This window comes from Rhizobium sp. PP-F2F-G48 (genome assembly GCF_004342335.1).
Lineage (GTDB): Bacteria > Pseudomonadota > Alphaproteobacteria > Rhizobiales > Rhizobiaceae > Ferranicluibacter.
On the sequence record NZ_SLVH01000001.1, the window covers coordinates 908233 to 1001381 of the forward strand.

General features: G+C 63.6%; 83 protein-coding genes, 1 tRNA gene, 1 pseudogene and 2 riboswitches (1 of these 87 running past the window's edge). Of the genes and pseudogenes, 36 read left to right on the top strand and 49 right to left on the bottom strand.

From position 1 onward, the window contains the following. From C8J36_RS04125 to C8J36_RS04185, 13 genes are all read right to left on the bottom strand, one after another. On the bottom strand, positions 1-225 hold the 5' portion of the coding sequence (locus tag C8J36_RS04125; protein WP_132532809.1) for a hypothetical protein. The gene continues 165 nt to the left of window position 1, outside the view; 225 of the gene's 390 nt are visible here — the first part of the coding sequence; the start codon lies at positions 223-225; its stop codon lies off the left edge, out of view. Positions 226-289: 64 nt separating this feature from the next. Further along, positions 290-961, bottom strand: a complete 672-nt coding sequence (gene purQ, locus C8J36_RS04130) for a phosphoribosylformylglycinamidine synthase subunit PurQ (protein ID WP_062593014.1) — start codon at positions 959-961, stop codon at positions 290-292. Next, entirely contained in the window at positions 958-1215 is a 258-nt protein-coding gene (locus C8J36_RS04135) for a hypothetical protein (protein WP_062593016.1), read from the bottom strand. The genes purQ and C8J36_RS04135 overlap by 4 nt, the downstream gene beginning before the upstream one ends. 18 nt (positions 1216-1233) lie before the next feature. Continuing rightward, positions 1234-1476: a phosphoribosylformylglycinamidine synthase subunit PurS gene (gene purS / locus C8J36_RS04140; RefSeq protein ID WP_132532811.1), complete on the bottom strand. Its 243-nt coding sequence runs from the start codon at positions 1474-1476 to the stop codon at positions 1234-1236. A gap of 43 nt (positions 1477-1519) precedes the next feature. After that, entirely contained in the window at positions 1520-2284 is a 765-nt protein-coding gene (gene purC / locus C8J36_RS04145) for a phosphoribosylaminoimidazolesuccinocarboxamide synthase (protein WP_062593020.1), read from the bottom strand. Positions 2285-2501: 217 nt separating this feature from the next. After that, positions 2502-4340 carry a GGDEF domain-containing phosphodiesterase gene (locus C8J36_RS04150; protein WP_132532813.1) on the bottom strand — a complete coding sequence of 613 codons (1839 nt, stop codon included), beginning with the start codon at positions 4338-4340 and terminating at the stop codon, positions 2502-2504. Between the two features lie 103 nt (positions 4341-4443). Continuing rightward, on the bottom strand, positions 4444-5016 hold the full coding sequence (locus tag C8J36_RS04155; protein ID WP_132532815.1) for an alpha/beta hydrolase: 573 nt from the start codon (positions 5014-5016) through the stop codon (positions 4444-4446). An 85-nt stretch (positions 5017-5101) separates the two neighbouring features. After that, positions 5102-5404 carry a PilZ domain-containing protein gene (locus tag C8J36_RS04160; protein WP_062593026.1) on the bottom strand — a complete coding sequence of 101 codons (303 nt, stop codon included), beginning with the start codon at positions 5402-5404 and terminating at the stop codon, positions 5102-5104. Positions 5405-5543: 139 nt separating this feature from the next. Further along, positions 5544-6845, bottom strand: coding sequence for an adenylosuccinate lyase (gene purB, locus C8J36_RS04165; protein ID WP_132532817.1), 1302 nt, complete (start codon positions 6843-6845; stop codon positions 5544-5546). 61 nt (positions 6846-6906) lie between these two features. Next, positions 6907-7473, bottom strand: coding sequence for a hypothetical protein (locus C8J36_RS04170; RefSeq protein ID WP_245506443.1), 567 nt, complete (start codon positions 7471-7473; stop codon positions 6907-6909). Then, on the bottom strand, positions 7470-8147 hold the full coding sequence (gene rpe / locus C8J36_RS04175) for a ribulose-phosphate 3-epimerase (RefSeq protein WP_132532819.1): 678 nt from the start codon (positions 8145-8147) through the stop codon (positions 7470-7472). Before rpe ends, C8J36_RS04170 begins: the two co-directional genes overlap by 4 nt. Before the next feature lie 148 nt (positions 8148-8295). Beyond that, positions 8296-9315 (bottom strand): P1 family peptidase, encoded by a 1020-nt coding sequence (locus C8J36_RS04180; protein WP_132532821.1) that lies wholly within the window; start codon positions 9313-9315, stop codon positions 8296-8298. A 10-nt stretch (positions 9316-9325) separates the two neighbouring features. After that, positions 9326-10414 (bottom strand): ABC transporter substrate-binding protein, encoded by a 1089-nt coding sequence (locus C8J36_RS04185; protein ID WP_132532823.1) that lies wholly within the window; start codon positions 10412-10414, stop codon positions 9326-9328. A gap of 310 nt (positions 10415-10724) precedes the next feature. On the opposite strand from C8J36_RS04185, the gene C8J36_RS04190 reads away from it, so the two are divergent. The 3 genes from C8J36_RS04190 to C8J36_RS04200 are packed head-to-tail and all read left to right on the top strand — an operon-like array spanning position 10725 to position 13792. Continuing rightward, a complete protein-coding gene (locus C8J36_RS04190) occupies positions 10725-11771 on the top strand; it encodes an XdhC family protein (protein WP_132532825.1) in 1047 nt (348 codons plus the stop codon). Next, positions 11768-13465 (top strand): molybdopterin-binding/glycosyltransferase family 2 protein, encoded by a 1698-nt coding sequence (locus tag C8J36_RS04195; protein ID WP_132532827.1) that lies wholly within the window; start codon positions 11768-11770, stop codon positions 13463-13465. The genes C8J36_RS04190 and C8J36_RS04195 overlap by 4 nt, the downstream gene beginning before the upstream one ends. Before the next feature lie 3 nt (positions 13466-13468). Further along, positions 13469-13792 carry a TfoX/Sxy family protein gene (locus tag C8J36_RS04200; protein ID WP_132532829.1) on the top strand — a complete coding sequence of 108 codons (324 nt, stop codon included), beginning with the start codon at positions 13469-13471 and terminating at the stop codon, positions 13790-13792. Here the strand turns inward: C8J36_RS04200 and C8J36_RS04205 are convergent. The 5 genes from C8J36_RS04205 to C8J36_RS04225 form a co-directional block, all read right to left on the bottom strand. Further along, positions 13781-14230, bottom strand: a complete 450-nt coding sequence (locus C8J36_RS04205) for an NUDIX domain-containing protein (protein ID WP_132532831.1) — start codon at positions 14228-14230, stop codon at positions 13781-13783. The genes C8J36_RS04200 and C8J36_RS04205 overlap by 12 nt on opposite strands. A gap of 128 nt (positions 14231-14358) precedes the next feature. Then, the gene (locus C8J36_RS04210; protein ID WP_132532833.1) at positions 14359-15975 is read right to left on the bottom strand and encodes a DEAD/DEAH box helicase; all 1617 of its coding nucleotides are present in this window, start codon (positions 15973-15975) and stop codon (positions 14359-14361) included. A 200-nt stretch (positions 15976-16175) separates the two neighbouring features. Next, positions 16176-17510, bottom strand: coding sequence for a M23 family metallopeptidase (locus C8J36_RS04215; RefSeq protein WP_245506444.1), 1335 nt, complete (start codon positions 17508-17510; stop codon positions 16176-16178). Positions 17511-17600: 90 nt separating this feature from the next. Beyond that, a complete protein-coding gene (locus tag C8J36_RS04220) occupies positions 17601-18410 on the bottom strand; it encodes a ferritin-like domain-containing protein (protein WP_132533052.1) in 810 nt (269 codons plus the stop codon). Positions 18411-18481: 71 nt separating this feature from the next. Beyond that, entirely contained in the window at positions 18482-18955 is a 474-nt protein-coding gene (locus tag C8J36_RS04225) for a peroxiredoxin (protein ID WP_132532837.1), read from the bottom strand. Between the two features lie 357 nt (positions 18956-19312). On the opposite strand from C8J36_RS04225, the gene C8J36_RS04230 reads away from it, so the two are divergent. Further along, positions 19313-22777, top strand: a complete 3465-nt coding sequence (locus tag C8J36_RS04230) for a DUF3971 domain-containing protein (protein WP_132532839.1) — start codon at positions 19313-19315, stop codon at positions 22775-22777. A 29-nt stretch (positions 22778-22806) separates the two neighbouring features. On the opposite strand, the gene C8J36_RS04235 is transcribed toward C8J36_RS04230, so the two are convergent. Together C8J36_RS04235 and tyrS are read right to left on the bottom strand one after the other, a co-directional pair. Next, positions 22807-23808: a dienelactone hydrolase gene (locus C8J36_RS04235; protein ID WP_132532841.1), complete on the bottom strand. Its 1002-nt coding sequence runs from the start codon at positions 23806-23808 to the stop codon at positions 22807-22809. Positions 23809-23879: 71 nt separating this feature from the next. Further along, complete coding sequence (tyrS, locus tag C8J36_RS04240; protein WP_132532843.1) at positions 23880-25133, bottom strand: tyrosine--tRNA ligase; 1254 nt, start codon at positions 25131-25133, stop codon at positions 23880-23882. 124 nt (positions 25134-25257) lie between these two features. On the opposite strand from tyrS, the gene C8J36_RS04245 reads away from it, so the two are divergent. Next, positions 25258-26382 (top strand): anhydro-N-acetylmuramic acid kinase, encoded by a 1125-nt coding sequence (locus C8J36_RS04245; protein WP_132532845.1) that lies wholly within the window; start codon positions 25258-25260, stop codon positions 26380-26382. Here the strand turns inward: C8J36_RS04245 and C8J36_RS04250 are convergent. From C8J36_RS04250 to C8J36_RS04260, 3 genes are read right to left on the bottom strand one after another with little or no spacing between them, the layout of a single operon-like run. Continuing rightward, complete coding sequence (locus C8J36_RS04250; protein WP_165914940.1) at positions 26373-26666, bottom strand: type II toxin-antitoxin system RelE/ParE family toxin; 294 nt, start codon at positions 26664-26666, stop codon at positions 26373-26375. The genes C8J36_RS04245 and C8J36_RS04250 overlap by 10 nt on opposite strands. Further along, positions 26663-26902, bottom strand: a complete 240-nt coding sequence (locus tag C8J36_RS04255) for a hypothetical protein (RefSeq protein ID WP_062593058.1) — start codon at positions 26900-26902, stop codon at positions 26663-26665. Before C8J36_RS04255 ends, C8J36_RS04250 begins: the two co-directional genes overlap by 4 nt. Positions 26903-26956: 54 nt before the next feature. After that, positions 26957-27634, bottom strand: coding sequence for an alpha/beta hydrolase (locus tag C8J36_RS04260; RefSeq protein ID WP_132532849.1), 678 nt, complete (start codon positions 27632-27634; stop codon positions 26957-26959). A 267-nt stretch (positions 27635-27901) separates the two neighbouring features. Between C8J36_RS04260 and C8J36_RS04265 the strand changes: the two genes are divergently transcribed. The 8 genes from C8J36_RS04265 (at position 27902) to C8J36_RS04300 (ending at position 37019) form a co-directional block, all read left to right on the top strand. Continuing rightward, on the top strand, positions 27902-29068 hold the full coding sequence (locus tag C8J36_RS04265; RefSeq protein ID WP_132532851.1) for a cysteine desulfurase family protein: 1167 nt from the start codon (positions 27902-27904) through the stop codon (positions 29066-29068). A 137-nt stretch (positions 29069-29205) separates the two neighbouring features. Beyond that, a complete protein-coding gene (sufB, locus tag C8J36_RS04270) occupies positions 29206-30675 on the top strand; it encodes a Fe-S cluster assembly protein SufB (RefSeq protein ID WP_062593059.1) in 1470 nt (489 codons plus the stop codon). Between the two features lie 92 nt (positions 30676-30767). After that, complete coding sequence (gene sufC / locus C8J36_RS04275; protein WP_062593062.1) at positions 30768-31523, top strand: Fe-S cluster assembly ATPase SufC; 756 nt, start codon at positions 30768-30770, stop codon at positions 31521-31523. 14 nt (positions 31524-31537) lie between these two features. After that, the gene (gene sufD, locus C8J36_RS04280) at positions 31538-32812 is read left to right on the top strand and encodes a Fe-S cluster assembly protein SufD (RefSeq protein ID WP_132532853.1); all 1275 of its coding nucleotides are present in this window, start codon (positions 31538-31540) and stop codon (positions 32810-32812) included. Between the two features lie 45 nt (positions 32813-32857). Beyond that, positions 32858-34099 (top strand): cysteine desulfurase, encoded by a 1242-nt coding sequence (locus C8J36_RS04285; RefSeq protein WP_132532855.1) that lies wholly within the window; start codon positions 32858-32860, stop codon positions 34097-34099. 10 nt (positions 34100-34109) lie between these two features. Next, positions 34110-34502 (top strand): SUF system Fe-S cluster assembly protein, encoded by a 393-nt coding sequence (locus C8J36_RS04290; RefSeq protein WP_062593069.1) that lies wholly within the window; start codon positions 34110-34112, stop codon positions 34500-34502. A gap of 92 nt (positions 34503-34594) precedes the next feature. Further along, positions 34595-34987, top strand: coding sequence for a Fe-S cluster assembly scaffold SufA (sufA, locus tag C8J36_RS04295; RefSeq protein WP_132532857.1), 393 nt, complete (start codon positions 34595-34597; stop codon positions 34985-34987). A 199-nt stretch (positions 34988-35186) separates the two neighbouring features. Beyond that, on the top strand, positions 35187-37019 hold the full coding sequence (locus C8J36_RS04300) for a PAS domain S-box protein (RefSeq protein WP_132532859.1): 1833 nt from the start codon (positions 35187-35189) through the stop codon (positions 37017-37019). Positions 37020-37133: 114 nt separating this feature from the next. On the opposite strand, the gene gcvP is transcribed toward C8J36_RS04300, so the two are convergent. The 3 genes from gcvP to gcvT are packed head-to-tail and all read right to left on the bottom strand — an operon-like array spanning position 37134 to position 41530. Continuing rightward, a complete protein-coding gene (gene gcvP / locus C8J36_RS04305) occupies positions 37134-40004 on the bottom strand; it encodes an aminomethyl-transferring glycine dehydrogenase (protein ID WP_132533054.1) in 2871 nt (956 codons plus the stop codon). A gap of 11 nt (positions 40005-40015) precedes the next feature. Continuing rightward, on the bottom strand, positions 40016-40378 hold the full coding sequence (gcvH, locus tag C8J36_RS04310; RefSeq protein WP_062473564.1) for a glycine cleavage system protein GcvH: 363 nt from the start codon (positions 40376-40378) through the stop codon (positions 40016-40018). 15 nt (positions 40379-40393) lie between these two features. Next, positions 40394-41530 (bottom strand): glycine cleavage system aminomethyltransferase GcvT, encoded by a 1137-nt coding sequence (gene gcvT / locus C8J36_RS04315; protein ID WP_245506457.1) that lies wholly within the window; start codon positions 41528-41530, stop codon positions 40394-40396. Between the two features lie 83 nt (positions 41531-41613). Further along, positions 41614-41688: riboswitch (glycine riboswitch) on the bottom strand. 3 nt (positions 41689-41691) lie between these two features. Beyond that, a riboswitch (glycine riboswitch) is annotated at positions 41692-41776 on the bottom strand. 289 nt (positions 41777-42065) lie between these two features. On the opposite strand from gcvT, the pseudogene C8J36_RS04320 reads away from it, so the two are divergent. Beyond that, a pseudogene (locus tag C8J36_RS04320) lies at positions 42066-42458 on the top strand (copper chaperone PCu(A)C); the annotation flags it as partial. Between the two features lie 10 nt (positions 42459-42468). On the opposite strand, the gene C8J36_RS04325 reads toward C8J36_RS04320, so the two are convergent. Next, positions 42469-43587, bottom strand: a complete 1119-nt coding sequence (locus tag C8J36_RS04325; protein WP_132532866.1) for a mechanosensitive ion channel family protein — start codon at positions 43585-43587, stop codon at positions 42469-42471. A 175-nt stretch (positions 43588-43762) separates the two neighbouring features. Between C8J36_RS04325 and C8J36_RS04330 the strand changes: the two genes are divergently transcribed. After that, the gene (locus C8J36_RS04330) at positions 43763-44791 is read left to right on the top strand and encodes a murein L,D-transpeptidase family protein (protein WP_132532868.1); all 1029 of its coding nucleotides are present in this window, start codon (positions 43763-43765) and stop codon (positions 44789-44791) included. A 109-nt stretch (positions 44792-44900) separates the two neighbouring features. On the opposite strand, the gene C8J36_RS04335 is transcribed toward C8J36_RS04330, so the two are convergent. After that, on the bottom strand, positions 44901-45080 hold the full coding sequence (locus C8J36_RS04335; RefSeq protein ID WP_132532870.1) for a DUF1508 domain-containing protein: 180 nt from the start codon (positions 45078-45080) through the stop codon (positions 44901-44903). Positions 45081-45353: 273 nt separating this feature from the next. Here C8J36_RS04335 and C8J36_RS04340 point away from each other — a divergent pair, with 273 nt between their 5' ends. Further along, positions 45354-45713, top strand: a complete 360-nt coding sequence (locus C8J36_RS04340; protein ID WP_082476910.1) for a DUF4189 domain-containing protein — start codon at positions 45354-45356, stop codon at positions 45711-45713. Between the two features lie 45 nt (positions 45714-45758). Here the strand turns inward: C8J36_RS04340 and C8J36_RS25600 are convergent, their stop codons facing one another. From C8J36_RS25600 to C8J36_RS04345, 3 genes are all read right to left on the bottom strand, one after another. Further along, entirely contained in the window at positions 45759-45893 is a 135-nt protein-coding gene (locus C8J36_RS25600) for a hypothetical protein (protein WP_277995949.1), read from the bottom strand. 440 nt (positions 45894-46333) lie between these two features. Next, a complete protein-coding gene (locus C8J36_RS24765) occupies positions 46334-46474 on the bottom strand; it encodes a hypothetical protein (RefSeq protein ID WP_165914941.1) in 141 nt (46 codons plus the stop codon). Positions 46475-46806: 332 nt separating this feature from the next. Next, positions 46807-46882, bottom strand: a tRNA-Lys gene (locus tag C8J36_RS04345). Between the two features lie 360 nt (positions 46883-47242). Between C8J36_RS04345 and C8J36_RS04350 the strand changes: the two genes are divergently transcribed. Then, a complete protein-coding gene (locus tag C8J36_RS04350) occupies positions 47243-47989 on the top strand; it encodes a cytochrome c biogenesis CcdA family protein (RefSeq protein WP_132532872.1) in 747 nt (248 codons plus the stop codon). A gap of 30 nt (positions 47990-48019) precedes the next feature. Continuing rightward, a complete protein-coding gene (locus C8J36_RS04355) occupies positions 48020-49015 on the top strand; it encodes an AEC family transporter (RefSeq protein WP_132532874.1) in 996 nt (331 codons plus the stop codon). Here C8J36_RS04355 and C8J36_RS04360 read toward each other — a convergent pair. Continuing rightward, positions 48983-50185, bottom strand: a complete 1203-nt coding sequence (locus C8J36_RS04360; RefSeq protein ID WP_132532876.1) for a UbiH/UbiF family hydroxylase — start codon at positions 50183-50185, stop codon at positions 48983-48985. The genes C8J36_RS04355 and C8J36_RS04360 overlap by 33 nt on opposite strands. Before the next feature lie 402 nt (positions 50186-50587). Here C8J36_RS04360 and pcsA point away from each other — a divergent pair, with 402 nt between their 5' ends. From pcsA to C8J36_RS04400, 8 genes are all read left to right on the top strand, one after another. Then, positions 50588-51313: a phosphatidylcholine synthase gene (pcsA, locus tag C8J36_RS04365; RefSeq protein ID WP_062593091.1), complete on the top strand. Its 726-nt coding sequence runs from the start codon at positions 50588-50590 to the stop codon at positions 51311-51313. A gap of 10 nt (positions 51314-51323) precedes the next feature. After that, complete coding sequence (locus C8J36_RS04370) at positions 51324-52298, top strand: quinone oxidoreductase (RefSeq protein ID WP_062593093.1); 975 nt, start codon at positions 51324-51326, stop codon at positions 52296-52298. A 62-nt stretch (positions 52299-52360) separates the two neighbouring features. Beyond that, a complete protein-coding gene (locus tag C8J36_RS04375; RefSeq protein ID WP_132533056.1) occupies positions 52361-53947 on the top strand; it encodes an ABC transporter ATP-binding protein in 1587 nt (528 codons plus the stop codon). Further along, positions 53937-55034, top strand: coding sequence for an ABC transporter permease (locus C8J36_RS04380; RefSeq protein WP_132532878.1), 1098 nt, complete (start codon positions 53937-53939; stop codon positions 55032-55034). The genes C8J36_RS04375 and C8J36_RS04380 overlap by 11 nt, the downstream gene beginning before the upstream one ends. Before the next feature lies 1 nt (position 55035). After that, a complete protein-coding gene (locus C8J36_RS04385) occupies positions 55036-55956 on the top strand; it encodes an ABC transporter permease (protein WP_062593099.1) in 921 nt (306 codons plus the stop codon). Positions 55957-56001: 45 nt separating this feature from the next. Further along, positions 56002-57072 (top strand): BMP family ABC transporter substrate-binding protein, encoded by a 1071-nt coding sequence (locus C8J36_RS04390; RefSeq protein WP_132532880.1) that lies wholly within the window; start codon positions 56002-56004, stop codon positions 57070-57072. Between the two features lie 263 nt (positions 57073-57335). Further along, positions 57336-58094 (top strand): FadR/GntR family transcriptional regulator, encoded by a 759-nt coding sequence (locus C8J36_RS04395; protein ID WP_062593103.1) that lies wholly within the window; start codon positions 57336-57338, stop codon positions 58092-58094. A gap of 144 nt (positions 58095-58238) precedes the next feature. Then, complete coding sequence (locus C8J36_RS04400; protein ID WP_062593105.1) at positions 58239-59534, top strand: hemolysin family protein; 1296 nt, start codon at positions 58239-58241, stop codon at positions 59532-59534. Between the two features lie 177 nt (positions 59535-59711). Here the strand turns inward: C8J36_RS04400 and C8J36_RS24770 are convergent, their stop codons facing one another. The 7 genes from C8J36_RS24770 to C8J36_RS04430 all read right to left on the bottom strand — a co-directional run bounded on the left by C8J36_RS24770 (position 59712) and on the right by C8J36_RS04430 (position 67311). Then, the gene (locus tag C8J36_RS24770; protein ID WP_165914942.1) at positions 59712-59858 is read right to left on the bottom strand and encodes a hypothetical protein; all 147 of its coding nucleotides are present in this window, start codon (positions 59856-59858) and stop codon (positions 59712-59714) included. A 106-nt stretch (positions 59859-59964) separates the two neighbouring features. Next, positions 59965-61179, bottom strand: a complete 1215-nt coding sequence (gene glp / locus C8J36_RS04405) for a gephyrin-like molybdotransferase Glp (RefSeq protein WP_132532882.1) — start codon at positions 61177-61179, stop codon at positions 59965-59967. Beyond that, positions 61176-61679 (bottom strand): cyclic pyranopterin monophosphate synthase MoaC, encoded by a 504-nt coding sequence (moaC, locus tag C8J36_RS04410; RefSeq protein WP_132532884.1) that lies wholly within the window; start codon positions 61677-61679, stop codon positions 61176-61178. The genes glp and moaC overlap by 4 nt, the downstream gene beginning before the upstream one ends. After that, a complete protein-coding gene (trpC, locus tag C8J36_RS04415) occupies positions 61679-62491 on the bottom strand; it encodes an indole-3-glycerol phosphate synthase TrpC (RefSeq protein ID WP_132532886.1) in 813 nt (270 codons plus the stop codon). The genes moaC and trpC overlap by 1 nt, the downstream gene beginning before the upstream one ends. A gap of 1 nt (position 62492) precedes the next feature. Next, on the bottom strand, positions 62493-63512 hold the full coding sequence (gene trpD, locus C8J36_RS04420; RefSeq protein ID WP_062593111.1) for an anthranilate phosphoribosyltransferase: 1020 nt from the start codon (positions 63510-63512) through the stop codon (positions 62493-62495). A gap of 13 nt (positions 63513-63525) precedes the next feature. Continuing rightward, positions 63526-65415 carry a peptidylprolyl isomerase gene (locus C8J36_RS04425; RefSeq protein WP_132532888.1) on the bottom strand — a complete coding sequence of 630 codons (1890 nt, stop codon included), beginning with the start codon at positions 65413-65415 and terminating at the stop codon, positions 63526-63528. A 132-nt stretch (positions 65416-65547) separates the two neighbouring features. Next, on the bottom strand, positions 65548-67311 hold the full coding sequence (locus C8J36_RS04430; protein ID WP_245506445.1) for a hypothetical protein: 1764 nt from the start codon (positions 67309-67311) through the stop codon (positions 65548-65550). Positions 67312-67528: 217 nt separating this feature from the next. On the opposite strand from C8J36_RS04430, the gene glmU reads away from it, so the two are divergent. From glmU to C8J36_RS04445, 3 genes are all read left to right on the top strand, one after another. Continuing rightward, positions 67529-68911 carry a bifunctional UDP-N-acetylglucosamine diphosphorylase/glucosamine-1-phosphate N-acetyltransferase GlmU gene (gene glmU, locus C8J36_RS04435; RefSeq protein WP_132532890.1) on the top strand — a complete coding sequence of 461 codons (1383 nt, stop codon included), beginning with the start codon at positions 67529-67531 and terminating at the stop codon, positions 68909-68911. Between the two features lie 130 nt (positions 68912-69041). Then, positions 69042-70868 (top strand): glutamine--fructose-6-phosphate transaminase (isomerizing), encoded by a 1827-nt coding sequence (gene glmS / locus C8J36_RS04440; RefSeq protein WP_132532892.1) that lies wholly within the window; start codon positions 69042-69044, stop codon positions 70866-70868. A gap of 117 nt (positions 70869-70985) precedes the next feature. Further along, the gene (locus C8J36_RS04445) at positions 70986-71696 is read left to right on the top strand and encodes a DUF502 domain-containing protein (RefSeq protein ID WP_132532894.1); all 711 of its coding nucleotides are present in this window, start codon (positions 70986-70988) and stop codon (positions 71694-71696) included. 3 nt (positions 71697-71699) lie between these two features. On the opposite strand, the gene recG is transcribed toward C8J36_RS04445, so the two are convergent. Continuing rightward, entirely contained in the window at positions 71700-73805 is a 2106-nt protein-coding gene (gene recG / locus C8J36_RS04450; RefSeq protein ID WP_132532896.1) for an ATP-dependent DNA helicase RecG, read from the bottom strand. A 155-nt stretch (positions 73806-73960) separates the two neighbouring features. On the opposite strand from recG, the gene C8J36_RS04455 reads away from it, so the two are divergent. Continuing rightward, on the top strand, positions 73961-74281 hold the full coding sequence (locus tag C8J36_RS04455; RefSeq protein WP_132532898.1) for a succinate dehydrogenase assembly factor 2: 321 nt from the start codon (positions 73961-73963) through the stop codon (positions 74279-74281). Next, complete coding sequence (gene mfd / locus C8J36_RS04460) at positions 74278-77784, top strand: transcription-repair coupling factor (protein WP_132532900.1); 3507 nt, start codon at positions 74278-74280, stop codon at positions 77782-77784. The genes C8J36_RS04455 and mfd overlap by 4 nt, the downstream gene beginning before the upstream one ends. Positions 77785-77868: 84 nt before the next feature. Here the strand turns inward: mfd and C8J36_RS04465 are convergent, their stop codons facing one another. Both C8J36_RS04465 and C8J36_RS04470 read right to left on the bottom strand, forming a co-directional pair. Beyond that, complete coding sequence (locus C8J36_RS04465) at positions 77869-78534, bottom strand: DsbA family oxidoreductase (RefSeq protein ID WP_132532902.1); 666 nt, start codon at positions 78532-78534, stop codon at positions 77869-77871. A gap of 2 nt (positions 78535-78536) precedes the next feature. Continuing rightward, positions 78537-80411 (bottom strand): extracellular solute-binding protein, encoded by a 1875-nt coding sequence (locus tag C8J36_RS04470; RefSeq protein WP_132532904.1) that lies wholly within the window; start codon positions 80409-80411, stop codon positions 78537-78539. 487 nt (positions 80412-80898) lie between these two features. Here C8J36_RS04470 and C8J36_RS04475 point away from each other — a divergent pair, with 487 nt between their 5' ends. Then, entirely contained in the window at positions 80899-81528 is a 630-nt protein-coding gene (locus tag C8J36_RS04475) for an invasion associated locus B family protein (protein ID WP_062593132.1), read from the top strand. Positions 81529-81767: 239 nt separating this feature from the next. On the opposite strand, the gene hspQ is transcribed toward C8J36_RS04475, so the two are convergent. The 3 genes from hspQ to C8J36_RS04490 form a co-directional block, all read right to left on the bottom strand. After that, the gene (hspQ, locus tag C8J36_RS04480) at positions 81768-82097 is read right to left on the bottom strand and encodes a heat shock protein HspQ (RefSeq protein ID WP_062474500.1); all 330 of its coding nucleotides are present in this window, start codon (positions 82095-82097) and stop codon (positions 81768-81770) included. Positions 82098-82291: 194 nt separating this feature from the next. Next, positions 82292-83701: a type I glutamate--ammonia ligase gene (gene glnA, locus C8J36_RS04485; protein WP_062593134.1), complete on the bottom strand. Its 1410-nt coding sequence runs from the start codon at positions 83699-83701 to the stop codon at positions 82292-82294. Between the two features lie 58 nt (positions 83702-83759). Continuing rightward, complete coding sequence (locus tag C8J36_RS04490) at positions 83760-84098, bottom strand: P-II family nitrogen regulator (protein WP_062473479.1); 339 nt, start codon at positions 84096-84098, stop codon at positions 83760-83762. A gap of 367 nt (positions 84099-84465) precedes the next feature. Here C8J36_RS04490 and C8J36_RS04495 point away from each other — a divergent pair, with 367 nt between their 5' ends. Further along, a complete protein-coding gene (locus tag C8J36_RS04495) occupies positions 84466-85953 on the top strand; it encodes an NAD(P)H-hydrate dehydratase (RefSeq protein ID WP_245506446.1) in 1488 nt (495 codons plus the stop codon). 74 nt (positions 85954-86027) lie between these two features. On the opposite strand, the gene C8J36_RS04500 is transcribed toward C8J36_RS04495, so the two are convergent. After that, a complete protein-coding gene (locus tag C8J36_RS04500; RefSeq protein WP_132532908.1) occupies positions 86028-86828 on the bottom strand; it encodes a DUF72 domain-containing protein in 801 nt (266 codons plus the stop codon). A 55-nt stretch (positions 86829-86883) separates the two neighbouring features. Next, entirely contained in the window at positions 86884-89805 is a 2922-nt protein-coding gene (gene uvrA / locus C8J36_RS04505) for an excinuclease ABC subunit UvrA (protein ID WP_132532910.1), read from the bottom strand. Positions 89806-90101: 296 nt separating this feature from the next. Here uvrA and C8J36_RS04510 point away from each other — a divergent pair, with 296 nt between their 5' ends. The 3 genes from C8J36_RS04510 (at position 90102) to C8J36_RS04520 (ending at position 92228) form a co-directional block, all read left to right on the top strand. Further along, complete coding sequence (locus C8J36_RS04510; protein ID WP_062593140.1) at positions 90102-90635, top strand: single-stranded DNA-binding protein; 534 nt, start codon at positions 90102-90104, stop codon at positions 90633-90635. Between the two features lie 260 nt (positions 90636-90895). Beyond that, positions 90896-91612, top strand: coding sequence for a transcriptional repressor LexA (gene lexA, locus C8J36_RS04515; protein ID WP_132532912.1), 717 nt, complete (start codon positions 90896-90898; stop codon positions 91610-91612). Positions 91613-91922: 310 nt separating this feature from the next. Further along, positions 91923-92228 (top strand): hypothetical protein, encoded by a 306-nt coding sequence (locus C8J36_RS04520; protein WP_132532914.1) that lies wholly within the window; start codon positions 91923-91925, stop codon positions 92226-92228. A gap of 269 nt (positions 92229-92497) precedes the next feature. On the opposite strand, the gene C8J36_RS04525 is transcribed toward C8J36_RS04520, so the two are convergent. Continuing rightward, a complete protein-coding gene (locus tag C8J36_RS04525) occupies positions 92498-92818 on the bottom strand; it encodes a hypothetical protein (protein WP_132533060.1) in 321 nt (106 codons plus the stop codon). Between the two features lie 178 nt (positions 92819-92996). Next, on the bottom strand, positions 92997-93149 hold a 153-nt coding region (locus C8J36_RS04530; protein WP_132532916.1), incomplete at its 5' end, for a transposase.

Consider the following 93149-nt stretch of genomic DNA (forward strand, 5'->3'; position numbering starts at 1 on the left):
GATGCGCGGGCGGCCCGAGAAGGAATTGAGTTCCGGTGCGAGGCGATAGGGCTTGAAGGCGGCATCGCCCGACTTGAACCAGCAGGCATTGGCGCTGAGCGCGATGCGCTCCATCGTCGGCAGTGCTGCGACATTGCGCACCGGCGCGGGTGCAGGTGCCGACTGGCAGCCGGAGAGGAGCGCCGCGATGGCGGCAGCGATGGAGGACAGGCAGGCAGGATTCATCGCTGGGTCTCGGAAATGGGCCGGATCGTCCGGCAGCAGTGACGGAAGGGATCGCGGCCGGGAATCAGGCCGCGATGACGTCGAGAGCCGAGGCGAACAGGGCACGACCGTCCGAGCCGCCATGGGCCGCTTCGATCAGATTTTCCGGGTGCGGCATCATGCCGAGCACATTGCCGCGGGCGTTGGTGACGGCGGCGATATCGTTCATCGAACCGTTCGGATTGGTGCCGGCCGCATAGCGGAAAACGACCTGGCCGTTGCCCTCGATCGCGTTCAGCGTCTCGGCATCGGCGAAATAGTTGCCATCGTGATGGGCAACCGGGCAGCGGATGATCTGGCCTTCCGCATAGGCGCGGGTGAAGTCCGTCGAGGCGTTGACGACCTCAAGCTTGATCTCTTTGCAGACGAACTTCAGCGAGGCGTTGCGCATCAACGCACCTGGCAGCAGGCCGGCTTCGAGCAGGATCTGGAAGCCGTTGCAGACGCCGAGAACGCGCACACCCTGTTCCGCCTTGGCCTTGATCGCCTGCATGACCGGCATGCGGGCGGCAATGGCGCCGCAACGCAGGTAATCGCCATAGGAGAAACCGCCGGGAATGACGATGAGATCGACATCCGGAATTTCGGTTTCCGTCTGCCAGACGGTGACCGGCGGCTTGCCGGAAATCATGGTCAGGGCGGTGATCATGTCACGGTCGCGATTGAGACCGGGGAGCTGAACGACGGCGGACTTCATGGATGCGGATCGAACCTTGACTGTGCCTCGGCGAGCTCGCGCAGCTCGAGGCGGTTTTCAATGCGGTCGAGACGGGTCTCGTGGCGTCCGAGAACCCCGTAGATGTTGTGAATGTCCTGCTGAACCGAGACGAGTGTGCCACGCATGCTCTGCATCTCGCTCTTCAGCTCCGTTACGGCATGTCTGATGTGCGATATATCGCCATTCATCCGCTTCAGGAGTTCGTACATCAGTTCGTTCGTGACGTTCGTCATGCCACTCTCCCGCAACCTTCAGTCGAGGGAGATAGTATAGTTCTCGATCACGGTGTTTGCCAACAGCTTATCGCACATGGCTTTTACGTCGGTTTCGGCTTTCGCTCGGTCGTTGGTGTCGACCTTGAGGTCGAACACCTTGCCCTGGCGAACCTGGCCGACGCCGTCAAAACCGAGGGCGCCGAGGGCGCCTTCGATTGCCTTGCCCTGCGGGTCGAGTACGCCGTTCTTGAGCGTTACGGTTACGCGTGCGGTGATCACTTTTCGTCTTCCTCGAAACTGGATGCTCTCGGGCTCTGGCGGCTTACTTGACCAGAACCGGACCCGAACCGCGCGGCGGCTCGTTCTCGTTCATGATGCCGAGCCGGCGGGCGACTTCCTGATAGGCCTCGACCAGGCCGCCCATGTCACGGCGGAACCGATCCTTGTCCATCTTTTCCTTGGTTTCGACGTCCCAGAGGCGGCAGCTGTCCGGCGAGATCTCGTCAGCGAGAATGATGCGCATCATGTCGCCTTCGAACAGACGTCCGCACTCGATCTTGAAATCGACCAGCTGGATGCCGACGCCGAGAAACAGGCCGGTCAGGAAGTCGTTGACGCGAATGGCAAGCGCCATCACGTCGTCGAGTTCCTGCGGGCTCGCCCAGCCGAAAGCCGTGATGTGTTCTTCGGAGACCATGGGGTCGTCGAGCGCATCGGCCTTGTAGTAAAACTCGATGATCGAGCGGGGCAGCACAGTGCCTTCCTCGATGCCGAGGCGCTTGGACAGGGAGCCGGCCGCGACGTTGCGCACGACGATCTCGAGCGGAATGATCTCCACTTCCTTGATCAGCTGCTCGCGCATGTTCAGGCGGCGGATGAAGTGCGTCGGGATGCCGATACGGTTCAGATGCGTGAAGATGTATTCGGAAATACGGTTGTTCAGCACGCCCTTGCCGTCGATGATGTCATGCTTCTTCTTGTTGAAAGCCGTGGCATCGTCCTTGAAGAACTGGATCAGCGTGCCTGGCTCCGGGCCTTCATAAAGGATCTTGGCCTTGCCTTCATAGATTCGGCGGCGACGGTTCATAGACTCTGTCTCTTATTGTTGCGGGCGCTGGAAGATGCGCCCTTTCGTTGATGCAGTTCGGGCAGGATTTTCTCCCGGGTCCATAGCGGAAAAGAAACCGTTTCACAATCGGCGTCTCGTCTCCGGGCTGCGAAACGAGGGCATGCGAATGGCAATGCAGGCCTGCGTCGGGGACATGGCGCGGCGGAAACGCGGGGTGGACGGCGAGGGGCGTCGCTCACAGCGACGGCCGCCGCGCCCTCTTTCGTGCCCGCAGGAAAGCCTCGACCGCTTCAGCGTCCATGGGGCGGGCGAGGGCGAAGCCTTGCAGCACGTCGCAGCCCATGTCCTGCAGAAGCTGGACCTGCGCCGTGGTCTCCACACCTTCGGCTATGATCTCGATATCCAGGGCATGCCCCATCTCGATGATCGCGGCGATGAGCCGACGATGCCGGTCGCCACGCGTCATCGGGGCGATCAAGGCGCGATCGATCTTCAGGCGCTTCGGCTGCAGCGTCGTGAGACCGAGGACGGACGCGTGGCCGGTGCCGAAATCGTCGATCTCGATCGCGATGCCGGCTCTGCGAATGCGATCGATGGCTTTTGCCATGTCGTCGTCGAGCACGTCCAGACAAATCGATTCGAGCATTTCGAAGACGAAGGTGCCTTTCGGCAGATCCTTGGTCGGAAAGGCCGCGATCAGGTGCGGATCGATGAGACGGCGGACGGAGACGTTGATCGAGAGGCGGTCCACACCGCTGCCGTTGTTCCGCCAGCGCAGGAAGTCGGCGCAGGCTTTTTCCGCCAGAGACCGGTCGATGCGCCACATGACGTCGATGTCTTCGGCGATCTTCAAGAAGCGGTCCGGGGTGAGGATCCCCTGCGAGGGATGCCGCCAACGGGCGAGAGCCTCCGCGCCGCAGACATCGAGTGTTTTTGCATCGAACTGCAGCTGATAGAACGGGATGAAGGCATCCTCGTCGATCCCGCGCAGGATATCGTCCGCCGTCTGCCGGATCGCGCGGTTGCGGCCGTCGAGTTCCTCCGTGAAGAGGACCGTGCCGCCGCCCTTGCGCGCCTTGGCCGCGGAAAGGGCTGTTGCCGCGTTGATCAGTGCCTGGGGGCCGTCGACATCGTCGCTGGTCCAGGCGAGCCCGACGCTGACGCCGCAGCGAAAGAGGTGCCCCTCGCACGGAATCGGCTGTTCGAGGCTTTGCACGATCTTCGTCGCCAGATGCGCTGCGTTCTCCGATCTGTCGCCGGCGTCCAGCACCAGCGCGAACTCGTTGCCGCCGATGCGGGCGAGGCATTCCTTCTCTTCGCGCAGAGCCTCCAGCCGACCGGCAACGCAGAGGATCGCGGCATCGCCTGCCTGGTGCCCGAGCGTATCGTTGATCTCCTTGAAGCGGGAGAGGTCGATCTGCAAGACGGCGTGGCGGGGACAGGGGCGGGGACAGGGGCGGGGATGGATGTGAGGTTCGGGCTCGGAACAGAGTTTGTCGAGGTGAAGAAGCAGTGCGTGACGGTTCGAGAGCCCAGTCAGCTGGTCCTGCAGAGCCCGGCGTTCGATTTCGCGCCAGGCGCTTTCCAGCGCCGTATAGCGGGATTCCGCCAGTGCGCGTGCCTGCTCGAGATTCTGCTGGAGCGTGACGTCGTCGGTCGCGTCCCAGTTGGCGCCGAGCAGGCGACGATGGCCCTTGCTGTCGCTGAAGGTGACGGATCGAGACCGGATGTAACGGACCTCACCATCGGGCCGAATGATGCGAAAGGCGTTGTAGAAGGGCTCGCCCGACGCGATGCCCGCGTCGATCGTCACCCATGTCCGATCGCGATCCTCAGGATGAAGGGTCCGTTCAAGGACATCGCCCTCGTCTTCGTAAGCCTCATCGCCGTAGCCGAAGATCTGCATGAGGACGGCATCCCGCTTCACGCGGCCGGTTTCGAGATCGGCATCGAAAACGCCGATCTTGGACACATCGAGCGCGAGCCTGAGCCGGCGGGCAATATCGTCCGGCGGCAGCCTGTCTTGAGCCTCGCCGCTGCCCTCGCACTGCCCGTTGCTTGGTTCGCTCGTCACATCCAGGTCCGCCCCGCTCGGGAAGCGGCGCCCTCGACAGGCTCGCTCTCAAGCACTCCACCGGTCATCAGGCTTCACCCAGTTGGTGGGGTAAGTCAAGACTTCAGCTACTGGGCAGCGGCGGCTTGAGGCGGCTGAGGAACTGGGCGAAGACCATGGTTCCCTCCGGCCACGGGCCATGACCGGATTCGGCGTTGAGGTGTCCCGATTCGCCCGCATCCACGAGGATCGAGCCCCAGGCATTGGCGATATCGCGGGCATGCTCATAAGATCCAAAATGGTCGTTGCGGCTGGCGACGATCATCGACGGGAAGGGAAGCGGATCGCGCGGGTAGGGTCCGAACGTCATCAGGTGTTTCGGACGAATGTTCGGGTTTTCGACGTCCGGCGGCGCGACGAAGAAGGCACCGGCGATCTTGTGCTGGTTCTCCTTGGAAATCGCGTGGACCGCGGTCGCCACACCGAGAGAATGGGCGACGATGACCACCGGCTTGGTCGCGGCCGCGATCTCCTCGTTCATCCGCTCCACCCAGTCCTCGCGGACGGGCTTCACCCATTCCGCCTGCTCGACGCGGCGTGCGGAGGCGAGCTTGCCTTCCCAGCGGGTCTGCCAGTGATCGGGGCCGGAATTGGTGTATCCGGGGACGATGAGAATGTCTGCTTCCGAGGCTTTCATGATGTCGCGATGTGAGGCGGCACGCCGTTCTTGTCAAGACCCCTGAGGTTCCTGACATCCGGGAGGGTCCTGGCTGCAGCCGGGCTCAGCGGAAAAATTTGTAGAAGGACGCGATTTTCGCGGTCGTGTTCGACGAGGTGTTCAGACGAACGCCGATCTGATTGCCGCGCGCCCACTGGACCGAGCCGTTCAGCCGACCGAGTTCCTCGGTTTCGAACACGACGCTCTGCCCTTGCGTCGCCTGGATGTCGTAGGTCAGTTGCAGGCTCATGCCCGCATCCGAGAGATCCACCACCGTGGCGCTGCTGGCCTTGTCCCGGCAGGTGACGCGCCCCATCAGTTTGAAGCGGGAGCGCGTCTCGCGTTCCATACCCGATTGTGCCGGCATTGCTGGTTTGCTCCCTTGCCCTCTAAGTTCGCGTAGAGTTACAAAATAGGGAGAAACCGTCACGAAAGCCTTGTTGGAAACGGTCGCATTCTATCGAACACGACCGTTTCCGTCAGTTTTGGCACGCTGTCGCGTCAGGTCAGCCAAATACGCGGCGGAAGATCGTATCGACATGCTTCGTGTGATAGCCGAGGTCGAATTTCTCGCGAATGTCGGTCTCCGGCAGGTAGCCGCGGACCTCTTCGTCGGCGAGCAGTTCTTCTAGGAAGTCCTTGCCCTGTTCCCAGACCCGCATCGCATTGCGCTGGACGAGGCGGTAGGCATCCTCGCGCGAGGCGCCCGCCTGCGTCAGGGCCAGAAGGACGCGCTGCGAGTGGACGAGGCCGCGGAACTTGTTGAGATTGCCCATCATGTTGTCGGGATAGACCAGCAGCTTGTCGATGACGTTGGTCAGGCGCGCGAGGGCAAAATCGAGCGTGACCGTCGCATCCGGGCCGATCATGCGCTCGACCGAGGAGTGCGAGATGTCGCGCTCGTGCCAGAGCGCCACGTTTTCCATGGCCGGGATGGAGAAGGCGCGGACCATGCGGGCAAGACCGGTCAGGTTCTCGGTCAAAACGGGGTTGCGCTTGTGCGGCATGGCCGACGAGCCCTTCTGGCCCGGAGAGAAATACTCCTCGGCTTCCAGCACTTCGGTGCGCTGAAGATGGCGGATCTCGGTTGCGACACGCTCCACCGAGGACGCGATGACGCCGAGGATGGAAAAGTACATGGCGTGGCGATCGCGCGGGATGACCTGCGTGGAGACCGGCTCGGGCTTCAGGCCGAGGGCGGCGGCGACATGCTCCTCGACGCGTGGGTCGATATTGGCGAAGGTGCCGACGGCACCCGAGATGGCGCAGGTCGCGATTTCCTCGCGGGCGGCGACGAGGCGGGCGCGGCAACGCTCGAACTCGGCATAGGCGAGCGCCAGCTTGACGCCGAAGGTGGTGGGCTCGGCATGAATGCCATGCGATCGGCCGATGGTGACGGTGTCCTTGTGCTCGAAGGCGCGGCGCTTCAGCGCCTCCAGCAGGCGGTCCATATCGGCCAGAAGCAGGTCCGTCGCCTTGACGAGCTGGACGCTGAAGCAGGTGTCGAGCACGTCCGACGAGGTCATGCCCTGGTGAACGAAACGCGCGTCGGGGCCGACGATTTCGGCGAGATGCGTGAGGAAGGCGATGACGTCATGCTTGGTGACGGCCTCGATTTCGTCGATCCGGTCGACGTCGAAGGTGGCAGCGCCGCCTTTTTCCCAGATGGTGCGGGCGGCCTCCTTGGGGATGACGCCGAGGTCGGCCAGCGCGTCGCAGGCATGGGCCTCGATTTCGAACCAGATGCGGAACTTGGTTTCGGGCGACCAGATGGCGACCATTTCCGGACGGGAATAGCGGGGGATCATCGGCTGTCAGCTTTCTCTCGGATATCGTTGGCCGAGCCTCTATCAAAGATGTCCTGCAAGCTCAACGCTGAACGCGCGTCAGCCAGAGGCTCATGCCGAGGAGGGCGGGAAGGCCGAGCGGCATATAGAGGCGAATGCCCATGACGATGAACTGGTAAATCGCGCCCGCACCTGTAAAGGCGAACTGATAGAACCAGATCCGCGTGGCGAAGGGTGCATGCCACCGCGCGAAGAACAAGCGGTACTGCAAGGCGAAGAGGATGGCGGTGACGACGATCGTCGACAGCGTCAGGCACAGAAAGCTGCCGGCAAAACGCGTCTCGGCGCGGCGACCGAGCGCAAGGCCCTGCGCGAGGAAAACCGTGATGGGGAAGGCGAGCATGCCGCCGGCAAAAAAGAGAAGGAGGATCGCCGCGATCTGGCCGGTGCCGACGCGCCCCTGCAGGAACAGGGCGGTGAAAGCGCAGAGCGCCATCAGCACGCCCCAGACCGGTGCGAGAGGCAGTCTGTCCCTCGCGCCGCGCCAGCCCGCCTGCAGCCGGGCGGCGACCCAGGCGCCGAGGCCTTGAGGCGCAGTATGTTCTGCCGGCAGCGGCGGCAGCCGCGCAGGGCTGCCGTTTCCGCTCATCCGCGACCGCTTTCCGCGAGCGCGCGCAGCCTGTCGATGGCCGCGCGATAGGCGTCCGGCGAGCCGCCGCCATAGATCGCGGATCCCGCGACGAAGACGTTGGCCCCGGCCTTGGCGGCCGTTGCGATCGTCGCTTCCGTGATGCCGCCATCGACCTCGATGTCGATCGGGCGGTCGCCGATGAGGTCGCGGACGCGGCGGATCTTGTCGAGCGTGGGGACCACGAATTTCTGGCCGCCGAAACCGGGATTGACGGTCATGACCAGGACAAGGTCCACCGTATCCAGCAGATACTCGATCGTCGCCTCCGGCGTAGCCGGATTGATGGCGACGCCGGCCTTCTTGCCCAGATTGCGGATGGTCTGCAGCGAGCGGTGCAGGTGCGGTCCGGCTTCGGCATGAACGGTGATGCTGTCGCAACCGGCCTTGGCGAAGGCTTCGAGATAGGGATCGGCCGGGGAGATCATCAGGTGGCAGTCGAAGGTGGCGTCGGTCACCGGACGCAGCGCTTTCACCACATCCGGGCCGAAGGTGATGTTCGGAACGAAATGCCCGTCCATCACATCGAGGTGGACCCAGTCGGCGCCGGCGGCCACGACGTCCCGGACCTCTTCGCCGAGCCGCGCGAAATCGGAGGCGAGGATGGAAGGGGCGATACGAATGGGACGCGGCATGCTGAAATCTCCGGGATGCGTGAGCCTCGCGATCAAGACGAGGAGAAACCCGGCATCATCGCTCTTCAGGCCGATTCCGGCTCGAATGCTGACTGCAGTAGCATTGGTCGGGGGGACCGGCAATGTCGGGAGCGATCCTGCGTTCTCGTCAGGTCGAGACAGACGCAAGATCGCGCCAGCAGGGGCGCAGGTCGCCTGCAGCCGGTGTCGCGTCGTGGACGCCGCGCGCGATCGCCCGCGCCATGGTGGAGGCGGCGGCGGCGCAGAGGTCCAGAAACGCCGCCGGATCGAGATTTCCCGGTCGCCGGCCTGTGGAAACGGCAAAGACCAGATCGCCATCGAGCGGCGTGTGCGATGGCCAGAGCGCGCGGGAGAACCCGTCATGCGCCGCGACCGCCAGACGCTTGGCTTCGGCCTTGGAGAGCGCGACATCGGTGGCGATGACGGCGATGGTCGTGTTGGCCATCGGCGCGATGGCGTCGAGCTTGGTGCGAACGGCCGTCGCGTTTGCCGGCATGGGCATGGGCAGACCAAGGCCGCCGAACTCTCCCTCCAGCTCGAAGGGGGCGGCCCAGAAGCAGGCGGTATCGCCGATGGTCGCCGAGCCGAGCGGGTTGACGGCGGCGAGCGCGCCCACCGTGATGCCGTTTGCGAGAACGGTGGAGGCCGTGCCGAGGCCGCCCTTGAGCGTTGCGGTGGCGGCGCCCGTGCCGGCGCCGACGCTGCCCGTGGCCATCTCACGCGTGGCGGCCATGGCGGCGGTGAAGCCGAGATCGCGATAGGGGCCATAGGTCCCCCAATTCTTGTCCCCGCCATTGTTGAGGTCGAACAGGATGGCGGCGGGGACGATCGGCACGATGGCCGGCCCGACCTTCAGCCCGCGGCCCATGGCGCGCAAGGCGGCCTGCACGCCCGACGCCGCATCGAGGCCGAAGGCCGAGCCGCCGGAGAGGCAGAGCGCGTCCACGGTCTGCACGCTGTTGTGGGGCTCCAGGAGATCGGTTTCGCGCGTGCCGGGCGAACCGCCCATGATCGACACGGCGGCGACGGCCGGGGGATCGCAGAGGATCGCCGTGACCCCGGACTTCAGGCTCTCGTCCTGCGCGTGGCCGACGGTCAGCCCGGGGACATCGGTCAAGGCGTTGAGGGGTCCGCGGCGAAACGTCATCTCCGCCATCTCATTCGGTCGGCAGCGGCGCATCGACGAAGCGCCCCTGCCGCCAGACCATCAGCCTGTAGGGATTGTCGGCGCGCTCGTGTCCGGCGTCGAACCGGATCGTGCCGAGAACCGTCGGATAAGGCGCTTTCTCAAGCGCATCGGCGAGCGGCGTTCCGTCCTTCAGCGCGCGATCCTTGGCCTGCTCCAACAGGCCGATCGCGGCGAAAGCGGGAAGGGTGTAGCCCTCGGGCACGAGATTGGCGGCACGCATTGCCGCCGCGGTCGGCGCGGCTTCCGGCAAGGTCTCTGCCTCCGGAAGCGTGACCGCAAGGACGCCGTCCGCCAGGGGAACCGGCTGGTCGGCCGCATCGAGCGCTTCGCCGCCCAGCAGCGTCAGCGCCAGCGTCTCGCTGGCGGCATCACGGGCGATGATCGCGACATCGCTCCGGTCGCCGCCGATCAGGACATGGGTCGCTCCGCTGCGGCCGAGGCGGCGCACGAGGCTGACCTGCTGTTCCTGGGCCGGGCGGTAAGTGTCTGAAAACACCGGCGTCAGGCCGGTCTCGGCCAGGGCGGAACGCACACCTTCCACGAGGTCGCGCCCATGGATCGTGCCGTCATCGATCAAGGCGAGGGGCTCGCCCTTCCAGCCTTCGAGGATGACGCTGGCGAGCTTTTCGGTTTCCTTGCGGGCACTCGGCACCAGCCGGTAGAACGGCCATCCGTTCTTGCGGACGTCCTCCATCAGGACATCGGAGCGGACGCTGAGGCTGATGGCGGGAACGCCGGTGCCGCCAAGGGTCGGCAGGATCGCCTCAAGGCTTTCCGTGCACAGGAAGCCGACCAGCGCTTCGGCCGCGGCCGCCGCGACGGCGGCTTTCAGGGCTTCCGCATCGCCGGCCTCGCAGGTTTCGGGAATGGCAACGACCTCCGAGCCGCGCGCCTCGGCCTGAAACCGCGCGCCTTCGAGGACCTGTCGGCCGAGCAGCGCGAGGGGGCCTTCGACCGGCGCGACGACGCCCACCTTCAGCCCGGCGGCGGTGGCCCCGGATGCATTCGCAGCAGCAAGTGTGACAACGGGCAGGAGAACGGAGAGGACGCGGAACATGGGACTTTCGACGTTACGGAGGAGACGGACGGCATATCGACGGCTTCGACCGTATCTCGGACTTCGGATCGAGGCCAGGAAAGCCCGCCTTCCCGCATGTTCGGCAATCCGGGAACCCGCGTCAAAGGAAAACCGCAAGTCCACGTCCGAGATGCCCATGTTTTCGCCGTCTTGCCGGCAAGCGTCGGTCTCTTCGGTCGATCGATCAAAGACTCCGAGGCTGAAAACCGGGACGCACGTCCTATATAAAGCGTCATGCGGCAGCGGCGTGGTTCACCCTTGCGCCGGTTCCACGATCAGGGACATTTCCATGACAATCGATGCAGACGCGCATGATCCGCTCCACCTCGCGCAGGTTTGGTCCCGGGAGGGTCGGGCGGTTGCGCTCGCCACCGTGATCGAGACCTGGGGGTCGGCGCCACGGCCGATCGGCAGCCATCTCGTCATCGACGCGGACGGCAATTTCGACGGCTCGGTTTCCGGCGGTTGCGTCGAGGGCGCCGTCGTCGCCGAAGCGGTGGATATCATCGCATCGGGCGCGGCACGGGTGCTGTCGTTCGGCGTGGCGGACGAGACGGCCTGGCAGGTCGGTTTGTCCTGCGGTGGGCAGATACGGGTTCTCGTCCAGAAGCTCGACGCCGGACTGGACCTGTCGTCCCTTAGCCGGCTTCATGATCTGCGCTCTGCCCGACAGGCCGCCGCGTCCAGCACCGAGCTTGCGACGGGTCGCGCGACGGTTTTCGGCGAGGGTGAGAGCGGACCTGAGGATGTCCGGGCGGCCTTTGCCTCGGGGTTCCCCAAGCTTTCGGCCGATGGGCTGGCGTTCATCAACATCTATCGGCCGCCGCCGCGCCTCGTCATCATCGGGGCCGTGCATATTGCCCAGGCGCTGGTGCCGATGGCCGAGATCGCAGGCTTTTCCACCCTCGTCATCGACCCGCGAACGGCCTTTGCGACGCCCGAGCGGTTCGCCGGCGTCGATCTCGCGGCGGACTGGCCGGAGGACGTGCTGCCCGAGCGACCGCTCGACGCCTATACCGCGCTCGTCGCCGTCACGCATGATCCGAAGCTCGACGATACCGCGCTGAAGGCAGCGATCGAGGCAGGCTGTTTCTATGTGGGCGCGCTCGGCAGCCGCAAGACGCATGGGCGGCGGGTCGAGCGCCTTCAGGCGCTTGGCCTCGCGCCCGAAGCGATTGCCCGTATCTCCGCCCCCATCGGCCTTTCCATCGGAGCGGCGACGCCGGCCGAGATTGCGGTTTCCATTCTCGCCGACGTGATCCAGTCGCTGCGCGCGCGGCCGGCTTCGGACAGTGCGCTGCTAGCGCCCGAACGCGCCGGGACGGTCGAGGCATGAGGTTCGGTCCTGTGCCGCTCGCCGAGGCGGAAGGCTCGGTGCTTGCCCATGCGGTGGCGCTTCCCGATCGGCGCCTTGCCAAGGGGCGGTCTCTTGGCGCCGCCGATATCGAGGCTCTCTCCGCCATCGGGATGGGCGAGATCGTGGTGGCGCGTCTCGACGCCGAGGATATCGGCGAGGACGAGGCGGCAACGCTGATCGCAACAAGGATCGCGCCGGATCATATGACATTGTCGCCGGCCTCGACCGGTCGCCTCAACCTGCATGCAGCGGTCGATGGCCTGTTCGTCGCGACGCGCGCGCGTGTCGATGGTTTCAACCGCGTCGATCCGGCCATGACGCTCGCCTGTCTTGCCGATCATGTGGCGGTGCGCGCCGGGGACATGGTCGCGACGATCAAGATCATTCCGCTCGCGGTAAACCGCCGGCGGGCCGAGGAGGCCGCGGCGATTCTCGGAGAAGCGCCCGCGTTTGCCGTCAAACCGTTTCTCGCGCACGCGGTCTCGCTCATCGCCACGACGCTGCCGTCGCTGAAACCGCAGGTGATGGACAAGACGCGCCGCGTGCTGGACGATCGACTGCGACGATCCGGAAGCTGCCTGATACGCGAGAGTCGCGTGGCGCACCGGGAAGATGCGGTTGCCGATGCGATCCGTCGGGCCATCGACGAGCCCGGGACCGAACCCGGGGCCAAACCCGGAGCTGAACTTGGGAAACGACCAAAACTGGTGATCGTCTTCGGGGCATCTGCCGTCACGGATGCAGACGACGTCATTCCCGCGGCCATCCGCCTGGCCGGAGGCACGGTCGATCATGTCGGCATGCCGGTCGATCCGGGCAATCTCCTCGTGCTCGGCACCATCGGCGATGTCAGGATCATCGGAGCGCCGGGTTGTGCGCGCAGCCCGAAGGAGAACGGCTTCGACTGGGTGCTCGACCGGCTTATCGCCGGCGAGACGGTCGGCGCAACGGAGATCACGGGCATGGGCGTCGGGGGATTGCTGGCGGAGATTCCGACCCGGCCGCGGCCGCGCGCGCGCAGCAAAGTCGATGGCAGCGAGGAGACGGCCAGGCCCCGTCTGATTGTCCGGTCCGTGGTTCTGGCCGCCGGGCAGGCGAGCCGCATGGGGGCCGCGGGGCATCACAAGCTGTTGGCGGAGTTCGATGGCGTGCCGCTCGTGCGCCGGACGACGGAGATCGCGCTTGCCGCGAGCGCTGCGCCGGTCACGGTGGTGACGGGGCATCGGGAGGCGGACATTCGCGACGCGCTGTCCGGCCTCGACCTCGTTTTTGCACAGAACGACGATTTCGCCTCCGGCATGGCCTCGTCGCTGATCACGGGTCTCGACAGCATCGGGGCGGAGGCGGACGGGATGCTGGTGCTTCTGGCGGATATGCCCGGGGTGACCGCCGACGACCTCCGCCGGCTGATCTCGGCCTTTGAGGCGCATGGGAGCGAGGACGGCGGGGAAGCCGTGGTGCGGGCCGTCTATGGCGGCAAGCGGGGCAATCCGGTGATCCTTCCGCGCGCGCTCTTTCCCGCGCTCCGCAGGCTCGAAGGCGATGTCGGCGCCCGGCATGTGATCGAGAACGGCAACCTGCCGGTCGTCGATGTCGATATCGGCCCGGCGGCGCATCTCGATCTTGACACGCCGGACGCGATCGCGGCAGCTGGCGGCGTGTTGAGGGGGTAGTCGATGGACGCGGACGCGATCGAGGATCTGTTCTCCGGTCTTGGACCGGTGACCATCAAACGCATGTTCGGCGGCAAGGGCATCTATCGCAACGGCCTGATCGTGGCGATCGATCTCAACAGCGAACTGATGCTGAAGGCCGACCGCGAGACCGCGCCTCTGTTTCAGGCTGCGGGTGCACACCAATGGAGCTACGAAGGGAAGGCCGGCAAGAAGCCGGTGTTCATGCCCTACTGGTCCATTCCCGATGTCGCGCTCGACGATCCAGACGAGATGACCCGCTGGGCCCGGCTTGCCTATGACGCCGCGGTGCGATCAGCCACGTAGATCGAGATGTGCGGCAAGAATCGCTGCGATCGCATCGGCCGCGAAGCGGGAGAGCGGCGCGGGCAGGGCGTCGAGATCGTACCAGCCGATATCGGCCAGCTTGTCCGGCTCGGTCTCCTGCGGATCGCCCTGCGTGTCGGATGTCACGTAGATCAGCGAGATCCAATGCTGCCGGTCCTCTTCGAGCACCTGCTCGCTGACGCAGAGGAAATCGATGGCATCGCCGATGACGAGCCCGCTTTCCTCGATACCCTCGCGACGCGCCGCAGACCGGCTGTCCTCCATCATGTCGACCTTGCCGCCGGTGATGGTCCAGTGCCCGCGCTCGGGCGCCTTCAATCGGCGGCAGAGCAGGATGCGGTTGTCGCGCAGGATCGCGAGACCGCAGCCGACGCCGGGGAAGTCGATGCCGGGAGCGGCCGTGTGCGAGAGGGACAAAGCGGAACTCCTCCAAGGCTTTCGGCGCGCAGAGGCGGGCCCGAACGGCTGGCGACGGGATGTGCAGAACGCAAAAAGCGCGGCGGTTCCTCGAACACGCCGCGCTTTCGCAATGCGGTGACTGTGGATCAGGCCTTGCCGGCAACCAGCATGAAGGCCGGGATCTCGTCGCCGAAGCCGACCGGGGTCGGGCCGTCGTCGTGATCGCGACGGTAGCGATTGCGCCGGTCGCGATTGTCGTCGTTGGCAGGCGAAGCCGGGCGGTGGTTCCGGGGGCCGGCATTCTGCGGCTTCGGGTCTGCCTTGCGTTCTGCTCTCACGGGTTCAATCCTTGGCTGCGCCGATACGGTTTCGATCGGAGTATCGTCTGTCTTGATGTCGGACTTGTGACTGTCGGCCTTGACGCCGTCGGCTTTCACCGCATCCGGCTTGTAGCTTTCAGCGCTGTAGCCGTCCGGCTTCGTGCCGTAGGGGCGGGGTGCATCGGGATTGTGGTCCACGACGTGGCGGGGAGCGTGATCACGCTCCCGCTCGCGTCCACGACGCTTGCCGTCACGGCCGCCCTTCTTCTCGGAGCGACCGGTGTCCGTGCTTTCCATCGGCGCCGGCAGGTCATCGAGACCGCCATTGTGCCATTCGATCTTCTGGCCGATCAGCTTTTCGATCGCATCGGACGCTTTCAGATCGCGACGGCTGACCAGCGTGAAGGCGGCACCGGAACGTCCCGCACGACCGGTCCGACCGATCCGGTGAACATAGTCTTCGGCATGGATCGGAACGTCGAAATTGAAGACGTGGCTCACATCCGGGATGTCGAGGCCGCGGGCGGCGACGTCCGAGGCGACCAGAAGCGTGATCTGGTTGTCCTTGAAGCCCGCAAGCATCTTGGTGCGCGAGCTCTGGTCCATGTCGCCGTGAAGCGCCCCGACGGAAAAGCCATGGCGGCTGAGCGAGCGGAAGAGATCGGCGACGTCGAGCTTGCGATTGCAGAAGATGATCGCGTTCTTGAGTTCGTCCTGCGAGCGGATGAGATCGCGCAGGATGGCGCGCTTCTCGTAATCCTTGCCGTGGGTGGCGACGAAACGCTGCGTCACGGTCTTGGCGGTCGAGGAGGGCGGGGCAACCTCGATCCGCTCGGGGTTCTGCAGGAAGCGGTCGGCCAGCTTCTGGATTTCCGGCGGCATGGTGGCCGAGAAGAACAGGGTCTGGCGCGTGAAGGGAATGAGCTTGGCGATGCGTTCGATATCGGGAATGAAGCCCATGTCCAGCATGCGGTCGGCTTCATCGATCACGAGGATCTCGACGCCGGTCATCAGCAGCTTGCCGCGCTCGCAATGGTCGAGCAGGCGGCCGGGCGTGCAGATCAGCACGTCAGCGCCGCGTTCCAGCTTGCGGTCCTGTTCGTCGAACGAGACGCCGCCGATGAGGAGCGCGATGTTGAGCTTATGGTTCTTGCCGTATTTCTCGAAATTCTCGGCGACCTGTGCGGCGAGTTCCCGCGTCGGCTCGAGGATCAGGGTGCGCGGCATGCGGGCGCGGGCGCGGCCCTTTTCCAGCAGCGTCAGCATCGGCAGCACGAACGAGGCCGTTTTGCCCGTTCCCGTCTGCGCGATCCCCAGGATATCGCGGCGCATCAGCGCCGGCGGAATGGCGTTCGCCTGGATGGGCGTCGGGATCGTGTAGCCCGCATCGGTAACGGCGGAGAGAACTTTTTGGCTCAGGCCAAGATCAGCAAACGTGGTCAAAGGGAAATCTGTTTCCGTTCCGGTTCAAACGAACTCTGGTGCCGCGGGCCGCGCTCTCGAGGTCCGTCGTGGGCGCTCATAGGCCCAAGCTTGCGGAAAGTCAAGAAAACTGGCGCTTTGCGGCGATCGAGACGCTCCGAGGCGGGAAATCCGTCTCGAACACGCTTGATATGGGTTTGAAATGCGGTTTTGGAAGAGGTTCAGTCGATATAGCTGCTGAGCTTCATCCCGGCGTTCAGGAAGCGCATGGGATCGACCGCATCGCCATGCAGGCGGACCTCGTAATGGAGGTGCGGGCCCGTCGAGCGGCCCGTATTGCCGGAGCGGCCGATCGCTTCTCCCGCCTTCACCACGTCGCCGACATTGACCAGAACGGTCGAGAGATGGCCGTATCGGGTATTGACGCCATTTCCGTGATCGATCTCGACCATGTTGCCATAGCCGCCATTGCGGCCGGCGACCACGACCTTGCCCGGTGCCGTCGAGCGGACGCTGGTGCCGATGGCAACGCGGAAGTCGATTCCGGCATGCAGCGCGAGCCGACCGAGGAAGGGGTCCATGCGATTGCCGAACCGGCTGGTGATGTCGCTCTGCGGGGCCGGGTTGCTGAAGGGCAGCTTGCGCACCTCGCCGCGCACCTGCTCCAGCCGAACGAGCGCCGTATCGAGTTCGACCAACTGGCGGTCGAACATATCCGTCGCTTCCGGAGCCACATAGGGCCCACCCATTCCGGTATCGCCCGTTTCCGTCATCTGACCGGCGGTATCACCCGTCGCACGGGCCTGCTCGGCCTCCGGCGTGACGGAAAGGCCGGTGCGTGCGACGATCGTCTCGATGGCATCCGTCGCGCTGATGGCGCCGGAGGTCAGCGAGGCGATCCGGTCCTTCTGCCCGCGCTCGATGTCCTTCAGGGAATGGGTGACGCGCGAGAAAAGCCGATCGGCGCGGTCGGTGATCGTGTCGCCGCCGCGCGGATCGCTGCGCGAAAACGGCGCGGCATAGGCAAGGGCGGGTCCCTTCGGCGCGGTCTTTGCGGCAAGGCCCATCAGGCGCTCGATGGCCTGGATGCCGCCGGTCGCATCCGCATGTTTTTCGGTCTCGTCCTTGTCCTTGCCGGGATCGGCAAGGCCGGAGTCCTCGGCACGCTCGATGAGGGAGCCGAGCTTGCCATGGCGCGAGGTCAGGGCCTGCTGCTGCTGGAGAAGTTTTTCGACCTTTTCCTCCACGACCTGTTGGTCGAGAAGCTGCCGGCTGGTGACGCGATCGACCTGCGCCCTGAGGGCAGAGATGCGATCCTCGTAATCGTGCTGCATGCGCGCCTGGCGCGCCATGGTGCCGCCGATGAGATCGTCGCGCAGAACGAGGTAGGAGGTCGAGGCGAGATAGCCGATGGCGAAGAGAGTGCCGATGGAGACGCCGACGGCGGTCATCCAGGGGCGAACCGTCATGTGATGGACTTTTTCGCCGCGGGCGAGGATCAGGATGGGCTGTTCCTTGCGCTTGCCGAATATCGGGCTTCCCGAACTCTGAGACACAAAACACTCCCGCCGCATGCACTTGCTGTGGGGAGAGTAGACCCTGTTAAGGTTAATATTTGCTTGCGACCGCGGTGGCCCGACGCCACCTCAGATGTTCACCGAGGCCGTCATCGAGCGATAGAACGAGGGCGTCAGTCCCGCTTCGGCCCGCGCGACATCGTTGAACGGAGCCTTCAAGGGGCCGCGGAAGTTGGCGCGCACGAGATCCTGAAAGGCGCGGGCGGGGTCCTTGCCCTCGCGGGCGCACAGGAAACGAAACCATTTGGCACCGACGGCCACGTGGCCCTTCTCGTCCTCGTAGATGATGTCGAGCACCGCGGCGCTCGCCGCATCGCCGGACTGGCGCATCTTCTCCTGCAGAGCCGGCGTCACATCGAGGCCGCGCGCTTCGAGGATCAGGGGGACGACGGCGAGGCGCGCGGTCAGGTCGTTGCGGGTATCGTGCGCCGCCTGCCACAGCCCGTCATGGGCCGGAAGATCGCCATAGTCCGCGCCGAGGTCGCGCAGCCGGTTTCGCACCAGCCGGAAATGCTTGGCCTCCTCATAGGCCACACGCATCCAGCCATCGAAGAAGGAGTTCGGCACGCGCTCGGTCGCAAATCGGGCGACGATATCCAGCGCGAGATCGACGGCATTCAGTTCGATATGCGCGATCGCATGCAGAAGCGCGATGCGCCCGCGCAGCGTCGTCAGCGCGCGCCGCGGCACACGCTGTGGCGGAATAAGCTCCGGCTTTGCGGGCCGACCGGGGCGGGCGGGGACGCTCGTGTCCAGCGGCGAGCGCAGCGACAGGCGCCGCTCGCTCCAGCGTCGAGCGGCCTCCTGCGCGAGGTCTGCCTTGAGGTCGAGATCGGAGGCGCGGATGGCGAGAGCCGCCCCGTCGCGCAGCGATCGCATGGCGAGCGACCCGTTGCCGCCGTCGCCGGCGAGGGCACCCGCCGCGGTCGGGTCCGACATCGACCCGTCCGTCACGCCGCGGCAGCCTGAACGGCAGCGAGGACCTCGTCCACGTGGCCTGGTACCTTCACCTTCTCCCAGACGCGCGTGACGATGCCGTCCGGGCCGATCAGCACGGTGGTGCGTTCCACACCCATATATTTCTTGCCGTACATGCTTTTCTCGGTCCAGACGCCATAGGCTTCGAGCGTCGTCTTCTCCTCGTCTGCCGCGAGGATGACGGCGAGGTCGTGCTTGGCGACGAACTTGTCGTGCTTCTTCGCCGAATCGGGCGACATGCCGATGACCACCGCATTTGCCGCCTCGAATGCCTTGATGTTCGCTGTGAAGGCGATCGATTCGGCGGTGCATCCGGACGTGTCGTCTTTCGGGTAGAAGAAGAGGACGACGTGGCGACCTGCCTGTTCGGCAAGAGAGACGGTTCCGCCGCCATCGCGCGGCAGGGTGAAGTCCGGCGCTTTTGCACCTGTGGAGATGACGGTCATGGTGGCTCCTGTTTTTAATCGCCTATGCTCATCGGATCGTCAGCGTTTTTTCATCGCCGATGTCGTTTCGACCATTTGTCGCCTCACTTATATGGTGCAAGGCAGCATGTCGTCATCCCTCCGGGATCATGACCGATCATCGACGGCGGATCGACGGCTCGCCTGCTTCATCCTGGTCATCGACGCGCACGGACGGGTTCATAGCGAAAGCGCTCGACGCCGGGTTGCCGCATCGTCCGCCGAGAGGCAGGATGAGGGCGGTGGCCCCACTGATTTGTTAGAATAGGCTTACGCCTCGAGCCACGGGATTTTGCCGACAGATGCATTTTTCGACCTTTGCAGAGGCCGACACCGCTCATGATTGAGATACGGGGTGAGAAGACCGTCTTCCGCAAGGAGGATATCGTTGCGTTGCATTCGCTGCCATCGGCCCAGGCGCACGATCCCTGCATCCTGCATGCCACCACCCGTCGTCGCTGGCCGCGCCGATGCCTGCAAGGTCTCCTCGGCCTCGGTTGCGTCCTGATTCTGCTGGTCGCCGGACTGGTGGTCGCGGTGGAAGCCGGCGGAATCGATCGCATTCTGAACACGCGCGCCCAGATGGCGCTGAACAACGCGCTCGGCGATGCCTATCATGTCGATGTCTCCAGCACCGTGGTGCGCCTGACCGGCGAGGGGGCGCTGGCGCTGAAGGCGCAGGACGTTTCGCTGAAGCGAAGCGCCTCCGGCGAACAACTGCTGACGACCGAGTCCGTTTTCATCGAGCTCGATCCACTCTCGCTGCTGTCGGGCAGGGTCTCCGTGTCCCGCATCGAGGCCGAAGGCGCCCGTCTGGCGCCGGCGATCCTGCCCCAGGGCAAGCCGCTCGACCTGACGCGCGTCCGCATTGCCGATGTCAGCGGGGCGATGGAGGCCATCTTTGCCCAGATGGACACGATCTCGAGCCTGATCGCCCGCAGCGGCACGCAGGTGGTGCGGATCGCAGATGTGATGCTGCCGCTGTCTGGCCCACGCAACCGCGTCGTGAAACTCGATGTCCACTCCCTCGATTTCGCCCGTGCCGAAAACGGATCGATGACGATTCGCGGCGACGCGGCGATCGACGGAACCTCGACGGCCCTGCAATTGACGGCCGACAGCGACAAGGGGCGGATCGTCCGGCTCGGCGGCGCCCTGACCGGTCTGCCGACCTCGGCGCTGCTCTATCGCGCGGAAACCAAGACCGAACCGCCGTTCGGGCTGGATACGAAGGCATCCGTCAATCTGACGGCCGTGCGTGCCGGTGAGGGCATCGCGCCGGAACTCACCATGTCCGGCGCTCTCGACCAGGGCGTCTTCGTTGCAAGCGGGCTGCAGTCCGAACTTCTGCCGTCCGACGTCAATCTCGCTTATGATTTCGGTCGGGGCAGCATCGAGGTCAAGCCATCGACCGTCCGGCTGGGCAAGTCGGTCTTTCCGTTCAGCGGCGCGGTGCGCGACATCGATTCCGCGAGTGCTGCATCCATGGCGCCGGCCGCGACGCTTGCGGAAGGCACGCCGCCGTCCGACCCTCTGTCCCTTGCCCTCCCGAAGGGTTTCAGCATCGATGTGCTGGTCCAGGGCGGAACGTCCGCGCCCATCGACGTCAACGAACCGCCGCTGACCTTCGACGCCAAGGTCGCGGGCGATTTCCAATCCGAGCGGCATGCTCTGCTGTTTCGCGAGCTGACGGTCTCCAGCAAGCTCGGCACATTTGCCGGCTCCCTGTCGATCGCGTTTTCCAGCACCTCGCCGCAGATCAATTTCGCGGGCCTGACCACGGATATGCAGACGGCCGGCATCAAGCAGCTCTGGCCATGGTGGGTGGGCAAGAAGGCGCGGGCCTGGGTCATCTCGAACATCTTCGGCGGCACGGTCAACAACGGCAGGATCGAAGTGGCGATCGAGGAGGGCCGTCTCGCCCAGACGGCGGGGCCGGTCGAGCTGGGGGCTGGCGAGCTGACGATCGATTTCGGCATCGACGGTGCGCGCGTCAACATCGCCGGCGATATCCCGCCGCTGCGCGACGCCACCGGGCATTTCACGCTGCGCGGCGAACGCGCCGAAGTGGATATCAACAGCGGGACCGCCTATTTCCCGTCCGGGCGAACGGTCGCGGTCAACAACGGCAACCTGATCCTCCCGAACACCTACGCCAAACCGCTGATGGCGGAGCTGAAGCTGCAGGTGACCGGGCAGGCGGACGCGATCGCCGAACTCGTCAGCTACCGCCCGCTGGAGGCCCTGCAGAAGACCCCGTTCAAGGCCGACGACTTTTCGGGCCCGATGACCGCGAATGTCGGCGCCCGCTTCGGCCTTGCCCGCGACCAGCATCCGCCGCCGCCGGAATGGCAGGCCGAGATGCGCCTCGATGGCGTTTCGCTGAAACCGGCCATGGCCGGCCGCACGATCTCCGACATTAACGGCACGCTGCGCATCGATCCCCAGCACGCCGTTCTCGATGCGAAGGCAGCGGTCGATGGCGTGACGATGAATCTCGACGCGGTGGAGCCGATCGGGGCGAACAGCCCGGTCAAGCGCAGCCGCACCGTGTCCGGAACCCTGCCGGACGGGGCGCTTGCGAAGTTCGCGCCCGGACTGAACGGGATCGTGGATGGCCCCATCGGGCTGGACGTGGACCTGCAGGAGGGCGACCGGCAGCTGGTCAAGGTGGATCTCGAAAACGCCAGCCTCTCCCTGCCATGGATCGGCTGGAGCAAGGGGCGTGGCGTGGCCGCGACGTCGAGCCTGTCGGCCGTCACGAAAGACGGGGTGACCTCGATCAGCGACTTCAAGATTTCCGGCGAAGGTTTCGGGGCCGGCGGATCGCTCACCATCGACAAGGCAGGGCTGGCGGCGGCCGACCTCTCTTCCGTACGTCTTGCGGCCGGCGACGATTTTGCCGTTTCGGTCAAGCGGCAGAAGAGCGGCTATGGCGTGACCGTCAACGGCAGCTCGGCCGATATCCGATCCGTCATCGACGGCCTGAAATCCCCGGATACGAAGGGCGACGTGTCCCAGGCGGCCGCCAAGCGGGTCTCGATCGATGCGTCGCTGAAGAGCGTGCAGGGATTTCATTCCGAGGCGCTCTCGAATGTCGATCTGTCCTACACGGCCCGCGGCCGTGCGATCGAAGGGCTCAAGCTGAAGGCGGTGACCTCGACCGGGCAGGCCGTCGTCGGCGATCTCGTATCGTCCGGCGCCGACAATATCGTCCAGCTCACCAGCGGGGACGCCGGCGCGCTCGCCCGGTTCGCCGACATCTACGCCAATATGCGCGGCGGCCTGCTGAACCTGAAGCTGCGGGATCGGGGCGGCAACTCGTGGCGCGGCACGCTCGACCTGCGCAAGTTCGCGCTCGTCAACGAACAGCGCCTGCAGTCGATGGTGTCCTCGCCGTCGGGATCCAACGGTCAGAGCCTGAGAGAGGCCGTTAAGAAGGACATCGACCTGAGTTCGGTGAAGTTCGAGCGGGGCTTTGCCAATCTCGCGCTCGATGGAGGCCAGATCGCGCTCGACAACGGCGTCGTGCGCGGCAACGACGTCGGCGCGACGTTCCAGGGTGTGGTGCGCGACGCCAACGGCAAGATCGACATGACCGGCACCTTCATGCCGGCCTACGGCCTCAACCGTCTCTTCAGCGAACTGCCCCTGATCGGCACGCTGCTCGGAAACGGTCGCGATCGGGGCCTGCTCGGCATCACCTTCAAGCTGACCGGCTCCTTCGCCAAACCGAGCCTCACGATCAATCCCCTGTCGCTCATTGCGCCGGGCGTGTTCCGGAACATTTTCGAGTTCAACTGAGGCGGCATTCCTAAAGGCCTGGCGCGCAGCTATTGCGGCGGCCTTCCCAAAGTGCTGTCGAAGAAACGTGCGATATCGGCATTGACGCTTCGATGCAGGGCGACACGGTCGATTTCGGGACGGTCTGTGCAGAGGGCCGGCATTTCGCGCATGAACTCTGCCGTGCACGGTGCCAGAAACGTGAAATGACCGGCATTTTCGATGACGTGCAACTCGGCCCGGTCTCCTAGATCTCGCGCGAGATCCAAGGCATTGTCCCGGGGAGACAGTTCCTCATCCTTGTCGCCGACGAAGACGGAAAGCGGGGCCGTGACGGGCCTGAGAGCTTCGGGCGAAAAGACGACGCTGAGCGGTGCCAGAAGCGCGAACGAGCGGATTCGGTCGTCGGGGACCGGTCCGATATCGGGTCGCTCGCGACGGATTTGTCCTCGCGCTTCGCAGACAACCCGATCCTGCGTGCGGCCCTTGCAATAGGCTGCAAGACGCGCGAAATCCGGTTTTGCTCCGGCAAGGATCAATCCCGTCGTTCCTCCGGCAGAGAATCCCACGAAGCCGATACGGCCGGGATCGATATGCTGAGCGAGGAACGGGTCGTTCAATGCGGCGGTCAGCGCCGCTGAAATCTGCATGGCGCGCCCGAACACGGCAAGCGATGAACCGACCCTGCTGGCGTCCCGAAAATTATCGCCTGGATGGGTAACGCTGACGACGATGGCGCCATGTCGGGTCAGAAACGTCGCGAGATCGTGGTTTCCCCACAGGCTCCCGAGGCTTCCGTGAGACATGAGAAACAACGGGTATCGTCCGCTGGCAATGGAAACGCCCTTCGATGCGGCAACCTCGAAAGGGCCGGGATGCGTCGAACCCGTCGCTTCCGCGGCGGGATAGAACGCGACGGCATCAATGGAACCGTGCCCGACCGGATCGGTAAACTCGATCCTCCTCAGGCCCGTGCCGAGGCTTTCTGCGGCTTGGGCCGGAGCGACCGAGATGATGAAAAAGACGATCACCTGGAGCAGATGGATGCGCATCGTAAGATCCGAAATCAGAACTATTCCTGATATCGGATCTATATGCGGAATGCCTTATAAATATGACGCCCTCACGCGGGGCGGATGAGGATGTGTTTCTTCTTGCCGAGGGAGAGCTTGATCACGCCGTCCTTGGTCAGTTCGTCCGTACCGATGGATGTGCGTTCATCGGAGATCGCGACGTCGTTGATGCGGACGGCGCCGCCCTGGACGTGGCGGCGGGCTTCGCCGTTGGAGGCGGCAAGGCCGGACCGGACGATGAGCGTCAGCAGGCCGAGGCCGGCCTCGAGCTCGGCTGCGGGAATGGAGACCGAGGGCAGGTCCTCGGCGAGCGCCCCTTCCTCGAACGTCTTGCGCGCGGTTTCGGCGGCGGCCTCTGCGGCTGTGCGGCCGTGCAGGATCGCGGTGACTTCCGTTGCCAAGGTCTTTTTGGCTTCGTTGATCTCGGCCCCGCCGAGCGCCGTCAGCCTGGCGATCTCGTCCATCGGCAGCGTCGTGAACAATTTCAGGAAGCGGCCGACATCGGCATCTTCCGTGTTGCGCCAGTACTGCCAGAAATCATAGACGGGCAGCAGTTCGGCATTCAACCAGATCGCGCCGGAGGCGGACTTGCCCATCTTCGCGCCGGACGAGGTGGTGAGCAGGGGCGAGGTCAGCGCGTAGAGCTGCTGTGTGCCCATGCGGTGGCCGAGGTCGATGCCGTTGACGATGTTGCCCCACTGGTCCGAGCCGCCCATCTGCAGGCGGCAATCGTATCGCTTGGCCAGTTCGACGAAATCATAGGCCTGCAGGATCATGTAGTTGAATTCGAGGAAGGACAGCGACTGCTCGCGGTCGAGCCTTGTCTTGACGCTATCGAAGGAGAGCATGCGGTTGACGGAGAAATGCCGGCCGACATCGCGCAGGAATTCGAGATAATTCAGCGGGCGCAGCCATTCGGCATTGTTGATCATCAGGCCCGCATTTTCGGGCTTGTTGTAGTCGATGTAATTGGCAAAGCAGCGCTTGATGGAGGCGATGTTCTCCTCGATGGTTTCCACCGTCATCAGCTTGCGGGCTTCCTCCTTGAAGGAGGGATCGCCCACCATGCCGGTGCCGCCGCCCATCAGCGAGAGCGGCCGGTGACCGGTTTCCTGCAACCAGTGCAGCATCATGATCTGGGTGAGATGGCCGACATGCAGGCTCGATGCGGTGGGATCGTAACCGATATAGGCCGTCACGACCTCTTTCTGGAACAGCGCATCCAAGCCGCTCTCGTCGGAGAGCTGGTGGAGAAAGCCGCGCTCGTCGAGGGTGCGGAGGAAATCGGACTTGAACCTGGACATGGACATGAACTCTTCGATCTGGCTGAAGCCGGGCCTTTAGCATTGTTTTTTGCGAAGTGCATCCGTCTCGGGCATGAATGTTGAAAGCCTTCGCAGACTGCGAATCGGGCAGGAGACGGACGGTATGGCGCGGATCATGACGGCGATCGGGCTGATGAGCGGCACCAGCATGGACGGAATCGATCTCGCGCTCCTGGAAACCGACGGCGAAGCCGTCGTCCGGCGCGGCCCGTCGCATGGGCTCGCCTATGACAGCGGTTTTCGCGCACGGCTGAAGGCGGCGCTCGTCATGGCAGCGCCGATCCGCGACCGCGGCGAGCGGCCGGGCGATCTCGTGCGGATCGAGCGGGATCTGACGCTCCTGCACGCGGTCGCCGTCCATGACTTTCTACATGCCAACGGTCTGAAGCCTGGCGATATCGACGTGATCGGCTTTCATGGCCAAACGGTGCTGCACCGGCCGGATGAAGGCTTGACCGTCCAGATCGGCGACGGGGTTCTGCTGGCCGCGGAAACGGGGGTCGATGTCGTGCACGACATGCGGGCCGCCGACATGAGGGCCGGCGGGCAGGGCGCGCCGCTCATTCCTGTCTATCACCAGGCGCTTGCGGCCAATCTTCCCGGAGATCTCGAAACGCCCGTCGTCTTCGTCAATATCGGCGGGATTTCCAATCTCACCTTCGTCGGCGGGGATGGCGCGCTCTCAGCCTTCGACAGCGGCCCCGGCAACATGCTGATCGACCAGTGGATCGAGGCGCATGACGGCGGATCGTTCGATGCGGGCGGTGTTATTGCGGCGGCGGGCGTCGTGGTGCCGGAGCTTGCAGCCCGCTATCTGGACCACCGGTTCTTCACCGACAATCTCCGCCGTTCGCTGGATCGCAGCGATTTTGCGCCGCCTGTGAAGGGCGAGGTTTCGCTGGAGGACGGCGCCCGCACGCTTGCTCATGTGACAGGTGCTGCGATCCTGCGCTGTGCGACGCATCTTCCGGCCCGGCCGCAGACCTATGTCGTCTCGGGTGGAGGCCGGCTCAATCCTGTCATCATGCAGGAATTTTCGGCACTGGCTGGACGAAGCGGCGCCCGCGTCGTGTCGTCCGATGCGGTGGGGCTGGATGGCGGGGCAATGGAGGCAGAGGCGTGGGCCTATCTCGCAGTGCGGTCGCTGCGCGGGCTGCCGCTGACGTTTCCGGGAACGACCGGGGTGCTAGAAGAGGTGAGCGGGGGCGTCCTAACTCCTCACAGATGACGGCCGGGGTCCTGTTTCACGTTGAGGATACGGAGAACGAGGATGTCGGACCTATCCACTTCGTAATAGATCGCATGGCTCTCGAACAGGTATCTTCGCGTGCCCGGACGCAGAGCGCTGCGATCGACGCCGATTTCGGGATTGGCCTCCAGCACCTCGAACGCTGCCTTCAGTGCCATCTCGTATTTCTCGAGCTGTCGCGCGCCATGTGTTTTCGCGGTGTACTCGTAGATATTGAAAATATCGTCTTCGGCGTTCCGGGTGAACCGGATGCGACCTGTCACGATAGTCTGGCTCGCGCTTCCCGTAGAATTTCATGAAGATCGCGGCTGCTGGTGCCGCTTTGCTTTGCCGATTCCAGCATGGCTTTCAGCTCTGCCGTCGCGCTTTCCTGCGTCGCGGCATCGCGGGTCACGAGATCCGCGACATAATCGCTGACGGAGCGGTGTCCGTTCAAGCTCATCTGGCGATCGAGCAGGTTTGCGATCGGCTCCGTCAAGGTGATGGTATGCTTGGTCATCGCGCACGCTCCATCCGTTGACTTTAGGCCAATCGCGGCCCCTGCTCAAGCGGTCTAGCGGATGCGCTTGGCCGCCGGTTCCGGCGTGAGTTCGCCGTTCAGGCGGCGGTCGAGGTAGTCTTCGCACTCGCCCATGAGGGTATTGACCTGACCGTTGAAGAAGTGGTTGGCGCCGGGCACGGTGCGGTGGGTGATGAGGATGCCCTTCTGGGTCTTGAGCTTTTCCACCAGCGTGTTGACGTCCTTTTCCGGCGCGACCTTGTCGACATCGCCGTTGATGATCAGGCCGGAGGAAGGGCAGGGCGCCAGAAACGAGAAGTCGTAGGTGTTGGGCTGCGGGGCGACCGAGATGAACCCCTCGATCTCCGGGCGACGCATGAGAAGCTGCATGCCGATCCAGGAGCCGAACGAATAGCCGGCGACCCAGCAGCTCTTCGAGTCGGGATGCATGCTCTGCACCCAGTCGAGCGCCGAGGCGGCATCGGACAGTTCGCCCGCGCCATGGTCAAATTCACCCTGGCTGCGGCCGATGGAGCGGAAGTTGAACCGCAGCGTGGTGAAGCCGCGCTTCTGGAACATATAGAAGAGTTGGTAGACGATCTGATTGTTCATCGTCCCGCCGAACTGGGGGTGGGGGTGCAGAACGATCGCAATCGGGGCATTCTTCTGCTTGGAAGGCTGATAACGGCCTTCCAGTCGGCCAGCGGGTCCGTTGAAAATGACTTCGGGCATTGGGTCTCCGGCGTGAGCATGGTTCCAAGTTGCGGATAAGACGGCCGAGCAGTCTTGACGAAAGCACTCAGCTTTTCTAAAACAGTTTAGAACCATTCAAAACTTGGCACGGCGTGCGTGCAGGTGTCGTCTCTTACGGCAAGCGTAGCGAAAACTTCAAGGAAAATGCGGTGCCTGCTTCGGTTTAGATGGGCTGGCATGCGCATTTGGCAAGAACAGCTCCCGGCCCGCGGAATGCAGGCGCGGGAGAGGACACGGACGGTCGACATGGCCATGACGCGGATCTACATGGACTGGAACGCCACGGCGCCGATTTCGGCCGCTGCGCGCGATGCGTTCCTGTCCGCGTTCGACCTGACCGGAAACGGCTCGTCGGTCCATGCGGAGGGGCGCCGTCTGAAGTCGGTGATCGAGGCCGCGCGCCGGGACGTGGCCGCGCTCTGCGACGCCGAGCCTGCCTGCATCACCTTTACGAGCGGCGCAACGGAAGCGGCCAACATGGTGCTCACGTCGGATTTCCGCATGGGCCGGACACCGCTTCGTATCGGGCGCCTCTATGTGTCGGCCATCGAGCATCCGGCCGTGCGCGAGGGTGGCCGCTTTCAAAGGGATCGTGTGCTGGAACTTTCGGTCACGCCGGCTGGAACGGTCGATCTCGATTCGCTCGACCGGGCGCTCTTGGTTCATCCGAAAGAGGACGGCATTCCGATGGTGGCCGTCATGCTCGTCAACAACGAGACGGGCGTGATCCAGCCGATTGCGGAAGTGGCTGCGCGCGTGAAGGCTGCGGGCGGCCTGCTGGTGGTCGATGCCGTTCAGGCGGTCGGGCGCATGCCGGTGTCGATTGCGGCGCTGGGTGCGGATTTCCTCATTCTCGCCTCGCACAAGATCGGCGGGCCGAAAGGGGCTGGCGCGCTCGTTGCCCGCGGCGAAGTGCTGATGCCGCGCGCGCTCATCCATGGTGGCGGGCAGGAGAAGGGGCATCGCTCCGGCACCGAGAACCCCGCCGCCCTTGCCGGCTTCGGAGCGGCCGCGCGTGGGGCAAAGGACGCGCTCGACGGGTACCTCTCCGATGTGACGGCCTTGCGCGACCGGCTGGAAACGGGCATGCGGAGTGCTGCGCCCGACGTGCTCATCCATGGGGCTGACAGCGCCCGCGTCGGCAATACCACATTCTTCAGCCTTCCCGGTCTCAAGGCCGAGACGGGGCAGATCGCCTTCGATCTGGAGGGGGTCGCCCTCTCCGCCGGATCGGCCTGTTCCTCGGGCAAGGTCGGGCAGAGCCACGTGCTGATGGCGATGGGGCAAGATCCGGCGCTCGGTGCGCTGCGTATCTCGATCGGCCCCACCACGACGGCCGAGGAGATCGACCGGACGATCGACATCTTCGCCCGCATAGCCGGGCGGCGGCGCTCCAACAGCGCAGCGGCGTGAAGAAAGCGTGTGAAAGCTTAAGTTTGCGGGTGCGAACAGGGTGAAACTGCCCGAACGACCCATTACATGAACGGCACGATACGATCGTGCCTCACAGAGGGCCGGATCCTTGACATCCGGCAAGACGGGAGAATGACATGGCTGCCGTGCAGGAAACAATCGATCAGGTGAAGCTGATCGACGTTGACCAGTACAAGTATGGTTTCGAATCGATGATCGAGATGGACAAGGCCCCGAACGGCCTGTCCGAAGAGATCATTCGGTTCATTTCCGCCAAGAAGGATGAGCCCGACTGGATGCTCGAATGGCGTCTGGAGGCGTATCGCCGCTGGCTGACGCTGACCGAGCCGGATTGGGCGCGCGTCAATTATCCGAAAATCGATTTCAACGCGATTTCCTACTATGCCGCGCCGAAGAGCACGCCGGGCCCGACATCCATCGATGATGTCGATCCGGAAATCCTCAAGATCTACGAGAAGCTCGGCATTCCCCTGCGCGAACAGGAACTGCTCGCCGGCGTGAAGACGTCGAAGATCGCGGTCGATGCCGTGTTCGATTCGGTGTCGGTCGTCACGACGTTCAAGGAAGAGCTGAAGAAAGCCGGCGTGATCTTCATGTCGATCTCGGAAGCCATCCGCGAGCACCCGGATCTCGTGAAGAAATATCTGGGCACTGTGGTGCCGACGACCGACAATTACTATGCGACCCTGAATTCGGCGGTGTTCACCGACGGCTCCTTCGTTTTCGTTCCCAAGGGCGTTCGCTGCCCGATGGAGCTTTCCACCTATTTCCGCATCAACGAGAAGGGCACCGGCCAGTTCGAGCGGACGCTGATCATCGCGGAAGAAGGTGCTTACGTCTCCTACCTCGAAGGCTGCACGGCGCCGCAGCGCGACGAAAACCAGCTGCATGCGGCCGTGGTGGAGCTCGTGGCGCTCGACGATGCCGAAATCAAATATTCGACGGTCCAGAACTGGTATCCGGGCGACAAGGACGGCAAGGGCGGCATCTACAATTTCGTCACCAAGCGCGGCGATTGCCGCGGCGACCGGTCGAAGATCTCGTGGACGCAGGTCGAGACCGGCTCCGCCATCACCTGGAAATACCCGTCCTGCATCCTGCGCGGCGACGACAGCCGGGGCGAGTTCTACTCGATCGCGGTTTCCAACGGCCACCAGCAGATCGACAGTGGCACGAAGATGATCCATCTCGGCAAGAACACGTCGAGCCGCATCATTTCCAAGGGGATCGCGGCCGGCGTGTCGCAGAACACCTATCGCGGTCAGGTCTCTGCCCATCGCAAGGCGACCAATGCCCGCAACTTCACGCAGTGCGACTCGCTCCTGATCGGTGACCGCTGCGGCGCGCATACGGTGCCCTATATCGAGGCGAAGAACTCGACGGCGCAGTTCGAGCACGAGGCCACGACCTCCAAGATCTCCGAGGACCAGCTGTTCTATTGCCTGCAGCGCGGCATTCCGGAAGAAGCGGCGATCGCCCTGATCGTCAACGGCTTCGTCAAGGAGGTCATCCAGGAACTGCCAATGGAATTCGCGGTCGAGGCGCAGAAGCTGATCGGGATTTCGCTGGAGGGGTCTGTGGGCTGACCAGCCTGGACGGCATCGCCGCGAACATGAATTGAATGGAACGACCGACCTTGGGATGACAGGTTGGTACCGTCGTACGAAAGAGTGAACCAATGCTTGAAATCAGAAACCTCCATGCCCGGATCGCCGAGGATGGCACCGAGATCATTCGCGGGCTGAACCTGACCGTTAAGGCCGGCGAAGTGGCGGCCATCATGGGGCCGAACGGCTCGGGGAAGTCGACGCTGTCCTACATTCTCTCGGGCCGCAAAGACTACGAAGTCACCGAGGGCGACATCCTCTATAACGGCGAGAGCATTCTGGAACTTGACGCGTCCGAGCGCGCGGCGAAGGGGATTTTCCTCGCCTTCCAGTATCCGGTCGAAATCCCCGGCGTTGCCACCATGCAGTTCCTCAAGGTGGCGATGAACGAGCAGCGGAAGTATCGCGGCGAGGAAGAGCTGAAGACCCCGGACTTTATCCGCCGGGTGAAGGAAGCCGCCGCCGAGCTGAAGATCAATCCGGATATGCTGAAGCGTCCGCTGAACGTCGGCTTTTCCGGTGGCGAGAAGAAGCGCGCCGAGATCCTGCAGATGGCGCTGCTGGCGCCGAGCCTCTGCATTCTCGACGAGACCGATTCGGGCCTCGACATCGATGCGCTGAAGATCGTGTCCGATGGCGTCAACGCGCTGCGGTCGCCGGATCGCGCCGTGATCGTCATCACGCACTACCAGCGCCTGCTGGAATACATCGTTCCGGATACGGTTCATGTTCTCTACAAGGGCCAGGTCATCAAAACCGGCGACAAGTCGCTGGCGCTCGATCTGGAAGCCAACGGCTATGCCGACATCATCGGCGCGGCGGCTTGAAGGAGCGTTTGCTCATGAACATTCAGAACACGATCACGCGGACGGCGGCCGAAACGGCGCTGCTGGAGGCGTATAATCATCAGCTGAGCGACCTGCCGGGTGACGGCGCCGTTCTCTCGGCGCGCGATACGCTGCTCTCCGACCTGAAGGATGCCGGCCTGCCGACGCGGCGGCTGGAAGCCTGGCACTATACGGACCTGCGGGCCTTGCTGCGCAACGTCCCTGCCTATGATGGCTCTGCCTTCGCGGAAGCGGTCGAGCCGCTGGCCGTCGGCTCCGCCGTCCTGACCGTCGTCAACGGTCAGGCGGATGCCGGGCAGGCGCCCGATGGCGTCATCGTCAAGCGCTATGGCGATAGCCTGCTCGATGGCACCGCGGCCGGCGATCTCGTCGCGCGGAACACCGAAGATGCGATCGGCCGGATCAACGGGACCTTCGTTCGCGATGGTTTCGAGATCGAAATTCCGGAAGATACCGTTCTGGCACAGCCGCTGGAGCTGCAGATCGTGCAGAGCGCCGGGCAGAGCCACAGCCGCTTTCCGGTGACCTTCGGCCCGAAGTCCAAGGCAACCGTGATCGAGCGACATCTCTCAGTCGACGGCCGGCCAAGCCTTGTTTCCTCCGTTTCCGATCTCATCATCGAGGACGGTGCCGAGGTCACATGGATTCTGCTGCAGCAGCAGGGCGAGGAGGACACGCATCTCGGACAGTTGAATTTCGAGCTCGGCGAAAACGCCTCCTTCCGGCTGTTCGTCATCAATGCCGGCGGCAAGCTCGTGCGCCAGGAAGTGCACGGCGTGGTGACGGGCGAAGGCTCGGACTTCAAGCTGCGCGGCATCAACCTGATGGGTGGCGACACGCTGACGGACGTGACCTTCACGCTCGGCCACGACGTGGCGAACACCACCTCGACCGAGATCATTCGCAACGTGCTTTTTGACAAGGCCCGCGGCGTGTTTCAGGGTCAGATCCGGGTGGCGCAGGACGCGCAGAAGACGGACGCGAAGATGGCGTGCAACACGCTGCTCCTGTCGGACGATGCGGATTTTTCCGCAAAGCCCGAACTCGAGATCTTTGCAGACGACGTGCAATGCGGCCACGGCGCAACCGTGATCGACCTCAATCCGACGCATCTCTATTATCTTCAGGCGCGTGGTATCCCTGAAAACCGGGCGCGCGCCATGCTGGTCAATGCGTTCGTGGACGAGATCGTCGAGGAACTGGAGAACGAGGCGCTGATCGAACCGCTGGAGCTCATCATCGCGCAATGGCTGGCGCGGCACGCCTGACCGTATCCGGCAAGCGTTCGCATCGAGGCAGAAAGCAGAGGCATCATGGACCAGACGGTCTCCACACAGGCATATGACGTCGAGCGGATACGGCAGGATTTTCCGATCCTGTCGCGGACGGTCTACGGCAAGCCGCTCGTCTATCTCGACAATGGCGCGTCGGCCCAGAAGCCGCAGGCGGTCATCGACGCGATCAGCCACGCCTATGCCAATGAATATGCCAATGTCCATCGCGGCCTGCACTTCCTGTCGAATGCCGCGACGGACGCCTATGAGCTGTCGCGCGAGACGGTGCGGCGGTTCTTGAATGCGCCGTCCGTGGACGAGATCGTGTTCACCAAGTCCTCGACCGAGGCGATCAACACGGTCGCCTACGGTTGGGGCATGCCGAAGCTCGGTGCCGACGACGAGATCCTGATCTCGATCATGGAGCACCACTCCAACATCGTGCCCTGGCATTTCATTCGCGAACGGCAGGGCGCAAAGCTCGTCTGGGCGCCGGTGGACGATCAGGGCGCGTTTCATATCGACGATTTCGTCAGGTGCCTGACGTCGAAGACGAAACTGGTCGCGATCACGCATATGTCGAACGCGCTCGGCACGATCGTCGATGTGAAGGAAATCTGCCGGATTGCACATGAGCGCGGCATTCCGGTTCTGGTCGATGGCAGCCAGGCGGCCGTGCACATGCCGGTCGATGTGCAGGATATCGATTGCGACTGGTATGTCATGACCGGCCACAAGCTTTACGGCCCGTCTGGCATCGGCGTGCTCTATGGCAAGAAGGAGCGGCTGGCGGAGATGCGGCCGTTCATGGGCGGCGGCGAGATGATCATCGAGGTCAGCGAAGACGCCATCACCTATAACGAGCCGCCGCACCGGTTCGAGGCCGGCACGCCGCCGATCGTGCAGGCGATCGGCCTCGGCGTCGCGCTCGACTACATGGAGAACGTGGGTCGCGACCGGATCGCGCGGCACGAGGCGGATCTTGCCGCCTATGCGGCCGAACGGCTCCAGTCGGTCAACGCCCTGCGCATCATCGGGCAGGCGCCCGGCAAGGGCGGCATCTTCTCCTTCGAGATCGAAGGGGTGCACGCCCACGACGTCTCCACGGTCATCGATCGTGCCGGCGTCGCGGTGCGGGCGGGCACGCATTGCGCCATGCCCCTGCTGAAGCGATTCGGGGTGACGTCCACCTGCCGGGCCTCGTTCGGGCTTTACAACACGCGCGCCGAAGTCGACGTGCTGGTCGCCGCGCTGGAAAAGGCGCGGACATTCTTTGCGTGAGGATACGAGCATGACTGTTGAGACCCAGGCCGAGACTGCCGGCGAGACGCAGGACGCCCGCGACGGGATCGTTCCGTCGGCCATTCCGCCGGAAGAGCTGGCGCGTCTGTCCGACGACGTGATCTCGGCGCTGAAGACCGTCTACGACCCGGAAATTCCGGCCGATATCTACGAGCTCGGGCTGATCTACAAGATCGACATCGAGGACGACCGCATGGTGAAGATCGCGATGACGCTGACCGCGCCCGGTTGCCCGGTGGCGGGGGAAATGCCGGGCTGGGTCGAGAATGCCGTCGGTGCCGTCGAGGGCATTTCCGGCGTCGAGGTCTCGATGACCTTCGACCCGCCATGGACGCCGGACCGGATGTCCGAGGAGGCACAGGTCGCCGTCGGCTGGTATTGATCGCCGGGCGATAGGGTCTTACATTCACATCCGAAGCACGTTTACATCCGAAGCACCGGGCCTTGAACCCGGTTGTTGCAAGGAGACTTCCCATGGGTTTTGCGGTCATGAGCCTGTCCGACGCGGCTGCGCAGCGCGTCAACGCCATCGTCGAGAATGCGGGCGGCGACACGAAGGGCATCCGGCTCTCCATCAAGAAGGGCGGCTGCGCCGGCATGGAATATGCCGTCGATCTCGTGACCGAACCGAAGGCGAAGGACGACCTGATCGAGCATGCCGGCGCCCGTGTCTGGGTCGCGCCGGAGGCCGTTCTCTATCTTCTCGGCACCCGCATGGATTTCGAGGTGACGAAGATGCGCTCCGGCTTCACCTTCAACAATCCGAACCAGACATCGGCTTGCGGTTGCGGCGAATCGGTCGAACTGAAGCCCGCGGACCTCGCCGCACTCGCCGCCAAAGGCGATGCCATCGTTCGGGTCAGCTGAGCGGCGCCTTATGACGCGGCGGTCCGGGACGCCTTGGACCGAGCCTTGCAGCGTTATCGTCATTTTTCGCGACATCTTTGCTTCCGCGATGCACTGGCCTCCGCATTGGTTTTCCGTATGATCCCGGGCCGATCGTAAACCGGCGCGGCGTCACGTTTTCTCTCTCGCGCCTCGCCCATCAAAGCTGCAGAGGCTGCACTTGCCGATCCCGGACCGGACCATTCTCGAGGCGCTCTACAACGACCTTGCCGACGCCGTTGTCGTGACGGACCGTGCGGGCGTGATCCTCTCGGCAAATCCGGCCGCATCGATCCTTTTTGGCTTCGAACTCGCTTTCCCGGTCGGCCAACCCTTTTCCGTTTTGCTGCATCGTGTCTCCGAGGCGCAGGGGATCAGCGCAGGCTCGGGCTCCGTCCACTACACGCGCGCGGACGGCTCCCGTTTTGCGGGGAGAACGCGAGCCATTGCCGTTGGCGGCGAGGCGGAGGCAGAGGGGCGTCTTATCCGCATCATCTCCACCGCTGATCGCCCCGAGCTGCCTGATCAGGAACTGCCGGACATGGCGTCGTCTTCCCGCGCCGTCGATACCGCGCTCGACGTCATCGCCGAGGGGATTGCGATCTACGACAAGGACGAACGGCTGCTGCTCTGCAACCGGGCCTACCGCGCGCTGCTCGGTCCTGTCGGAGAGCGCCTGCGGATCGGCATGCCGGTGGCCGAGATCGCGCTGGACATCGCATCGGGAGAGGGCATGGCGCCGGCGCCATCGGGCTCTCCGGAAGCCAAGGCGTGGGTGCGGCGCCAGATCGACCTTTTCCGACGCGCCGATGGCAAGGCCGAGATCTTCTCCTACAACAATGGCCGCTGGCTGCGGGCCGAAAACACACTCACGGCCGACGGCAACACCGTCGCCATCCGCGTCGACGTCACCGATCTCAAGCGCATCGAAATGGCGCTGGAGCGTCAGCGGCAGGATTATGCGACGCTGGTGGAAACCATACCCGATCTCATCACCCGCCTCGCGCCGGATCTGACCTACACCTTCGTCAACCAGCGTTTTGCCGCTCTGATCGGCTTGTCTCAGGATGAGGTCGTGGGGCGGCGCTGCCGCGATTTCATCGCTAAGGACGACCCGCTGGCGGAAATCCTTTTCGGGTTGACGCCGGAGGCGCCGGCAACGACGCGGGAACAACGTCGCAGGACGGCGGGGGGCGACGATGTCTGGATCCTCTGGTCGAACCTTGCCGTCTTCGAGGGCAAGGAGCTCAGCGAATATGTCACCGTGGGGCGCGATATCACGGAGATGAAACAGCAGCAGATGCGGATCGCCGAGCAGAGTTTCGAGCTGCAACGCAAGAACGAAGCCCTTGGACAGTTCACGAGCAGCGTTTCCCACGACCTCAAGGCACCGATGCGGCAGATCTCGATGTTCGCCGACATGATCGCCGACGATATCGCGGCGAACGATCTTGGCAATGTTGCGGATTATGCGTCCAAGCTGCGCGAAAAATCTCGGCGCCTGATCCAGCTGGTCGATAGCCTGCTCGACTATGCGCGGATCGCGGATCGTATCTTCAGCCCCCAGCGTGTGGCGCTGCGTGACGTCGTCGAGGACGCGCTGGGCAATTTGCAGAGCCACATCGAGGAAAGCGGCGCACGGGTGACGGTCGAGGACCTGCCGGACGTGATCGGCGACGCCGAACTTCTGAAGCGCCTGTTCCAGAACATCATCGGAAACGCGATCAAATATCGCCGGGCAGGCGTGACGCCGGAACTCACCGTCAACGGGTGGCGCGAGGGTGGCCTCGTCCACATCGCGTTTCCGGACAATGGCGTCGGCATCGATCCCCGGCACGCCGATCGGATCTTCGACATCTTCCAGCGGCTTCACCGCAACGAGGACATCTATCCCGGAACCGGCGTCGGATTGTCGCTCGCCAGACGGATCGCCGAAAGCCATGGTGGCACGATCGTGCTCGACCCGGACTATCGGACGGGCGCCCGCTTCATCGTTAGCCTGCCCTCTGCCTGAGATATCGCTCGAGACGCCGCCCTTAGCGGACGGGCGACGGAGAATGAGGCACACGTCATTCCTTGTCTAGGGCAAGACGCGGCGCCGCTTTCTGGAAGCGGCGCCGCGAGCGTCCTATTCCGCGGCTTCGGCGTAGTCCTCGAGCGGCGGGCAGGTGCAGACCAGATTGCGGTCGCCATAGACGTTGTCGACGCGGTTGACGGGCGACCAGTACTTGTCGACCCGGAAGGCGCCGGGCGGGAAGCAGGCCTGTTCGCGCGAATAGGGACGATCCCAGTCGCCGACGAGGTCTTCGACCGTGTGCGGGGCGTTCTTCAGCGGGTTGTTCGTCCGGTCGAGACGGCCGTCCTCGACGGCGCGGGCTTCCTCGCGGATGGCCAGCATCGCGTCGCAGAAGCGGTCGATCTCGGCCTTGGTCTCCGATTCCGTCGGCTCGACCATCAGCGTGCCGGCCACGGGCCAGCTCATGGTCGGGGCGTGGAAGCCGCAATCGATCAGGCGCTTGGCGACATCGTCGACGGTGACACCGGCACTTTCGGCCAGCGGGCGCGTGTCGATGATGCATTCATGGGCGACACGTCCCTTGGCCGACTTGTAGAGCACGTCATAGGCGCCCTTCAGCCGGGCGGCGATGTAGTTGGCGTTGAGGATGGCGACCTTGGTCGCCTGCGTCAGGCCTTCGCCACCCATCATCAGGCAGTAGCTCCAGGAAATCGGCAGGATGGATGCCGAGCCGAAGGGAGCAGCCGAAACAGCACCCGTGCCGGCACTGTCCGGATTGGACGGGTCGCGCGGGAGGTAGGGCGCGAGGTGCGCCTTGACGCCGATCGGCCCCATGCCCGGACCGCCGCCGCCATGCGGGATGCAGAAGGTCTTGTGCAGGTTGAGATGGCTGACGTCGGAGCCGATGTCGCCCGGACGGGACAGGCCGACCATGGCGTTCATGTTGGCGCCGTCGAGATAGACCTGACCGCCATGCTTGTGGACGATCTCGCAGACCTCGCGCACGCTCTCTTCGAACACGCCGTGCGTCGAGGGATAGGTGATCATGCAGCAGGCGAGCGTATCGGCATACTGCTCTGCTTTTGCACGGAAATCGTCCATATCGATATCACCATTCGCGCTGACCTTGACGACGACGACCTTCATTCCGACCATCTGTGCCGAGGCGGGATTGGTGCCGTGGGCGGAGGTCGGGATGAGGCAGATGTCGCGATGGCCCTCATCGTTGGCGAGGTGGTAGGCGCGGATCGTGAGCAGGCCGGCATATTCGCCCTGCGCACCGGAGTTCGGCTGCATGGAAATCGCATCGTAGCCGGTGACGGCGCAGAGCTTCTCGGAGAGATCGTCGATCATCGCCTTGTAGCCGAGCGCCTGATCAGCGGGAACGAAGGGATGGATCTCGGCAAATTCCGGCCAGGTGATCGGCAGCATTTCCGCCGTCGCATTCAGCTTCATCGTGCAGGAGCCGAGCGGAATCATCGCGCGGTCGAGCGCGAGGTCGCGATCGGACAGCCGGCGGATGTAGCGGGTCATCTCGCTTTCCGCCCGGTTCATGTGGAAGATCGGGTGGGTGAGATAGGCGCTGCGCCGCAGAAGCGACGAGGGCAGGCGGTAATCCGGCTCGAACTGCGCCACCTGGAAATCGCCACCGAAGGCGCGCCAGACGGATTGCAGCGTGATCGGACGCGACCGCTCGTCCAGGCTGATACCGATGCGGGTCTCGCCGATCTTGCGCAGATTGACGCCTTCCGCCACGGCCGCCTTCATGATGACGGATTGCAGCTTGCCGACCTCGACCGTGATCGTGTCGAAGAAGGTTTCCGGCTCGACCTCGTAACCGAGTGCCTCGAGGCCCTTGGCAAGCCGCACCGTCTTCTGGTGGATGCTCTGGGCGATCGCCTTGATGCCTTCGGGGCCGTGGAAGACGGCATACATTGATGCCATCACGGCGAGCAGCACCTGCGCGGTGCAGATGTTGGAGGTCGCCTTTTCACGGCGGATGTGCTGCTCGCGCGTCTGCAGCGACAGGCGATAGGCCCGGTTGCCGCGGCTGTCGACCGAGACGCCGACGAGGCGCCCGGGCATGGAGCGCTTATGCGTGTCCTTGACGGCCATGTAGGCGGCATGCGGGCCGCCGTAACCGACGGGAACGCCAAAACGCTGGGTCGAACCGATGGCGATGTCGGCACCCATTTCGCCGGGCGATTTCAACAGAGCAAGCGCCATGGGATCGGCCGCGACGACGGCGATCGCGCCGGTCTGGTGCAGGCGCGAGATCAGGCCGGTGAAGTCGCTGACATGGCCGTAGGTGCCGGGATACTGGAAGATCGCACCGAAGACGTCGGCCGACTGCAGGTCCTCGAACGGATTGCCGACGAGGATCGTCCAGCCGAGCGGCTCGGCCCGGGTCTGCAAGAGCGCGATGGTCTGCGGGTGGCAGTTCTCATCCACGAAGAAGGTCTTCTGCTTGGACTTCGAGACGCGCTCCGCCATGGCCATGGCTTCGGCGGCCGCCGTCGCTTCGTCCAGCAGCGAGGAGTTGGCGACGTCGAGGCCGGTGAGGTCGCAGACCATGGTCTGGTAGTTCAGCAGGGCTTCCAGGCGACCCTGGCTGATTTCCGGCTGGTAGGGCGTGTAGGCCGTGTACCAGGCGGGGTTTTCCAGGATATTGCGCTGGACGACCGGCGGCGTGATGGTGCCGTAATAGCCCTGGCCGATCAGTGAGACGAGCGGCTTGTTCATGTTCGCCGTTTCGCGCAGCGTATCGAGCGCTTCGCGTTCGGTGAGCGCCGCGCCCCAGGCGAGCGGCGCCTTCTGGCGAATGGACGCCGGAACGGTATCGTCGATCAGGGCGTCGAGGGTGGGATAGCCGATCACCTTCAGCATCGCGTCCATTTCGGACGGCGAGGGGCCGATATGGCGGCGGTTGGCGAAATCGTAGGGCTGATAATCCGTGAAGGTGAAATCGGCCGGCGTGGTCACAGGCGTCGTCATCAGGCAATCAGCTCCTTATAGGCGTCCTCGTCGAGCAGCGCATTGGCGGCCGAGGGGTCGGAGAGTTTCAGCTTGAAGAACCAGCCGGCGCCCTGGGGATCGCCGTTGACGAGCGCGGGATCTTCGACGATGGCCGGGTTGGTCTCGACGATCTCGCCGTCCAGCGGACAATACACGTCGGACGCGGCCTTGACGGATTCCACGGTCGCGGCACTTTCGCCCTTCGTCAGCGCCGTGCCGTCTTCGGGAAGCTCCACGAAGACGAGGTCGCCGAGCTGGTCGGCGGCGTGCTTGGTGATGCCGACCGTGGCGATGTCGCCGTCGATCTGCAGCCACTCATGTTCGTCGGTGAATTTCAGCATGGGATCGGCTCCTGATCAGCGCTTGTAAGTGGGGGTGATGAAGGGAAGGGTGGAAACGGTCATGGCAATGTACTTGCCGCGCAGTTCCGCAAAGACAGTGGTTCCGGGCGTCGCGAGCGGGGTGTCGACATAGCCCATGGCGACGGGATGGCCGACGGTCGGGCCGAAGCTTCCCGAGGTGACCTTGCCGACTTCCGTCGTGCCGGTCGCATCGGCATAGAGCGTCGCGCCGCCGCGCACCGGTGCCTTGCCCTCCGGCTTCAGGCCGACGCGGCGGATGGCCGCGCCATTCGTCATTGCATCCAGAATGGACTGCGCGCCCGGAAAGCCGCCGCTGCGGGCACCGCCCGTGCGGCGCGATTTCTGGATGGCCCATTCGAGCGCGGCTTCGATCGGACAGGTCGTCGTGTCGATGTCGTTGCCGTAGAGGCAGAGACCGGCTTCGAGGCGCAGCGAGTCACGGGCACCGAGGCCGATCGGCAGGACGTCGGGGTGATCGAGCAGCCGGCGGGCGATATCCTCGGCCTTGTCGGCCGGCACGGAGATCTCGAACCCGTCTTCGCCGGTATAGCCGGAGCGGGAAATGATGCAGGGAACATCGTGGATCAGCGCCTCGGCCACATCCATGAAGCGCATGGCGGCGACATCGGCCCAGAGTTCGGCCAGAACATCCTGCGCACGCGGTCCCTGCAGAGCGAGCAATGCGCGGTCGTCGAGCAATGTCAGCTCGAAACGATCGCCGAGATGCGCCTTCAGATGCGCGAAATCGGCGTCCTTGCAGGCCGCGTTGACGACGATGAGGAACCGGTCGGCAAGCCGCGCGATCATCAGGTCGTCGAGGATGCCGCCCGTGTCGTCGGTGAACAGCGCATAACGCTGACGGCCCTCGGCGATGCCGAGCACATCGACGGGCACGAGACTTTCAAGCGCCAGAGCGGCGTCTTCCAGCGTGCCCGATGCGGCGCGCAGTTCGACCTGACCCATGTGGGACACATCGAACAGGCCGGCGGCGGCGCGGGTGTGCAGATGCTCTTTCAGCACGCCCGCGGGGTACTGCACCGGCATGTCGTAGCCGGCGAAGGGGACCATGCGGGCGCCCAGTTCCACATGCAGGGCGTTCAAGGGCGTTTGCTTCAACGCGGCGTCGTTCAAGGCGGTGTGATCGTCCAAATCCGGTCTCCAGGTTGGCGCCATGCGCCGGCTCGTGTCAACGCGCACGGAGTCGTGCCGTCGATTGAGCCCCCTCTGTTCCTGTGCCTGAGATTGTTATCCCTTCGGCGAGCGAAATGCTTCTCTCCAGAGTCCTGCCGGCATCCTGCTGGTTCGTGGGCCTGAGAGTTTCCGGGGCGGTTGCTCCTTCGGCACCAGCTCGAAGCTGGATTCTCCCAACAAGATCGCCTTCAGATAAGAAGGATCGCCCATCCTTGGCAAGCGGAAAATGTCGCAACGACCAAGATTTTCGTCGCCGCTGGCATGGCGGAGAATCGGGGCGGCGGCCGGCATCCCGCCGGTCTGTATCCTTGCTTTATCCTGAGCCCGCGATAGGAAGGATCGAACCGCCCGCCACCCTGCGGGCGCCCACGGAGACGACGATATGCCTTCGATGAAGACCCTTCTGGCTGCCCTCTCGGTCATGACGCCCTTGGCCTTTGCCGTTCTTCCGGCCACGTCCGCAGAGACGGCGGTCGCGGGCGAACAGGTCGTGGTGGGCGCGCTGACGCTGTCCGGCGGGACGGCAAAGCCGATGCCCCCCGGGGCGAAGGTCGGTGGCGGAGGACTGACCATCGTCAATGCGGGTCCGTCCGCCGACAGGCTCGTCTCCGTGGAGAGCCCGGCCGCCGGCCGCGTCGAGCTGCACGAAATGACGATGGAAAACGACGTGATGCGCATGCGCAAGCTCGACGGCATCCCGGTTCCGGCCGGCCAGACGGTGACGCTTGCCGGCGGCGGGCTGCATCTGATGTTCATGGATGTCGCAAAGCCGTTTCGCCAGGGCGACACGATCCCGTTGACGCTGCAGTTCGAGACCGCAGGAAAGGTCACCTACGCGCTTCCGGTGGGCACGCTCGCAGCGAAGTGACGCGCTTGCCTCACGCCTGCGCACGCCGGGGCGCGCTGACTGCGATGTTGCCGGTCGTTTCGGCCGTCTTGAGCTCGGCCCGGAGGTGGGGCAGGGCGCTTGGATATGTCTCTGCGATAAAGCCGATGATCTTCTCGCGCATCTCGCAGCGCAGGTCGAAGGCCCGTGCGGCATTGGCGGCAGAGCAGAGGATGCGGATCTCGACCGTCTCGGGTTTCAGATCCGTCACCGCGATATTGATGACCTGCCCATCCCAGAGAGGGGATGCGGCCGCGATCTTTTCGGCCTCCTTGCGGATGGCCTCCACCGGAACACTATAGTCGAGATAGACCATCACCGTGCCGATCAGGGCGGCGGTCTCGCGCGTCCAGTTCTGGAACGGTTTTTCGATAAAATAGCTCAGCGGCAGGACGAGGCGGCGCCAGTCCCATATCTTGACGACGACATAGGTCGCGGTGATCTCCTCCACATTGCCCCATTCGCCTTCGATCAGAAGCGCGTCGTCGAGCCGGATGGGCTGGGTGATCGCGAGCTGGATGCCCGCGAAGAGGTTTTTGAGGACAGGCTGCAAAGCGAGACCGAGCACGATGCCCGCGACACCCGCCGAGGCCAGCAGGCTCACCCCATATTGCTGCACGGCCGGGAACGTCATCAGGCAGGCGGCGACGCCGAGGATGATGATGACGAAGCCGGCGATGCGCTCCATGATCCGCGACTGGGTCACATGCTTGCGCGCCAGGAGATTGTCTTCCGCGTCCAGTTTGAACCGGCGCAAATAGACGGTCGTCCAGATATGCAGGGTGACCTTTGCGATCCAGGCGACGACGAGGATGAAGCCGAGCAGCAGGATATGGTGCAGCGTCTCGGCCTGATTGTCGGTCAGAGGCGCCATCGACACGCCGAAGGAGAGAGCGATCATGATGGCGAGGAGACGTGTCGGACGCTCCGAACGCGCGACGAAAGACCGCCAGAACAGATCGTATTTCGCGGCGATCCGTGTTGCGATCTCGAACAGGACCCTATGGGAAAAGACCCCGATGCCGAACAGCAGCGCGAGCAGGACGATGCTGACCGCCCAGGCCGGCACCCAGCGCAAAGATTGGTCAAGCCATGTGATCAGATCGCTCATGCGAGAAGGGTAGTGTGCAGTGCAGCATAATCCAGCCCCGTCTCCCTTTTTTCGGGGTGCGACCTTCCCGACCGGGTTCAGGAAAGATTAACCCTGTAAAGCTGAGTGTCTGGATCGGGCGCTTCAGGCCCCGATCAGACACAACTTCGTCGCGATTGTCATCGATAGAGGCCTTATGCCAGCATTTCCGAGCCTGAAAGCCCTTCGCCGGGCCTGCGTCCAGACCGCTGCGATCGCCGCGTTGGGCATCGCGTTGAGCGGCTGCATGGCGCTCGACATGACGGATGCGCCGCCAAAACTGTCTTCGAAGGTGATGGCGGAGATGGCCCGGAGGGGCATGAAGGCCGAAAGCCCCGTGCTGGTGCGCATCTTCAAGCAGGAAAGCGAACTGGAAATCTGGAAGGTCGATCGCAGCGGCAAATACGCGCTGTTGAAGAGTTACCCGATCTGCCGCTGGTCCGGCGACCTTGGCCCGAAGCGCAAATCGGGCGACCGGCATGCGCCGGAAGGTTTTTACCATGTCACCAAGGGCATGCTCAATCCGAACTCGCAATTCTACGTTTCGTTCAATCTGGGCTATCCCAACCGTCTCGAGAGTGCGCTCGGCTACACGGGCGAAGCGCTGATGGTGCACGGCGCCTGTTCGTCCTCAGGCTGCTACGCCATGACCGATCAGGGCGTCGGCGAGATCTACGCGATCGTCGCAAAGGCGCTCGACGGCGATCAGGAGAGCTTTCAGGTTCAGGCCTATCCCTTCCGCATGACGGCTGCGAACATGGCGGCGCATCGCGGCGATGCCAATCTCGCCTTCTGGCGCGTCCTGAAGGAGGGCTACGACGCGTTCGAGGTCACCCGGCGGCAGCCGAAGGTCTCGGCGTGCGGCGGTCGCTATGTCTTCGACAGGAATTTCCTGAACGGCGAGCCGACGGACCCGCTGGCGCCGTGCCCGGAGGCAACTCCGGGGATCGAGCCGCAGGCATTGGCAAAGATCGCGGACGAGAATCGCGCGATCGATGCGCTGATCGGCGGGCCGGTTCCGATCGCCTCTTCCATGAGCGCCTATGTCGATGGCGGCATGCATCCGGTGTTCCGCACGCTTCTGAAGCAGGCGGGCGCAAAGAACATGGCGGCGAAAGTTTCGGGCACGAAGTACCCGATCAGCCGTCCGGAGGCCGCCCTCGCCGATCCGTTTGCCGGAAAGTAGACTGGCAAGTAAGCCGGCGAGTAGGATGACGGCCGGCGCCGATCTGGCGCCGACTCTCTTCACCTCCGGTTCGTCCGACGCCTTTCAGCGCGTCAGTCACCCGCCGCTTTCACACAGGGTTGCACGTCATGCCGTTGCGCTGTGCGTTCGCGACGCAATCCGACTTGTTGACGTAGCTCTCGCTCGATGCACCGACGATAACGCAGTTGCTCGCCGTCCGCCGCCAGCGCCAGCCGTTCGACGAATAGATCTCCCACGTGTCTCCGTTTGCGTCCCTGCATTCTGCCATCGTCATCTCCCTGTTCGTGACGATGATCTTTTAGGTAACCCGCGGCTTCTTCTCTACCAATCGCCTGCTCGGGAAGGTTGAGGCGTGAAGAACATCCTCCTCGTTAACCAACAGCATTAGCTATCGCGCACATAAAATGACCGATGACCGGGGTCCACCGATTGTGGGCTCGCGCGACGTCCTGTAGCTTTTCGTCGGGGGCCCTGCGATTGCCGCGGGGACGCTGGACGTCCACCTGAACGGTCGTCCAGAGGGTTGTCTCGGGGGAGATCCATGAAAACATTTTTGCGCATGGCCATTGCAACGACCGTCCTCGTCGCCGGTCCGGTCTCGTCCGCCTTCGCCTTCGGGGCGATTGCGGTCAACGATTCGCAAGGCACGGCGGCCAGCGAGGCGGGATATGGCATGGGATGGGGAGGTTCGCGCCAGGAAGCCGAGCGCAATGCCGTGCGGGAGTGCGAGTCGGCCGGAAACGACGCGTGTACGGTGGCCGTCTGGTTCGAGCGCTGCGGCGCCTATGCCGGCGACCGCGTCAACTACGGCATCGGCTATGGCTCGACCGTGAAAGCGGCGGAAAAGATGGCGACGGACGAGTGCCCGAATTGCGAGATCGTCGTCTCCGATTGCCAATGACGCCGGCAGCACGGGTGCCGGACATGGCCTGAAGGACAGTGTCCATCAAAGCCGATGGACGGACTCGATATTGGCGCGGGGTGCTGCGGCGCCCCGGTGCGGCACGAGGACGATCGTCAGAACCGTCGCAACGAGGCACGCAATCAGGATCACGCCAAGGGGCAGGGAGGTCGGTTTCATCGTTGCAGCGTCCACTCGGTCGATGGAAGGGCATGGCGCGATACAGGCGTCGTCGCGGCATGCACTCCAAGGTCTTACACATAAGCGCGCCAGCGGACATCCGGAGATGGGCCTCGACGCAGATAGGACTATGCCGGGAGAAACTGTCCGCTAGCTGTCTCCTCTGCAGCCAGGCCTGTGCGGCATGCGCGATCCGGGCCGTTGCGGTCACGAAAGGGTGCGCGCGGCTCTGGGCGTGAGCCCTTGCGTTGACGGATGTCGATCATACATCTCATGCCGAGAAAGGGTGGTGCACCATGTATGATTTCATGATGAAGGAGCTGATCGTCGTCATCGCGGCGCTCTGCGCCGTCTCGTTCCTGATGTTTTTTGCGCTGACCATCGCCGCTTGAGAGCGTTGCAACGAAGGCGACAGAACGGTCCTTGACGTCTTTCGTCGCCTAAAGGACGAACATGCCGATCACCATCGCGATCGGAACGGGAACGCCGACAAGCCAGAACAGAAGCTCGCGCAGCATGAACGCCTGGTAATCGTCCAGTCCGGCGCCCTTTCGGCCCCGTCGTCTCCATGCATCCAGCATTACATCTCTCCCGTCAAAGCCCGCTTTCGCCGCTTCAACTAGGAATATGCCGTTTCGTTCCGCTTCCGGATTTTCCTGAAGACGGTTCCGACGTGGTCAAGCTGCGGGCTCACGCCGCAATTCCCTGGACGCTGATGACGTCACGTGTTCGAGGACGGACGCCCTGTCGGGATCGCCGTAAACGTAACGTCGAGTCCCGCTTTCACCTCGTCCTCACGACCCGACGGTTCTCCCATTCATGGACGGACCGGACAGCCAAGATCCGCGCCGACATGATTTCGGAAATACTCGGGACGGACGTCATCGACAATGTCGGACATAGGAAAAAGTGGTGGTGAGCGCGCAGGGATTCGAACCCTGGACCTACAGATTAAAAGTCCGTTGCTCTACCAACTGAGCTACGCGCTCCCGCGCCGGTCGGTGTTTTGCCCGGCGAAAGTTGGCGGAGATATGCATAGGCGTGCGGTTGCGGTCAACCCATAATTCCGTCGTCAGCGTAATTCTCAACGGGCAAACGCGGTTCCGTGATCAACGGTCAGCCTCGGCAGGGACGATCGACAGGAGGCTGCCGGGATGGCGGCCTTTGCGGCCCGGCGAGGTTCGGCATTGCGTCCGTCACGAGCGACCGCAGGCTTCACATGCGACGTCAGGCGCCATTGCTGGGAGCGGCATCGCGCGATAACACAGGCGTCAAGCGAGTGGGCGAAGCGGGGTGGGCGGATATGTGGCGCCGAACCCCGCGGCCCGAGGGTTTCGAAGGGACGGACTGTGTCGATTGCCGATATCTCGATCTGGACCGCGGTGCTGGCCGGGGCACTGTCGTTCCTGTCGCCCTGCGTGCTGCCCCTGGTGCCGCCCTATCTCTGCTACATGGCGGGGGTTTCGGTCGATCAGTTTCGCGGCGGCAACGGACAGGCGGCCGTGGCGACGCGCCGGGCCGTTCTGCCGTCGGCGCTTCTCTTCACGCTCGGCTTTTCCACCGTCTTCATCTCGCTGGGGATCGGCGCATCATCGGTCGGGCTGCTGCTTCGCCAGCATATGGATCTGCTCTCGCGGATCGGTGGCATCGTGGTGATCATCATGGGCCTGCACTTTCTCGGGCTGCTGCGCATCGGCCTGCTCGGACGCGAAGCCCGCTTCCAGGGCGGCGGCAAGCCGGCGACCTTGTCGGGCGCCTATATCATGGGTCTCGCCTTCGGTTTCGGCTGGACGCCCTGCATCGGGCCGGTGCTCGGGACCATCCTCGGCGTCGCCGCGGCGCGCGACACGGTGTCGGAGGGGGCCTCGCTTCTCGCCGTCTACTCGCTCGGCCTTGCCATTCCGTTCTGGATCGCGGCCGCGTTCTCGGGCGCCTTCATGGGGTTCCTGTCGCGCTTTCGCCGGCATCTCGGGCTGGTCGAGAAGATCATGGGCGTGCTTCTCATCGTCACCGGCCTTGCCTTTCTGTTCGGTCTGGTCAGCACCGTTTCCATCTGGTTCCAGCAGACGTTTCCGGTGCTGATGCAGATCGGTTGAGACGGGCAGGCACCCTTTCGGGATCATGACATGAGCGATATCTTCAGCCTCGTCGCACCGTTCTTCGGCCTCATTCTTCTCGGCTATGGCGCCGCTTATCTCCTCGGCCGGCGATCGACGGGGGCGGCTGGTTCGGCAAAGCCGGGCCTCGAAGGCATGGCGTGGCTCAATGCCTATATTCTCTATCTCGCTCTGCCCTCGCTCTTCTTCACGCTCATCTCCCGCACGCCGATCCATGAATTGACCCGATTCGATTTCATCCTCGCCGACGTCGCCGCGACCTATTCCATCTTCACCCTGCTGTTCGTCGTCGCGCTGTGGCTGCGCCGCACGTCCATGGCCGAAGCCACGGTGCAGGGGCTCGCTGGCGCCTATGGCAATATCGGCTATATGGGGCCGGGGCTTGCGCTTCTGGCCCTCGGAGAGCGGGCGGCTGTGCCGGTGGCGCTGATCTTCTCCGTCGAGAACGTTGCGCATTTCATCACGGCGCCGGCGCTGATGGCGATTGCGGGGAGCGAGAAGCAGAACCCGGCAAGGCTCGCCTTTTCCGTCCTGCGCAAGATCCTGCTGCATCCCTTCATTCTGGCGACCGTCATCGGCGTCGGCGCCGCTGCATTCCAGCTGCAGCCGCCGCTCGCGATCCGGCGGCTGATCGAGGCTTTGGCGCCGACGGCGGCGCCCTGTGCGCTGTTCGCCATGGGGGTGACGCTCGGGCTCAGACCGCTGAAGCGGGTGCCGGTGGAACTGAGCTATATCGTTCCGGTAAAGCTCCTGCTGCACCCGGCCGTGATGTATCTCGTCCTGAGCGCCATCGGCAATTTCGACCCGATCTGGGTGCAGGCGGCCGTTCTGCTCGCGGCCCTTCCCACGGCGACGAATGTTTTCGTGATCGCCGAACAGTACGGCGTCTGGCAGGAGCGGGCTTCCGCCACCATCCTCGTCACGACGGCGCTGTCGATGCTGAGCGTCACCGCACTTCTCTATCTGATCGGATCAGGCGGGGTGCCTGCCGATCTTTTCCCGTAACCCGCCGAACATGGTCCGGATCGCGCTGCCGGGCCGCAGGCCTTCCTGCATGACAAGGCTGCGCAGGGCACCGGCCGACGAGAGGGCCTGGAGCCCGCCCGTGCGCAGCATCTGCACCGGCAGGAAGCCGGTGAGCAACGAGCGGTTCAGCAGATCGACGCTGACCGTCCGGCTGAGGATGTCGGCACGGCGGCGCCGGTCGTAGCGATCGCCGATATCCCCGGGGATGGCCGGCCGCTCCGCCAGCATGGACACGAGAGTCATCACATCGCGCAGGCTGAGGTTCAAGCCCTGCGCGCCGATGGGCGGAAACGCATGCGCGGCCTCGCCGACGAGAATGACCCGCCCTCTGCCGAAATGCGTGGCGGCCATGCCGGAGAGCGGGAAAGCCTGTGGTTCGGTGTCCACGGCGACCTTGCCGAGCATGGACTGCATCCGCTCTTCCACCGCGCTCGACAGAGCGGCCGGCTCCCGCGTCACCATCTCGGCCGCCTGCTCCGGGGTCATCACCCAGACGAGGCTCGAGCGTTTGCCGGGGAGTGGGACCTGCGTGAAAGGGCCCTGCTGCGTGTGGAACTCGGTCGAAATGTTTTCGTGCGGGCGTTCATGGGCGAAATTGAGCACGACCGCCGTCTGGGGATAGCGCCAGTTGCGGGTCCCAATGCCGCGGGCCTCGCGAACCAGCGAGCGTCGTCCATCGGCGCCGATCACCAGAGATGCCGTCAGCGCGCGACCGTCGGCCAATCTCAGCGTGCAGATCGTCGCATCTTCGGCCAGGCTTTCGAGCCGTGCCTCGATGCGTGCAATGGACGGCGCCTCCGCGATTCGCTCGTTCAGACGATCGAGGAGGGGTGCATTCGGAAGATTGTAGCCGAAGGCCTCCAGCCCGATTTCTGCGGCTCGGAAGGTGACGACGGGCGCTCGGAGGAGGCGATCCGTCCCGTCGATGATGCGCAGCGTCGCGAGCGGCGCTCCAAGCGCCGTGACATCCTCGCCGAGGCCAAGCGTTCCGAGGAAGCCGATCGCCTCGTCCATCAGGGCGGTCGTGCGTCGATCATGCGGGGCGGCGGGGGCCACGAGGGCGACGCTGCGTCCGTCACGGGAAAGGGCGAGTGCCGCCAGCGCCCCGGCAAGGCCGGCACCGACGATGGCGATGTCGTAATGATCCATGATTCGGTCCTCTTCCGCCGCCGTTTCCGCCGCTTGCCGTGCCGCCGCACGGTCGTCTCGCGCAGGGGTCCTGTGCTGGCGGTCCTCAAGGCTTTGCGGCCCGGCAGCGCCAGTGTCGACCCCACACACGCCCACATCTAGCGCCGGCGCCGTCGTTTTGGAATGGTTGCCATTGCCGCAGGGGGCGGATATGTCCACAGAGGATTACGATCGGTGCTCGGCAATCGCCTGTTTTTGCTGGCAGGGCGTGGCAAACGATGCATATTACCGACATGCTGGCGGCGACACGGTCGCGGCGGCAGCGACAAGGTCGCGGCGGAAGAGGCGGTGCGGCGTGACCTTTCCCATGTTCGGGTCGCCCACCGAGTTTACGCGTAGCGCCAGCACAGGATTCGTCTGCCGATGAAGTTCTTTAACTACAAGCCGGTTCCCTATGCCGAGATTCGGGCCTTTTCGGTCCATGTTCTCACGGCGTCCGGTTCGTTCCTGGCCTTCCTCGGCGTCGTCGCCGCGGCGGAGCATCGCTTCGTCGACATGTTCTGGTGGCTGGGGCTGGCGCTCGCCGTCGATGGCATCGACGGCCCGATCGCCCGCAAGGTCCGGGTCAAGGAGGTTCTGCCGAACTGGTCGGGCGACACGCTCGACAACGTCATCGACTACGTCACCTACGTTCTCTTGCCGGCCTTCGCGCTCTACCAGAGCGGCATGATCGGCGAACCCTGGTCGTTTGTCGCGGCGGGGGCGATCGTCATGTCCAGCGCCATCTACTATGCCGACATGGGCATGAAGACCGACGAGTACTTCTTCTCCGGCTTCCCGGTCGTCTGGAACATGGTCGTGTTCACGCTCTTCGTCGTGAAGGCGAGCGAGCTTGCCGCATCCATCGTTGTCTTCGTCTCGGTGTTCCTCACCTTCATGCCGATCAGCTTTCTCCATCCGGTGCGCGTGCGCCGGCTTCGGCCGCTCAACCTTGCGGTCTTCACCGCCTGGTCGGTGCTGAGTGCCTATGCGCTCCTGATGCATTTCGAGACGCCCGCCTGGGTGGTCTGGGGCGTTGTCGGCACCGGCGTCTATCTCTACGTCATCGGTTTCATCCTGCAGATCTTCCCCAAACTCGGACGCGAATAAGGAACAGGCCATGGCAAGAGCAATCATGATCCGCGAGCTTGGCGGTCCTGACGTCCTGAAGATCGAGGGCGTGACCGTTCCGCCGCCCTCGCGCGGCGAGGTGCAGATCCGGCAGGAGGCGATCGGCGTCAATTTCATCGACGTCTACTTCCGCACCGGTCTCTACAAGGCGGCGAGCCTGCCCTTCATTCCGGGCAAGGAAGGTGCGGGGATCGTGACGGCCGTGGGCGATGGCGTCTCGCTGTTTTCCCCGGGCGACAGGGTCGCCTATGCCGGCGCCGATGGAGCCTATTCGAGCGAGCGCAACATCGACGAGCAGTTGCTGATCAAGGTGCCGGACGATATTCCGCTGGAAACGGCCGCCGCGATGATGCTCAAGGGCATGACCGCGCAGTACCTCCTCAACCAGACGTTTCCGGTCGGTCCCGGAACGGTTCTCCTTTTCCATGCCGCCGCCGGCGGTGTCGGGCAGATTGCCGGGCAGTGGGCAAAGGCCCTGGGTGCGACGGTCATCGGCACGGCGGGCTCGCCCGAGAAGATCGCGATGGCGCTGGAGCACGGCTACGACCATGTGATCGACTACCGCACAGACGATTTCGTGGCGCGGGTCAAGGACATCACCCACGGCAAGGGTGTCGATGTGGTCTATGATTCCGTCGGCAAGGACACCTATCCCGCCTCGCTCGACTGCCTGAAACCGCGCGGTCTCTGGGTCAGTTTCGGAAATTCGTCGGGCGCCGTCGAAGCCTTCAATATCGGCGTCCTCTCCCAGAAGGGGTCGCTGTTTGCAACTCGGCCGACACTCTATTCATATACCTCGACGCGGCCCCAGCTGGAGGCCTGTGCGAACGCGCTGTTCGATGTCGTGCAGAGCGGCAAAGTGCGGATCAACATCAACCAGACCTATGCTCTTGACGATGCCGGCAAGGCGCATGCGGATCTGGAAGCCAGAAAGACGAGCGGAACAACTTTGCTGATTCCCTGAGACGCCGGAACGGCGCCTGGGTATCCGCGGCTTGAGAGGAGAGGAACGGCGTGGCAGTTGCAATGCCTGGAGCTGACAGCACCTTGCTGTCGGTCAACAAGCTGACGAAGACGTTCGGCACATTCGCCGCCTGCGACGGGATCGATCTCGATATCCGGCCTGGTGAGATCCATGCTCTCCTTGGCGAAAACGGTGCGGGCAAGTCGACGCTCGTCAAGATGCTGTTCGGGGTTCTCGGCCCCACAAGCGGGCAGATCGCGTGGCGGGGCCAGCCGGTGCGCATCTCGAGCCCAAGCGCCGCGCGCCGCCTCGGCATCGGTATGGTGTTCCAGCATTTCTCCCTGTTCGAGGCGCTGACGGTCGCCGAGAACATCGCCCTTTCGATGGATCCGGGCATCTCGCTGAGCAAAATTTCGGACGAGGCCGCCGCCCTTTCGGTCAGCTACGGCCTGCCGCTCGATCCGAAGGCGCATGTGGCCGATCTCTCGGTCGGAGAGCGCCAGCGGATCGAGATCGTCCGGGCGCTGCTGCAGAACCCGCAGCTGATCATTCTCGACGAGCCGACCTCCGTGCTGACGCCGCAGGAGGCCGACCGGCTGTTCGAAACGCTGGCAAAGCTCAAGGCCGAGGGGCGTTCCGTTCTCTATATCAGCCACCGGCTGGAGGAGGTGCAGCGCATTTGCGACCGCGCGACCGTTCTGCGCCATGGCAAGGTGACCGGCGCCTGCGATCCGCGGCAGGAGACGCCGGCCTCGCTCGCCCGCATGATGGTGGGCAGCGACGTGGCGCATGTCAGCGCGGCCGGGACATCGACCAAGGGCCGGGTGCAACTGGAAGCCCGGCATCTTAAAGCTGCGGCCCGCACACCCTTCGCCGTCTCACTCAAGGATATCTGTCTGAAAGTGCATGCCGGCGAGGTGCTGGCGATCGCGGGCGTTGCCGGGAACGGGCAGGGCGAGTTGTTCGATGCCTTGTCCGGCGAATACCCGACGGCTGACAACGACGCCGTCTTCATCCGCGAGAAACCGGTCGGACGGCAGGGCATCAATCAGCGGCGTGCGCTCGGCGCCGGCTTCGTGCCGGAGGAACGTCACGGACATGCGGCGGTCTCGGCCCTGCCGCTGTCGGACAATCTCGTGCTCGCCCGCTACTATTCGGACCGCAAGGCGTTCCTGGGCGGCGGTGCGCTTGGGCTGATCCGCAGCGGTGCTGTCAAGCGGGCCGCAAAGCGTATTTCCGAGGCGATGGACGTGCGCAAGAGCGGGGAGGATCCACCCGCTGGCTCGCTCTCCGGCGGCAACCTGCAGAAATTCATCGTCGGACGCGAACTCGACCGTCAGCCCTCGGTGCTCGTCGTCAACCAGCCGACCTGGGGCGTGGATGCCGGTGCCGCCAGCCGCATCCGCCAGGCGCTGGTCGATCTGGCGAAGGCAGGATCGGCCGTGCTGATCATCAGCCAGGATCTCGACGAGATCTTCGAGGTCGCCACCGAAATCGCCGTGATCAATGAAGGCAAGCTCTCCGATCTCTATCCGGCCGCGGCTCTCTCGCGCGAAAAGATCGGACTGCTGATGGGGGGCATGCATGGGACGACCGTGTCCGAGGCCGCCGCTGCCGCGACCGTGAAAGAGACACCCCATGCGCATTGAGCTTGAAAAACGACCGAAGGTCTCGCTTCTCTATGCCTTCCTCTCCCCGGTGATCGCACTGGGCCTGACGATCGTCGCCGGGGCGATCATGTTCGTGATTCTCGGCAAGGACCCCGGCCTCGCGCTGTACAGCTTCTTCATCGAGCCGCTGACCGAGGTCTGGTCGCTGCACGAACTTGCCATCAAGGCAGCACCGCTGATCCTCATCGCTATCGGCCTTTCGGTCTGCTACCGGTCCAACAACTGGAATATCGGCGCCGAGGGCCAGTTCATCATGGGAGCCGTGGCGGGCTCCATCATTCCCGTCGTGTTCCACGAATGGCATTCGGCTCTCGTCCTGCCGCTGATGCTCGTCATGGGCATGATCGGCGGTGGGCTCTATGCCGCGATCCCGGCCTTTCTCAAGGCACGCATGAACACGAACGAGATCCTGACGAGCCTGATGCTCGTCTATGTCGCACAATTGTTTCTCGATTGGCTCGTGCGGGGCCCGTGGCGCGACCCCGGCGGGTTCAATTTTCCCGTGACGCGCGAATTCGCGCCGGAAGCGATTCTGCCGGAGATGCTCGCCTCGGGCCGGGCGAATTACGGCTTCGCCTTCGCCATCGTCGCGGCGCTCGCCATCTGGTTCATGATGCGCTTCACGCTCAAGGGCTTCGAAATCACGGTGCTCGGCCAGTCGGAGCGGGCAGGGCGCTTCGCCGGCTTCTCTTCGCGCCGGATGATCTGGTTTTCGATGCTGCTTTCGGGCGCCTTTGCCGGGCTCGCCGGCATTTCCGAAGTCTCCGGCGCCATCGGCAAGCTGCAGCCGGTGATCTCGCCCGGCTATGGGTTCACCGCCATCATCGTCGCCTTTCTCGGCCGGTTGAACCCGCTGGCGATCATCGTTGCCGGGCTCGTTCTCGGCCTCACCTATCTTGGCGGCGAGGCGGCGCAGATCTCGCTCAGCCTGTCCGACAAGGTCGTGCGGGTGTTCCAGGGTCTGTTGCTGTTCTTCGTGCTCTCCTGCGACACGCTGATTCAGTATCGCGTGAGGATCGTCTGGCGGCAGATAACAGGTGGATCGTCGGCCGAGGGAGCGCACTGATATGGGTATCATCGAAGCCATCCTTCTCACGGTGATCACGGCGGCGACGCCGCTCGTCATCGCCGCCGCGGGCGAACTGGTGACGGAGCGTTCGGGCGTGCTCAATCTCGGCGTCGAGGGCATGATGATCATGGGCGCGGTCTGTGCCTTTGCCGCGACGCAGGCGACCGGCTCGCCTTACATCGGCATCCTCGCCGGCATCGTGTCCGGCGCTCTCTTCTCCCTGCTTTTCGGCTTCCTGACGCTGACGCTGGTCGCAAACCAGGTCGCGACGGGTCTGGCGCTGACCATTCTCGGTCTCGGCCTTTCCGGACAGATCGGCGAGCCCTATGCGGGCCAGTCGGGCATCAAGCTGCCGCAGATCGTGTTTCCGCTCCTCAGCGACATCCCGTTCCTCGGCCGGGTGCTGTTTCGCCAAGACCTGATCTTCTATCTGTCGATCGCACTCATCGCCGGCATTCACTGGTTTCTGTTTCGCAGTCGCGCCGGGCTGAAGCTCAGGTCGGTCGGCGACAGCCATGCCTCGGCGCACGCGCTCGGCATCAACGTCATCCGGACGCGCTATCTCGCGGTCATGTTCGGCGGCGCCTGTGCCGGGCTTGCCGGCGCGCAACTGTCGCTCGTCTACACGCCGCAATGGGTGGAGAACATGTCGGCCGGGCGCGGCTGGATCGCTCTCGCGCTAGTGGTGTTTGCCTCCTGGCGGCCGTGGCGGGTGGTCGCCGGCGGCTATTTGTTCGGCGCGGTCTCGATCAGCCAGCTTTATGCACAGGGCAATGGCATCAATGTGCCTTCGCAGCTGCTGTCGGCGCTTCCGTACCTTGCAACGATCCTCGTCCTCGTGCTCATCTCTCAGAACCGCCGGATGACGATGATCAATACGCCGGCTTCACTCGGTAAGCCCTTCGTGCCGGATCGTTGATCCGATCGGCCGCGGATGCCTGTTCGACAACATGAGAGGTCAAAAATGAAGAAACTTATCCTCGCTCTCGTCGCCACGACGGCGGCCATCGGCTTTGCCGTGTCGGCAAGCGCCCAGGAAAAAGCCAAGATCTGCTTCGTCTATGTCGGTTCCAAATCCGACGGCGGCTGGACGCAGGCGCACGACATCGGTCGTCAGGAGCTGGAAAAGGCGCTCGGCGACAAGATCGAAACACAGTTTCTCGAAAATGTCCCGGAAGGTCCGGATGCGGAACGCGCCATCGAGCGCCTGTCGCGCTCCGGCTGCGGCCTGATCTTCACGACGTCGTTCGGCTTCATGGATGCGACGGTCAAGGTCGCCGCCAAGTTCCCGAAGGTCATGTACGAGCATGCGACCGGCTACAAGACCGCCCCGAACGTCGCTACCTATAACAGCCGCTTCTACGAAGGCCGTTATATCCAGGGCCAGATCGCCGCAAAGATTTCCGAGAAGGGTGTCGCAGGCTACATCGCGTCGTTCCCGATCCCGGAAGTGGTCATGGGCATCGATGCGTTCGTCATCGGCGCGCGCTCTGTCAATCCCGACTTCAAGATCAAGGTCGTGTGGGCGAACACCTGGTTCGACCCGGGCAAGGAGGCCGATGCGGCCAAGGCGCTGATCGACCAGGGCGTCGATGTGCTGACGCAGCACACCGACACGACGGCGCCGATGCAGGTTGCAGCCGAACGCGGCATCAAGGCGTTCGGCCAGGCCTCCGACATGATCGCAGCCGGCCCGAAGACCCAGCTGACCGCAATCAAGGACACGTGGGGCGCCTATTACATCAAGCGCACGCAGGCCTTCCTCGACGGTAAGTGGGCGACCACATCAAGCTGGGACGGCCTGAAGGATGGCATCCTGACAATGGCGCCCTATACCAACATGCCGGACGACGTGAAGGCGATGGCGGAAGCGACGCAGAAGAAAATCGAGTCGGGCGAACTCAAGCCCTTCAGCGGTCCCCTGAAGAAGCAGGACGGCAGCGTGTGGCTGAAAGACGGCGAAACCGCCGACGACGGAACGCTGCTTGGCCTCAACTTCTACGTCGAAGGCGTTGACGACAAGCTGCCGCAATAAGGGGCAACAGCGGATCGCCTGTCGCGATCTCTCCTCCTCACCGCACATCCGCAGGGCCGCTTCACGCGGCCCTGCTTTTTAAGCTCTCTGTTGACAAGCACAGCGTTTTACCGACACTGCTTTTGAATTCCATTTCATTTGCAAATGAAATGAAAATTCCACCTCTCTCTCCAAGACACTCATATTGTCATATGATATGATTTTTCCGTCGCCCGGGAGGAATGTGGCGACAGAACGCGTACCGAGTCGGACGAGGGGGAAGCATGAGACGGGGTCCGCTGGAGACACTGATAACCGGCGTCGATACACGCACGAGCCACTCGCAGGTCGTCGACGTCCTCGGCCGCGCGATCATCTCGGGAGAATTCCCCGTCGGCACCATTCTGCCGGGCGACCAGGAACTGGCGTTGCGCTTCAAGGTATCGCGCACCGTTCTCCGCGAGGCCATGAAGACCTTGGCCGCCAAGGGGCTGATCGTCCCACGCGCGCGAATCGGCACGCGAGTCACGGCGCGCAATCAGTGGAATCTCTTCGACAGCGACATTCTGACCTGGCATTTTCACAACGGCATCGACGAGGACTTCCTGACGCATATCAGCGAAGTCCGCATGGCGTTCGAGCCGCACGCCGCAGCCCTTGCCGCTATCCATGCGACCGAGGCCGAGATCAGCCACATGATGCGGCTGGCCGTCGCCATGGGCGATCCCGCGCATACGCCCGAATCGCTGGCCGTCGCCGATCTTCGTTTCCACCTTGCGGTGGCCGAGGCTTCCGCCAATCCCTTCATGCGTAGCGTCGGCAGCCTGATCGAGGCGGCACTGGTCGGCATCTTCAAGCTCAGCTCGCCGGCCGCGGATCGCGAGGGCATCGAGGACGTCTCGCGCAACCATATTCGCATCGTCGAGCAGATCAGCCGGCGCGACGAGGCCGGGGCGCGGGCAGCGATGGAAGTGGTCATCCGGGTGGGGCGCGCGCGGGTTCGCGTTGCGATGGACGACGCGCCGGAAACGGCCACGGGCTGACAATCCCGAGCCTGTTCCTGCAGGAATGGTAAAACTTGGCCGATCCCGCCTTGCTGCATTGCGCTGTTCCGCCTATTTCATGAAAACGATGAGAACGTGCGCCCTCAAACCTGCCGGGCGTCGAGCATCGGTTTTCGAGGATCCATGTCCGAACTGCTCGTTATCTTCGTCCTTCTTCTGATCAATGCCTTCTTTGCCATGTCGGAAATGGCTCTCGTTTCCGTCAGCCGCCCGCTCCTGAGGCAAATGGCCCGACAGGGAAACGTCCGGGCGGAGATGGCGCTGAACCTGGCGGAAGATCCGGGCAAATTCCTCTCGACCGTCCAGGTCGGCATCACGCTCGTCGGCACGCTGGCCGGCGCCTATGGCGGCGCGACGATCGCCGATAAGCTTGCGCCGGTCCTCAACGATATCCGCTGGATCAACCCCTATGGAAGCACGGTCTCGGTCGCCGTGGTGGTCACGCTCATCACCTATCTCTCCGTCGTCATTGGCGAGCTCATTCCGAAACAGCTGGCGCTGCGCAACTCCGAAGGCATCGCCATGTTCGTGGCGCGGCCGATGTCCGTGCTGTCCAAAGTCGTCTCGCCTGTCGTCTACCTGTTCGAAGGTTCGGCAAAAACGTTCATGCGCGTCTTCGGCATCAGCAGCAACAAGGATGCGGTGACCGAAGAAGAGGTTCAGGCCATCATGGCCGAGGGTGTCGAAAGCGGCGCCATCGAGAAATCCGAGCATGAAATGCTCCGCCGGATCATCCGGCTCGGAGACCGCAACGTCAAATCGATCATGACGCATCGCACGGAGGTCAGCTTCATCGAGGCGAACGACACGCTGGAGGCCGTGCGCGCCAAGATCGAACAGACCGCGCATTCCCGCTACCCGGTCATGGACACCGCGACGGGAGAGATCCTCGGTGCCGTGCTCGTGAAGGAAGTCCTCAATGTCGGGGCGCGCGGCGCCTTCGATATAAGGGCGTTCGTCAAGGAACTGCATGCCCTCCCGGAAACGGCCTCGTGCCTGAAGGCGCTGGAGGCGTTCAAGTCGTCGCGGATCAACATGGCGATGATCGTCGACGAATATGGCAGCATCGAAGGCATCATCACGATTGCCGATATTCTCGAAGCGATCGTCGGCGTGCTCCCGTCGAACTACGACGATATCGAACATGCCTTGATCCGCCAGCGCGAGGACGGATCCTATCTCGTGGACGGCCGGACGCCGATCGATGAAATCCACCTGACCATCGGCATCGACGAAATCGATTCGGACGGCAGCTACGAAACCATTGCGGGCTTCCTCGTGCAGGAACTGCGCAAATCACCCGAAGAGGGCGACATCGCGGAGGCGTTCGGTTACCGGTTCGAGGTGGTCGATATGGACAGCCGGCGGATCGACAAGATCCTCGTGTCGAAGCTGGATGTCGCCCCGCCCGAGCGATAGGACCGCGTATTCCGGCAAATGCAGGACAAACAAAAAGGCCGGGGGATGCCCGACCTTTCGTTCTCAGAGATCTTGTAACCTGCTAGTTCATCCGTAGTCAGATCACCTGATCCTGAGTATCTGCTGTAGTGGTGAATAAAGCTTTAATGTGTAAGCCTTGTGTCACGCTGGAGCGTTTTATTTTTCCTGAACCGAGATGCCGTTTTCGCCGATCTTGAGTTCGACGCCCTCCGGTTCCTTCTCCCGGTCGTAGATGTAGACGCCCATGACGATGACAAGGACGACCAGAGCGCCCAGCAGGGCGTAAAGTCCGTTTCGGTTCATGCTGATATCCCCTTTGGTACTGATACTTACCGACGACGGAGATAGGGCGGGCGCCGGATTTGAAAAGATCCTCGCCGTCCTGCGCGGCTTGGCTGCAGGCTTTCGGCTAGCGGAGCAGGAGGATCGTGCAGAGCGATCCCGCCTCGGCTTCCGGGGCTGCCGGCGCCCTGACGATCAGGGCATCGGACTGCGCGAAAGTCTGCATCATCGAGGAGTCCTGTCGCTCGAAGGCCGTTGCCGACAGGCGCCCGTCGGGCAGGCGGTCGAGTTTCGCGCGGATGTAGTCCTGACGCTTGTCGTTGGCTGGAAGCGCTCCGGCCGTGATCGCGGATGCGAGGCGATCGCGTCTCTGCAGATGACCGAGGGCGAGGACCAGCGGCTCCAGGAAGAGCAATCCGCAGACGAGGCTCGAGACCGGGTTCCCGGGCAGGCCAAGCACCTGCATGTCGCCGAGGCGGCCGACCATCAGCGGCTTGCCGGGACGCATGGCGATGCGCCAGAAATCGAGCTCCATGCCCGCGCCGACCAGTGTCGATTGCACCAGATCATGATCGCCGACGGAGGCGCCGCCGAGCGTGACGAGGATGTCGGCACCCGCCGTCTGCGCAGCCGTCAGGCGTTCCTCGATGCTCGACCGCCTGTCCGGCACGATGCCGAGATCGATGATCTCTGCGCCGTTTTCCCGCGCGATGGCGGCAATGCCGAGCGTGTTGGAGGCAATGATCTGATCGGGACCGATGGTGCTGCTTCCGGGTGGCAGCAGTTCGTCTCCGGTCGCCAGAATGGCGACGCGCACGCGCCGGTAGACCTCGATACGGTCATGGTTCATGCCAGCCGCCAAGGTCAGACGACCGGCGTCCAGCCTTTCGCCCGCATGCAGCACGACGTCGCCCTGCCTGAAATCCTGGCCTTTCGGGCGGATATGGCGACCTTTGACGGGGACGAAGCCGGTCCGGATGCGGTTGCCGTCCAGCCGTTCCGCATCCTCCTGGATCAGCACGGTATCCGCGCCGTCCGGCACCGGTGCGCCGGTGAAGATGCGCACGGCTTGGCCCGAGAGAACCGTGCCCGTAAAGCGGTTGCCCGCAGCGGACTCGCCGATGACGGTCACGATAGAGCCGACCTTTGCGATATCGTCGCTGCGCAGCGCGTAGCCATCCATGGCGGAGGAATCGAACGGAGGATGGGTGATGCGGGCGGCGACGTCGCGCGCGAGCACACGGCCCTGCGCGTCACCCATCGCAACGGTTTCGGTCTCCGTCACCGGGCGGGCCGCCGAGAGGAGACGTTCCAGCGCGGTCTCGACCGGAAGCAGGCTCATGCGGTCTCCGCCTTATCGCGTTCGCGCGCATAGTCGCCGGAGCGCCCACCGGACTTCTTCAATAGACGGATGCCGCCAATTTCCATGTCGCGGTCGACGGCCTTCGCCATATCGTAGATCGTCAGGCAGGCGATACTTGCCGCCGTCAACGCTTCCATCTCGACGCCTGTGCGCCCGGTGAGCTTGGCCAGCGTCTCGATGCGCAGGCCGGGCAGGGCCTCGTCGGGCCGGATGTCGACGGAAACCTTGCTGAGCATCAGCGGATGGCAAAGCGGAATGAGATTAGCCGTCTGCTTCGCCGCCATGATGCCGGCGAGGCGGGCGGTCCCGATGACGTCGCCCTTCTTGGCGTCGCCCGCCAGAATGATGCGCAGCGTTTCCGGCTGCATGCGGACATAGCCCTCGGCAACGGCGATACGGACGGTCTCGCTCTTGTCGCCGACGTCCACCATGCTGGCTTCGCCGGTTTCGCCGAGATGGGTGAGCGGCGTTTCAGACATCACTCGGCCGCCTGCCGTGCGGCCTCGGAGAGCAGGAGGCGGGTGGCGGCGGTCACGTCATCCTGCCGCATCAGGCTCTCGCCGACCAGAAACGTGCCGATGCCGGCAACCTTCAGGCGCGCGCAATCGGCCGGCGTGAAGATGCCACTTTCGCCGACGAGATGCCGGTCGCGCGGCACCATCGGCGCGAGCCGTTCGGACACGGCGAGGTCCACCTCGAACGTCTTTAGATTGCGATTGTTGATGCCGATGAGAGGCGAGGAAAGCCGCAGGGCCCGCTCCGTCTCCGGCTCGTCATGGACCTCGATCAGCACGTCCATGCCGAGCTCGAATGCGCAGTCTTCCAGCCGGCGCGCATCGTCGTCCGTGAGCGACGCCATGATCAGGAGAATGCAGTCGGCGCCCCAGGAGCGCGCTTCATGAACCTGATAGGTCTCGAACATGAAATCCTTGCGCAGTGCCGGCAGATTGCAGGCCGCGCGAGCGGCAGTCAGAAATTCCGGCGCGCCCTGAAAGCTCGGTCCATCCGTCAGAACCGACAGGCAGGCCGCGCCGCCCGCCTCATATGCTGTCGCAAGCGCCGGCGGATCGAAGTCCGGGCGGATGAGGCCCTTGCTGGGGCTTGCCTTCTTGATCTCGGCGATGAGCCCGAAACGGCCGTCCGACCGCTTTGCCTCCAGCGCTCTCAGGAAGCCGCGCGGGGCATCCTGGCCGAGGCTCATGGACTTGAGGTCCTCAAGCGAGACACGCGCTTTCGCGGCGGCGATTTCCTCGCGCTTGTAGAGTTCGATGCGGTGCAGGATGTCGCTCATGTCAGGCCTCCGCAGCATTGGATACGCGCACCAGCGCTTCGAGCGCAGCATGGGCCGCACCTGTTTCGAGCGCTTCGCGCGCCATCGACATTCCCTCGGTCAAGGCGCCGGCCCGACCGGAGATGACCAGGGCGGCGGCGGCATTGGCGAGCGAGATATCGCGATAGGGCGTGACGTCGCCGGTGAGGACCCCGGCCAGCGCCTTCGCATTGTGCGCGCCGTCGCCGCCCTTGAGGACGGAGAGGTCGACTGTCGGGAGGCCGAAATCGGCGGGAGTGAGGTCGAAGGTGCGGATCTTCCCGTTCTCGATCGCGGCAACATGTGTCGTGCCGGTCGTGGTGATTTCATCGAGGCCCTCGCCGTGGACGACCCAGACGCTGACGGAGCCGAGATCGCGCAGCACTTCGGCCACAGGCACCACCCAGTGGGGCGAGAACACGCCGACAAGCTGGCGGCCGACGCCGGCCGGATTGGACAGCGGGCCGAGCAGGTTGAAGATCGTGCGGGTGCCGAGTTCGACCCGGGTGGGCCCGACATGGCGCATGGCCGAATGGTGCTGCTGGGCGAACATGAAGCCGACACCGGCATCGCGGATGCAGCGGGCGATGGCGTCCGGACCGATATCGAGCTTGACACCGAGGCAGGAGAGCGCATCCGCCGTTCCCGACTTCGAGCTCAGCGCGCGGTTGCCATGCTTGGCGACGGGAACGCCTGCACCTGCGACGATCAGCGAGGCGAGCGTCGAGATGTTGTAGGTTCCCGCGCCATCTCCACCCGTGCCGACGATATCGATCGCATCGGCCGGGGCGTCCACCGTCAGCATGCGGGCGCGCATGGCGCCGACCGCACCGACGATCTCATCGACCGTCTCGCCGCGCACCCGAAGCGCCATCAGAAATCCGCCGATCTGCGAGGGCGTCGCCGCGCCGGACATGATGATCTCGAAGGCGGCCCGTGCGTCGTCCCGGTCAAGCGATTGACCGAGCGCCGCTTTGGCGATGAAGGGTTTGAGGTCCGCCATACGCTCCGTCCGCCTATCGTTGCGCCAGCGCCGCTTCGGCCAGCTGCTGGTTGATCGAAACGCCGTAACGGGTCTGAAGCTCGCTCACCATCTGGTCGAGAATATCGTCCCCGCTTGCCTGGGCGATCGCATCGACCTGACGGTTGTCCTGATCGAGAGCATCGCCAGCGGCGTTGTCGACGGCCGTGACCTTCAGCAGGATCTGGCCTTCGCCATCCGTGCCGGCTGCGTTCGCCACAAGGCCGTTCGGGCCGCTGAACGCTGCGGTGACGGCGGCAGGCGACAGGGCGGCGTCCTGAGCGGTGCGCCGCAGGCCCGTCTTCGTCTCCACGGCGATACCGAGTTCGGTCGCGATGGTCTGCAGGGTCTCGCCCTTTTCGACGCGCGCCTTCAGTTCGGCGGCGCGCTTTGCCAGTTCGGCCCGCTGCTGCTCGGCCGTCCAGTCGGCAACGACCTTCTCGCGCGATTCGTCCAGCGTCCGGTCGCGAGCGGGCATCACATCCTCGACCTCGAACCAGACATAGCCGTCTCGGCCGAGGTTGATCGGCAGGGTGTCGCTGCCGGGATCGGTCTTGAAGACCTCGGTCAACAGTTCCTGCGGCTGCGGCAGATCGGCGATCTTGTCGCCCTGCGCGTCGTTGCCGCGGGCGTCGACTGCGGGAATGGTGACGGCCTTGAGATTGCTTTCGGTCGCTGCATCCTGAAGCGTCGCGCCGGAGATGCGCGCATCCTCGAACTTGTCGTGGATCGCGGTGATCTCGTTGCTCGCATTGGCAAGGGCGACCTCCTGGCGGAGCTCTTCCTTGACCTCGTCAAACGGCCGGGTGACGGCGGGGCGGATATTGGTCACCCGCAGAACGACCGGGCCGAAAGTGCCATCGACCACCGGCGTGGTCCCGCCATCCGCGGCCACGGCAAAGGCGGCGTCGCCGAGCTTTGCGTCCGGCACGCGCTCGCGCGTGAAATCACCCAAGAGAACATCGCTCGAGGTCTTGCCCTGCTCGGCCACGAGCGCATCGAACGTCGTGCCGGCAGCAAGCTTCGCGGCGGCGGCATCGGCATCGGCGCGGGTCGTGAAGGTCAACTGCTCGACCGTGCGCGTTTCCGGCGTGCTGAAGCTCGCCTTGCGCTTCTCGTAGTCGGCGCGCAGCTCGTCGTCGGTGACGCCTGCCGGATTGGCGATGTCGGTCGGCTCGAGCTTCACATAGGAGATCTTGCGGAATTCGGGGGCGCGGTATTCGGCCTTGTGCTCCTCGAACCAGGGCGCCAGGACATCGTCGGCAGGCGCTTTGATCGGATCGACATTGGCATTGGAAAGCAGCAGGTAATCGACCGAGCGCGTCTCGTTCTGGTATGTCTTCAGCGCGTCGGTGAGAACGGCGGGCGCCTTGAAGCCATCCGACAGCGCCTCGACGATCTGCGAGCGCACCGCTACCTGGCTGCGGTTCGTGATGTAATCGACTTCGCGCAGGCCGGCATTGCGCAGCACGCTGGAGAAGATGGTGCGATCGAACTGTCCGTTGACCGCGCGGAAGGCGGGGTCCTGGCTGATCAGCGTCGCCAGCCGATCCTGCGACAGGCCGAGGTTCATATCGCTCGACAGCTGGTCGAGCGTCGCGCCGGCCACGAGCTGCGAATAGACCTGCGCCTCGACGCCGAAGGCGCGGGCCTGGTCGCGCGACAGGCGGGTGCCGAACTGGCGCGAGAGCTGGGCCAGTTGCCGCTCATAGGCAAGCCGGAAGTCCGCTGGGGAAACCTTGACGTCGCCAACCGTCACGACCGCCGTGGCGGAACTCGGCGCGATCGAGGACGAGACGCCCCAGACGGCGAACGAGGCGACGAGAACGATCAACAGGCCCTTGACGACCCATGTCTGGGCGCCTCTCCTCAGCATTTCCAACATTAGACTGCGCACCTCAACCGAAAAAACCACGCGTTCGCCCCGTGGCAAACCGTGTCGTTCCTTACTGCATAAATTTCGAAATCGGAATCAATTTCAGGAGAAATTGCAAAGGCCGTCGAACGACGCCTCCGGTCAGTCCGGCGCGCGTGCCCCGGTTGCAACCAGTCCATTGCGGATGAAGGCCTCATAGCAGGGCGTCAGCGTCATTCGGGTGTGCGTGGGAAGAAGGGCCGGCGCGTAGAGTTCGAGCAGCCTCGTCTGCGTTGGCGTTGCCGGGCAGGTCGGCATCAGAGCGAGATCGACCGTGCGGATCGCCTCGTCCTCCGCCGCGCCCGGGGGCGGGACGGCCCGTGTCGGATCGGCACCGACCGCGATGGAGCGCGGTGCCTGCCGGCCCATCAGCCACGGGAACGGATTGACGAAGTCGATGGACATGACCGTTTCGAATCGGATGCCCTTTCGGGCTTCCAGGGTGAGGACGGCCGAGATGGCGCGATCGGCATTTTCGAGCCAGGCCCACTGGAAGTCGAAATCGCTGAACAGCAGGACGGAAAACGGCTCTCCGGCGGCGGCAAGCTGATCGAAGGCCTTCCGGTTTTCAACGAACATCGTCTCCATCAGCCGGGCCCGCGCCGCAAACTCCGGTCGGATCTTAAAAGCGCCGAGTGTCCGCAGGTTCTGGTGGTCGAGCCGCACCGTGCCCAGCATGCCGACCGCGGCGCGGCTGGCCTTCTGTACGACGAGAAGGGCCGGAGGAAGGACCACCGCGAGCGCCAGCACGGCGACGACGCCGGAGCGAGCCGTCGGCCCATGGCGGCGGAATTGATCGACGGCGACGGCGAGAAGAAGCGGAAAGAGGAAGATCAGCGGCTGGCTGCCGGTGTTCTGGCTTTCGAAGAACAGGCCCGCAAGGAGGAATGCGGAAATCCAGACGAACGGCAGATCAAAAAGTGCGGAGATCGACTCGACGGAGGGATGCGAGGATGCACGGCGCAGCGTCTGGCTGACAAGGGAAAGATTGGTGATGAGAAGCGCCAGGCACAGCCCGGCCGTGGCGAGCGAGACGCCGATATTCATCGAGCCGGCCCGGAGCAGGCGCGGCAGAAGCGTTTCATCGTTGAGGTCGAGGAGGGCGAGGATATCGGCGAGATAGGCGGAGACGATACCGGTCGAGAGTTCGAGCACGACGAGCACCCCGGCGAAGATGCCCGCCGCGATCGCCGCAAGCCTCAGGCTGAGCCGCCCGGCCAGAAGCGCCATCGTGCACAGGATCGCGCCCGCGACGATGCCTGTGATCTTGGTGAAGAACAGTGCGAGCATGGAGACCGCCACGATGCCGCAGAGCTTTCGGCCGTCCTTGACGAAGACCAGGGCTGCCGACAGCACATAGAGGATCTGGCAAACCTGCCGATTATAGATGCCGAAGCCCTCGGCACCGGGATAGGGGTAGAAGCTGCCGATGTTGAAGGGCAGGAGGGAATAGAGGAGAAACGGGGCGACGAGGGCAAAGGCGAGCGCGGTCGAGCGACGCTGCACGTCCGTCAGGATCACGGCCATCACCGGCGCGGTAACCGCGAGGAGCGACCAGGCGGACACGAGCAAGGGGTGCCCCTCGGGGAAGAGCCGGTTCAGCCCCGCGAAGAGGTAATAGCCAAGGGCACCGACCGGCGCGAAGAAATCGACGGAGGGGATCTGGCCGCTGGCGATCCGGTTGGTCACGTCGAGATAGATGTAGAGATCCCACATCATCGGACCGATGAGCTGGGGGATGGTGGTGAGGAGCGCAAGCGGCAGCACGAGGAGGGCCGCGGCAAGCACCAGAACCGGCGCCGATCGCTTCAGCCGAAACCAATGGCGCTCCGGCGCTGCGCGCATGTCCTTCGCGACGGATGCCATGGATCGCCTCAACGCGGCTCAGTTGTCGAACTGTCCTGCTTATCGCATCGCGATCTTTTCATCGCGTTAACGGGCAATCGTTGGGACGATCCGACGAAGCCTTCAACAGGGGCGGCAGAGATCGACGCGCGCAAATCCGCTTCGCAAAACCGGCCCTTTTGTTCTATGAGGCAGACGATAGGCCCGGCGCCCCGGCCGGACGAGAGTGGAGACACCGATGAGCAACACCCGCACCGCCGAAGCCCGCTCCTGTTTGGCCGTCGTTCTCGCTGCCGGCGAGAGCACACGGATGAAGTCCTCCATCTCCAAGGTGCTTCATCCCGTCGCCGGCCGTGCGATGATCGCGCATGTGATGGAGGCGCTCGCCGATGCCGGGATCGAGGCCGCCGCCCTGGTCGTGGGGCGCGATGCCGATGCGGTCGCCGCCGCCGCACAACGGGCGGATCTGCCCGTCAGCACCCATCTGCAGACGCAGCGCCTCGGGACGGGGCATGCCGTGCTCGCGGCGCGCGCGGCGATCGCCAAGGGCTATGACGACGTCCTCGTCGTCTTCGGCGATACGCCGCTGATCACGGCCGGCCCTCTCAAGGCGGCGCGCGAGCGGCTGGCGGCCGGCGAAGATGTGGTCGTCATCGGCTTTCACACCGACCGACCGACCGGCTATGGGCGGCTGATCATCGAGAACGACACCTTGCTGGCGATCCGCGAGGAGAAGGACGCCTCCGAGACCGAGCGGGCCATCACCTACTGCAATGGCGGGCTGATGGCGATGAACGGCCGGCGGGCGCTCGACTTTCTCGACGCGATCGGCAACGCCAATGCCAAGGGCGAATACTACCTGACGGACGCGGTGGAAGTGGCACGTGCGGCCGGCGCCCGGACGATCGCGATCGAAGCGCCCGAGACCGAACTGATGGGGTGCAACACCCGCGCGGAACTGGCCGTTATCGAAGCGGCCTGGCAGGCGCGCCGGCGTCATGCGCTGATGATCTCCGGCGTCTCGATGATCGCGCCCGAAACCGTCTTTCTGTCCCATGATACGCAGCTCGCGCAGGATGTGCTCGTCGAGCCCAACGTCGTCTTCGGACCGGGCGTGACCGTGGAACGCGACGCCGTCATTCATGCCTTCTCGCATCTCGAAGGCGCGCATGTCTCTGCGGGCGCGACCGTCGGTCCCTATGCACGGCTTCGGCCGGGCGCGCATCTCGGGGAACACGCCAAGGTCGGCAATTTCTGCGAGATCAAGAAGGCGGAGATCGGCGCGGGCGCCAAGGTGAATCATCTGACCTATATCGGCGATGCCTTCGTCGGCGCCGACACCAATATCGGCGCCGGTACCGTCACCTGCAATTATGATGGCGTGAACAAGCACGTCACCCGCATCGGCGCCAAGGCCTTCATCGGTTCGAATTCCTCGCTGGTGGCGCCCGTCACGATCGGCGATGGCGCTCTGGTTGCCTCCGGCAGTGTCATCACCGACGACGTGCCGGACGACGCTGCGGCCTTCGGTCGGGCACGGCAGACGATCAAGCCGGGCCGCGCGAAGCTGCTGCGGGAGCGGTATCTGGCAGAAAAGGCCGCGAAAAGCCCCAAGGGCTGAAACACGTGGCAGATTGGAGGCGGCGTTACCGGCTGATACCGAAAGTGACGGTGGGCCGGTTGCTCCGCGCGAGAAAAACGGTAGTCACCTTGGTCCTTGAGGTCTGCGGCTAACAATATCGGAGAAGTTCATGTGCGGCATCGTCGGCATCGTCGGAGCACGGCCCGTATCGGAGAGGCTGGTCGGTGCCCTCAAGCGGCTCGAATATCGCGGCTATGATTCGGCCGGCGTCGCCACGATCCATGACGGCCAGCTCGAGCGGCGGCGGGCCGAGGGCAAGCTGTTCAACCTGGAAACGAAGCTGGCCGGCGATCCGCTTCCCGGCATGATCGGCATTGCGCACACCCGCTGGGCGACACATGGCGCGCCGACGGAGAACAACGCCCATCCGCATTTCACCGATGGCGTCGCCGTCGTGCACAACGGCATCATCGAGAACTTTTCCGAGATCAAGGACGCGCTGATCGCTGATGGCGCGACCTTCTCCACGCAGACGGACACCGAAGTCGTCGCGCAGCTGCTCGCCAAGCTTCGACGGGACGGGCTGGACGCGAAGCAGGCCATGCAGGCAATGCTGCGCTCCATCACCGGCGCCTACGCGCTGGCGGTCCTGTTCGCCGATACGCCGGCCACGATTCTCGCGGCCCGTTCCGGCCCGCCGCTGGCGGTCGGTTATGGCCGGGACGAGATGTTTCTCGGCTCGGACGCGATCGCGCTCGCGCCGTTCACCAACGAGATCACCTATCTCAACGACGGCGACTGGGCGGTGCTGACCGCCGATGGCGTCGAAATCCTCGACCATGACGGCAACCGCGTGACGCGGCCGCGCCAGGTGTCGATCGCCGCTGCCTATATGGTGGACAAGGGCAATCACCGGCACTTCATGGAAAAGGAGATCTACGAGCAGCCGGAGGTCATTTCGCACGCGCTCGGGCACTATGTCGATTTCACCGAAAACCGGGTGAGCGCCGCTGCCTCGGCGATCGATTTCGCGCGCATCCCGAGCCTTGCCATCTCGGCCTGCGGCACGGCCTATCTCGCCGGGCTCATCGGCAAATACTGGTTCGAACGCTATGCGCGACTGCCGGTCGAAATCGATGTCGCCTCCGAGTTCCGCTATCGCGACATTCCCCTGTCGCCCGATGCGGCGGCCTTGTTCATCTCGCAGTCCGGGGAAACCGCGGACACGCTCGCCTCTCTGCGCTACTGCAAGGATCTGGGCCTGACGATCGGCGCGGTGGTCAACGCCCGCGAATCGACCATCGCACGCTCGTCGGACGCTGTCTTTCCGATCCTCGCCGGGCCGGAGATCGGGGTCGCCTCCACCAAGGCCTTCACCTGCCAGCTGGCGGTGCTCGCCGCGCTCGCCATCGGGGCGGGACGCGCCCGGGGTGTGATTTCCGTCGAGCAGGAACGCGTTCTGGTGCGGCACCTCGCCGAAATGCCGCGGATCATGGCGAAGGTGCTCAACGCCATCCAGCCGAAGATGGAGAGTCTGGCGCGGGACCTCTCCAAATGCCGGGATGTGCTGTATCTCGGCCGCGGCACCAGCTTTCCCCTCGCCATGGAAGGCGCGCTGAAACTCAAGGAAATCTCCTATATCCATGCGGAAGGCTATGCCGCCGGCGAACTGAAGCATGGGCCGATCGCGCTGATCGACGAAAACATGCCGGTGATCGTCATCGCGCCGCATGACAGGTTCTTCGAGAAAACCATCTCGAACATGCAGGAGGTCGCCGCCCGCGGCGGGCGGATCATCTTCATCACGGACGAGCAGGGGGCGAGCGCCTCCAAGCTCGAAACCATGAGCACGATTGTCCTGCCGAACGTCGACGAGCTGATCGCGCCGATGATCTTCTCGCTGCCGATCCAGCTTCTGGCCTACCACACCGCCGTGTTCATGGGCACGGATGTCGATCAGCCGCGCAATCTCGCAAAGTCCGTGACGGTCGAATAGCCGAGGCTGAGCGCAGTTGCAGCATGAACTGCTGCAACTGCGGCTTTTGCCATTGTCCGCCCGGCCGCAACGCCATATCATCTCTGACGGCTGCACATCAGCGCCGATGGAATCAGCATGACGGAAGCTCCGACGCGTATTTCCTTTGCCACCCGGCTGCGAAACAACTTTCTCGCCGGGCTGGTCATCTGCGCGCCGATCGCGATCACCCTGTGGCTGACCTGGAGCTTCGTGCGCTGGGCCGACAGCTGGGTGAAGCCCTATATTCCCGCGCGCTACAATCCGGACAGTTATCTGAATTTCGCGGTGCCCGGTTTCGGCCTGCTGATTGCCCTGATCATGATCACGATCATCGGATTTCTCGGCAAGAATCTCATCGGCCGATCGATCGTCAATGTCGGCGAGCAGGTGCTGAACCGCACGCCGCTGGTGCGCGGGCTTTATAAAAGCCTGAAGCAGATTTTCGAGACGGTGCTGAAAGAGCAGGGCACGCCCTTCAACAAGGCGGCCCTGATCGAGTATCCGAGCGCCGGGCTCTGGTCGCTGGTCTTCATCTCCACCGATGCGAAAGGCGAGATCGCCTCGAAATTCGATGCGATGGGACGCGACATGGTGGCCTGTTTCATGCCGCCGACGCCGGTGCCGACCGCCGGCTTCCTCGTCTTCGTCCAGCGCGAGAAAATCGTTCCGCTCGACATGAGCGCCGAGGATGCGGCCAAGCTCGTCATCTCGGTCGGCCTGGTCACCCCGCCTGAAGGCGGGCCTGTCGCCACGACGCGCAAGGGACGCAAGGTCTCCGAGCCTGTGCCCGCCGTGATCGAATCCTGATCCTCAACCGGCCCGCAGAAAGCGGATCGCCTCGTCACGGCGGTGAAGGTACAAAAGCGTGCGCAAGGCTTCGCCGCGCGGCGTCGTCAGGTCGGGATCGCGCTCGATGACATAGGCGGCGTCCTTGCGCGCAATCTCCAGAAGATCCGCGTGCGCTTCGAGGCTCGCGATACGAAAGCCGGGCGTGCCCGATTGCCGCGTGCCGAGCAGCTCGCCTTCGCCCCGCAGCTTCAGATCCTCTTCGGCGATCACGAAGCCGTCCTCGGTATCGCGCAGGATCGACAGGCGCGAATGCGCCGTCTGGCTGAGGGGCCCCTTGTAAAGCAGAATGCAGCTCGATGCCTCGTCGCCGCGCCCGACGCGACCGCGCAACTGGTGGAGCTGCGCCAGGCCGAAGCGCTCCGCATGCTCGATCACCATGATCGTCGCGTCGGGAACGTCGACGCCGACCTCGACCACGGTCGTGGCGACGAGCAGCCGCGTCTCGCCGTTCTTGAAGGCGAGCATGGCCGCATCCTTGTCGGGACCGGTCATGCGGCCATGGATGAGACCGGCGACGGGTCCGAGGCGCGCGACGAGGATCCTGAATCGCTCGTCCGCTGACATGAGATCCGAAAGCTCGGATTCTTCGACCAGCGGGCAGATCCAGTAGATCTTCTTGCCGTCCTCGATGGCCGCGCGGAGGCGTTCGACGACGTCGTCCAGCCGCTCCGTCGGCAGCGTGACGGTCTGGATCGGCTTGCGGCCCGCCGGCTTCTCGGTGAGCTTGGAGACGTCCATATCGCCGAAGGCGGCAAGTACCAGCGTGCGCGGGATCGGCGTCGCGGTCATCACCAGCATATGCGGCGACACGCCCTTGGCCGTCAGCCGGAGGCGCTGGTGGACGCCGAAGCGATGCTGTTCATCGACGACGGCGAGCAGCAGGCGATGAAAGGCGACGGTGTCCTGGAACAGGGCATGCGTGCCGATCACGATATCGGTCTCGCCCGAGGCCAGGCGATCGAGCACCGCATCGCGCTCGCGGCTCTTGGTCCGGCCGGTGAGGACGTCGATCCTCACGCCTGCGGGGCCCGCAAGTCGGCTGAGCGTCGTGAAATGCTGGCGGGCGAGAATTTCTGTCGGGGCCATCAGCGCCGCCTGTCCGCCGGCTTCGACGGCCGCCAGCATCGCCATCAGCGCGACCGCCGTCTTGCCCGAGCCGACATCGCCCTGGAGAAGCCGCAGCATGCGCTCCTCCCGTGCCATATCGGCGAGAATGTCGGCAACGGCTGCCGTCTGGCTTCCGGTCAGGGAGAAGGGCAGCGCGGAGATGACGGGGACGTTGAGGGCGCCAGTCGCCTTGACCGGCGTGCCCGGGAGCGCGCGAAGGCGCTGGCGAACGAGCGAGAGCGACAACTGCCCGGCGAGGAACTCGTCATAGGCAAGGCGCCGCCTTGCGGGAGCGCGTGGATCGATATCGCTCGCGTCGCGCGGCTCGTGAAGAGCGATGAACGCCTCGCGCGCCGTGAGAAATTCCTGTTTGTCGAGAAGCGCCTCGTCCAGCCATTCGGGAAAGTGCGGTAGACGGGTGAGGGCAGCCTCGACGGTCCGCCGCAAGGTTTTTGGCGAAAGCCCCGCCGTCAGCCCGTACACCGGCTCGACGAGGGCCATGGTCTCCGCGTCTTCCTCGCGCACCATCAGGTCCGGATGCACCATGGAGGCCCGACCGTTGAACCAGTCGACCTTGCCCGAGACGATGACGATATCGTCGATCGGCAGTTGCTTCTCCAGCCAGTTGCCCTTGACCTTGAAGAAGGTCAGCGCCAGCTCACCCGTATCGTCCTGCAGCATGACGCGATAGGGCATGGAGGAGCGACCCGGCGGCGGCGGCAGGTGACGATCGACCCGGCCCTTGATGGTGACGATGGCGCCGGCCAGCGCATGTGCCACGCCGGGCTGGTGACGGCGGTCCACGATCGAGTGCGGCGCGTGAAAGAGCAGATCCACCACCCGGCAGTCCTCGACGCTCTCCCGATTGAAAAGCCGGGCCAGGAATTCGCCGACTTTGGGACCAACGCCGGGCAGCGTATCGAGCGAGGCGAAAAGCGGGTCGAGAAGGGCAGGGCGCATCGGGGAACTTCACTTGACGAAACGGACTTTGGCAAGGCTGACAAGTCGGCGTGCAGCGTTTATAGGAGCGGCGGGACCGTGGCAGCAAGGCTCAATTTCCGCTCGTCCCGAACGACGGTCACGGCACCGGTTACCCGCCGCAAGAGGGACAGTCCATGACAGGCATCACCCGCACCAGTGCCGATCTCGATCTGCGCCGCCGCAAGATTCTCTTTCGTGCGTGGCATCGCGGGCTGCGCGAGATGGATCTCGTCTTCGGGCAGTTCGCCGACAATGAGCTTGCCGATCTGCCGGATAGCGATCTCGACGAACTGGAGCGCATCATGTCCGAGGAGGACAACGACCTCGTGAAATGGATTCTGGGCGAGCGTGACCTGCCCGATCATTTCCGCACGCCGCTCTTTGCCCGCATCTCCGCCTACCGCCCGGATTTCGAACCGCAGACGGGACCGGCGGCCACAGGACCTTCTGAATGATTGCCGGATTCGACAAGAAGAAGATTGCAGGCGTTGCGCGCGAGATCACCATCGGGCCGGTGCCGGCCGGCGTCGAGCCGCTGCTGCTGGCCGAGATCGCACGCGCGGAAGGGCCGGTCGCCTATATCCTGTCCGACGGGCAGCGCTTGGCCGATATCGAGCAGATGCTCGGTTTTGCTGCGCCCGATATTCCCGTTCTGACCCTACCGGGCTGGGACTGTCTTCCCTATGACCGGGTGTCTCCGAGCGCCGACGTCTCTGCCCGGCGGCTGTCTGCGCTGAGCGCACTGATCGCGCATGCCCGAAAGCCGCATCCAGCCATCGTGCTGGTCACCGTCAACGCGGCGCTGCAGAAGATGGCGGCGAAGGACGTGATCGAGGGTCTCGCCTTTTCCGCCCGGCCGGGCGCGAACATTCGCATGGACGACGTGGCGGCGCTCCTGTCGCGAAACGGGTTCGAGCGCGTGGCAACGGTGCGCGAGGTCGGCGAATATGCAGTGCGCGGCGGCATTCTCGATGTCTTCGTTCCCGGCAGCGCGGAGCCGGTGCGGCTGGATTTCTTCGGCGACACGCTGGAGACGATCCGGTCCTTCGATCCCGCAAGCCAGCGCACGACGGGGCAGGCGCGGTCGCTCGATCTCAACCCGATGAGCGAGGTGTCGCTGACGCCGGAAACGATCAGCCATTTCCGCACGCGCTATCTCGCGCTGTTCGGCGCGACGACACGCGACGATGCGCTGTATCAGGCCGTGTCCGAAGGGCGGCGCTATGCCGGCATGGAGCACTGGCTGCCGCTGTTCTACGATCATCTCGACAGCGTCTTCGATTATCTCCCGGGTTTCCGGATCGTCACCGACCATGTCGTGCGCGAGGCTGCGGCCGAACGCTCCAAGCTCGTTCACGACTATTACGACGCGCGGCGCGATACAGGGACGCAGGGCAAGAACCAGGCATCGCAGGGCACGCCCTACAAGCCGGTGCCGCCGGAGCAGCTTTACCTGACGACCGATCAGTTTTCCGCGGCCCTGACGAGTGGCAACGCCATTCGTCTGTCGCCCTTCTCCGAGCCGGAAGGCGATGGCCGCAAAGTCGTGACCATCGATGCGCGCCTGGGCGTGCGCTGGGCGAAGAACGCGAACGAGAGTGCGCCGGAGGGCGAACGCATCAACGTGTTCGACCAGGCCGTGAAATACATCGCCGACAAGCGCGCCAAGGGCGCCAAGGTGCTGGTGACCGGCTGGTCGGACGGATCGCTCGACCGCCTGCTACAGGTGCTTGCGGAGCATGGGCTCGGCAACATCAAGCCGGTCGCGTCGTTCAACGAGGTCGGCAAGCTGAAGGCCGGAGAGGCGGCCGCCGCCGTCCTCAGCCTGGAAAGCGGTTTTGAAAGCGGCGATCTCGTCGTCATCGGCGAGCAGGATATTCTCGGCGACCGGATGGTGCGCCGCTCCAAGCGCCGCAAGCGCGGCGCGGATTTCATCGCCGAAGTGGCCGGCCTCGATGAGGGTTCGATTGTCGTCCATGCCGAGCACGGCATCGGACGCTTCGTGGGCCTGCGAACCATCGAGGCGGCCGGGGCGCCGCATGCGTGCCTCGAACTCGTCTATGCCGACGACGCCAAACTCTATCTTCCGGTCGAAAATATCGACCTTCTCTCCCGCTACGGTTCGGAGGGGAGCGATGCCATCCTCGACAAGCTGGGCGGCGTGGCGTGGCAGGCCCGCAAGGCCAAGCTGAAAAAGCGGCTTCTCGATATGGCCGGCGGCCTCATCCGCATCGCGGCCGAGCGTCTGACACGGCGCGCACCCGTGCTGACGACGCCCGAAGGCATCTATGACGAGTTTGCGGCACGCTTTCCCTATGACGAGACCGAGGACCAGATGACCTCGATCGAGGCCGTCCGGGACGATCTCGGTGCCGGTCGCCCCATGGACCGGCTGGTGTGCGGCGACGTCGGCTTCGGCAAGACCGAGGTCGCGCTGCGTGCCGCCTTCATCGCGGCGATGAACGGCGTGCAGGTGGCGGTCGTCGTGCCCACCACGCTTCTCGCCCGCCAGCACTTCAAGTCTTTCACCGAGCGCTTCCGCGGTCTGCCGATCCGCCTGGCGCAGGCCTCGCGCCTCGTCGGCTCCAAGGAGCTGGCGCTGACGAAGAAGGAGGTCGCAGCCGGCAAAACCGATATCGTGGTGGGAACCCACGCTCTGCTCGGAAGCGCCATCAACTTCGCCAATCTCGGCCTCCTCATCATCGATGAGGAGCAGCATTTCGGCGTGAAGCACAAGGAAAGGCTGAAGGAGTTGAAGTCGGACGTCCACGTGCTGACGCTGTCGGCAACGCCGATCCCGCGGACGCTCCAGCTCGCCCTGACCGGCGTGCGGGAACTCTCGCTGATTACCACGCCGCCCGTCGATCGCATGGCCGTGCGCACGTTCATCTCGCCGTTCGACGCCCTGACGATCCGCGAAACGCTGATGCGCGAGCACTACCGCGGCGGACAGAGCTTCTACGTCTGCCCACGGCTGGCCGATCTCGACGACGTTCAGGCCTTCCTCCAGTCCGACGTGCCGGAACTGAAGGTCGCCATCGCCCACGGTCAGATGGCGGCGACCGAACTCGAGGACATCATGAACGCCTTCTACGAAGGGCGGTACGATGTGCTTCTGTCGACCACGATCGTCGAATCCGGCCTCGACGTTCCTCGCGCGAATACGCTGATCGTGCACCGGGCCGACATGTTCGGGCTGGCGCAGCTTTATCAGCTTCGCGGCCGGGTCGGGCGATCGAAGGTTCGCGCCTTCGCGCTGTTCACCCTGCCGGTGAACAAGACGCTGACGGGGCCGGCCGAACGGCGGCTGAAGGTTCTGCAGTCGCTCGACACGCTCGGCGCCGGTTTCCAGCTGGCGAGCCACGACCTCGATATCCGCGGTGCGGGCAATCTGCTCGGCGACGAACAATCCGGTCACATCAAGGAGGTCGGCTTCGAGCTCTACCAGCAGATGCTGGAAGAAGCCGTCGCGGAGCTCAAGGGCGACGACGAGGTGACCGATAGCGGTTGGTCGCCTCAGATCTCGGTGGGGACGCCGGTGATGATTCCGGACGAATACGTGCCGGATTTGCATCTTCGCCTGATGCTCTATCGCAGGCTCGGCGAGATCACCGAACTGGCCGATATCGACGCGTTCGGGGCGGAATTGATCGACCGTTTCGGGCCGCTGCCGATCGAGGTGCAGCACCTCCTGAAGATCGTCTACGTCAAATCGCTCTGCCGGACGGCCAATGTCGAGAAACTGGATGCCGGGCCGAAGGGCGTCGTGGTGCACTTCCGCAACCGCGATTTCCCGAACCCGGCGGGGCTCGTCGGCTATATCGCCAAGCAGGGGACGCTCGCCAAGGTGCGTCAGGACCAGAGCATCTTCTTCCAGCGCGATTATCCGACGCCCGAGAAGCGGCTTGCCGGCGCCGCCATGCTGATGACGCAGCTTGCGGGCATCGCCAAGGGATAAAGGGGCCAAGGCATAAAGGGGCCTACGAATACGTTTCATGCGGTCTATGTCGGACCGCGTGACACGCCTTTGCCGGGAACGGCGTCAGTTGATGTTGGTTTGATTCTTCATCTGGGCGATGTCCCGCAGTGCGCCGGTGAGGACTTCCACCGACTGGGCGCCCATGACGGCATATTTGCTCTCGATGATGAAGCAGGGGACGCCGGTCACGCCCATGTCGCGCGCCACCTCGATCTCGGTCTGGACGTCCGCCGTATCCGCGTTCGAGGCGAAGAGCGCGGTGACGACGGCGCGATCGAGGCCACCCGCCTCGGCGATATCGATCAGCGTTTCGCGGTCGCCAAGATTGCAGCCTTCCTCGAAATAGGCCCGAAACAGGCCCGACACGACATTCGCCTGAATGTCCGCACCCTCGGCCTGCGCCCAACGGACGAGCCTGTGCGCGTCGAGCGTATTGGGGGAGATCGTCACGGCATCGAAGTCGAAGGCGACGCCATCGGCGCGGCCGAGCGCCGTCAGGTTTTCATGCGCCCGGGCCACGGCCTCGCTCCCGCCGAGCTTTGCAGCCAGATGTGCCTTGTGATCGACACCCTCCGGCGGCAGATCCGGATTGAGCTGGTAAGGACGCCAGTTGACGGTGACCAGCATTTCGCTTGCAAGCTCCGCAATCGCTTTGTCCAGCCGCGCCTTGCCGAGATAGCACCAGGGGCAGACGACGTCCGAGACGACGTCGACGGTGACGTGTTCCATTTTCATTCCTTCCCTTGCTGAGGGGGTTGGCCGGCAGGCATCTGCGAGGCTGGCGATGCCGTCACCGTCTGCGCATCGACGTCCCACCAGGTCGGAAGGCTGTAGCCGTAGAGCGGCACGGTGTTCGGCCGTCCGATGCGCTTGTGGCGGCCGACCCATTGTGACGCCACATGGTAAAGCGGTACCGCGTAGAAGTTCGAAACGAGCATTCTGTCGTGGGCGCGGACGGCGGCGGTGAAATCCTCCTGCGAGCGCGCCTGCAGGATATTGTTGACCAGCGTGTCGACATCCTTGTCGGCGACGCCGGCAAAGTTGTCACTGCCCTCCCGGTTCCGGGACTGCGAGGTCCAGCGACCGACCTGCTCGATGCCGGGCGACAGGGAGGAGGGGAACGACTTGATGATGATGTCGTAGTCGAAGGACTGGCTGCGCTGCTGGTACTGCGAATCATCGACCGTGCGCACGCCGGCGCGGATGCCGACCGCAGCGAGGAAGCGCTGATAGGCCAGCGCCATCTTCTCCTGTCCCTCGTTCTGGGTCATGATCTCGAAAGCGAGCTGCTGGCCGTCGGCGTTCTTCATCTGGCCGTCGCGGATCGTGTAGCCGGCTTCGCGCAGCAGGGTCACGGCTTCGCGCAGGACGTTGCGGTCGCGTCCGGACGCATCGGTGACGGGGAGGCGATAGGTTCCGTCGAGCACGCCGGGCAGGATGCGGTTGCGGATATCGCCAAGCAGGTTCAGCTCACGATCGTCGGCTGGCTGGCCGAGATAGGAGAGGCCGGAATTCTGCCAGTAGCTCTGCGTGCGCGTGTAGGCGCCGTCATAGAGGTTCTTGTTCACCCATTCGAAATCGAAGACGAGGGCGAGCCCCTGCCGCAGCTTCGGATTGTCGAACATCGCGCGACGGGTGTTGAACACGAAGCCGAGCATGCCCGAGGGCGTCTTCGGCGAGAACGTATCCTTGATGACCTCTCCGGAGCGCACGGCCGGGAAATCGTAACTGCGCGCCCAGCGATTGGGGCTGCCTTCCGGGTAGATGTCGATCTCGCCCTTCTTGAAGGCCTCGAACAGCGAATTGTCCTGGAGAAAATACTCAACCGAGATGCGGTCGTAATTGTCCTGGCCGATCTTGGAGGGCAGGTCCTTCGCCCAATAGTTGGGGTCGCGCTCGTAGACGATCCGCTCGCCCGGCGTCACGGAGGCCACCTTGTAAGGCCCCGACCCGATCGGGAACGTCAGCGTCGTCTGGTCGAAGGTTTCGACCGGGGTGGCGTGCTTCGGCAGGATCGGCGTCATGGCGATGAGGAGCGGGAATTCGCGGTCGCTCTTCTCGTTGAAGGTGAAGCGAACGCTCCGGTCTCCGACTTTTTCCATCTTCGCGACCTTGTCGAGCCGCGACGCGAACGGCACACGGCCCTTGTCGCGGAAGATCTCGAAGGTGAAGATCACATCCTCCGGTGTTACCGGCTGGCCGTCGGACCAGCGCGCCTTCGGATTGATATTGAACTGGATGAAGGTGCGGTCCTCGTCCCACTCCACCGTTTCCGCGAGCAGGCCGTAGAGCGAGAAGGCCTCGTCGCGCGAGCGCGTCATGAGGGAGTCATAGACGAGATTGCCATACTCCGGATCGAGCATGCCGCGCGCCGTGGTGCGCATGCTTTTCAGGATGAACGGGTTCAGATTGTCGAAAGACCCGACCACGCCATAGGAGATATGACCGCCTTTTTTGACCTGCGGATCGACGTAAGGAAAATTCTTGAAGCCGGCGGGCAGGGCGGGCGCCCCATGCATGGCAATGCCGTGAACGGGTTCGGCGCTGGCAAGGCCAGCGGCCGTCAGCGAGGTGAACAGGGCAAGGCCCAGAAACAATGCGCGCACGCGGTTCTCCGATGCGGACGGGCCCGGCAAGAACGCGAGCGGATCCAGAAACGATTCCCGCCAACCTATCATGCCGGGTCTTTTTTTGAAGCTTGCGCCGGTAGAATGGCCGTTATGTGGGGAGCGCGGGTCGAAATCTCACGCGCTTGCACGCAATTTTCGGCGGGCATGACTGGATTAGGCACGCGTGACGCGCTAGGAGAGGAAACCGCCACTGGACGGGTCATGCAATTGCCTCAATTGACCAACAGAGGAGCGGACGGCCGAGCACTCGCCCAGTCGAGCAAGCGGATGTCGAGCACGCAGATATTGGACGAGCAAGCGACATCGGGATGAGCGGGTGTGCTTCTGTGGTTCTCGAGACCGTTCAGGGTCGAGCGCAGAACGATCGCAACCGATCCTGTCGTGAACGTGATGTTGCGCGTCTTGTCGAGAGAGCGCTGCATCCGAGCCGCAGAAACGATGAATTCAGGAGACGGATATCGTTATGACCTTCAAGCCCACCCTTACCAGGAAAGTCGCAATTTCGGCTTTCGCCGGCGCCGTAGCAGCTGCCGCAATGCCGTCGGCGTCTTTCGCGCAGCAGGCCGGCCAGCGCGCGCCGCAGGGCTGGTTCAAAGTCTGCACCAAGCAGGAAGATAACGACGTCTGCATCGTACAGAACCTGCTCTCCGCCAATAATGGCCAGCTGGTCACCGCTGCCGGCCTCATCAGCGTGCAGGGCAAGGTCAACCGCAAGATCCTTCAGGTCTCGGTGCCGTCCGCGCGCCTGCTGCCGCCCGGCGTTCAGGTGCAGATCGACGGTGGCAAGCCGATCAAGCTCGACTACGCCATCTGCATGCCCGACAAGTGCGTGGCCGAAGCGCCGCTGACCGACGCCGTCATCGCCAGCCTGAAGAAGGGCAGCGAGGTCGTGTTCACGTCGATCAACTTCCAGCGCGCGCCGAACCCGATCAAGATGTCGCTCGAAGGCTTCACCGGCGTCTTCGACGGCGAGCCGATCGAGCAGTCTAAGCTGCAGGAACGCCAGCGTCTGCTGCAGGAAGAAATGCAGAAGAAAGCGGAAGATGCCCGCAAGAAGCTTGAGGAAGCCCAGAAGGCTGCCAAGCAGAACTGATCAGCGGCCTATCATGGCCCAACAAAAAGCCCGGATCCTGCGATCCGGGCTCAGCTTGCTGACAAAGTCCCTTTGGAATTCGATTCAGCGACTTTGATTCCCATCCGTTCACGCTTCGATTCAGGGACGTTCCGTGAATCCTCGCTCGATTGGAAGGGTGTCGAGGGTTTGTCAGCAGTCTGAGCCCGGATCCTGCGATCCGGGCTTTTCTGTCTCTAGACAGGGGACGTTCGTTCCGATCAGTGCGTAACAACCGCCTTCGGCTTGTACTGGCCGATGGTTTCGGGGTCGAAGAACGTTTCGACCTGCGAGTGACGAACGGGGGTGCCCGTCTCGTCCGACATCAGGTTCTGCTCTGAGACGTAGGCGACATATTCGCTCTCGTCGTTTTCCGCCAGCAGGTGATAGAATGGCTGATCGCGATCAGGCCGCACCTCGGCCGGAATGGCGTTCCACCATTCTTCCGTGTTCGCGTATTCCGCATCAACGTCGAAGATCACGCCACGGAACGGGAAAAGCCGGTGGCGAACCACTTGACCGATCTGGAACTTTGCATCTCTCTGTTTCATCATGACCGTATTCCTTTCCTTCAATATGTGGGAGGAAACGCTCCGAGATCAAGGGACGAAGGGTGAACACAAAAATATTACACCCTAAAAAAGTCTCATCGTCTTAAAACGGAATGTTGCGGCTGAAACGACCACTGAAACGGCAAAAGGCCGACGCTTGCGGCGCCGGCCTTTTCCGTTCGTCTGACGTGGGATCAACCCGAATAATACATGTCGAATTCGACCGGGTGCGGGGTCATGTCGTAGCGCATGACTTCCGCCATCTTCAGTTCGATATAGGCGTCGATCTGGTCGTCGTCGAAGACGCCGCCGGCCGTGAGGAATTTCCGGTCGCGATCGAGATTTTCGAGCGCTTCGCGAAGCGAGCCGCAGACCGTCGGGATCTTCTTCAGTTCCTTGGCCGGCAGGTCGTAGAGATCCTTGTCCATCGCCTTGCCGGGATGGATCTTGTTGCGGATGCCATCGAGACCGGCCATCAGCATGGAGGCGAAGGCCAGATAGGGATTTGCCAGCGGATCGGGGAAGCGGACTTCGACACGCTTCGACTTGGCGCCGGAGCCGAAGGGGATGCGGCAGGAGGCCGAGCGGTTGCGGGCGGAATAGGCCAGCAGAACAGGAGCCTCGTAGCCCGGAACCAGACGCTTGTAGGAGTTGGTCGTCGGGTTGGTGAAGGCATTGATGGCCTTGGCGTGGCGAATAATGCCGCCGATGTAGAACAGGCAGTTTTCCGAAAGGCCGGCATATTCGTCGCCGGCGAAGGTCGGCTTGCCGTCCTTCCAGATCGACTGGTGCACATGCATGCCCGAGCCATTGTCGCCGAAGATGGGCTTCGGCATGAAGGTCGCCGTCTTGCCGTAGGCGTTCGCAACCTGGTGCACGACGTATTTGTAGATCTGGATCTGGTCGGCGCTGCGAACCAGCGTGTCGAATTTCACGCCGAGTTCGTGCTGCGCAGCCGCCACTTCATGGTGCTGCTTCTCGACCGTCACGCCCATTTCCGACAGAACGGTGAGCATTTCCGAGCGCATGTCCTGGCAGCTGTCGATCGGCGGGACGGGGAAGTAGCCGCCCTTGACGCGCGGACGGTGGCCAAGGTTTCCGGTGTCGTAGGCCGTGTCGTCGTTCGACGGCAGTTCTGAGGAATCGAGCTTGAAGCCGGTATTGTAGGGGTCGGCCTTGTAGCGGACGTCGTCGAAAATGAAGAACTCCGGCTCGGGGCCGACGAAGACGGTGTCGCCGATACCGGACGACTTCAGATAGGCTTCCGCCTTCTTCGCCGTTCCGCGCGGGTCGCGATTGTAGGCCTCGCCCGAGATCGGATCGAGGATGTCGCAGACCACGACCATGGTGGACTGGGCGAAGAACGGGTCCATATGCACCGTGGCCGTATCCGGCATCAGCACCATGTCGGACTCGTTGATGGCCTTCCAGCCGCCAATGGACGAGCCGTCGAACATGACGCCATCGACGAACATGTCTTCATCGACGCAGGACACATCCATCGTCACGTGCTGAAGCTTGCCCTTGGGATCGGTGAATCGAAGGTCGACGAACTTGACGTCGTTTTCCTTGATCTGCTTGAGGATGTCGCTCGCAGTCGTCATATCGGAGATGTCCTTCCCTGTCGGTTATAGGCCGCCGCGCGAATGCGGCGGCGTGAAATCAGATGGCGTCGACGCCGGTTTCGCCCGTGCGGATTCGGATGACCTCTTCCACGTTCGAAACGAAAATCTTGCCGTCGCCGATCCGCCCTGTCTGGGCGGCCTTGCGGATCGCCTCGATGACGGCATCTGCATTCTCGTCGGCGAGAACCACTTCGACCTTCACCTTAGGCAGAAAATCCACGACATATTCGGCGCCTCGATAGAGTTCGGTATGGCCCTTCTGCCGTCCGAAACCCTTGGCTTCCGTCACCGTAATACCCTGGAGCCCGACTTCCTGAAGGGCCTCCTTCACTTCATCCAGCTTGAATGGCTTGATGATCGCCTCGACCTTTTTCATGAGAAAATGTCTCTCCGCTTCTCCCGTTGGAACAGGGGAATCCCCGCTCGCCCCACCATATGCATTTAGCATGCCATGTCTTCAAAATCTCGACGCATTTGCCTTTGGTGTGCGTGGATCGGAAGCGGTTTTTCTCGTTCCGCGCCAGTATTGCAGGAGAATGCCTATTTCTTGTGAAATGCGAGCGGTTTACGGCAATTTGATGCACTGCGAGACGAATTTGACCGGTTTCAGCATGATATTTGAGCGCCAAATATATGCAGATGCTCAGGAATTGGTCAACACGCATTCCTGTGAGACGCTTGATTTCCAGCTTTCGCCTCTGCAGTGTAAGAGCAGGATCACGCATTTTTGCGGAGGTGGCAAGATGGGTTTCGAGACGAGCATGGCAACCTGGATCGTGACCCCGGAGGACATGGGAAAGGTGGACGCGGCGGCCGCCGCATCCGGCCTCTCATCCTTCGGCTTGATGCGCGCCGCGGGCTACGCGGTCGCCGCCGCCGCGCTGCGGCATTATCCCGATGCGATCCGCTTCGTCTGCCTCTGCGGCCCCGGCAACAACGGCGGCGATGGGCTCGTCGCTGCGGAAGCGCTGGCCGACAGCGGCGCAAGCGTTGCGGTGTTTCTCCTGCAAGGCGCCTCACGCTCCAGCGGAGATGCCGCCACCGCTTTCGCGCACCTCTCCGTCGCCGGCCAGGCCATCGCCGACTATGTCCCCAGCACGGGCGATGTCGTCATCGACGGTCTGTTCGGCGCGGGACTCTCGCGTGCCGTTTCGGCTGAGGTCGCCGATTTGATGAAGGCGGTTACCTCTGCGGGACTGCCGGTCGTCGCGATCGATCTGCCATCCGGGATCGATGGGAGATCCGGCAACGTGCTCGGGGCGTGCTTTCAGGCGTCGCATACGGTCACGTTCATGACCCGCAAGCCAGGACATATTCTCCTGCCGGGACGGTCCGCCTGCGGCGCGCTCGAGGTTGTCGATATCGGCATCCCCAGGCGAATCCTGCAAGCGCATCGGCGTGCGATTGCGGAGAATACGCCGGCGCTTTGGGCGGATGCCGTGAAGGCGCTCGATCCGTCGGCGCACAAGTACCGTCGGGGGCATCTCGTCGTCTTCTCCGGTCCGGCGAACAGCAGCGGCGCTGCGCGGATGAGCGCGACGGCGGGCCTCTCCTCGGGTGCCGGTCTCGTCACGATGGTCGCGTCATCGGAGGCGATGCCGACGCTTGCCGCGCATCTGACGGCGGTCATGCTGAAGCCCGTCGATAGCGAGGCGATGCTGCACGATCTCCTCGACGACGAGCGCCTCAACGCCTTCGTGCTCGGGCCGGGCTTTGGCGATGCCGAGCGGGCCCGGATGATCGTTGCAGGCCTCTGCGAGCGATCGCTGGTACTCGACGCGGATGGCATCACCGCCTTTCGCGAGGATCCGCAGGCTCTTTTCGCGGCTTTCCAAGGCCCGGTTCGTCTCGTCCTGACCCCGCATGACGGTGAATTCGCCCGTCTTTTCCCGGATCTCGGGTCGGACGAGACGCTCTCCAAGATTGATCGCGCGACAGAGGCGGCCCGGCGCAGCAATGCTGTCATCGTCCTCAAGGGCTCGGATACCGGCATCGCCGCCCCGGATGGCCGGGTCGCGATCAACGCGAACGCCCCGCCCTGGCTCGCAACGGCCGGCTCGGGCGATGTACTCGCCGGCATGATCGGCGCGCATATGGCGCAGGGCATGCCCGCCTTCGAAGCCGCGGCCAGCGCCGTTTGGCGTCACGGCGCTGCCGGGCAAACGGCGGGCGAGGGGATGACGGCCGAAGACCTGCTCCGTGCGATCAGGCCGCTGCCGCACAGACCATAGCGGTCAGACCATAGCGCTCAGACAAGCAGCGAAAACGCTGACAAGACATAGGCTCGCAGCCGGATCTCTTCCTGCTAAGCGAAACGTTTCTGCAATTCGATCGCGCCCCTGGGTGCGTTGACCTTGCCCTCGTGTATGAAGAAGGCGAAGACGTCTCGCGGATGGTGTGGCAGGGGATCGGCCAGCAAGGGCAATCCTTCCGCAACACCGCCGGATCTCCAGGTTTCGAGGCGGGCCTGCCATTGGGAGAGGCGCTTTTCGTCGTAGCAGGTCTCGATATCGTCGCTGCCCGTCTGCAGACGTGCATAGACGAAATCAGCGCTTACGTCCGCGAGCAGCGGATATTCCGCGTGATCGGCGCAGACGATGGCGACGTTGTGCCGTCGCGCCATATCGACGAATTCCGGGGTCTGAAACGAGATGTGGCGCACCTCGATGGCGTGCCGCAGGGCAAGCCCGTCCTGCTTTTCCGGCAGAAGCGCCAGAAAAGCCTCGAAATCGGCAGCATCGAACTTCTTCGTCGGCATGAACTGCCAGAGGATCGGCCCGAGCTTGGCGCCGAGTTCGGTCAGGCCCTGCCCGAGGAAACGGGCAATCGACTCCCCGGCATCCGCCAGCACCTTCTTGTTGGTCGCAAAGCGGCTCGCCTTCAGCGTGAAGACGAAATCATCCGGAACCTCCGACGCCCATTTCGCAAACGTCTCCGGCTTTTGCGAGCTGTAATAGGTCCCGTTGACCTCGATCACCTGCAGCGCCTTGCCGGCAAACTCCAGCTGCCGCTTTTTCGCAAGCCCCTCGGGATAGAACGTCCCTTCCCAAGGATCGAACGTCCAGCCGCCGATGCCGACACGGACCTTACCCATCTTACCGTTCATGATGCCAACTCATCGCCTAATCCCTCTTCCTTCGCCCAATTCCCTGCCTCGCGGATTACTCGGCCGCGACAGCTTTGCGGACGGGACGACGCTCCAGCAACTCCTTCAGGAAATGGCCGGTATGCGACCGCTTCTCCTTGACGATCTGCTCCGGCGTGCCCTCGGCCACGACCTGCCCGCCACCATCGCCGCCCTCCGGACCGAAATCGAGTATCCAGTCGGCGGTCTTGATGACCTCCAGATTGTGCTCGATCACGACGACGGAATTGCCCTGGTTGACGAGTTCGTGCAGCAGTTCCAGCAGCTTCGCCACATCATGGAAATGCAGCCCCGTCGTCGGCTCATCGAGAATATAGAGCGTGCGCCCGGTCGAGCGCTTGGACAGTTCCTTGGCCAGCTTGACGCGCTGCGCTTCGCCGCCCGACAGCGTGTTGGCCTGCTGACCGACCTTGATGTAGCCGAGCCCGACCTCGTTGAGCGTTACGAGCTTGTCGCGCACCGCCGGCACGGCTGCAAAGAACTCGACGCCTTCCTCGACCGTCATGTCCAGTACGTCCGCGATCGACTTGCCCTTGAAGGTCACATCCAGGGTTTCGCGATTGTAGCGTTTCCCATGGCAGACATCGCAGGTGACGTAGACATCCGGGAGGAAGTGCATCTCGATCTTGATGACGCCATCCCCCTGACAGGCCTCGCAGCGACCGCCCTTCACATTGAACGAGAAGCGTCCGGGCTGGTAGCCCCGGGCCTTTGCCTCCGGCAGCCCCGAAAACCAATCCCGGATGGGCGTAAAGGCGCCGGTATAAGTGGCAGGGTTCGAGCGCGGCGTCCGGCCGATCGGCGACTGGTCGATATCGATGACCTTGTCGATATGTTCGAACCCGTCGATGCGGTCGTGATCGGCCGGAATTTCGCGCGCGCCCATCACCCGTCGCGCCGCCGATTTGTAGAGCGTTTCGATGAGAAAGGTGGACTTGCCGCCACCGGAGACGCCCGTCACGGCGGTGAAGACCCCGAGCGGGATGGACGCCGTGACATTCTTCAGATTGTTGCCGCGGGCACCGACGACGGTCAGTTCCTTTTTCTTCTTCGGCTTGCGCCGCTCGGCAGGCACCGAGACAGAAAGGTCGCCCGAGAGATATTTGCCTGTCAGAGAAGTAGGGTGATCGATGATCTCCTGCGGCGTGCCGGAAGCCACGACCTGGCCGCCATGAATGCCGGCAGCCGGACCGATATCGACAACATAGTCGGCCGTCAGAATCGCGTCTTCGTCGTGCTCGACCACGATGACGGTATTTCCAATGTCGCGCAGATGCCGCAGCGTATCGAGAAGGCGCGCATTGTCACGCTGATGCAGGCCGATCGACGGCTCGTCCAGCACGTAGAGCACGCCCGTCAGGCCCGATCCGATCTGCGAGGCGAGCCGGATGCGCTGGCTTTCGCCGCCCGACAAGGTACCGGAATTTCGCGAAAGACTGAGGTAATCCAGCCCGACATCGTTCAGGAAGCGCAGGCGATCGCGAATCTCCTTCAGGATCCGAACGGCAATCTCGTTCTGCTTCTCCGTTAGGCGGGCGGGCAGATCCTCGAACCAATCCCGCGCGACGCGGATCGACATGTTCGTCACCTCGCCGATTTGAAGCCGGTCGATCTTGACGGCCAGCGCCTCGGGCTTCAGCCGGAAACCTTTGCAGGCCGGGCAGGGGGCTGCCGACATGTAACGCTCGATCTCCTCGCGCGCCCAGGCCGATTCGGTTTCTTTCCAGCGCCGTTCGAGGTTGGGGACGATCCCTTCGAACGTCTTCGTGGTGTTGTACGAGCGTGCGCCATCCGCATACTGGAACACGATCTTTTCGTCCGTCCCGCGCAGGATCGCCTTTTTCGCAGCATCCGACAGATCCGCCCAGGTGCTGCTCAGCTTGAAGCCGAACGCCTTGCCGAGCGCTTCCAGCGTTTGATTGTAGTAAGGCGACGACGATTTGGCCCAGGGGGCGATCGCCCCGTTTTTCAGGGTCCGATCGTGTTCCGGAACGATGAGGGCCTCGTCGATCTTCTGCTGACTGCCGAGGCCGTCGCAGGTGGAGCAGGCACCGAACGGATTGTTGAAGGAAAACAGCCGCGGTTCGATCTCGGAAATCGTGAAGCCGGAGACGGGGCAGGCGAATTTCTCCGAAAACAGCACCCGCTCATGCGTCTCGTTGAGCGATTTGTTCGCGGAGCCGCCGGCCGAGGTCTCCTTCTCGGGCAGAGGCTTGTCGGCAAATTCGGCTATCGCAAGACCATCGGCCAGCCTGAGCGATGTTTCCAGACTGTCGGCCAGCCGCGCAGCAATATCGCCGCGCACGACCAGGCGATCGACCACCACATCGATATCGTGCTTGTATTTCTTGTCGAGCGCGGGGACATCGGCGATCTCGTAGAACTGGCCATCGACCTTGACGCGCTGAAAGCCCTTTTTCATCAGCTCCGCGAGTTCTTTCTTGTACTCGCCCTTACGGCCCCGGATCATCGGCGCGAGGATGTACAGGCGAGCGCCTTCCTCCATCGCAAGGATACGGTCAACCATCTGGCTCACCGTCTGGCTCTCGATTGGCAGCCCGGTCGCCGGCGAATAGGGGACACCGACGCGCGCGAAAAGAAGGCGCATATAGTCGTAGATCTCCGTCACCGTTCCCACGGTCGAGCGGGGGTTCTTCGACGTCGTCTTCTGTTCGATCGAAATTGCGGGCGAAAGACCTTCGATCAGGTCCACATCCGGCTTCTGCATCATCTCCAGAAACTGGCGCGCATAGGCCGACAGGCTCTCGACGTAGCGCCTCTGCCCTTCCGCATAGATCGTGTCGAAGGCGAGCGACGATTTTCCCGACCCGGAAAGGCCGGTCATCACGATCAGTTTGTTGCGCGGGAGATCGAGGTCGATACCCTTGAGATTGTGCTCCCGCGCACCGCGGATCGAGATGGTCTTGAATTCGCTCATGGTCAAACGCTCTGTATGGGGACGAAGCCCTTACTTAAGATCAATACTTCATATGTCGACCCGGCCTCGGGCGAAACCGCAATTCGAACGTCCCGGTCCGGGCAGGCTCGTTGAGCATCGGAAGCCCGGCGCGTGCATGGTTGACAGGATCATAACGAAGAATTAGAACAAATAAAGAACAAATTTGCAAACTGTTGTGGATTGCCGCGGGTCGAGGGCGAAAAGCCAGATCCAACAGCGTAGGCTTTGCGCACATTGCGGGACGTTGGGCCGCTTTCAGGAGACAGGACAAAGAGATGGCTGGTAGCGTAAACAAGGTGATCCTCATCGGAAATGTCGGGGCGGACCCGGAAATCCGGCGGACGCAGGACGGAAAGCCGATCGCGAACCTGCGCATCGCCACGTCCGAAAGCTGGCGCGACCGAAATTCGGGCGAGCGACGCGAGAAGACCGAGTGGCATACGGTCGTCGTTTTCAACGAGGGCCTGTGCAAGGTCGTCGAACAATATGTGAAGAAGGGCGCCAAGCTTTATCTCGAAGGCGCCTTGCAGACACGCAAATGGCAGGACAAGGACGGCAACGACCGCTATTCCACCGAAGTGGTGCTTCAGGGCTTCAATTCGACGCTGACCATGCTGGATGGCCGTGACGGCGGCGGCGGTAGTGGTGGTGGAAACCGTGGGAGTTCGGATTACGGCGGGGGCAGCGGACCGAACTATGGCGACGATTTCGATCGTCCGGCCCAGTCGTCCGGCGGTCGTTCGGGCGGCAGCACCGGCGGGGCGAGCGGTGGCTTCTCGCGCGATCTGGATGACGACATTCCGTTCTGATTCCGTCTTGGACACCGAGTGTCAAATAGCCTTTTCGCCGTTGCGAGCCTGCTTGCGACGGCGTTTCTTATTGCCGGAGCGATGAACGCTGATCTCAAGGTCTGTCCTTTCGGAAAGGACCTCGCCGCAAGCAACGCATCTGAACGAATTCGCCTTTTCGTCGATGAACGGTTCACTTCGGCGGAATGGCACTTGCAGAACACATGAGGAACATATAACACTGTTCTTGCTTTGTTTCGTGACTTTGGAGTCGTTTGATCATGCTGACCCGCAAGCAACAGGAATTGTTGATTTTCATTCATGAGCGCATGAAGGAATCGGGTGTTCCGCCATCGTTCGACGAGATGAAGGATGCTCTGGAACTGGCCTCCAAGTCCGGCATCCATCGGCTGATCACGGCGCTCGAAGAGCGTGGCTTTATCCGGCGCTTGCCAAACAGGGCGCGGGCGCTCGAGGTGATCAAGCTGCCGGACGCCTATCTCGCGTCGACACCGCCGAAGCGGGGGTTTTCACCGAGCGTCATTCAGGGAAGTCGCCCGTCCTCTGTCCCGGAAACACCGGCGAAGGCTGCCATTGGCGTCGGAAACGATAACAGCGTCTCCGTTCCTGTCATGGGTCGGATTGCTGCCGGCGTGCCGATTTCCGCTATCCAGAACAACACGCATGACATTGCCGTTCCCGCTTTCATGCTCGGCAGTGGCGAGCATTATGCGTTGGAAGTTCGGGGGGACTCGATGATCGAAGCGGGCATTCTCGATGGCGATACCGTCATCATCCGGAGTGCGAACAGCGCCAGCCCGGGCGAGATCGTCGTGGCCTTGGTCGATGACGAAGAGGCGACCTTGAAACGCTTCCGCCGCAAGGGAGCCTCTGTCGCTCTGGAGGCGGCCAACCCGGCCTATGAGACGCGGATTTTCGGACCGGACCGGGTCAAGGTTCAGGGAAAGCTTGTCGGCTTGATCCGCCACTACCAGTAAAAAGGATATGGTTTCCGGCGAGGGGTGGCCGATTGGAGGCGTCGGTCTCCAGGGCAAGCATCGGTTTTCCTCGTCCTGAATTCCTCGTCCTGTCCGCTTCGATAGTGACCTCGCGCCGTGCATTTCATCAATGCGCGGTTTGCTTGTTTCTCATGGTGCGGCCTTCTTTCTGTTGCTTTCGTTCGACAAGGATGGAGGCGGGGATTGCTATTCTCGAAACCGTTGGGGAGGCGAAGAGGATACGAGAAGCGGATGCAGGCACTCGGCTCGCGAGATCCAGCGGCACGCGTTTTTCAGAGAAATCTGCACGATGGAGAAGCAGACGGAACTGCTTGCGGACATCGGCGTTAACCGGCCGAACACTGCGGAGACCGAGATGCCGGGAACATTGGAAAGTTTTGAAGTCCTGGTCTTCGACGATCGCGAAGGCGAGATTTCGCTATCCGATCGACCATTGAGCATCAAGACCGCCGATGAAGCCCGCGCTTTGGCCAGTCGTCTTGCACGCGGACATGCGGGCACGGCAGTCGTCTCAAGGCGGGGCAACACAGCGATTGGCGAAGCCGGCCCAGCCCTCGTTCTTGAGCAGCATGGTCGGATCGGCGATTTCGACTGAAGATCGCTGATAAAGGATCGCTGGCAATGGCGCCGTACCATCTCTTTTCAAGCGCAGACCGTGCGCAAAGGATCACGCTATGAGAATGATTTTCGTCGGGATGCTAGCATCCGTCCTTAGTATCCTCGTGATCAAGTACGCCAACAACGATCTCGGCAATGGCGTTCCCATGACGACAGTTGGAGCAGCCAGCTCACTCTAAAGCCCAACGTCTGTCTGGCTGCTTCCACTATTGTTGATTCCGGCATCTTTCGGCACAACGGCGTCCGCTATTCGTGAATGGTATAGGATCCCATCTCGCACAGGTTTTGCTTGTCTTCAGTCGTCGCCAAGTCTGACCCCTCCTCGAACTCGAACCGCATGTCGTAGTCGCAAACGTCGCGTCCGTCCGCGATCGTCAGTTCGATCGTCTCGCCAGGACTGAGCACCTGCTCTCCGAAGACGTCCCTCTCCCAGTCGCTGACGCCGACGGGTGACGTGTAGAATCGCGTGAGAACCGATTGCGTACCGTTCTTCAGCGTGAAGACAAGATCTTCCGCTTGCGCGGGGTTTGACAAGAAGGTGGCGCTCACCAAGAGGGCGCCTGCCATGCAGTTTTTTGTGATCATGTCGTTCAGTCTCCTCCCCAGGAAATTCGATTGCGTCCGTTCGAGTACGCTAATCGAAGAATAGCGAAGGCCTCATCACTTTCAATCGATTTGTCGCGCACCTGTCCGAGATGACGGCTTTCCTTTTTTGGCATTGCACTAGGCTCAGGACTCATAAAATTCACAGCCAGAAGATAACAGCGGCTGCGATGCAGATGCTCGAGAAGAAGGTATGTGCACAGCGGTCGTAGCGGGTGTGAATGCGCCGCCAGTCCTTGAGCCTGCCGAACATGTTCTCGATTTTGTGGCGCTTCTTGTAGAGAACAGGATCGTG

Excerpts from the sequence above, each read along its gene's own strand:
- purQ (WP_062593014.1), bottom strand. The coding sequence starts at position 961 with ATGAAGTCCGCCGTCGTTCAGCTCCCCGGTCTCAATCGCGACCGTGAC.
- C8J36_RS04135 (WP_062593016.1), bottom strand. The coding sequence starts at position 1,215 with ATGACGAACGTCACGAACGAACTGATGTACGAACTCCTGAAGCGGATG.
- purC (WP_062593020.1), bottom strand. The coding sequence starts at position 2,284 with ATGAACCGTCGCCGCCGAATCTATGAAGGCAAGGCCAAGATCCTTTAT.
- C8J36_RS04155 (WP_132532815.1), bottom strand. The coding sequence starts at position 5,016 with ATGAAAGCCTCGGAAGCAGACATTCTCATCGTCCCCGGATACACCAAT.
- C8J36_RS04160 (WP_062593026.1), bottom strand. The coding sequence starts at position 5,404 with ATGCCGGCACAATCGGGTATGGAACGCGAGACGCGCTCCCGCTTCAAA.
- purB (WP_132532817.1), bottom strand. The coding sequence starts at position 6,845 with ATGATCCCCCGCTATTCCCGTCCGGAAATGGTCGCCATCTGGTCGCCC.
- C8J36_RS04170 (WP_245506443.1), bottom strand. The coding sequence starts at position 7,473 with ATGAGCGGAAACGGCAGCCCTGCGCGGCTGCCGCCGCTGCCGGCAGAA.
- rpe (WP_132532819.1), bottom strand. The coding sequence starts at position 8,147 with ATGCCGCGTCCCATTCGTATCGCCCCTTCCATCCTCGCCTCCGATTTC.
- C8J36_RS04180 (WP_132532821.1), bottom strand. The coding sequence starts at position 9,315 with ATGACGTTTCGCCGCGGACCCCTCAACGCCTTGACCGATGTCCCCGGG.
- C8J36_RS04185 (WP_132532823.1), bottom strand. The coding sequence starts at position 10,414 with ATGTTCCGCGTCCTCTCCGTTCTCCTGCCCGTTGTCACACTTGCTGCT.
- C8J36_RS04190 (WP_132532825.1), top strand. The coding sequence starts at position 10,725 with ATGACAATCGATGCAGACGCGCATGATCCGCTCCACCTCGCGCAGGTT.
- C8J36_RS04195 (WP_132532827.1), top strand. The coding sequence starts at position 11,768 with ATGAGGTTCGGTCCTGTGCCGCTCGCCGAGGCGGAAGGCTCGGTGCTT.
- C8J36_RS04200 (WP_132532829.1), top strand. The coding sequence starts at position 13,469 with ATGGACGCGGACGCGATCGAGGATCTGTTCTCCGGTCTTGGACCGGTG.
- C8J36_RS04220 (WP_132533052.1), bottom strand. The coding sequence starts at position 18,410 with ATGCGATCGCTGCGCGACGGGGCGGCTCTCGCCATCCGCGCCTCCGAT.
- C8J36_RS04225 (WP_132532837.1), bottom strand. The coding sequence starts at position 18,955 with ATGACCGTCATCTCCACAGGTGCAAAAGCGCCGGACTTCACCCTGCCG.
- C8J36_RS04230 (WP_132532839.1), top strand. The coding sequence starts at position 19,313 with ATGATTGAGATACGGGGTGAGAAGACCGTCTTCCGCAAGGAGGATATC.
- C8J36_RS04235 (WP_132532841.1), bottom strand. The coding sequence starts at position 23,808 with ATGCGCATCCATCTGCTCCAGGTGATCGTCTTTTTCATCATCTCGGTC.
- tyrS (WP_132532843.1), bottom strand. The coding sequence starts at position 25,133 with ATGTCCAGGTTCAAGTCCGATTTCCTCCGCACCCTCGACGAGCGCGGC.
- C8J36_RS04245 (WP_132532845.1), top strand. The coding sequence starts at position 25,258 with ATGGCGCGGATCATGACGGCGATCGGGCTGATGAGCGGCACCAGCATG.
- C8J36_RS04255 (WP_062593058.1), bottom strand. The coding sequence starts at position 26,902 with ATGACCAAGCATACCATCACCTTGACGGAGCCGATCGCAAACCTGCTC.
- C8J36_RS04260 (WP_132532849.1), bottom strand. The coding sequence starts at position 27,634 with ATGCCCGAAGTCATTTTCAACGGACCCGCTGGCCGACTGGAAGGCCGT.
- C8J36_RS04265 (WP_132532851.1), top strand. The coding sequence starts at position 27,902 with ATGGCCATGACGCGGATCTACATGGACTGGAACGCCACGGCGCCGATT.
- sufB (WP_062593059.1), top strand. The coding sequence starts at position 29,206 with ATGGCTGCCGTGCAGGAAACAATCGATCAGGTGAAGCTGATCGACGTT.
- sufC (WP_062593062.1), top strand. The coding sequence starts at position 30,768 with ATGCTTGAAATCAGAAACCTCCATGCCCGGATCGCCGAGGATGGCACC.
- sufD (WP_132532853.1), top strand. The coding sequence starts at position 31,538 with ATGAACATTCAGAACACGATCACGCGGACGGCGGCCGAAACGGCGCTG.
- C8J36_RS04285 (WP_132532855.1), top strand. The coding sequence starts at position 32,858 with ATGGACCAGACGGTCTCCACACAGGCATATGACGTCGAGCGGATACGG.
- C8J36_RS04290 (WP_062593069.1), top strand. The coding sequence starts at position 34,110 with ATGACTGTTGAGACCCAGGCCGAGACTGCCGGCGAGACGCAGGACGCC.
- sufA (WP_132532857.1), top strand. The coding sequence starts at position 34,595 with ATGGGTTTTGCGGTCATGAGCCTGTCCGACGCGGCTGCGCAGCGCGTC.
- gcvH (WP_062473564.1), bottom strand. The coding sequence starts at position 40,378 with ATGCTGAAATTCACCGACGAACATGAGTGGCTGCAGATCGACGGCGAC.
- C8J36_RS04325 (WP_132532866.1), bottom strand. The coding sequence starts at position 43,587 with ATGAGCGATCTGATCACATGGCTTGACCAATCTTTGCGCTGGGTGCCG.
- C8J36_RS04330 (WP_132532868.1), top strand. The coding sequence starts at position 43,763 with ATGCCAGCATTTCCGAGCCTGAAAGCCCTTCGCCGGGCCTGCGTCCAG.
- C8J36_RS04335 (WP_132532870.1), bottom strand. The coding sequence starts at position 45,080 with ATGGCAGAATGCAGGGACGCAAACGGAGACACGTGGGAGATCTATTCG.
- C8J36_RS04340 (WP_082476910.1), top strand. The coding sequence starts at position 45,354 with ATGAAAACATTTTTGCGCATGGCCATTGCAACGACCGTCCTCGTCGCC.
- C8J36_RS25600 (WP_277995949.1), bottom strand. The coding sequence starts at position 45,893 with ATGAAACCGACCTCCCTGCCCCTTGGCGTGATCCTGATTGCGTGCCTC.
- C8J36_RS24765 (WP_165914941.1), bottom strand. The coding sequence starts at position 46,474 with ATGCTGGATGCATGGAGACGACGGGGCCGAAAGGGCGCCGGACTGGAC.
- C8J36_RS04355 (WP_132532874.1), top strand. The coding sequence starts at position 48,020 with ATGAGCGATATCTTCAGCCTCGTCGCACCGTTCTTCGGCCTCATTCTT.
- C8J36_RS04360 (WP_132532876.1), bottom strand. The coding sequence starts at position 50,185 with ATGGATCATTACGACATCGCCATCGTCGGTGCCGGCCTTGCCGGGGCG.
- pcsA (WP_062593091.1), top strand. The coding sequence starts at position 50,588 with ATGAAGTTCTTTAACTACAAGCCGGTTCCCTATGCCGAGATTCGGGCC.
- C8J36_RS04370 (WP_062593093.1), top strand. The coding sequence starts at position 51,324 with ATGGCAAGAGCAATCATGATCCGCGAGCTTGGCGGTCCTGACGTCCTG.
- C8J36_RS04375 (WP_132533056.1), top strand. The coding sequence starts at position 52,361 with ATGCCTGGAGCTGACAGCACCTTGCTGTCGGTCAACAAGCTGACGAAG.
- C8J36_RS04380 (WP_132532878.1), top strand. The coding sequence starts at position 53,937 with ATGCGCATTGAGCTTGAAAAACGACCGAAGGTCTCGCTTCTCTATGCC.
- C8J36_RS04385 (WP_062593099.1), top strand. The coding sequence starts at position 55,036 with ATGGGTATCATCGAAGCCATCCTTCTCACGGTGATCACGGCGGCGACG.
- C8J36_RS04390 (WP_132532880.1), top strand. The coding sequence starts at position 56,002 with ATGAAGAAACTTATCCTCGCTCTCGTCGCCACGACGGCGGCCATCGGC.
- C8J36_RS04395 (WP_062593103.1), top strand. The coding sequence starts at position 57,336 with ATGAGACGGGGTCCGCTGGAGACACTGATAACCGGCGTCGATACACGC.
- C8J36_RS04400 (WP_062593105.1), top strand. The coding sequence starts at position 58,239 with ATGTCCGAACTGCTCGTTATCTTCGTCCTTCTTCTGATCAATGCCTTC.
- C8J36_RS24770 (WP_165914942.1), bottom strand. The coding sequence starts at position 59,858 with ATGAACCGAAACGGACTTTACGCCCTGCTGGGCGCTCTGGTCGTCCTT.
- glp (WP_132532882.1), bottom strand. The coding sequence starts at position 61,179 with ATGAGCCTGCTTCCGGTCGAGACCGCGCTGGAACGTCTCCTCTCGGCG.
- moaC (WP_132532884.1), bottom strand. The coding sequence starts at position 61,679 with ATGTCTGAAACGCCGCTCACCCATCTCGGCGAAACCGGCGAAGCCAGC.
- trpC (WP_132532886.1), bottom strand. The coding sequence starts at position 62,491 with ATGAGCGACATCCTGCACCGCATCGAACTCTACAAGCGCGAGGAAATC.
- trpD (WP_062593111.1), bottom strand. The coding sequence starts at position 63,512 with ATGGCGGACCTCAAACCCTTCATCGCCAAAGCGGCGCTCGGTCAATCG.
- C8J36_RS04425 (WP_132532888.1), bottom strand. The coding sequence starts at position 65,415 with ATGTTGGAAATGCTGAGGAGAGGCGCCCAGACATGGGTCGTCAAGGGC.
- C8J36_RS04430 (WP_245506445.1), bottom strand. The coding sequence starts at position 67,311 with ATGGCATCCGTCGCGAAGGACATGCGCGCAGCGCCGGAGCGCCATTGG.
- glmU (WP_132532890.1), top strand. The coding sequence starts at position 67,529 with ATGAGCAACACCCGCACCGCCGAAGCCCGCTCCTGTTTGGCCGTCGTT.
- glmS (WP_132532892.1), top strand. The coding sequence starts at position 69,042 with ATGTGCGGCATCGTCGGCATCGTCGGAGCACGGCCCGTATCGGAGAGG.
- C8J36_RS04445 (WP_132532894.1), top strand. The coding sequence starts at position 70,986 with ATGACGGAAGCTCCGACGCGTATTTCCTTTGCCACCCGGCTGCGAAAC.
- recG (WP_132532896.1), bottom strand. The coding sequence starts at position 73,805 with ATGCGCCCTGCCCTTCTCGACCCGCTTTTCGCCTCGCTCGATACGCTG.
- C8J36_RS04455 (WP_132532898.1), top strand. The coding sequence starts at position 73,961 with ATGACAGGCATCACCCGCACCAGTGCCGATCTCGATCTGCGCCGCCGC.
- mfd (WP_132532900.1), top strand. The coding sequence starts at position 74,278 with ATGATTGCCGGATTCGACAAGAAGAAGATTGCAGGCGTTGCGCGCGAG.
- C8J36_RS04465 (WP_132532902.1), bottom strand. The coding sequence starts at position 78,534 with ATGGAACACGTCACCGTCGACGTCGTCTCGGACGTCGTCTGCCCCTGG.
- C8J36_RS04475 (WP_062593132.1), top strand. The coding sequence starts at position 80,899 with ATGACCTTCAAGCCCACCCTTACCAGGAAAGTCGCAATTTCGGCTTTC.
- hspQ (WP_062474500.1), bottom strand. The coding sequence starts at position 82,097 with ATGAAACAGAGAGATGCAAAGTTCCAGATCGGTCAAGTGGTTCGCCAC.
- glnA (WP_062593134.1), bottom strand. The coding sequence starts at position 83,701 with ATGACGACTGCGAGCGACATCCTCAAGCAGATCAAGGAAAACGACGTC.
- C8J36_RS04490 (WP_062473479.1), bottom strand. The coding sequence starts at position 84,098 with ATGAAAAAGGTCGAGGCGATCATCAAGCCATTCAAGCTGGATGAAGTG.
- C8J36_RS04495 (WP_245506446.1), top strand. The coding sequence starts at position 84,466 with ATGGGTTTCGAGACGAGCATGGCAACCTGGATCGTGACCCCGGAGGAC.
- C8J36_RS04500 (WP_132532908.1), bottom strand. The coding sequence starts at position 86,828 with ATGAACGGTAAGATGGGTAAGGTCCGTGTCGGCATCGGCGGCTGGACG.
- uvrA (WP_132532910.1), bottom strand. The coding sequence starts at position 89,805 with ATGAGCGAATTCAAGACCATCTCGATCCGCGGTGCGCGGGAGCACAAT.
- C8J36_RS04510 (WP_062593140.1), top strand. The coding sequence starts at position 90,102 with ATGGCTGGTAGCGTAAACAAGGTGATCCTCATCGGAAATGTCGGGGCG.
- lexA (WP_132532912.1), top strand. The coding sequence starts at position 90,896 with ATGCTGACCCGCAAGCAACAGGAATTGTTGATTTTCATTCATGAGCGC.
- C8J36_RS04520 (WP_132532914.1), top strand. The coding sequence starts at position 91,923 with ATGGAGAAGCAGACGGAACTGCTTGCGGACATCGGCGTTAACCGGCCG.
- C8J36_RS04525 (WP_132533060.1), bottom strand. The coding sequence starts at position 92,818 with ATGGCAGGCGCCCTCTTGGTGAGCGCCACCTTCTTGTCAAACCCCGCG.